This is a genomic window from Prevotella sp. khp7, from assembly GCF_900109055.1.
In the GTDB taxonomy this organism is placed as follows: Bacteria; Bacteroidota; Bacteroidia; order Bacteroidales; family Bacteroidaceae; genus Prevotella.
Genome location: NZ_FOIV01000003.1, coordinates 403698 through 498754, shown reverse-complemented (window position 1 = coordinate 498754; position 95057 = coordinate 403698). Strand labels below are relative to the sequence as shown.

Annotated in this window: 99 protein-coding genes, 1 tRNA gene, 1 other RNA gene and 1 pseudogene (1 of these 102 only partly in view); 46 read left to right on the top strand and 56 right to left on the bottom strand. The window is 47.4% G+C overall.

Annotated elements, in window-relative coordinates; genetic code table 11:
• Positions 1–423 precede the first annotated feature (423 nt).
• Both BMX82_RS09025 and dinB read left to right on the top strand, forming a co-directional pair.
• On the top strand, positions 424–852 hold the full coding sequence (locus tag BMX82_RS09025) for an acyl-CoA thioesterase (RefSeq protein WP_091768596.1): 429 nt from the start codon (positions 424–426) through the stop codon (positions 850–852).
• Between the two features lie 15 nt (positions 853–867).
• On the top strand, positions 868–1956 hold the full coding sequence (dinB, locus tag BMX82_RS09020; RefSeq protein WP_091768087.1) for a DNA polymerase IV: 1089 nt from the start codon (positions 868–870) through the stop codon (positions 1954–1956).
• 84 nt (positions 1957–2040) lie between these two features.
• Here the strand turns inward: dinB and BMX82_RS09015 are convergent, their stop codons facing one another.
• From BMX82_RS09015 to BMX82_RS08970, 10 genes are all read right to left on the bottom strand, one after another.
• Positions 2041–2466 (bottom strand): Hsp20/alpha crystallin family protein, encoded by a 426-nt coding sequence (locus BMX82_RS09015; protein WP_091768083.1) that lies wholly within the window; start codon positions 2464–2466, stop codon positions 2041–2043.
• 277 nt (positions 2467–2743) lie between these two features.
• Positions 2744–3466 carry a flavin reductase family protein gene (locus BMX82_RS09010; RefSeq protein ID WP_231480215.1) on the bottom strand — a complete coding sequence of 241 codons (723 nt, stop codon included), beginning with the start codon at positions 3464–3466 and terminating at the stop codon, positions 2744–2746.
• A gap of 12 nt (positions 3467–3478) precedes the next feature.
• Positions 3479–3883, bottom strand: a complete 405-nt coding sequence (locus BMX82_RS09005) for a ferritin family protein (protein ID WP_091768080.1) — start codon at positions 3881–3883, stop codon at positions 3479–3481.
• An 11-nt stretch (positions 3884–3894) separates the two neighbouring features.
• Entirely contained in the window at positions 3895–4134 is a 240-nt protein-coding gene (locus tag BMX82_RS09000) for a hypothetical protein (protein WP_410524410.1), read from the bottom strand.
• Positions 4135–4146: 12 nt separating this feature from the next.
• A complete protein-coding gene (locus BMX82_RS08995) occupies positions 4147–4575 on the bottom strand; it encodes a DoxX family protein (protein WP_033148834.1) in 429 nt (142 codons plus the stop codon).
• A gap of 15 nt (positions 4576–4590) precedes the next feature.
• A complete protein-coding gene (locus BMX82_RS08990) occupies positions 4591–5031 on the bottom strand; it encodes a MarR family winged helix-turn-helix transcriptional regulator (protein ID WP_091768073.1) in 441 nt (146 codons plus the stop codon).
• Positions 5032–5082: 51 nt separating this feature from the next.
• Positions 5083–5625, bottom strand: a complete 543-nt coding sequence (locus tag BMX82_RS08985; RefSeq protein WP_091768070.1) for a glutathione peroxidase — start codon at positions 5623–5625, stop codon at positions 5083–5085.
• Positions 5626–5752: 127 nt separating this feature from the next.
• Entirely contained in the window at positions 5753–6232 is a 480-nt protein-coding gene (locus BMX82_RS08980; protein WP_091768594.1) for a DUF4112 domain-containing protein, read from the bottom strand.
• A gap of 15 nt (positions 6233–6247) precedes the next feature.
• Complete coding sequence (locus BMX82_RS08975; protein WP_091768067.1) at positions 6248–6421, bottom strand: YccF domain-containing protein; 174 nt, start codon at positions 6419–6421, stop codon at positions 6248–6250.
• 9 nt (positions 6422–6430) lie between these two features.
• Positions 6431–6748, bottom strand: coding sequence for a heavy metal-binding domain-containing protein (locus BMX82_RS08970; RefSeq protein ID WP_091768064.1), 318 nt, complete (start codon positions 6746–6748; stop codon positions 6431–6433).
• Between the two features lie 152 nt (positions 6749–6900).
• On the opposite strand from BMX82_RS08970, the gene BMX82_RS08965 reads away from it, so the two are divergent.
• The 5 genes from BMX82_RS08965 to BMX82_RS08945 all read left to right on the top strand — a co-directional run bounded on the left by BMX82_RS08965 (position 6901) and on the right by BMX82_RS08945 (position 10503).
• On the top strand, positions 6901–7209 hold the full coding sequence (locus tag BMX82_RS08965) for a hypothetical protein (protein ID WP_091768061.1): 309 nt from the start codon (positions 6901–6903) through the stop codon (positions 7207–7209).
• Between the two features lie 19 nt (positions 7210–7228).
• Positions 7229–7642, top strand: coding sequence for a secondary thiamine-phosphate synthase enzyme YjbQ (locus tag BMX82_RS08960; RefSeq protein WP_091768058.1), 414 nt, complete (start codon positions 7229–7231; stop codon positions 7640–7642).
• Between the two features lie 673 nt (positions 7643–8315).
• Complete coding sequence (locus BMX82_RS13025; protein WP_177172063.1) at positions 8316–9080, top strand: hypothetical protein; 765 nt, start codon at positions 8316–8318, stop codon at positions 9078–9080.
• A gap of 11 nt (positions 9081–9091) precedes the next feature.
• Complete coding sequence (locus tag BMX82_RS08950) at positions 9092–9949, top strand: hypothetical protein (RefSeq protein WP_143058354.1); 858 nt, start codon at positions 9092–9094, stop codon at positions 9947–9949.
• 293 nt (positions 9950–10242) lie between these two features.
• Positions 10243–10503 (top strand): hypothetical protein, encoded by a 261-nt coding sequence (locus BMX82_RS08945; RefSeq protein ID WP_177172062.1) that lies wholly within the window; start codon positions 10243–10245, stop codon positions 10501–10503.
• Between the two features lie 425 nt (positions 10504–10928).
• Here BMX82_RS08945 and BMX82_RS08940 read toward each other — a convergent pair whose 3' ends face one another.
• The 7 genes and pseudogenes from BMX82_RS08940 to BMX82_RS08915 all read right to left on the bottom strand — a co-directional run bounded on the left by BMX82_RS08940 (position 10929) and on the right by BMX82_RS08915 (position 13540).
• Positions 10929–11675 (bottom strand): MBL fold metallo-hydrolase, encoded by a 747-nt coding sequence (locus BMX82_RS08940; RefSeq protein ID WP_091768591.1) that lies wholly within the window; start codon positions 11673–11675, stop codon positions 10929–10931.
• 14 nt (positions 11676–11689) lie between these two features.
• Complete coding sequence (locus BMX82_RS08935; protein ID WP_091768052.1) at positions 11690–12238, bottom strand: 3'-5' exoribonuclease domain-containing protein; 549 nt, start codon at positions 12236–12238, stop codon at positions 11690–11692.
• A complete protein-coding gene (locus BMX82_RS13240) occupies positions 12231–12473 on the bottom strand; it encodes a DUF4298 domain-containing protein (RefSeq protein WP_091768588.1) in 243 nt (80 codons plus the stop codon). Before BMX82_RS13240 ends, BMX82_RS08935 begins: the two co-directional genes overlap by 8 nt.
• A gap of 21 nt (positions 12474–12494) precedes the next feature.
• Positions 12495–12719, bottom strand: a pseudogene (locus BMX82_RS13235) (hypothetical protein); the annotation flags it as partial.
• A 15-nt stretch (positions 12720–12734) separates the two neighbouring features.
• Entirely contained in the window at positions 12735–12872 is a 138-nt protein-coding gene (locus BMX82_RS13020; RefSeq protein WP_177172061.1) for a hypothetical protein, read from the bottom strand.
• Between the two features lie 7 nt (positions 12873–12879).
• Complete coding sequence (locus BMX82_RS08920; protein WP_091768049.1) at positions 12880–13053, bottom strand: helix-turn-helix domain-containing protein; 174 nt, start codon at positions 13051–13053, stop codon at positions 12880–12882.
• Between the two features lie 127 nt (positions 13054–13180).
• Positions 13181–13540 carry a hypothetical protein gene (locus BMX82_RS08915; RefSeq protein ID WP_091768046.1) on the bottom strand — a complete coding sequence of 120 codons (360 nt, stop codon included), beginning with the start codon at positions 13538–13540 and terminating at the stop codon, positions 13181–13183.
• Positions 13541–13735: 195 nt separating this feature from the next.
• On the opposite strand from BMX82_RS08915, the gene crcB reads away from it, so the two are divergent.
• Together crcB and BMX82_RS08905 are read left to right on the top strand one after the other, a co-directional pair.
• Positions 13736–14104: a fluoride efflux transporter CrcB gene (gene crcB, locus BMX82_RS08910; RefSeq protein WP_091768043.1), complete on the top strand. Its 369-nt coding sequence runs from the start codon at positions 13736–13738 to the stop codon at positions 14102–14104.
• Between the two features lie 60 nt (positions 14105–14164).
• A complete protein-coding gene (locus BMX82_RS08905; RefSeq protein WP_091768040.1) occupies positions 14165–14578 on the top strand; it encodes a secondary thiamine-phosphate synthase enzyme YjbQ in 414 nt (137 codons plus the stop codon).
• Positions 14579–14620: 42 nt separating this feature from the next.
• Here the strand turns inward: BMX82_RS08905 and BMX82_RS08900 are convergent, their stop codons facing one another.
• The 3 genes from BMX82_RS08900 to BMX82_RS08890 are packed head-to-tail and all read right to left on the bottom strand — an operon-like array spanning position 14621 to position 15982.
• On the bottom strand, positions 14621–15040 hold the full coding sequence (locus tag BMX82_RS08900) for an ester cyclase (RefSeq protein ID WP_218142020.1): 420 nt from the start codon (positions 15038–15040) through the stop codon (positions 14621–14623).
• Positions 15041–15068: 28 nt separating this feature from the next.
• A complete protein-coding gene (locus tag BMX82_RS08895) occupies positions 15069–15521 on the bottom strand; it encodes a pyridoxamine 5'-phosphate oxidase family protein (protein WP_255396584.1) in 453 nt (150 codons plus the stop codon).
• Positions 15522–15526: 5 nt separating this feature from the next.
• On the bottom strand, positions 15527–15982 hold the full coding sequence (locus BMX82_RS08890; RefSeq protein WP_091768035.1) for a cupin domain-containing protein: 456 nt from the start codon (positions 15980–15982) through the stop codon (positions 15527–15529).
• A gap of 298 nt (positions 15983–16280) precedes the next feature.
• Between BMX82_RS08890 and BMX82_RS08885 the strand changes: the two genes are divergently transcribed.
• Genes BMX82_RS08885 through BMX82_RS08875 form a run of 3 tightly spaced genes read left to right on the top strand, consistent with a single transcriptional unit; the run spans position 16281 to position 17167 of the window.
• The gene (locus BMX82_RS08885; protein ID WP_091768032.1) at positions 16281–16625 is read left to right on the top strand and encodes a winged helix-turn-helix transcriptional regulator; all 345 of its coding nucleotides are present in this window, start codon (positions 16281–16283) and stop codon (positions 16623–16625) included.
• 4 nt (positions 16626–16629) lie between these two features.
• Positions 16630–16938: a hypothetical protein gene (locus BMX82_RS08880; RefSeq protein WP_091768029.1), complete on the top strand. Its 309-nt coding sequence runs from the start codon at positions 16630–16632 to the stop codon at positions 16936–16938.
• Positions 16931–17167 carry a hypothetical protein gene (locus BMX82_RS08875; RefSeq protein ID WP_091768027.1) on the top strand — a complete coding sequence of 79 codons (237 nt, stop codon included), beginning with the start codon at positions 16931–16933 and terminating at the stop codon, positions 17165–17167. The genes BMX82_RS08880 and BMX82_RS08875 overlap by 8 nt, the downstream gene beginning before the upstream one ends.
• 18 nt (positions 17168–17185) lie before the next feature.
• On the opposite strand, the gene BMX82_RS08870 is transcribed toward BMX82_RS08875, so the two are convergent.
• Positions 17186–17386, bottom strand: a complete 201-nt coding sequence (locus BMX82_RS08870) for a hypothetical protein (RefSeq protein ID WP_091768024.1) — start codon at positions 17384–17386, stop codon at positions 17186–17188.
• Between the two features lie 381 nt (positions 17387–17767).
• Positions 17768–17841, bottom strand: a tRNA-His gene (locus BMX82_RS08865).
• Positions 17842–18000: 159 nt separating this feature from the next.
• Between BMX82_RS08865 and BMX82_RS13330 the strand changes: the two genes are divergently transcribed.
• Positions 18001–18102 carry a DUF6486 family protein gene (locus tag BMX82_RS13330; protein WP_410524413.1) on the top strand — a complete coding sequence of 34 codons (102 nt, stop codon included), beginning with the start codon at positions 18001–18003 and terminating at the stop codon, positions 18100–18102.
• 86 nt (positions 18103–18188) lie between these two features.
• Here BMX82_RS13330 and secG read toward each other — a convergent pair whose 3' ends face one another.
• The 7 genes from secG to rlmN form a co-directional block, all read right to left on the bottom strand.
• Positions 18189–18590, bottom strand: a complete 402-nt coding sequence (secG, locus tag BMX82_RS08855) for a preprotein translocase subunit SecG (RefSeq protein WP_036911340.1) — start codon at positions 18588–18590, stop codon at positions 18189–18191.
• Between the two features lie 5 nt (positions 18591–18595).
• Positions 18596–19357 (bottom strand): hypothetical protein, encoded by a 762-nt coding sequence (locus BMX82_RS08850; protein ID WP_036911342.1) that lies wholly within the window; start codon positions 19355–19357, stop codon positions 18596–18598.
• A gap of 6 nt (positions 19358–19363) precedes the next feature.
• Entirely contained in the window at positions 19364–19897 is a 534-nt protein-coding gene (locus BMX82_RS08845; protein WP_051949752.1) for an LptE family protein, read from the bottom strand.
• A 58-nt stretch (positions 19898–19955) separates the two neighbouring features.
• Positions 19956–21197, bottom strand: coding sequence for a sigma-54 interaction domain-containing protein (locus tag BMX82_RS08840; RefSeq protein ID WP_091768020.1), 1242 nt, complete (start codon positions 21195–21197; stop codon positions 19956–19958).
• A gap of 66 nt (positions 21198–21263) precedes the next feature.
• Complete coding sequence (locus BMX82_RS08835) at positions 21264–22268, bottom strand: lysylphosphatidylglycerol synthase transmembrane domain-containing protein (RefSeq protein WP_091767999.1); 1005 nt, start codon at positions 22266–22268, stop codon at positions 21264–21266.
• Positions 22265–23350 (bottom strand): PdxA family dehydrogenase, encoded by a 1086-nt coding sequence (locus BMX82_RS08830; protein WP_036911348.1) that lies wholly within the window; start codon positions 23348–23350, stop codon positions 22265–22267. The genes BMX82_RS08835 and BMX82_RS08830 overlap by 4 nt, the downstream gene beginning before the upstream one ends.
• A 20-nt stretch (positions 23351–23370) precedes the next feature.
• Complete coding sequence (gene rlmN, locus BMX82_RS08825; RefSeq protein WP_091767996.1) at positions 23371–24414, bottom strand: dual-specificity RNA methyltransferase RlmN; 1044 nt, start codon at positions 24412–24414, stop codon at positions 23371–23373.
• 135 nt (positions 24415–24549) lie between these two features.
• Between rlmN and BMX82_RS08820 the strand changes: the two genes are divergently transcribed.
• Positions 24550–28236: a DUF4922 domain-containing protein gene (locus BMX82_RS08820; protein WP_081911071.1), complete on the top strand. Its 3687-nt coding sequence runs from the start codon at positions 24550–24552 to the stop codon at positions 28234–28236.
• Positions 28229–29500, top strand: coding sequence for an MFS transporter (locus tag BMX82_RS08815; protein ID WP_036911352.1), 1272 nt, complete (start codon positions 28229–28231; stop codon positions 29498–29500). Before BMX82_RS08820 ends, BMX82_RS08815 begins: the two co-directional genes overlap by 8 nt.
• A gap of 45 nt (positions 29501–29545) precedes the next feature.
• Here BMX82_RS08815 and BMX82_RS08810 read toward each other — a convergent pair whose 3' ends face one another.
• The gene (locus BMX82_RS08810) at positions 29546–30466 is read right to left on the bottom strand and encodes a serine O-acetyltransferase (protein WP_036911355.1); all 921 of its coding nucleotides are present in this window, start codon (positions 30464–30466) and stop codon (positions 29546–29548) included.
• A gap of 74 nt (positions 30467–30540) precedes the next feature.
• Positions 30541–31407 carry a hypothetical protein gene (locus BMX82_RS08805; RefSeq protein WP_143058352.1) on the bottom strand — a complete coding sequence of 289 codons (867 nt, stop codon included), beginning with the start codon at positions 31405–31407 and terminating at the stop codon, positions 30541–30543.
• Between the two features lie 365 nt (positions 31408–31772).
• Between BMX82_RS08805 and BMX82_RS13300 the strand changes: the two genes are divergently transcribed.
• Positions 31773–32834, top strand: coding sequence for a rhodanese-like domain-containing protein (locus BMX82_RS13300; RefSeq protein WP_091767993.1), 1062 nt, complete (start codon positions 31773–31775; stop codon positions 32832–32834).
• A gap of 87 nt (positions 32835–32921) precedes the next feature.
• On the opposite strand, the gene ssrA is transcribed toward BMX82_RS13300, so the two are convergent.
• Positions 32922–33322: a transfer-messenger RNA gene (ssrA, locus tag BMX82_RS08795) on the bottom strand.
• A 168-nt stretch (positions 33323–33490) separates the two neighbouring features.
• Here ssrA and BMX82_RS08790 point away from each other — a divergent pair.
• The 8 genes from BMX82_RS08790 to BMX82_RS08755 are packed head-to-tail and all read left to right on the top strand — an operon-like array spanning position 33491 to position 41459.
• A complete protein-coding gene (locus tag BMX82_RS08790; protein ID WP_091767990.1) occupies positions 33491–34279 on the top strand; it encodes a polysaccharide biosynthesis/export family protein in 789 nt (262 codons plus the stop codon).
• Positions 34280–34287: 8 nt separating this feature from the next.
• A complete protein-coding gene (locus tag BMX82_RS08785; RefSeq protein WP_091767987.1) occupies positions 34288–35853 on the top strand; it encodes a GumC family protein in 1566 nt (521 codons plus the stop codon).
• 18 nt (positions 35854–35871) lie between these two features.
• A complete protein-coding gene (locus tag BMX82_RS08780; protein WP_091767984.1) occupies positions 35872–37020 on the top strand; it encodes an EpsG family protein in 1149 nt (382 codons plus the stop codon).
• A gap of 53 nt (positions 37021–37073) precedes the next feature.
• Positions 37074–38330 (top strand): oligosaccharide flippase family protein, encoded by a 1257-nt coding sequence (locus BMX82_RS08775; protein ID WP_255396583.1) that lies wholly within the window; start codon positions 37074–37076, stop codon positions 38328–38330.
• Positions 38317–39081 (top strand): glycosyltransferase family 2 protein, encoded by a 765-nt coding sequence (locus BMX82_RS08770; RefSeq protein WP_091767978.1) that lies wholly within the window; start codon positions 38317–38319, stop codon positions 39079–39081. The genes BMX82_RS08775 and BMX82_RS08770 overlap by 14 nt, the downstream gene beginning before the upstream one ends.
• A complete protein-coding gene (locus BMX82_RS08765; protein ID WP_091767975.1) occupies positions 39078–39950 on the top strand; it encodes an alpha-1,2-fucosyltransferase in 873 nt (290 codons plus the stop codon). The genes BMX82_RS08770 and BMX82_RS08765 overlap by 4 nt, the downstream gene beginning before the upstream one ends.
• Positions 39951–39963: 13 nt before the next feature.
• Positions 39964–40776 (top strand): glycosyltransferase family 2 protein, encoded by an 813-nt coding sequence (locus BMX82_RS08760; RefSeq protein WP_091767972.1) that lies wholly within the window; start codon positions 39964–39966, stop codon positions 40774–40776.
• Between the two features lie 56 nt (positions 40777–40832).
• Entirely contained in the window at positions 40833–41459 is a 627-nt protein-coding gene (locus BMX82_RS08755) for a sugar transferase (protein ID WP_036911370.1), read from the top strand.
• Here BMX82_RS08755 and BMX82_RS08750 read toward each other — a convergent pair.
• Positions 41456–41923, bottom strand: coding sequence for a lipocalin-like domain-containing protein (locus BMX82_RS08750; protein ID WP_091767969.1), 468 nt, complete (start codon positions 41921–41923; stop codon positions 41456–41458). The genes BMX82_RS08755 and BMX82_RS08750 overlap by 4 nt on opposite strands.
• Complete coding sequence (locus BMX82_RS08745; RefSeq protein WP_091767966.1) at positions 41923–43404, bottom strand: capsule assembly Wzi family protein; 1482 nt, start codon at positions 43402–43404, stop codon at positions 41923–41925. Before BMX82_RS08745 ends, BMX82_RS08750 begins: the two co-directional genes overlap by 1 nt.
• A 668-nt stretch (positions 43405–44072) precedes the next feature.
• Between BMX82_RS08745 and BMX82_RS08740 the strand changes: the two genes are divergently transcribed.
• On the top strand, positions 44073–44981 hold the full coding sequence (locus tag BMX82_RS08740; RefSeq protein ID WP_091768582.1) for a hypothetical protein: 909 nt from the start codon (positions 44073–44075) through the stop codon (positions 44979–44981).
• A 6-nt stretch (positions 44982–44987) separates the two neighbouring features.
• On the opposite strand, the gene BMX82_RS08735 is transcribed toward BMX82_RS08740, so the two are convergent.
• Entirely contained in the window at positions 44988–45494 is a 507-nt protein-coding gene (locus BMX82_RS08735) for a histidine phosphatase family protein (RefSeq protein WP_036911376.1), read from the bottom strand.
• Positions 45495–45589: 95 nt separating this feature from the next.
• Between BMX82_RS08735 and BMX82_RS08730 the strand changes: the two genes are divergently transcribed.
• Entirely contained in the window at positions 45590–46282 is a 693-nt protein-coding gene (locus BMX82_RS08730) for an HdeD family acid-resistance protein (RefSeq protein WP_036911378.1), read from the top strand.
• Between the two features lie 4 nt (positions 46283–46286).
• Here the strand turns inward: BMX82_RS08730 and udk are convergent, their stop codons facing one another.
• Positions 46287–46901: a uridine kinase gene (gene udk / locus BMX82_RS08725; RefSeq protein ID WP_036911381.1), complete on the bottom strand. Its 615-nt coding sequence runs from the start codon at positions 46899–46901 to the stop codon at positions 46287–46289.
• 19 nt (positions 46902–46920) lie between these two features.
• Positions 46921–47943 carry an endonuclease/exonuclease/phosphatase family protein gene (locus BMX82_RS08720; protein ID WP_091767963.1) on the bottom strand — a complete coding sequence of 341 codons (1023 nt, stop codon included), beginning with the start codon at positions 47941–47943 and terminating at the stop codon, positions 46921–46923.
• A 181-nt stretch (positions 47944–48124) separates the two neighbouring features.
• Between BMX82_RS08720 and BMX82_RS08715 the strand changes: the two genes are divergently transcribed.
• The 5 genes from BMX82_RS08715 to BMX82_RS08695 all read left to right on the top strand — a co-directional run bounded on the left by BMX82_RS08715 (position 48125) and on the right by BMX82_RS08695 (position 53012).
• Complete coding sequence (locus BMX82_RS08715) at positions 48125–48379, top strand: type B 50S ribosomal protein L31 (protein ID WP_013064062.1); 255 nt, start codon at positions 48125–48127, stop codon at positions 48377–48379.
• An 84-nt stretch (positions 48380–48463) separates the two neighbouring features.
• A complete protein-coding gene (locus tag BMX82_RS08710; protein ID WP_091767960.1) occupies positions 48464–49381 on the top strand; it encodes a DNA/RNA non-specific endonuclease in 918 nt (305 codons plus the stop codon).
• Positions 49382–49526: 145 nt separating this feature from the next.
• A complete protein-coding gene (locus tag BMX82_RS08705; RefSeq protein WP_091767957.1) occupies positions 49527–50078 on the top strand; it encodes a glutathione peroxidase in 552 nt (183 codons plus the stop codon).
• 1 nt (position 50079) lies between these two features.
• Complete coding sequence (trxB, locus tag BMX82_RS08700) at positions 50080–51012, top strand: thioredoxin-disulfide reductase (RefSeq protein ID WP_091767954.1); 933 nt, start codon at positions 50080–50082, stop codon at positions 51010–51012.
• Positions 51013–51428: 416 nt separating this feature from the next.
• Positions 51429–53012: a hybrid sensor histidine kinase/response regulator transcription factor gene (locus tag BMX82_RS08695; RefSeq protein WP_177172060.1), complete on the top strand. Its 1584-nt coding sequence runs from the start codon at positions 51429–51431 to the stop codon at positions 53010–53012.
• Here the strand turns inward: BMX82_RS08695 and BMX82_RS08690 are convergent.
• On the bottom strand, positions 52942–54366 hold the full coding sequence (locus BMX82_RS08690; RefSeq protein ID WP_091767948.1) for a sodium:solute symporter: 1425 nt from the start codon (positions 54364–54366) through the stop codon (positions 52942–52944). The two genes, BMX82_RS08695 and BMX82_RS08690, sit on opposite strands and share 71 nt — an antisense overlap.
• Positions 54367–54467: 101 nt before the next feature.
• Between BMX82_RS08690 and BMX82_RS08685 the strand changes: the two genes are divergently transcribed.
• From BMX82_RS08685 to BMX82_RS08665, 5 genes are all read left to right on the top strand, one after another.
• The gene (locus BMX82_RS08685; protein ID WP_036911392.1) at positions 54468–55829 is read left to right on the top strand and encodes a TrpB-like pyridoxal phosphate-dependent enzyme; all 1362 of its coding nucleotides are present in this window, start codon (positions 54468–54470) and stop codon (positions 55827–55829) included.
• Positions 55830–55884: 55 nt separating this feature from the next.
• Positions 55885–56442: an RNA polymerase sigma-70 factor gene (locus BMX82_RS08680; protein ID WP_091767945.1), complete on the top strand. Its 558-nt coding sequence runs from the start codon at positions 55885–55887 to the stop codon at positions 56440–56442.
• Positions 56443–56481: 39 nt separating this feature from the next.
• Positions 56482–57471: a FecR family protein gene (locus BMX82_RS08675; protein ID WP_143058351.1), complete on the top strand. Its 990-nt coding sequence runs from the start codon at positions 56482–56484 to the stop codon at positions 57469–57471.
• Positions 57472–57580: 109 nt separating this feature from the next.
• Positions 57581–60946, top strand: a complete 3366-nt coding sequence (locus tag BMX82_RS08670; RefSeq protein ID WP_091767938.1) for a TonB-dependent receptor — start codon at positions 57581–57583, stop codon at positions 60944–60946.
• A gap of 36 nt (positions 60947–60982) precedes the next feature.
• Entirely contained in the window at positions 60983–62548 is a 1566-nt protein-coding gene (locus BMX82_RS08665; RefSeq protein WP_081911075.1) for a RagB/SusD family nutrient uptake outer membrane protein, read from the top strand.
• A gap of 120 nt (positions 62549–62668) precedes the next feature.
• On the opposite strand, the gene BMX82_RS08660 is transcribed toward BMX82_RS08665, so the two are convergent.
• From BMX82_RS08660 to mfd, 7 genes are all read right to left on the bottom strand, one after another.
• A complete protein-coding gene (locus tag BMX82_RS08660; RefSeq protein WP_051949744.1) occupies positions 62669–63283 on the bottom strand; it encodes a formate/nitrite transporter family protein in 615 nt (204 codons plus the stop codon).
• Positions 63284–63702: 419 nt separating this feature from the next.
• Entirely contained in the window at positions 63703–64482 is a 780-nt protein-coding gene (locus tag BMX82_RS08655; protein WP_091767935.1) for a uroporphyrinogen-III synthase, read from the bottom strand.
• A complete protein-coding gene (locus BMX82_RS08650; protein ID WP_036911404.1) occupies positions 64476–65702 on the bottom strand; it encodes an MFS transporter in 1227 nt (408 codons plus the stop codon). The genes BMX82_RS08655 and BMX82_RS08650 overlap by 7 nt, the downstream gene beginning before the upstream one ends.
• Before the next feature lie 15 nt (positions 65703–65717).
• Positions 65718–67817 carry a TonB-dependent receptor gene (locus BMX82_RS08645; RefSeq protein WP_091767932.1) on the bottom strand — a complete coding sequence of 700 codons (2100 nt, stop codon included), beginning with the start codon at positions 67815–67817 and terminating at the stop codon, positions 65718–65720.
• 22 nt (positions 67818–67839) lie between these two features.
• Positions 67840–68859, bottom strand: a complete 1020-nt coding sequence (locus tag BMX82_RS08640) for a uroporphyrinogen decarboxylase family protein (protein WP_091767929.1) — start codon at positions 68857–68859, stop codon at positions 67840–67842.
• A 148-nt stretch (positions 68860–69007) separates the two neighbouring features.
• The gene (locus BMX82_RS08635) at positions 69008–69421 is read right to left on the bottom strand and encodes an Hsp20/alpha crystallin family protein (protein WP_255396582.1); all 414 of its coding nucleotides are present in this window, start codon (positions 69419–69421) and stop codon (positions 69008–69010) included.
• Between the two features lie 120 nt (positions 69422–69541).
• Positions 69542–72943, bottom strand: coding sequence for a transcription-repair coupling factor (gene mfd, locus BMX82_RS08630; protein WP_091767926.1), 3402 nt, complete (start codon positions 72941–72943; stop codon positions 69542–69544).
• A gap of 116 nt (positions 72944–73059) precedes the next feature.
• On the opposite strand from mfd, the gene BMX82_RS08625 reads away from it, so the two are divergent.
• The 4 genes from BMX82_RS08625 to BMX82_RS08610 are packed head-to-tail and all read left to right on the top strand — an operon-like array spanning position 73060 to position 76914.
• Positions 73060–73806, top strand: coding sequence for a polyprenol monophosphomannose synthase (locus tag BMX82_RS08625; RefSeq protein ID WP_036911414.1), 747 nt, complete (start codon positions 73060–73062; stop codon positions 73804–73806).
• Between the two features lie 28 nt (positions 73807–73834).
• On the top strand, positions 73835–74593 hold the full coding sequence (locus tag BMX82_RS08620) for a lysophospholipid acyltransferase family protein (RefSeq protein WP_036911416.1): 759 nt from the start codon (positions 73835–73837) through the stop codon (positions 74591–74593).
• Entirely contained in the window at positions 74590–75753 is a 1164-nt protein-coding gene (locus tag BMX82_RS08615; protein WP_036911418.1) for a metallophosphoesterase, read from the top strand. Before BMX82_RS08620 ends, BMX82_RS08615 begins: the two co-directional genes overlap by 4 nt.
• A gap of 21 nt (positions 75754–75774) precedes the next feature.
• Positions 75775–76914 (top strand): glycoside hydrolase family 5 protein, encoded by a 1140-nt coding sequence (locus BMX82_RS08610; RefSeq protein WP_091767922.1) that lies wholly within the window; start codon positions 75775–75777, stop codon positions 76912–76914.
• Here the strand turns inward: BMX82_RS08610 and BMX82_RS08605 are convergent, their stop codons facing one another.
• The 5 genes from BMX82_RS08605 to BMX82_RS08585 form a co-directional block, all read right to left on the bottom strand.
• Positions 76915–77703: a vitamin B12 dependent-methionine synthase activation domain-containing protein gene (locus tag BMX82_RS08605; RefSeq protein WP_091767919.1), complete on the bottom strand. Its 789-nt coding sequence runs from the start codon at positions 77701–77703 to the stop codon at positions 76915–76917.
• A complete protein-coding gene (locus BMX82_RS08600; protein WP_091767916.1) occupies positions 77700–79031 on the bottom strand; it encodes a dihydroorotase in 1332 nt (443 codons plus the stop codon). The genes BMX82_RS08605 and BMX82_RS08600 overlap by 4 nt, the downstream gene beginning before the upstream one ends.
• The gene (locus tag BMX82_RS08595; RefSeq protein WP_091767913.1) at positions 78997–79746 is read right to left on the bottom strand and encodes a DUF4369 domain-containing protein; all 750 of its coding nucleotides are present in this window, start codon (positions 79744–79746) and stop codon (positions 78997–78999) included. Before BMX82_RS08595 ends, BMX82_RS08600 begins: the two co-directional genes overlap by 35 nt.
• 87 nt (positions 79747–79833) lie before the next feature.
• Positions 79834–80235 (bottom strand): hypothetical protein, encoded by a 402-nt coding sequence (locus tag BMX82_RS08590; RefSeq protein ID WP_091767909.1) that lies wholly within the window; start codon positions 80233–80235, stop codon positions 79834–79836.
• A complete protein-coding gene (locus BMX82_RS08585; protein WP_051949748.1) occupies positions 80219–80581 on the bottom strand; it encodes an FtsB family cell division protein in 363 nt (120 codons plus the stop codon). The genes BMX82_RS08590 and BMX82_RS08585 overlap by 17 nt, the downstream gene beginning before the upstream one ends.
• Positions 80582–80711: 130 nt before the next feature.
• On the opposite strand from BMX82_RS08585, the gene BMX82_RS08580 reads away from it, so the two are divergent.
• A complete protein-coding gene (locus BMX82_RS08580; protein ID WP_091768579.1) occupies positions 80712–82502 on the top strand; it encodes a DNA polymerase III subunit gamma/tau in 1791 nt (596 codons plus the stop codon).
• 19 nt (positions 82503–82521) lie between these two features.
• Here BMX82_RS08580 and BMX82_RS08575 read toward each other — a convergent pair whose 3' ends face one another.
• The 3 genes from BMX82_RS08575 to BMX82_RS08565 are packed head-to-tail and all read right to left on the bottom strand — an operon-like array spanning position 82522 to position 86225.
• On the bottom strand, positions 82522–82878 hold the full coding sequence (locus BMX82_RS08575) for a response regulator (protein WP_036911428.1): 357 nt from the start codon (positions 82876–82878) through the stop codon (positions 82522–82524).
• Between the two features lie 42 nt (positions 82879–82920).
• Positions 82921–84393 (bottom strand): D-xylose transporter XylE, encoded by a 1473-nt coding sequence (xylE, locus tag BMX82_RS08570; protein WP_091767906.1) that lies wholly within the window; start codon positions 84391–84393, stop codon positions 82921–82923.
• Positions 84390–86225, bottom strand: coding sequence for a sensor histidine kinase (locus BMX82_RS08565; protein WP_091767903.1), 1836 nt, complete (start codon positions 86223–86225; stop codon positions 84390–84392). The genes xylE and BMX82_RS08565 overlap by 4 nt, the downstream gene beginning before the upstream one ends.
• Before the next feature lie 160 nt (positions 86226–86385).
• Between BMX82_RS08565 and BMX82_RS08560 the strand changes: the two genes are divergently transcribed.
• Positions 86386–88398: an alpha-L-arabinofuranosidase C-terminal domain-containing protein gene (locus BMX82_RS08560; protein WP_091767900.1), complete on the top strand. Its 2013-nt coding sequence runs from the start codon at positions 86386–86388 to the stop codon at positions 88396–88398.
• Between the two features lie 67 nt (positions 88399–88465).
• Here BMX82_RS08560 and BMX82_RS08555 read toward each other — a convergent pair whose 3' ends face one another.
• On the bottom strand, positions 88466–89428 hold the full coding sequence (locus BMX82_RS08555) for a bile acid:sodium symporter (RefSeq protein ID WP_091767897.1): 963 nt from the start codon (positions 89426–89428) through the stop codon (positions 88466–88468).
• A gap of 76 nt (positions 89429–89504) precedes the next feature.
• Here BMX82_RS08555 and BMX82_RS08550 point away from each other — a divergent pair, with 76 nt between their 5' ends.
• From BMX82_RS08550 to BMX82_RS08535, 4 genes are read left to right on the top strand one after another with little or no spacing between them, the layout of a single operon-like run.
• Positions 89505–90458 (top strand): methylenetetrahydrofolate reductase, encoded by a 954-nt coding sequence (locus BMX82_RS08550; RefSeq protein WP_036911438.1) that lies wholly within the window; start codon positions 89505–89507, stop codon positions 90456–90458.
• Positions 90455–91567, top strand: coding sequence for a DNA polymerase III subunit (locus tag BMX82_RS08545; protein WP_091767894.1), 1113 nt, complete (start codon positions 90455–90457; stop codon positions 91565–91567). Before BMX82_RS08550 ends, BMX82_RS08545 begins: the two co-directional genes overlap by 4 nt.
• Positions 91568–91596: 29 nt before the next feature.
• Positions 91597–92760, top strand: coding sequence for a PSP1 domain-containing protein (locus tag BMX82_RS08540; RefSeq protein WP_091767891.1), 1164 nt, complete (start codon positions 91597–91599; stop codon positions 92758–92760).
• Positions 92750–93214, top strand: a complete 465-nt coding sequence (locus BMX82_RS08535) for a gliding motility lipoprotein GldH (protein WP_036911442.1) — start codon at positions 92750–92752, stop codon at positions 93212–93214. The genes BMX82_RS08540 and BMX82_RS08535 overlap by 11 nt, the downstream gene beginning before the upstream one ends.
• 5 nt (positions 93215–93219) lie before the next feature.
• Here the strand turns inward: BMX82_RS08535 and rodA are convergent, their stop codons facing one another.
• Together rodA and mrdA are read right to left on the bottom strand one after the other, a co-directional pair.
• Positions 93220–94692 carry a rod shape-determining protein RodA gene (rodA, locus tag BMX82_RS08530; RefSeq protein ID WP_091767888.1) on the bottom strand — a complete coding sequence of 491 codons (1473 nt, stop codon included), beginning with the start codon at positions 94690–94692 and terminating at the stop codon, positions 93220–93222.
• On the bottom strand, positions 94673–95057 hold the 3' portion of the coding sequence (mrdA, locus tag BMX82_RS08525) for a penicillin-binding protein 2 (RefSeq protein ID WP_036911446.1). The gene runs 1469 nt beyond the window's last position; the window shows 385 of its 1854 coding nt (coding positions 1470–1854); the start codon falls outside the window, past its right edge; the stop codon is at positions 94673–94675. The genes rodA and mrdA overlap by 20 nt, the downstream gene beginning before the upstream one ends.

The following is a 95057-nucleotide window of genomic DNA, read 5'->3' as shown; positions in this document are numbered from 1 at the left end:
AAAAAAAGACATTGCCTTTCGGCGATGTCTCTTTTATTTCTGATTGGCACTGCTCACAAAAAAAGACATTGCCTTTCGGCGATGTCTCTTTTCGAGGGTGCCCGGTGGGACTCGAACCCACGACATTCAGAACCACAAGCAAGTTGTCTAATTGCCTAGGACCCCTGTATTTATCGGCATTTCAGCGTTTCTGCATTTTGCTTTTGCGCCAATTTCGCGACGAATTTCCGCAGAGTTGTATTTAAACATAATTTCAAATTTGAAAACATCCTCTTCGCTTGAGAATGCCTATCCCCCTCCGTTTTTGAAGGAACGATTTTCTAATCTGATTGCAAAGATACGAAAAATGTTGTAAATGCGTATAACTTTCCAAAACTTTTTGTATCTTTGCAGCTGATTTATACAGAGATTAAGCCTAATAAGATGGCAGAAGAAAGTAATAACGAGTTTCACAATGTGGTGCCGCTGCAGATACGTTTCAACGACGTTGACAAGTTCGGGCACGTGAACAATACCATATATTTTCAGTTCTACGACTCTGGTAAGACTGACTATGTCTCCACCGTATGCAAAGGTTTTGACTGGGATCGCTATGCTATCTTCGTGGTGAAGATAGAAGTGGAGTTCTTTGCCCAGATAAAAGGCACTGACCGTATTGCCGTCCGCACCCGTACTTCCAAACTCGGCAACAAGAGTTTCCATCTGGAACAGGAAATCTTTGACACTGACACGCAGGAGGTGAAGAGCCGCTGCCTGTCGATATTGGTGCTATATGACTTGGAACAGAAGCTGTCCATGCCGTTTCCCGACGAATGGCGCAAGGCCATCAGCGACTATGACGGAGTGAAATAGGCAAAGAATTAGCTTATGAAGGTCATCCATGTGGACATGGATCAGTTTTTCGCAGCTGTAGAGCAGCGTGACCAGCCGGAGCTTCGTGGCAAGCCGATAGCGGTAGGACACGATGCGGAGCGGGGTGTGGTGTCAACGGCCAGTTACGAGGCACGGCGGTTTGGCGTGCATTCTGCACAGTCCATTCAGGTTGCCAAGCGGCTGTGTCCGCAACTCATCATCGTGGAGCCGCATTTCCAAAAGTATAAGGAGGTGTCGGCACGGTTGCACAAGATATTCCACGACTATACCGACCTGATAGAGCCTATATCCCTCGACGAAGCCTTTCTTGATGTGACGGAGAATAAGAAGGGAATTGAGTTGGGCGTGGATATTGCGCGAGAAATCAAGCAGCGCATCCGTGAGACGACGGGACTGACGGCATCGGCAGGCGTGAGCTACTGCAAGTTCCTGGCAAAGATTGCTTCCGATTGGCGAAAACCCGACGGACTGACGGTGATTCACCCAGACAGGGCTTTGGACTTCATCGCACAACTGAAGGTGGAGAAGATTTGGGGAGTAGGTCAAAAGACCGCTGAAAAGATGCACCGCATGGGTATCTTTACGGGTCTTGACCTGAGAAACATGTCGCTGAGCAGACTGACTCAGGAGTTCGGCAAGATGGGACAGGTGTTCTACGATTTCTCGCGAGGCATCGACAACCGTCCTATTATCAGTGAGTGGGAACGGAAGAGTGTCAGCTGTGAGCAGACCTTTGAATCGGACATCAGCGAGAATGCTGCCGTCACCATTCATCTGTATCACACGGTGCTCGAACTGGTCAGGCGCATAGAGAAGAACGATTTCGAAGGTCGGACGTTGACATTGAAAGTAAAATTCTTAGACTTCCAGCAAATCACCCGCAGCATCACCGTTGACCATATTCTCCGCACCAAAGATGAGATCCTGCCGTTGGCGAAACAACTGATGCAGCAAGTGGAATTCCACTCACACCCCATCCGACTGTTAGGATTGGGCGTTTCCAATCAAAAGATTGCCACACCACAGGAAGAAAATCAATGGATTGAGTTGGAATTGGAATTTGAGCCATGGCCAGAGAAATAAATAAAGAGGAGCAACACCGCAATGGATGCTGCTCCCAACTGTTTTTAGATGTTTCAATCTTATTTAGACAAAGCCCTGCGAGGCTTATGATACCTCGATGGCCTTGGTGACCTTCTGCTTCGGCTCGGTCTTCGGCATGGTGACGGTTAGGATGCCGTCCTCGACCTTGGCAGAGATCTGATCCTTCACCACATCGTCTGGCAACGTGTAGCTCTGCTCGTAGTTCGAGTAGCTGAACTCGCGGCGCAGATAGTGATGGTGCTTGTCCTCTTGCTTGTGTTCCTGTTTGTTCTCAATGGCGATAGTGAGGTTGCCCTCATCATTGATGGCTACGCGGCAATATTCTTTCTTGATGCCTGGAGCTGCAAGTTCCATTACATAGCTCTTGTCTGTCTCCTTGACATTGACTGCGGGTGCTGTACTGTTGGCACGAGGCATGAAATCAGTGTTAAAGAAATCATCAAACATTGTTGGGAACCAACCATTGCTTTTCATTAATCCGTTCAACATAATCAATACCTCCTAATTATACTTTTAAATTTGACATTTTGTTACTTGATTGCCTCTGCTTTCGCTTCAGCTTTCACTAACAGATAAGCAAAGTACATGCCTATGGAAAGAATCCGTACCAGAATGACAATCTCAGAAGTCAAACTGGCACGGATTTTAAACTCGCTTAAACTATGCTGACAGTTTATTAAACTCCTTTAAACATTGTCTCGATTTTGACAGCACAAAAACTGCCATCTATTACAGACGGCAGTATCGAAGGTTGTTCAAGAATTGATCACTTCACCTCACGTTCCTGAATGGTCTTGCCAGATCCCCAAGCCGTGCCGACTTTCTCGCCGACTACACGGTATTCGTTCTTGGCAGAATCGAAGATGACGGGCTGAAGCTTGCCGAGGTCGATGTTACCCTCCTCGTCGAGGATGCTCTCGTCAGCACTCATGTTGACAATCTCGCCAACGACACGGGCACCACCGTTCTCGTCTTCATCGAAGGTCACGACCTTGCACTCCAGCGTCAGCTTGTACTCGTTGATGATAGGTGCATCGACATTGGGACTTGGTGTGATGGTGAATCCCGCTTTAGCCACCTTGTCGGGCACGTCGTTGCCGGACACAATGCCGAAATAGTCGCTCTGGACAATATCACCCTTCGTGGCAAAACTGATGGTGAAAGCCTTCTTCAGACGGATATTGTCCGTGGTCTTGTGCTTGGAGAGTTCGAAGGTGATGTGTTTAGGTCCGCACTGGCCTCCCCAAGCAGCCATCATCACGTCGGGATTCTTGTTTTCGTCCCATGTAGCAATCATGATGGCGGGCAGTGGTGTGATAACAGCCTTGTCGCTGAAGTTCTTGCGACCCTCAACTGCCTTTACCTCGACTTTCTCCTGAGTAGGATTCTCATTGACGTTTGCCTCACTCTTCTGCTCCTTATTTCCACAGGCGGCAATGAGCAGTACGCCTGTCAGCACGAGGGCTGATGATTTCATAAAATTCTTCATACCTTTATTCTTTTATTTCTTGTATTTTTCGATCATAGCCCGCAAGGTGGCACCATGATGGCCTTCCTGCTTGGCAAAAATCTCCATCTCGTCGGCAGCCTCGTTCATGCCTGCAGCCCGGAATGCCTGGGCAAACTGGTTCACCTGTTCCTCTCCCTTTTCCTCTCCGGCTGCAAAGTTCTCTGCGATCTGCCAGATGTCTGCATTATACTTGCCGTTGAGCGTGGCATAGAATCCGGCATGAACGGCCTCCTGATTGGCCATCTCTATGAAGGTTTCCGAGACCTCTTCGGGATAGCCTTGCTCCTTTGCCATACGTGCGAGGGCATAGTACGTCATCACTCCTGCGGCTTCAGCCTTGGCGGCTCCGTCGCATAATTTCTCAAAATCTGTTCCTTTTGTAAGTCCGTAAATCATATTGTATTTTTTTATTGCTTTCTGAATTTATTCCGTAGCCGTTTATAACCTTCAACGCCCAAGATCGTCAGACCTCCATACTGGCAGGTCTTGGCCAGTCCGAAGAGCACAGCCCAAAGCACGCCTTTTGCTGCTGTACTGACAGGCAGCAGCATTTGGGCAAAGGACAGGATGTAGAAGGGAATGCAGCTCAACAGGACGATGACACCAGTCCTGAACGAAAGGGATTGCAGCCACTCTTTGATCTTCATGCCCATTCGAAGTTATCCTTTCCTGCAGCTGTTACAGAGTTTCTTGCAATACTTCCAGCCACCTGTTGACCAAAGGGCGAGGAAGATGAGTACCGGCTGGAAGAACAGTCGGATGAGACGGGCCTGATCGGTGTTGAGACCGAAGGCATCGATATGGTTCACATACTGGTTGATGTTGCCTGGGAAGATGAGCACATAGAAGAGTGCGAGCAGCGCACCGACGAGTGCTTTCTTTTTCCAGAGGAACAACATGCCAAGGCCGAGGGCAATCTCAACCACGCCCGATGCCAGCACGACAAAATCTGTAAAGCCCGGACTGAACTGAAGCCATGTAGGTACTTGTGCTACGAACTCCTGACGAGCTATCGTCAGATGACTGATGCCTGCGTAGGTCATGAAGAGACCAAGTAGCAGACGGAAGCATAATTTGATATATTTCATTTTTGTGTCGGTTGTTTATTTCTTTAATGTTTCGATGATTGAATCTAATTCACTGGCCAGAAGCGTGTAGTCATCCATCTGGAGCGGGCAGGCTTTCAACGTTTCACCCATGCCTGCAGGGATAAGCTTGTAGGCTTCTTCCTCCATATCGCGGCCTTTCTTTGTTAGGCTGACTATCTGCTGGCGCTTATCCTCCTTGCCACGCTTGCGAACCACGATACCAAGTTTCTCCATACGCTGAAGCAAGGGCGTAACGGTGTTTGTTTCGAGCAGCAGACGATGAGCAATGTCGTTCACTGGTTGGGAATCCTGCTCCCACAGCACCATCAGAACGAGGTACTGCGGATAGGTAATACCCAACTCATTCAGCATCGGCGTGTAAGCCTGTGTAATGAGACGTGCCGCCGTATATAGACGGAAGCATATCTGGTTGTCAAGCTGTAATTCTGCGTGCATATTCTAAATTCTTAACTCTTAATTCTTAACTCTTAACTCTTAATTAAAAACCTACAGCATTTCCTCAATGTCCTTCTCGAAGTCTTTGGGCTCTGTGGTGGGCGCAAAGCGCTTGATGGTCTCACCATCCTTTGAGATCAAGAACTTGGTGAAATTCCACTTGATGTCACTGTCCTTCTCCACGCTCTTGCTGATGGCCTTGAAGAGCGTCTTGGCAGCTTTGGCTTTCAGGCCGTTGTACTCCTCGGTGGGTGCCTGTGTTTTCAGATACTCGAAGATGGGCTGGGCATCGGGGCCGTTGACATCACCCTTCTTCATAATCTGAAATGTAACACCGTAGTTCAGTTGGCAGAACTCCTCAATCTTTGCATCGCCCTCAGGATCCTGTTCCTTGAACTGGTTGCATGGGAAGCCGACAATCACCAGTCCCTTGTCCTTGTACTTCTGGTTCAGTTCCTCCAGTCCTGCAAATTGAGGTGTGAATCCACACTTGCTGGCTGTGTTGACAATCAGCAATACCTTACCCTGAAACTGTGAGAAATCAATCTCCTTACCTTTGCTTGAAAAAGCCTTGAAATCATAAATCTTTGCCATATCTTTTACCCGTTTGTATCGTTCACGATGCAAAGGTAAGAAGAATGTTTTATATCGCAAGCGATTTATCGAAATCTTTAAGAGAGTTTAACAATATATCGCCTGCGATGTTTTCTTCGAGTACTCTTTAGAAGACAGATGCTACCAATGAATACAGGTAGCTGCCAAAGCTGACGAGTGCCCATATCATCAAGGCTATGAGCAATAGTAGGAAAATGAGGACGATGGCAGACTGCCAGGCTCGTTGGTTCACTTGCTTGATGATGGTCTCATCACCGTCAACAAAGCCCTGAATCATTGCCATATTCTTTGTGTTGGCACGATGGAAGATGTCGATAACGTCACCGACGAAGAAGGGAATCATGCCCAAGAGCACGTCACGCAGGGCATTATTGAGGACGGCCAGCGTCAAAGGTATGCTCTTGATGACTCTCGACGAGAAATATATGAACGGCACTACACAGAGTAACACAAGGGCATCGCCCCAGCCAGGGATGATGCCAATGAGTGCATCCAGATAGTAGCGATCCATGTAGCGCGTCAGACCACTCATCGTCTGATAGGCTTTGTTGTCCATCAGACGTTTACGCTGCAGTTCACGTTTCACGTCCTTGCTCACGGGCTATACAACCTCTTTGCCAAAAGGTGAAAGAGCCAGCTTTGCAAGTCGGAAGTGCATCTTTCCGAATGGGATGCCGATGATGGTGATCATCAGTATCAGTCCTGCGATGAAATACTCCAAGGCTATATGCAGGCCTCCGAAGATGACCCAGATGATGTTTCCTAACGTCTTCATTGATCTGATTTAGATGACAACAGCCGTTCCGCTGGTGGCTACCATGAGCATTGAGCCATTGGCTCCGACAGTCTCATAGTCGATGTCGATGCCTACGATGGCGTTGGCTCCAAGAGCCTGAGCACGTTGTATCATCTCCTGCATGGAGGTGTCCTTGGCTTCGGAAAGTACCTTCTCGTAAGCGCCAGCTCGACCGCCTACGATGTCGCGGATGCCTGCAAAGAGGTCCTTAAACATGTTGGCGCCAATAATGGTTTCACCTGCCACAATACCCTTGTATTCGCGGATGGTGTGACCTTCAATCTGTGGGGTTGTTGATAGTATCATAATCGTTATCTGTTAAGAGTTTCTAATTATTAGACATTACTCCGAGGCAAAAAGTTGCAGTATACTTTACTAAAAATCGGTTTTATAACAACAAAATACATCATTCTGCCCGATTTTTCGTACTTTTGCAGCAAAATTACAAAAAGAATCCGATGAAACTACCGAAGTTTATTATCACAATGGACGGTGTTTTTCGTCTGGGAATGGTTGACCAACACAAGCATCTGCTGCTGCCTGGCGACCAGTGCATTGGCGGTGGCTATTACACGTTCGACTTCGTTTCAAACCGAATCATCCTAGATAGAGAGTCGTACGACTTCGGACGGCCCAAGTGGCACCTGATTGACACGCTGAAGGTGCCCGCGACCTACCGCGGTCTTCGCATCGTCTATAAATACGATGATGGTTTCCACGATGATTTCAATGTCAGCAAAGAACTGCAAATAGAATACTATGACTAAATGATAAATCAGAAAGAAAATGGTACAACAAATTGAGATAACACTGCCCCCCAAACGCAGAGGGTTTCACTTGGTGACAAGCGAGATTATGAGCAAGTTGCCACCACTACCGAAGACGGGCATCGTGAACATCTTCACGAAGCACACCAGTTGCGGACTGAGTCTCAATGAGAATTACGACCCTGACGTACGTGTAGATATGGAAACCATCTTCAACCGTCTTGTTCCAGAGAACAGACCTGAATACGAACACACCTTAGAGGGTGCCGACGACATGCCTGCTCACGCTAAGTCCACGTTAAGCGGTGTGAGCATCACCATCCCCATAACCGACGGACATTTGAACCTTGGTACTTGGCAGGGCATCTACTTCTGCGAATATCGCAATTATGGCGGTTCCAGAGAATTGGTTGTAACAATCATCGGAGAATAATACAAATAAATATTTGTGATAGTTTTTAACCATTAAGGCCAGGGAGAATGGATATCAGACTGTTTGAATTCCATTCTCCCTGTTTCATAGTTATTACATGAACACATTTCTTGATTTTTATTAAACATTGCTGTTGATTCATTTCATCGTGAAAAAAGGTAAAATTGCACGCTAATACGCAAAAATTATTGCTCAGAATCGACAAAACTCGTTTCAACATACACCAAATATGGCTTAACACTTTTATTTCCAAAAAGTTATTTCAATTTCATACATACACTAAACCTCCACTAAACCTCCACTAAAATGCCAAAAACTCCACGACTTTCAGAAAATACTCCATGAGTTTTTGTGAAAACTCGGCCCTTTTTGAGCAAAACTCGCCCCCTCTTGTGTAGTGGAGGTTTAGTGGAGGTTTAGTGGAGGTACAAAATTGTACACTCACTTCCGTATATAGCTATAAACAAGCTATTTACACTGAAAGATATATCTACTTAGTGGAGGTATAGACTAAAATTGAAAAAATGGAAGAAAAAAAATCACGCAAAAATCTAAAACTCTGACAGGCGAAAGACGACAAATAATCAAAAAGTACTTAAAAAAGTACATGCTAATTTGCAAATATAGAATAAAACATCTATTTTTGTACCGGTAACATATAGCAACAAAAAAAATGAAATACCAATATCCATTTGGACAAACCGTCAAAACATTAGTCCAGCAAGACCGCACACCTAAAAAAGTATTTGTTCTTGGAGTTTATGCGAGTGCTGTACATGCTCGTTGGAAGAGAAATGGTAAAACCGAATGCACAGCTCTTGCCGTAGCAAGTGAGCCACGCATTTTCTGGGATGGCAACATCGAGGAGGCAAAGGAAATCATTTCAAAAATCAGTATCCCCAAGGAGGCAGGAACATTGGAGCCTGCAGGCAGTCATCTCAATGGCCCTTCTGCAAAAGTTCTCGACGAGCATATCCTTGGTACTTTAGGATACACAAGGAAAGATGCATGGCTTTGCGACCTCCTTCCTGAAACACGACTGAACTCTGGTCAGGTCAAGGTTATTACCGAACGCTACAATCCGCTGATTGAGCAATATGGTCTGAATAAAGTCACAATCCCAGAGCGTCCAAATGTATTCTGCGACACTCAGCGATGCCAGGAAATTTTGTCCGAACTCAAAGAGTCACAGGCTAGCCTTTTAGTTCTGCTTGGTGACATTCCCATTGCACAGTTCCTGAATTCTGTGGCAGACGTTCCTTACAAATCACTCCAGGAGTACGTCGAAATCTATGGTTATGGCAAAGCTACAGCAGCTACCATTGACGGTCACACCATAAATGTTCTCCCATTGGCACACCCGCGCCAAATTGGTGCTCTGGGTGCCCATAGCGAGAAATGGAATACACTCCATCAAAAGTGGGAAAGAAACAAATAAATACATACTTCATGGATAAAGAATTCAGTTTTATCAAAGGCGACAAATCTCCTCAAGAAATAAAGGCAGAGTCAGTAGACCAAATCCTTTATCAAGATTTTGCAAAAAAGGATTTGCCCATAGTTGAAGAAAAGCAATCTGGTTATGAAGATCCAAGATGGATAGAGAAAAGCAATTCAATCAAAGCACGTGATAATTATACATGTCAATTATGCCATACATTTAACCCAATGCAAGGTGGGCTTATGTATATTCAACAAGGTGAGTATGAGACCTATCATCAATATATGCCACCCAGTAGTTATCAAATTCATGTAAGAGAATTCGATTTCACAATCAATTTCGATTTACTATCTGGGTATCATATTACTATGCCAAGATTGAATGTCCACCATAAAATATACTATCGAAACAGAAACTTATGGGACTATCAAGATGATTGTTTAGTCACCTTATGTGATAAATGTCATCATTACATACATTCACTAAATAACATTGGTATTCCAATCGTAGAAGAGGATTCAAATGGTAATCCTCTCCTTATTGGTTATACTCAGCCCAAACCATATCAGCCTCAAATAGACCACACAGATTTATCTACATTTAAGCCATTATCTATAGTTAAAGAAAACCTCTGGGGTATTGATTTAAAAGGGAAAGATGCAATAGACTTTAAAAAGGCAAAGAGTGAAAATAAAAAATGGTATGATTATCAAGAAATATTAGACCAATATGTTGTACGTATTACAACATTCAAATCATACGATCCACGCTGGAATAAACATACTCCTGATGAAATAAAGAAAGTCGCAGAGTTCGTTATTTTGGATTTTGTTGAAAACATCCTTGGTTATACAAAAAAGAAATAATATTTTGTCTTTTTCACAATATTATCTGCTTCTATACCTTTGCAGTATGGAAGCAGTTTTTAATATCTCATTGCCCACCAGTTGGGCAGATCTATCGGACAAGCAGCTGTTCATGGTCTATGGACTATTCGCACGTGACTTGTCTGCAGCAGAGGTCAAGACACTCTGCCTCATGAAGTGGAACGGCCTGAAGGTGCTGGCCACTCTGCCTCGCCACCGTTTCCTCATTAAGAGAAAAGAAGAGCCGGAAGTGGCTCTAAGTACGAGGCAGATTCAGCAAGCCACCTCAGTCCTTGATTTCCTGGATAGGCTTGTCACAGGCCTTCCTCGAATACGGTCTGTGGCAAGACTTCGGCACAGGAAAAGAAATTCCCCGTGGCAACCACGGGGATATCGGTCGTGAAAAGCGTCGTGTCGCTAAAAAATGGTTCTCTCGAAAGTATTACTCCTCAGTCCTCAACCTCCGCGACTTCCTGGCTGATAACATCGGCCAGTCATTCGTCGGCGTTGTAGCCAAGGCGCTAGACGATAATTATAGGAGATACAACCATTAAAAAAAGCGCAGGATGAAAACCTGCGCCTAGGGAACATGTTTGTTGCATTTTGGTATTGTAAATACCCATAGATAGCAAGGACATCAAGTCCTGTATCTGTATAAAAGGATAGAGGCATCACAAAACCTGCGTTATAAATTTCTGCAAATTTAGCCCCCACACCAAAGCTAATGACAATATATAAGATATTGTCCATTGCAACTGAAACAACCCTGTTAAAGGTTGACTTAACATTTTTGATAAATGTAGTCAACTCAGAAAATAAAAATCTCTTCATAACTACATTATTATTATGTTAAACATATTCTCTACACCGTTTTGGGATTCGAACCCAGATGCCGTCACCATCTCCTAAATGACGATGCTGATGCAAAGGTAGTAATTTTATTCCATATTTCAATAAGGAAATATAAAAAACATTATAATTATATTTTTTCGCCCTCTTTGGTGATTTCCCAGAATGAAATACTTTTTTCATCCGTAAACTCCTTCATTCGCCAAGCTGACTTAAAACCGCTGGCCACGAAGTGCATGGGTACAAAAAGGCCGACCTTGAAGCGCTCAATAAATTGTCGGCCTCCAAGGGTATAGCCATTACCTATGCGACCATCAACAGGGAACATCACCACGTCGAAACTATCAGCAATCTTGCGAATAACCTTCAGTTCGCCTAAATACTGCTTCTCATGGGCTATCGGGTCAATATCTTCGTCGAACTCCTCACTATAGATAGTTTCCCCAGGCTTGGCTTCAGACAAGAACCTCGCATACCAGTTGTTCAAATCGCCAGAATGGAAGATTCGTTTACCTGCTGTCTCTACAATCCAAGACACGCCGCTATCGGTACTGCCTAATGCCCAGACCGTCAAAGTGTCGTCGAACCATGTACCGCCCTTTGCCAGCCATACGTCAGCTTCTTCCTTCCGGGCTCTCCGATGTTTATAAATGTCCTTGGATAGTATATAGGTGATATTCTCATGCTGCTGTCTCCACTCGAAGATAGCAGAATTGAAGTGATCTTCATGGAAGTGACTGGAGAATACGTAAACAGGCTTATTCTTCTTCAGGAACGGGGACACAACACCATTCAAATCCACCCAATAGTCAAATATCAGGATGGATTTTTCTGTTTCAAGGACGAAGCTGCTGTGAAATACGTAGGTCAATGTCATGCTTGATGCCATACTTACAACAGAAACAAGGCTATCGCGGCACAGGCCTCAGCATCGGCCAGAGCATGGTGATGATTCTCGAGGTTGTAGCCACAAGCGGCTGCTACGGTATGCAGTTGGTGATTGGGCAACGAATGACCAAACTGACGGCGTGAGGCTGTCAGAGTATCATAGAAACGGTAATCTGGATAATCCATCTGATAGACTCTGAAAACGGCTTTGAGGCAGCCTTCGTCGAAACGGGCATTATGAGCCACAAATGGTAGGGCGGCTATCTGATATCGGGCATCGTCAAGTTCTTGGCCTGAGAAGAATATATCTGCGATGCGCTCCTCCAGCTGTTTCCACACTTTAGGGAACACTGGTGCATCGTCTGTTTCTATCTGGGTGATACCATGCACTCGTTGACACCAATAGGAATAGTAGTTAGGTTCCGGCTGTATCAGGCTGTAGAACGAGTCTTCAACTTGACCGTCACGAACCATGACTACTCCCACCGAGCAGACACTCGATGGTTCCTGATTGGCTGTCTCAAAATCGATGGCGATGAAGTCTCTAAGCATTTTTATTTTGTATTTCACGATAATCTGAGAGAAGATTCCAAAGACCATCTTCTGACAGTACTCCGCGTTTCAAGTCGGAGGGGAGAATCCCAGCCTCATCAGCAGCTAAGTCCTGTTTCCACAAATCGCTGCCATAGTATTTGCTGAGTTCGGCCACATCTGCTTTAACAGCCTTCAACGAAACAGCTGCCCCATCCTTAATGGCAGCCAAGGCTTTATTGAAGCGTTGCTCCATCCACTTGATTCGCTCAATTTGTAAAAGCTTACAGATTGAGTCCTCTCTGATAACCTTGGGTGCAGACCTCCCTGCCAACACCAACACCTTCTGACCACTACGATAGATGTGAAGCTGTCGTGAACGGACTACCGCCGTCAACTCTGCATCGTCCTGCATAGCTAACCAAAGAGGATGATAGATACCATCCTCTTCAAACAGTTTCCGCTGCAAGTGCGAGCACATATTGCTGGTGTCAACAGTCATCAATAGTCTCAATGATTATATGTTTTCTGCCATCTTACGACCAGCCATATCACTGCCTACTGACTTTGCCCCTTCAGCAAATGCCTGTAACATAGAGGCCGTATTGAAATTCTTTCTTACACCTCCATCGATAATCATAATCTTCTTTGCCATAAGCCATTCATTTTGCTGGTTCCCACTTACAACGAACGGGTGACACAATGGCACCGTCCTTCTTCAATTCTGCAAAAGCTTTGTCCACTTCTTTGCGGTCAACGCCCAGAGCTTTTGTCACATCACCTGCCGATACGGGCTTCCCAGCCTCGCGCATAGCATTTAATACTTTTTCTTTCATAAGCTGTTGTTTTAGTAAGTATGCAATATTGCGGCGTAAATATACGAATTAAACTTCATATCGTAACAATACAAAGAGAAAGATTGTGATTATTTAGGAAATACACCACATAAAGATATCCTGATTCCTATCTATGCAAATACTTCCAAAGTTGAATGGAATCGTCGTGATGGCGCAGCTTGTTGACAATCATCACAAGTTGCTTCTGGAGTGCTTGTGGGGTAATTCCATGCTGTCGGGCCAGTTCCTTCACGGAACGTTGCTTGCTGCCCATGCCAAGTATCTGGCGAAGCAGCAGGTTCTCGTCATCAGTCAGCGCATGATCAAGCAAACTGTATATTTTCTCCGACAGTTCAAACCTTGGTGCACCTTGCAGCATATATGGGTCTTCTGTATCTACAATCCCATCCAGACTGCCAAAGTTCTCCCAACGGTCTTCGAGCTGCATCTGCAGATTCTCTTCGTCATACAGTTCTGTTACGTCCATCCTTCTGTTTGTAATTACCTTAATTCAACTAAATCTGCGTGCAAAATTAACACAAAAAGCAGGAAAATCAGTATCTTTGCAGAACTATTTTGAGAATAAATGCATAAAAGGAGCACATTCAGATAATACTCCAATGACAAAAATTCAGATTATTACTGGATTTTTCGTACTTTTGCAGCAAAATTACAAATCATCATGATTCGGAATCTGTTATTGATAGCTCTTGGTGGAGCCGTTGGGTCGGTATTAAGGTACCTGGTTTCTTCGTTGAACACCTCGTTTCCTTGGGGTACTTTCACGGTCAACATTCTTGGTTCACTGCTGATTGGATTACTGGTAGGATTAGTGAGCAAAGGCATGTTGTCACCTGAATTGAAACTGCTACTCGTGACAGGATTCTGTGGCGGTTTCACGACCTTCAGCACCTTTGCCAACGAGTCCTTTAGCATGGTGAAAGCCGGTGATATCCTGCTAACAGCACTCTATGTTGGTGCCAGCGTTTTTATCGGTGTTATTGCCGTCTGGGGTGGTATGATACTATCAAACCATGTAATGAGAGGATAGCTGCATGACACGATATGCACTCACAAATGCTGTAGATGAGGTTAACAGAAAAACAAAGATATGGTACAACAAATAGAAATTACACTGACTCCAAAGCGTCGCGGTTTCCACTTGGTAACAAGCGAAATCATGCGACAAGTGCCCCAACTGCCAAAGACTGGTATCATCAACATGTTCTGTAAGCATACGAGTTGTGGACTGAGTATCAATGAGAATGCAGACCCCGACGTAAGGGTGGATATGGAGACCATCTTTAATCGTCTCGTACCAGAGAATCGTCCAGAGTATGAGCATACCTTGGAAGGTGCAGACGATATGCCTGCTCATGCCAAGTCAACATTGAGCGGTGTCAGCCCCACTATTCCCATTACTGACGGACGCTTGAATCTGGGAACCTGGCAGGGCATCTACTTCTGCGAGTACCGCAATTATGGTGGTTCCAGGGAGTTGGTAGTGACAATCATAGGCGAATAAGAATATAAAAAATCCGCAACCTTATTGAGATTGCGGATTTTTTTACTGTCCTGGAGCAGGAATCACCCCAAGTTGCATTAGGAGTGAGAACATATCAGGTAAGCCATGCTCACGGATAATCTTTCCATCCTTGAATTCATAGATATTCATGGCCGTTACACAGATTTTCTTGCCTGTGGCGGGCATGCCCATCAGTGGTTGCGTCTGTGTGCCTGTCATTGTGTAGCGCACCAGAATCTTGTCACCCTCGGAAATGGTTTCCTCTATCTTCCATTGAATATCAGGCATTGCGCCACGCATCATAGCCAGCACACCCATATACCCCTCAAAGCCCTTCATTGGCTCTGGTGAAGTAGGAGCGTAGAAGATAACGTCGTCACTAATAATCGGTTTGCCAATGGCAGCATCTCCTGTGTTGATAAACTGAAGGAATTGCTCAATAAGTTGTCTGTTTGTATTCATATCTTGGATTGTTATAAAATGAAAAAAATTAATTGTCCTTGAATCTCTCGCCTACGAAACCTTGTCCAACCTCGCCTGCAATGAGGTCGAAATGCTGGAATACGGGCGGTGTCGGAGATAAATCGTAATAGTCCATCTCAGCTATTGGCAGACAGAAATATTCCATCTGGTCATAGCTCGTATAAAGACGGGGCAGTACGGGATTGTTCTCGTATATCCATCGCTTTACATCATCCTCCACATTGAAGTTCACCATCCCTGAACATCTAACGGATATATTATCTGCGTAGGCCAGTATCTCAACATTGGGATTCTGGCGTAACTCCCGATAGACTGCCTTCTGTACAGAAGTGGCAAAGTAGAGCACATGCCCTTCCTGCTTCATGATCTGGAAGATGCGCAACTTAGGAAGATTGCCCTCGCACGTTGCAAGGGCAATCTCTTTGTGGTCTTTCAGAAACTGAATTGCTTTGTCGAACATCTCGCTTACCATTTCAGTTCTTCCTGCAGGATGACACCATCAGTCATGGGACTGTCAGCCTCGGTGAAGGCATTGGCCTTGTACTGGATGCAGAGCATAGTCAGGTTCTCACTGCCCGTGTTCTTCAGCGCACGCTTGCCATCGGGAGCGACGCGGATGATGGTACCTTCGCTGACTGGAAAAATCTCACCATCTACCTGATACTGACCTTCACCCTTCAGGATGAAGTAAAGTTCCTCGTGAGTCTTGTGGGTGTGCAGGAAACCACTGTCCTGACCAGGAATGAGTGTCTGGAAACTCAGTTCGCTACCAGTTGCACCTACGGCCTGACCTGCGAACACCTTGCCCTGAATGGTTACGTTCGGTCCCATGGGGAGCACGTGCTCGATAATCTCACTCATCTTACCTACGCTTACTGCGCTGAAGTTCTTTCCACTCTTAATTGTCTCAATCTGTTTCATAATTCTTATTCGTTTAAAATGTTATTTGTTCGTTTTGACGCTGCAAAGGTACAGCGAAAAAATCATTCCCACAAGAAGGCACTTTTTGGTGAGATAGTTACCAAAAAGTAGGAATTGGGATGTTATCGCACTTCCGCGGAAACCACTTTAACTCAGATTAACATAGTATAATGTCGTAAGTTGGTAACTATTTGCTACCTTTGCGCTGTAAACAGCGCGAGAACAGGCTGCGTCTCAGCAATTCGAGCAAGCTCGATTGCGTTCGGCTTGCACTGTCCTTGCCGAAAATTCTAGAGTTATGGCAGATATACAGGCAGAGTATCTGGCTTGTCCGATACGTAATGTGATAAGTCGCTTTGGCGACAAGTGGTCAATGTTGGTGCTTTATCAGCTCCACGTTAGCGAAACTGGCATCCTTCGTTTCAATGAGATGCGTCGCCTGATGACAGACTGTTCCCAGAAGATGCTTTCGCAGACGCTGAAGAATCTGGAGCAGAGTCATCTGGTGCATCGCGAGGTTTATCCAGAGGTTCCCCCACGGGTGGAGTATTCCCTAACAGATACAGGCAAATCATTGATGCCTGTCCTCACAGCCCTCATCGATTGGGGTAAGGAGCATTTTGATGAGGTAGTAACGGACTGAGCGTATGGCACTACCTAAGTTTATCATCACAATGGATGGATATTTCCGTCTTGGTATGGTCAATCAGCATAAAGACCTGCTGAAGCCAGAAGATCAATGCATCGGTGGCGGCTATTATCATTTCGATTACACCACCAACCGCATCCTGCTCGACAGGGAATCCTACGACTTCGGCAGACCGAAATGGCATCTGCTTGATACGTTGAAAGTGCCGTCAGTCTATCGTGGATTGCGGCTTGTCTATACCTACGATGATAATTTCCACGACAACATTGACATCAGCGAGGAATTGAAGATTGAGTATTATGACTGACTTTGATTCCATCTGGCGCACTCAGGATGAAATCAGAACGGTAGTGAATGCCGTTCTGGGCGAATGTATCTGGAATCTCAGTTACAGCGAGCGACGCATGGCAATCGAACTGGAATTGACTGTCACCCTCGATGATGATGCCATCGGCAATCTCTGCTGCCAATTCTCAATTACTGCCGACTACGAGGGCGTCGGCGCAAAAGGATCGAAATTCGCATTCTATCTTTGAATGCCTAAATAATCGAAGTCATTGACCTTTGTCGCTTAGCAAGGCTAAGAACTTATCTGGCCAACAATTCATAATCAGCTTGTTTGGGAATTCCGTTTCTGCCAGCAGCGGATAGAGTCGTTCATAATCGGCTATCTGGAAAGAAATGTCGTATGAGCCTGAAATATTTGTATCAATAAACTTACGGAGTGTCTGAGTGTCGCAACATTCAGAATACACGTCTGAATGTCATGCTTGGTTATTGATAAGTCTTGAAAATCAGTAGTTTATATATCTTTTTGATAATGCGTGAGTCTTATTTTAGTAGTTCCACTTTTGGATATGATTACCATTTTTGGAAATAAAATTGGCGCAAAATGTTTTAGATATAATATATAAGTCGATTTCTTGGTATTTTGTAATGATGTAATTACTTAAGAATCAGATATTTGTAACTGGTTTCTATCTAAAGATTCTAAATTTGATTTTGCGCCAATTTTGCGCCAATATTTCCTGTTTTAACATAAAACCGTTGGAATTTAAGTTAAATTTAAGTTAACATCTTAATTTAAGGATAAAAAGAAAAACCTTGTAAGTTATTGACCTACAAGGTTTTATGAGGGTGCCCGGTGGGACTCGAACCCACGACATTCAGAACCACAATCTGACGCTCTAACCAACTGAACTACGGGCACCATTTACGCAGTGTGAAAAACCACGCTTGCTGGTTTTGCGGGTGCAAAGGTAGTCAGATTTTTCGAGACTGCCAAACTTTTCGCTGATTTTTTTCAGTGAAAGTTGTTTTTTCCCTTTTCCACCAATGTCAATGCTCCCCGTGATTCGAAGAAAAGCCCCTGCACCGACCTCAACGGCCGACAGGGGCATTCCTTCTGATTGCCACCATTGCAACAGCCGTATTGACCGCCCTCGGCACAACGAGCTGCATGAGTGTGTAGGGTGAGAAAAGAAAAAAGTCCTCGGATGGTGAACGTCCGGGGACTTTTTGTTAACCTCTTACAGTGATTTCAGGAACTGCAGGATTTTACTTTGCAGGCTGGGCGGGAGCCTCAGCTGCGGGAGCCTCAGCTGCGGGAGCCTCGGCAGCGGGAGCTGCGGGCTGGGCGGCATTAGCGGGCTGCTGGCTTGCACCGAAACCGGGAAGGTTGTTTGGATTGGTGGCAGGAGCCTGGTAGTTCTCCATTACAGAGCCGCTACCGCTGGCCTGAGGAGCTACGTAAGCACAAGCCACGCTGATCACTACCATGAAGGCAGCAAGGCCCCATGTGGCCTTCTCGATGAAGTCGGTGGTCTTGCGGACACCGCCGATCTGGTTGTAACCAGAGAACTGAGAAGCAAGTCCGCCTCCCTTTGATTCCTGAATGAGCACGATGCCAATCATGAGCAGGGCTGCAATCACGATGAAAATTACAAATAATGTGTACATCTTTTTTACTTTATTTTTTTATTATTATTTATTATCAGCTTCTCTAAAAAGCGTATTTGGTCTGCAAAGTAAGCATTTTTTTTCGGAAATTGCAAACTTAATCGCTGAATTATTTCAAGGGCTTTCGAATATCTGCCTTGTTTAACATAAATTCGGGCCAAAGTTTCGGTAAAGTACTCTTCTCCAACCTCTTCTTCGGGTGTATCGGGCTCTGTTTCGGTCTGAGGCGTCAGCAGCGGACCTTCGTTGAGTATGATGCGCCCCTTGTCAGAATTTATGAACGAGTCTATCAGGTCTTGTCCAGGCATCTGAGGCAGCTCGCCAGGCATCGGTTCGCCCTCGGGTTCGCTCTCCATCAGATAGGCAACATAGTCGATGGCGGCATCGGCTGGTGTGGGCTTGCGTTTGGCTTTCTTGGGCTCTTCGTCGTCTTTGGGTATGGAGCCGAGGAAGTTGTCAATCAGCGAGATTGTGCGGCTGGTGCCCTGGGGCTCGGCGGCGGGAGCGCTGGCGGGCTTCTGGGCTGGGCGCAGCTGGTAGTGTCGGCCTTCAATCATGTCGAACAGCACGCGGCGGTCGGTGATGTAGATGGCTGCACGGCGCAGTTCCTCGTCGAACGTGGGGTCGTGGAGCAGGAAGAGATTCTGTAGCAGCAGCAGGCGCGCCGTCTGGTAGTAGGGATAGAGTGCCAGCGTAGAGCGCAACTCGTAGAGCGTGTCGCGGTCTAAGCGTTCGGGGTGCTTGATGAGCTCGGTTATTCTCTCCATTCTTTCTTACCAGTTGGCTACGGTTGCGTTGAATATCTGGTCGATGATGGCATCGAACATCTTGCCTACGAGTTCCTCCTGTACGGAGTTGAGCGAGAGGGTTGAGTCGTAGCTCTCCTGAGCCGTGAACTGCTGTTCGAAGTCCTCAGCGTGGTTTGTATTGTTGGTAAACCTCACGTTGACGGTGATCGAGAGCTCGGTAGAGGCTGAGTAGCCCTCGGCGCTGACGGCCTTGTTGCGCTGCTCGTAGCGGATGATTTCGCCCTCTATCTTCAGGTCGCCATTGCGTTTCACCTGTTCCAGCTTGGTATGGCTGGCGTACTCGTCTTTCAGACGGTTGTTGAACATCGACCCCATAGGTGCCCACACATAGCTGGAGCGCACGGGAAAGTCGGCGATCTGGATGGTTTTAGTCTTGTTATAATCGATGCTGGCGCCGTTGAACTTATAGCTCACGGAGCAGGATAAAAGTAAAAGGGCAACAAGGTAAAGGGGTAGAACCTGGCACAGTTTTCTGCCAACACCGGATTGCCTTATCATTGAGAAAATCTTATCTTTCATCTTTTTACTTTTTCTTCTTACTTTCCACCCCACCCGCTCAGCTGTCGAGTCCATACTGCTTCAGTCTGCGGTAGAGCGTGCGATCGCTGATGCCCAGCTCCTGCGCGGCTTTACGGCGGTTGCCGTGGTTGCGCTCCAGGGCTTTCTCGAGCATCTGCTTGCTCACGTCGTTCAGGTTCAGGTTCTCGGGCTCCCGTTCGGGTTCTACATACTCCTCGGCAAAGGCGTCCTCGGCCATCGGCTGCATGGGCTGCATATGGCTGATGGGCTGTATCGGCGCCAACTGGGTGCCTCCTGATATCTGCGTGCCCGCGCCTGCTGCTCTTGTGCCCTGCACGTCGTCGAGCTGCTTTTTCAGCAGCCCCATCTCGCGGCGCATGTCGTTCACGTTTCCGCGCAGTTCGAAGAGTATCTTGTAGAGTATCTCGCGTTCGTTCTCAAACGAGTGGTCGCCCTCGCGATGGATGGTGGCCAGCTGGGTGGTCTCCTGGTCCTGCGGAATAAACTGGCTCAGCATGGCTGCCGTGATGTTGCGTTCGGGCGAGAGAATGCTGATCTGCTCGGTGATGTTCTTCAGCTGGCGCACGTTGCCGGGCCACTTATACTTCATCAGCAGCTGCTTGGCGCCCTCGTCGAGCACCACGCGGTCCATCTTGTACTTCTCGGCCATCTGCATAGCAAACAGGCGGAACAGCAATACGATGTCCTCGCCACGGTCGCGCAGAGGCGGTATCTGGATGGGTATCGAGTTCAGGCGATAGTAGAGGTCCTCGCGGAAGCGGCCCTCGCTGATGGCCTGACGGATATTCACATTGGTGGCTGCCACGATGCGCACATCGGTCTTGCGCACCTCGGTGGCTCCTACGGGTATATACTCGCCCGTCTCGAGCACTCGCAGCAGGCGGGCCTGAGTGGCCAGCGGCAGTTCGCCCACCTCGTCGAGGAACAGCGTACCCTTGTTGGCCACACCGAAGTAGCCTGGCGAATCGTTGATTGCGCCCGTAAACGAGCCCTTAACGTGGCCGAACAGTTCGGAGTCGATGGTACCCTCGGGGATGGAACCGCAGTTGATGGCGAAATACTTCTCGCGGCGGCGGGGAGAATTGTCGTGTATCACACGGGGGATAATCTCCTTACCCACTCCGCTCTCGCCGACGATGAGCACACTAAGGTCGGTCGGCGCCACTTGCAGAGCGACGTCGAGCGCATGGTTCAACGCTTCGCAGTTGCCTACGATGTTGTACCGCTGTTTGATTGTCTGAAGTTCAGAAGTCTTCATTGAGCTGACAAAATTACATATTATTTCTGAATTATCTGCAATTTTGGCAGAATTTTAACACAAATATCATTTTTCGCGCTTGTCGAACTTGATCAGCGCCAAGCCGACGGCCGTCCAGATGAGTTCGCGCACACGCACCAGCAGCGCCACGAAGATGCCCGCCTGAGCCGACAGGCTGAGTCCCTCGGTAGACATGAGGAAACCGCCCTCGCGGCCACCCAGTTGCAGAGGCATGAAAAAGAGCATGTTGGCGAAAAGCGTGGTGAAGGCGTAGATGAGCACGCATTGAGGTATCGTCACCTCAGGCATGATGACCAGCAGGATGAAGTATATCTCGAGCGTGGAGAACAGACGGCAGCCGAGTTCGAGCAGCACGGCAGCGACAAACGTGCGGGGATTCTGATTGTGAAGCGCCGCTATCTGAGCATCGACCTCGGCCAGCTTATCCTTGTTGCGCTCCACATAAGGCTGAGCCCACTTCTTCACCATCGGGAAGTGGCTCAACAGCTTCATACCCGTCACGGCAATACCTTTACGATAGCCCCGCTGGAAGAACCAGATAGCCAACAAAGCCACGGCTGCGATGATGGGCAGCAGAATATAGGTGATGGGGGTCATCTTCTGTGTGAACAGGTAGAGAGGCACCGAGAGCAGCCAGAACCAGAAATGGCTGTAGATGTGGGTCATCACGAAAAGGATGACCGACGACGAAGCTTTCTGACCGCCGATCTTCGGCGAGAGCGACATGATGCGATAGGGTTCGCCGCCCATCAGTCCGCCTGGCGTAGCATAGTTGAGCGCAAAGGCCGAGATGGTGATCTTATAGAGCCACCAGAAGCCCACCTTGCACTTACGGCACACACCATGCTCGTTGCCGATGCTGTTGATAATGATATACCACGAGGCGGTGTTGAGCATGTAGAGCACGCCCCAGAGGGCTATCACGGCGAGAAACCAGTAGCCGGCATGCCTGACGCCAGCCCATACTTCGTGGAAGTCGAGCTGTGTCACCATCACGATCAGCACTATCAGACCGAAGATGAAAAAGCCGTTCTGGTATTTCTTCTTCATTCCTTCGTTTCAGCAGGAGCAGCAGGCTGCGCTCCTGGCTGGGGTTTCTTGAACAGGTCCTTGGCCTTGGGCATGGCAAAACGGGCCTTATCGCCGTCTTCGCGCTTCTCATGATAGAGTTTCGGCAACGGATGGGCAAAAGGTGCATCATAGCTGATGCGGTTGCGATACATGTCGATGGCCGTATAGATGGCATGACGCAGCGAGTGTTCGCTGGCGACACCCTGTCCGGCAATATCGAAAGCAGGACCGTGGTCGGGGGTAGCACAGATGGCGGTGATGCCCGCCTTCAGTTTAACGCCATACTCCTGAGCAAGGGTGTCGAAGGCCGCCACAGCCTGATCGTCGAACATAGCCAGAACACCATCGAACTGCTCATACAGATTATTGCCGAAGAAGTCGTCGGCTATGTAGGGGCCAAAGGCCTGAACATGCTCTTTCTCCATCGCCTCGATGGCGGGACGGATGATTTCATTCTCTTCAGCGCCCTCCTGAGGATTCAGCGCCAGCACGGCGATACGGGGGTTGGAGATGCGGAAATCGCGCTTCAGACTCTGATGGAAGATAACGGCCTTATCGACCAGCCTTTCCACAGTAATCGACTGAGGCACATCCTTGATAGGCAAGCGACTGGTTACCAAACCGATACGTACGGCATCGCACACCATCAGCAGCAGTGCCTTGTCGTCTTTCGAAGGATTGGGGTTCGGCTTCACGGGTGCCATCACCAGCACATCGTAGAGTCGCTTCACCATATCTTCCTTGGCGCGCTGCACAGCTTTACGAGCTGCCTCTGCCGACTCGTCCGTGGGCTGACCGAACTCCACCTTCACGTCATCGTCGAAAGCAGCCAACACGTTCAGACGCCCCTCGCGGGCCTCCTCGGCATTATTGATGGCATTGAACGGAATATCCAGATTCAGTGCCTTACGATGATAGGCTGCCACCTTGGGCGAGCCATATATAATAGGTGTACAGAGCTCAAGCATCATGGGGTCTTCAAACGTTTTGAATATCACCTCATAGCCTATGCCGTTGGTATCTCCGTGCGTGATGGCCACGCGAATTCTTCTATCTTCCATATTTGTCAATTATCGTTTTATCATTTCTCTTTCAGCCCTCCCTTGGCGGCCGTCGACAGCAAGCCACACGCGGCAAAGATGTCTTGACCACGGCTGGCGCGTATGGTTGTAAAGACACCGTGCTTCGTCAGATAATCCCGCAGCGCCTCCATACGTTTCTCGTCGGCACCGGGCAGGTCTACGTCTGGTATCTCGTGGAAACGGATTAGATTCACCCTGCATTCCAAGCCCTGCAACAGCTTCACGATCTCACGGGCGTGAGTGGTGGTGTCGTTGAGTCCGGCAAAGCAGATGTATTCAAACGAACAGCGGCGCTGGTGGGTGAAATCATATTGCTTCAGCAAGTCGACAACCTCGGTGATTGACATCTGGCGCTCGGCAGGCATCAGCCGCTGGCGCTGCTCGGGCAGCGGCGAGTGCATCGAAATGGCTACATGGCACTCGCTCTCATCAAGGAAACGCTTCAGTTTGCCCTTTACGCCCACACTGCTCACCGTGATGCGGCGAGGGCTCCATGCATAGCCCCAATCCTGCGTCAGCACCTCTGTGGCACGCAACACGTTGTCGAGGTTATCCATCGGCTCTCCTTGTCCCATGAACACGATATTGGTCAGCGTCTCACGCTCTGGCAGCGCATAAATCTGGTTCAGGATGTCACCAGCCGTCAGACTTCCCTCGAAACCTTGCTTACCCGTCTGACAGAACAGGCAGTTCATTTTACAACCTACCTGACACGATACGCAGAGCGTGGCTCTGTCGCCATCAGGAATGTATACCGTCTCTACGAATTTCGAAGCGTCGCCTACAGGGAAAAGATACTTGATGGTGCCGTCTTTGGAGCGCTGACAGTCTATGGGGTCCATCGTGCCGACAGCATACTGCTCAGAGAGCCGCTCGCGGTTGGCTTTCGAGATATTGGTCATATCATCGATACTCCTCACGTGCTGCTGATACAGCCACTTCGCTATCTGGGCGGCCGTAAACTGGGGCATACCCAGCTCTTTCACAGCAGCCTTCAGTTCTTCGAGCGACATGCCAAGCAAAACTTTCTTTTCGATGTTCATTGATTTCAAATTTGCTGCAAAGGTACGAATTACCAAGTGAAATACCAAATTTATTTGGATTTTCCATTCATTTATTTGGTATTCTCGAAAAATTATGCGAAATTTGCACCTTAAATAAACGACTAAATACACCCCATGAGAGAAAAAATTGACTGTTTTTTGCCTTGCGACGACATTCAGGCCACTCAGCACACTGTTTCGCAACTGAGAGGCAGCAAGACTATTCAACATATCTATCTGCTTGTCACAGAATCGCTTTCAGACAAGGACGCCAGAACCCTCTCTGACTGCAAACAGATTCTCGTCGACAATCTCTGCAGCAGCAATACCATTGCCAGCATTGCCGAAAACGCACAGGCCGACTATGTGCTGCTACAGACGAAGCCTCGCCAGCTGCAGATGGGCGACGGAGCCCTCGACCGCATGCTGCGCATTGCCTCTGACTCTGATGCCGCCATGGTCTATGCCGACCACTACGACATCACCGAAGCCAAGCGACAGGATCACCCCGTCATCGACTATCAGAAGGGCAGTATACGCGACGATTTCGATTTCGGTTCGCTGTGGCTGATCAAGACGTCTCTGCTCCACACCTTCGCCATGCAGGCTGGTGAGCACGATTATCGCCACGCCGGGCTCTATGCCCTGCGCCTCTTTCTGAGTCGCAACGGTCAGCTGTTCCACATCAATGAGAAACTCTACACAGAAGAGGAGACGGATACCCGAGCCTCTGGCGTGAAGCAATTCGACTACGTGAACCCTGCCAACCGCGACGTGCAGGTTGAAATGGAACATGCGGCCACAGCTCATCTGGCTGAAATAGGCGCTAAGATAGACCCTTCTTTCTATCGTCGCCCAGACTTCAACGAACAGGAGTTCGAGTTCGAGGCCTCTGTCATCATCCCCGTTTACAACCGCGAGAAAACTATCTGCGACGCGGTGAACAGCGCTCTGGGGCAGAAAGCCAACTTCAAGTTCAACGTCATCGTCGTTGACAATCACTCTACGGACAAAACCACGGAGCTGCTGCGTTCCTTCCACGATGAGCGACTGGTGCATATCATTCCAGAGCGCACGGATCTGGGCATTGGCGGCTGTTGGAACCAGGCCATCAACGACGACCACTGCGGACGCTTTGCCGTTCAATTGGATTCCGACGACCTCTATTCTTCGCCCAAGACACTGCAGCAGATAGTAGACTGCTTCTATAAGCAGAACGCTGCTATGGTGATTGGCTCTTATCGCATGTGCGACTTCGAGCTGAACACCCTACCGCCAGGCTTGATAGACCACCACGAGTGGACTGACGAGAATGGGCCCAACAACGCTTTGCGCATCAACGGACTGGGCGCTCCGCGTGCCTTCTTCACCCCTTTGCTGCGCCAAGTACGATTTCCCAATACATCGTATGGTGAGGACTATGCCCTGGGGCTCATCTTCTCACGCCACTACCGAATAGGCCGCATTTTCAGCGAGCTCTATCTCTGTCGACGCTGGGGAGGCAACAGCGATGCTGCCTTGAGTATCGATAAGGTCAACGCCAACAACCTCTACAAAGACCGTTTGCGCACACTCGAGATTATGGCACGCCAACAGATGTTGCAGGGCAAGCAGGAGCTGATGAACGACTCACCACTGCTGCGCTTTTTCAACCGCCAGCTCGAGAAGTGGGACGATGCACGGAACCGCTATCATGATCTGCGCAACGCCAAGAGCCGCGAACTCGTCATGGGGGCATCGAACATCCATGTACAGTGGAATCCTGCCCGCATGGTGTCAACAGGAGCCAGCATCGACAAGAAGGCCATTGCCGAGCGCCCTTGTTTCCTCTGCGAGCGCAACCGTCCCAAGGAACAGCTCAAGAAATCTATCGACAGTCAGTATGATCTGCTGGTCAATCCCTTCCCCATCCTGCCCATCCACTTCACCATTCCCAGCGTGAAGCATGAGCCACAGCTCATTCGCGAGGCTTACGGCAAGATTCACAAGATACTTGGGGAGTATCCAGAACTCATGGTGTTCTACAACGGTCCGAAATGTGGAGCCTCAGCCCCCGACCATGCTCATTTCCAAGCAGGTACCAGCGGCATTCTTCCATTGCAGATGTCGTGGAAGCGACTGAGTCACAACCTTACGCCGATTATCAGTCTTAACGAGGATGAGGGCATATCGCTGATTGACGAATATCTCTGTCCTGCTTTGCTTATCCGCAGCCGTTCACAGTATGGCGACGAACAACTGTTCCGACGCCTCTACGAAGCTCTGCCGCAGCGTGAAGACGAGACAGAACCTATGATGAACATCGTGAGCTGGCGCCACGATGACGAGTATCTTTCGGTAGTATTCCCACGTCGCAAGCATCGACCAGACTGCTATTATGCTGATGGCGACGCTCAGTTCATCATATCTCCAGGAGCACTCGACATGGCGGGACTTATCATCACTCCGCGTCAGGAAGATTTCGAGCGCATCACACCGGAAATGGTGCTCGACATTCTAAAGGAGGTATCGCTGACACATGACGAGTTGCAGCAGGTCATCGCTAACCTGAAGAGCAGTGAGCCCGAGAAGCGCCCCATGCTCAACGCCCAACTCTCTATTCAGAAAGAACCTAGCGTCAGCGTTGGCATCATCACTGCCGACAAAATATCGTTCTCGCTCAACAGCCCTTATATCGCCAAAGGCGAGGTCATCACTGGCGAGCAGACCGTTAAGTTCTCCGAGGGCGGCATTCTGTGGCGAGGCACACTCTATCGTAACCTCACCTTCAGGCCACAGGAAGGCAATGCATCGTTCTCTCTGCAAGATGTCACCATCGGTGTCAACTTCCATTGGGAGCGCAAGGAGACACAAACCTTCGAAGGCACCCTGCGCATTGTCGTAGAGGCTGATAAAATAGTGGCAATCAACGAGTTGCCAGCAGAAAAGTATCTCACCAGCGTCATCTCCAGCGAGATGTCGGCAACATCATCACTCGAGTTTCTGAAGGCTCATGCCGTCATATCACGTTCATGGCTACTGGCTCAGATGGAGAAGCGCCAGAAGCATCAGGAAGGAACTGACAGTTTCTTCTCGTTTATCAAGAAAGACGATGAGCTTATCCGCTGGTACGACCGCGAAGATCATACTATCTTCGACGTATGTGCCGACGACCATTGTCAGCGCTATCAGGGTATCACCAAGGCCAGCAATAAACATGTTGAGGAGGCCATTCGCGAAACTCGAGGTCAGGTATTGGCCTACGACGGCGAAATCTGCGATGCCCGTTTCCATAAATGCTGCGGTGGCGAGACAGAAGAGTTCCAATATTGTTGGGAAGACACGCCCAAACCTTATCTTGTGAGCTTCAGCGACCCTTATTGCAACACCAGCGACAAGCATATCCTTTCGCAGGTTCTCAACGATTTCGACCAGGAGACGCCCGACTTCTATCGTTGGACGGTGGAATACACGCAGGAGCAGCTTTCAGAACTCGTGAACCGTAAGCTGAAAGACGATTTCGGACTTATCGAGGACCTTGTCCCCCTCGATCGCGGTAAGAGCGGCCGCATCTGGCGCCTCAAGATTGTTGGCACAAAGAAAACATTCACCATCGGTAAGGAACTTGAGATACGTCGCGCACTCAGCGAGAGTCACCTTATGAGCTCTGCCTTTGAGGTGGAGAAGCAGAACGGGCGTTTCATCCTTCACGGCAAGGGCTGGGGACACGGTGTGGGTCTTTGCCAGATTGGTGCCGCCGTGATGGGCGAACAGGGCAAGAGCTATGACGAGATTCTTCTTTTCTATTATCGCAATGCACAAATAGAACGTCTATATGAGTAAACAAAAATCCCCCTGGGCTTGGGTGCCCACCCTTTATTTTGCCGAAGGCGTGCCTTACGTGGCCGTTATGACCATCTCGGTCATCATCTACAAGCGCCTCGGCTTGTCTAACACCGACATCACGCTCTACACTTCATGGCTCTATCTGCCTTGGGTCATCAAACCTCTGTGGAGCCCTTTTGTTGACATGTTGCGCACCAAGCGCTGGTGGATTATCACCATGCAGATACTGATTGCCGCCGCCCTAGCAGGCATCGCATTCACTATTCCTGGTCCTTTCTGGTTGCAAGGTTCACTGGCTTTCTTCTGGCTGATGGCCTTCTCGAGCGCCACCCACGACATTGCAGCCGACGGTTTTTATATGCTGGGGCTCAACCAGCACCAGCAGGCCTATTTCGTAGGCATACGTTCCACATTCTATCGCATAGCCACCATCTTCTCATCTGGTTTGCTGGTTGGTTTGGCTGGCGCCCTTCAGGTGCTCACACGCAGTATCCAGTACTCGTGGAGCCTTGTATTCTACCTGGTAGCGGGCCTCTTCATCGCCCTGTGGCTTTACCACAACTGGGCTCTACCACGCCCTGCCGAGGATGGTGAGAAGACACAGAAGACAGCCCGCGACATCATACGCGAGTTCTGGCTCACGCTGGTCACTTTCTTCCATAAGCCCCAAATGTGGGTAGGCATCTGCTTCATGCTGTTCTACCGCATGCCAGAAGGACTGCTATCTAAAGTGAGTGCGCTTTTTCTGGTTGACAGCACCAAAAACGGCGGCTTAGGGCTCTCAGACGGCGAGTTCGGCCTTGTTCAGGGCACTGTTGGCGTCATTGGTCTCACACTTGGTGGCATTCTTGGCGGCATCTGCGCCAGCCGCGACGGACTGAAGCGCTGGTTATGGCCTATGGTGATGGCTATCACGATACCCGATATCGTATACGTCTACCTCTCCTGTGCCCTGCCCACTGATCTCATCGTCATCAACATCTGCATTTTCTTAGAGCAATTTGGTTATGGCTTTGGCTTCTCAGCCTATATGCTCTACCTTATCTATTATAGTCAGGGTGAGCACAAGACTGCCCATTACGCTATCTGCACCGCCTTCATGGCCCTGTCGATGATGATACCCGGGCTCTTTGCGGGAGCCCTTCAGGAGAGTGTAGGTTATCAGGGGTTCTTCCTCATCGTAATACTCTCCTGCCTCATTACCTACCTCGTGTCATCGCTACTGAAGATAGACCCAGAGTTCGGAAAGAAAAAGGCATAAAGAAAGGCTTCCAGTTCTTGGAAGCCTTCTTTATTCTTACACATATTATATTCCTGCACCGTCTTGGAATCCAGCGTCAACAGCCTTGCTCTGCAGTATGCGCGAGTTTGGCGGTACACTATGCGTCAGCCAGATGTTACCACCAATCACCGAGTGGTGTCCGATGGTGATGCGGCCAAGGATAGAGGCGTTTGAGTAAACTGTCACATGATCCTCCAGAATCGGGTGGCGCGGCACATTCAGCATATTGCCGTTCTCATCATACTTGAAACTCTTGGCACCAAGCGTCACGCCCTGATACAGACTCACGTGGTTGCCAATGATGGCCGTCTCGCCTATCACGACACCCGTACCATGGTCTATCGAGAAATATTCGCCTATCTTCGCGCCAGGATGAATGTCGATACCCGTTTTCGAATGAGCTAACTCTGTGATGATTCTTGGAATCACGGGCACCTTCAGCTCATGCAGTCTGTGGGCCACACGATAGTGCGTCATCGCATTCATGACAGGATAGCAGAATATCACTTCACCATAGTTCGAAACAGCCGGGTCGTTGTCAAACATCGCCTGCACATCGGTATACAACAGTCGCTTAATCTCTGGCAGCGTGTCGATAAACTCCAGCGCCAATCGCTCAGCCTCGTTATATACCTGTTCCTTGGTGTACATCTGCTCACAATCCTCACAGAACTGCAGTCCGTGGGCAATCTGCTTGGTGAGCTGAGTCAAAAGCTCCTCCATGTGAACACCTATGTAATACGAACGTATGGTCTCGTCGGGCTGTCGCTTGTTAAAATAGTCAGGGAAGATGATGCTTTTCACCAGCTTTACAATCAGCTTCACCTGCTCTACCGAGGGCAGCGGAGCCACTGTGGCAGGCATCATGCCAGCCTCATTCTCACTGTATTTCGACAGCAGTGCCACGTTCTTGCGCAGCGTTTCATTCTGTTTCTTTTTGTCCATATCGGTGGCAAAAGTACGAATAAAAGAGTAAAAACGCAAAAGATTTCGTTCTTTTTTCTATTTCAGAGTCATTTTCAGAAAGGAAAATCGATATCCGGCCCCCACTCGTCATCAATCCTGACGATTATTTCAACCAACATCTCTGAGCTCTCATTGTCGAAAAGATTACCCTTACAAACCGTCACGCTGTTACGCTGGACAGGGAGGCGTGAGATTTTCTTCTCGGTCAATGGGGTAGCTGATCCCTTTTCATTTACAGAATAAGTCCTTATAGCAAGATCTATCGAATCTTTCTCCGCACTCGGAATCATATAGAATCCAAATTGCTTGTCAGCACTATTCACATCCTGCACAACGGTCTGATTGGTATTTGTGCTTCCATACCCCGTCAGTCCGTCAAACGTTCCTTTGCTACCTTTATAGCTGAATATCATCTGGTTCATCTCCGCAGGTGCCTTATCGACTGGGATAATATTTATGCGCGACACAATCCTGTTCAGCGTCAGGTCCTCCACAACAGCCTCGTCACCAATCTCCAAGTCCCTAGCGCACCAGAAGGTGTCGCCTAAATCACTTCCTGAGATTGATACCCTTTCGTTTTTACTGAAGGAAGGGTTATTCGAGGCGCTATGCCCCACTACAATAAGATAATAATGTCCCCTCTCTAGCGTGAAATAGGCATTTCCGAAACCATCGCCGTCGACTTTCTGATTCACATACGCCACCCGTTCGCCCACATCGTTATATATATGGAAACACAGCCTTGAACACACATCCTCAATCGACCCCTTCGTTTTTGCAGGGAACGACGCCTGCTCATAGCTGACGATGCGCAGCATCACGTTAGCATCATTCGTGCCATCCTCATCGTTAACTACCATCTTCTCACACGCTGACACCAGCAGCGTCAGCACAATCAGCACACACAAGTTTTTTTTCATTTTGATACTCATTTGTCTGTTTAGTTTTTTTGCTTTTTACATTTTACTTATTACGTTTGCAAAGGTAACAAACAATTTTGAATTATACAATATTTTGGAATGAAAATTTTCATAATACCCATAAAAAAGTAACGTTTCTTGGTAATAAAAGACTTTCCCCGTAACAAACTACAGGTTTATAAGCCACAAACCCACACTTTCCTCCGAGCAGAAGCGGAAACAGTTATACCACACTGTGTCTGTAATCATGGTGCCCCAATGTGTTTTTTATAAAATATACACGAGAACTATTGCACAATTCAATTATTTTTTTTACCTTTGCAAACAGTTAAGTCCACACGAAAGATAAACGAATTGCTTTGAATATGATGAAGAAGATTTTCACACTATTACTTGCCTCGATGGGGCTGACGACAGCCTGTGGGCAACAGACTTTCGAAAATGCCGACGTAGAGGCATTCGCCAAGCTGACAGGCAGCAGCGACGTAATACTGCTCGACGTGAGAACGGAAAAAGAATTTAACGAGGGGCACATTCCCGGGGCTCTGAACATCGACCAGGCTGAGGGCGATTTCATGGAGAAGGCCAAACAGGCACTGGCTAAGGACAAGACCATCGCCGTATATTGCCGCAGCGGACGACGCTCGGCTAATGCAGCAGGCCGACTGGCCGCCGAGGGTTACAAATGTGTCAACCTGCTGGGAGGCATCATTGCATGGAAAGAGGCTGGTCGTGAGACTGTTGCAGCCAGTAAGTACGAGATGGATGTTTTTAATACCAAAAGCGGTAAAGAGGTAAAGATATATGCCCTGCTCCACGCAAGTATCCGCATGACTTACGACGGCAAGGAGATAGAGATAGACCCGGTGACGAAGCTGGGCAACCGCACCACCGACTATCAGGCCATGCCAAAGGCCGACTACATTTTCGTGACTCACGAGCATGGCGACCACTTCGATAAAGAGGCCATCGCCCTGCTCACCACAGAGAACACGAAACTGATAACCAACAAGCGCTGTGCCGACATGATAGGCTATGGCGAGGTGATGGCTAACGGCGACGCGCTGACGCTGGCCGACGACCTGAAAGTAGAGGCGGTGCCTGCCTATAACTACACAGAGGGGCACCTTCAGTTCCACCCCAAAGGACGCGACAACGGCTATATCCTGACCATCGACGGTCTGCGGATCTACATCGCAGGCGACACGGAAGACATCCCAGAGATGGCGGAACTGAAAGACATCGACATCGCATTCCTGCCCTGTAACCAGCCCTATACGATGACACCAGAACAGTTGGCAAAGGCTGCCAGAATGGTAAAAGCCAAGACGGTATTTCCCTACCATTACGGTCAGACAGACGTAACATCCCTACCCCCAGAGCTACAGGCCGACGGCATTGGCGTGAGGATACGCCACTACGAATAGCGGCTAACTAAATCCAAGAAAAAAGCCATATTTCTTTCTAATAACACAAAAAAAGAGAGCCTTCACGAGGCTCTCTTTACGATATTCTTGTGGAGCTGGAGGGAGTCGAACCCTCGTCCAAACAGGGAAACCATACGCTTTCTACACGCTTATTCCAGCCTTCGGTTTTCGAGTAGCAGCAAGACCTGGACCACCAACTGCGACCTTAGCTCCAAAAATTTCATCTGAATGTCGGAGCCCAAACAGACTATTTCCGATTTAACCTGCGCCGCTGAATCTTTGGATTCGGAACAACATCCTCGGAGCGACGTCTCGTTCTCTCACCTTGTAAGAGAATAAAGCCAGTAATCTACTGTACTTCGATTAGGCAGCGAGAGCGTAACGTGTTTCGCCAATTAATTTTTCCCTGACTCAGATTATGGAGGGAACCAAGAAGCCTCCGCGTGCTTACGTACCATCTCAACCCGCTGTCAAATCCAGTCAACCCCAAGTCTTGAAAAGTAGTAGCGAAAAAGCGCTCACTAGCGATTTCAGCGTGCAAAGATACGATTATTTTGTGAATAAGCAAGTTTTTTCACAGATTTTTAGTAATTTTGCAGTCGCTAGTTATAATAATTACGCGCGCAAGAGCGTTTTAATGAATAAAAAACGAAAAAATGAAAATCAGAAACCTGATATTAGTGGCGGGAGGGGCGATACTGATGGCATCGTGCGCCACGCCCAAAAACTACAACTATCTGCAAGACCTGCAGAACGGGCAGCAGATAACCACTTCGACAGATGGTACGATACGCTTGCAACCCAACGACCAGATAACGGTGCTCGTGAGGAGTAAGGATCCAGAGATGGGCAACCTTTTCAACAAGGGAATCATTACCAACCTGAAGGCCGGCCTTGCCGATCAGAGTCTTTATATGATGGGCTACACCATAGGGCCTGACGGCTGCATCGACATGCCCTCAGCAGGCAAGATAAGCATTTCAGGGAAAACACGCTTTGAGGCACAGGAGACCATTCAGAACAAACTTCGCGATTCGGAACTGCTAAAGGATGCCAACGTAACGGTAGAGACAACAAACATGACCTATACCGTGATGGGGGAAGTGAACGAGCCAGGCAACTATCAGATAGAAAAAGATGTGATAACGCTGTTTGAGGCATTAGGAAAGGCGGGTGACATCAATGTATACGGTAAGCGCGACTCAGTGATGGTGATACGTCAGATAGGCAAGGAAAAGAGAATATACAACCTATCCCTGAACTCTGGCAAGGATATCTTCAGTTCTGATGCTTACTATATACAGCAGAACGACGTCATCTACGTGAAGGCCAACGATACGAAAGCTCGCCAGTCGAAGACGCCAGGCAACGAGAGCCGTACGCTGAGTTTCTGGCTCACGCTGGCATCTGTATTGACAGCATTAGGAGTAGCAATTTTCAAGTAAGAAGAAAAATGGGAAAAGACTTTATTAAGATATGCATCAGTAAATGGCGTTGGTTTGCGGCGTCGACGGGAACGATGTTGGTGCTGGCCATTATGTTTCTGCTCGTTGTGCCTCCAAAATATGAAAGGCAGGCCACCATACTGATTAAAGACGAGACAAGTGGAGGCGGACTGCTTTCGTCGATGATGGGAAACATGGGTATGCTGGCTGGTATGGCAGGCCTCAACATATCATCGAATGTACTCAACGAGATGGAAATCATCAAGTCGCCAGGCATGCTGAGCAAGGTGATAGACAGAATGGGGCTCGAGGTGCGCTATCAGGCCTACGACGGACTGATGAAGCGCGATCTGTGGCAAGAGACGCTGCCTATAAAGGTCAGCTTTCCCCAGATAGGCAAAGACGAAGCCGCCTACATGAAGATGGATTTGAGGAAAGACGGTACCTACACGCTCTACAAGTTGCGCAAGAACGGCAAGAAGCTATCTGGCGAAGCCATCGGCAAGGTTGGCGAGGTATGCCAGACGCCACTTGGCAAGGTGTCAGTCATCAAGACAAAAGACTTCGACAAGAGCTTCACTGAGGACGATGAGATGACCATCCGCATCACTAAAGAGCGTCGCTACGACATCATCGACCGTATACAGAAACAACTGAGCGTAGACCTTGCAGACGACCAGACATCGCTTATCAGTATATCCTGTCGCAACCAGATAGAGGCTCGCGCAGAACTCATCATTAATACGCTCATTGAAATCTATCAGGAAGAATGGCTAAAGGACAAAAAAGACGTGGCTGATGCCTCGACATTGTTTATCAATGAACGCATAAAGGGCATTGAGGCAGAACTCAGCGGACTTGACTCAGACATAGCGCAGTTTAAGGGTCGCAACTTGTTGCCCGACTATGAGGAGGTTGCAAAGATGTATATGAAGAATGCCTCGATAGCCTATGAACAGCAGGTGAAAGCAAGCAACTACCTATACATGCTGCAGCAGATGCGTAATGAGGTGAAAAACATCGATGGAAAGAACATCGTATTGCCAGCTAACCTATTACCAGACAACCAGAATGTGGCACTGGAGATTGCAGAATATAACAAGCTGCAAACCAAACGCAACTCTATGGTGGAAAACAGTAACGAGAACAACCCGTTGGTAAAAGACCTCGATTTGCAGCTGAAAGGCATGCGGGGGGCCATTATTAACTCCCTCGATCAGGCTGTTAATCAGCTAAAGGCCCAACATGCGGGTGCTACCAACCAAGAGCTCAAACTGAAGGGCGAGATATCAATGGCACCTGAAAAAATAACGAAGATACTGCCTGCAGAGCGCAAGCAGAAGATTATTGAGGCATTATACATCTATCTGCTCGAGAAACGTGAGGAAAATAATATCACCCACGTATTCAACGCTCGCAACATGAGACTTATTTCACCTCCTATCGGCGACTGGAAGCCAGCGTTCCCCAAGAAAAGTACAACAATCATAGTTGCCATACTCATAGGACTGATACTACCGATTTTAGTTCTTTTCCTCAAAAGAAATATTCGAAGTATACTCGAAGAAGCATAACAGACCAAAAGAGAAGGAATGGCGATAATCTTTATCTTTTTCGCACTATTTCTTGGTGTACACTATATCTCCAAGACATTCAGCAATCCAGGTAAGGCACAGCTTTTCCAGCTCATCGTTTGCTTCATCCTACTCTTCGGATTCTTCGGATTTAGAGATATTACAGTACTCAATGACACATCGCACTACTATGGATTCTATTATCAACGAGCTCATGTTGCAAGATACCTGAACGAAACGGTTTTCGCATATCACGTGACAGATAAGTTTGAATATGGATTCCAAGTACTATGCCACATATTGATAAAATACGTGTCGAAGAACCCCTACACCATCATTATCCTGTCAAGTCTTGTTATCACTATAGGTGAACTCTGGTTTTTCAACCGTCATTCCAGACATATTGCCAAGATGTGCTTCTACTTTCTCATTGCCAACCTGATGTTCATGCACTACTGTATCATCCGTCAGGCATTAGCTATCTTGCTATTCTATGCAGCTTTCGAACAGATGGACAAGAGCATCAGGAAATATCATCTGCTGATAGCCTGTGCCTGTCTGTTCCATATCTCAGCAATATTTCTGTTTCCCCTGCCCTATATCCGCAAGATACACCCATCACGACGCGCAATCATGATTGTCGTTGGCGCGTCAGTGATATTCGCATTTACCGTTTTCGAGATACTTGCTCTTCTGGGCATGCACGATCATCCATATTACAAGGCAGCCATACAGAGGGAGTCAATATCCATAGTAGGACTCGCAGACTTGGTCATTCTGCTGTTCATACTGGGCACATGCGTCTACATTCACAGAAAAAAGCGATACGAACAGATTGAAAATACTTATTTATGGATAGGGATAACGATGCTGTGTGTGAGTATCATTTCTCTCGTATTTTATCCCATTGCCCGTGTGAACGAGTATTTGTGGCCATTTCTGATGCTCCTGCTCTTGAGATACATTGACCCCACAGTACTGAGAAAACAATATCCATGTAGAACAGAAGGTGCCCAGAATCTGTTAAGATTAATAGTAATTATCGTCTTTGTAAGCAAGATGATAGGCGTAAACACCTTCCGTCCCGAGTGGTTACATGTAGATGAATATAAATTCTACGACTTCGAGAAGCCAGTCCACACATATAACCTTTATCCTCAAGAATAACCATGAAAGAATCTCTCATTAACAAATTAAAAGCCTCAGACATTGCCTTAAGAATGACAAGAGGAGCTCTCTGGTCTTTTACAGGAACGGCTCTCGGGAAGTTCTTCGTTTTGCTGACAGGCGTCATCTGTGCCCGTATACTGGGAAAAGAGGGATTCGGAGAACTTGGGATCGTAAGGTCGACACTTGGCATGTTCATCATTCTTGGTTCTGGAGGAATAGGAGTAACTGCCACGAGGTTTATTGCGGCCTACAGGGAAAACGACAAAGAGCACGCCGCTGCCATCTACCGCCTGTCGAATATATTTGCCACTACGTTAGGAATTGTCACTACGTTGCTGCTCATAGTATTGTCTAGCCTACTGGCAGAGAACATACTGAACTCGGAAAAGTTGACCTTCACTCTGATAATAGGTACTACCGTGCTCATAATGTCTATTCTGAACAGTTCTGAGAGCGGTACATTAGCAGGATTTGAGAATTTCAGATCAATAGCCGTCAATACCCTTATTGCAAGTATAGCGGAAGCTGTCGGCATGATTGTCGGAGCATACTATTTCCAACTGAACGGTGCCATATTAGGATTTGGCTTAGGCGTGTTTGTACTATACCTAACGAATAAACGGTCTGCAATCACTTGTTTTAAGGAGGCTGGCATCCATGTAAAAGGGGCAAGTATAAGGAAAAATGACTGGCAATTAATATACAAATACAGTCTGCCCGCTACACTATCTGCATTGATGGTGACTCCTGTATTCTGGCTTATACGGTCAATGCTTATCAACACAGGAGGTTATGGAGAACTTGGTATCTTCGAGGCTGCCGACCAGTGGAAAGTCATCCTGCTATTTGTTCCTGGGGCTGTGTGTCAGATTGTCCTGCCTATCCTGTCGAGCATCACAGACTCACGACAATTCAAAAAGGCTCTGTTGGGAAACCTCTTACTGATTGGAGGCATATCCACAACTCTCGCCTTGCTGGCGTGGGTGTCAGCACCTGTCGTCATGCCTTTCTATGGTAAGACATTTGACAATCCGACACCTCTGGCTTATCTCGCCATATCCACCATTCCGACTGCCATTTCACAAATTCTGGAGATGACGCTTTACAGCAAAGACAAGATGTGGTTAAGCCTTACCTTCAATATACTCTGGGGCGCCACCACCATATTATTGACGTGCCTTTTCCTACAAAGAGGACAAGGTGCGGCAGGAATTGCGCTGGCCATATTGGTAGCATATACCATTAAGATGGTGTGTATAGGAGGCTATCTATTCACAATCAAATCAAATCGCCATGCCCAAATTTAGCATTATCATACCCACCTACGAGCATACAGAGCTTCTAGAAAGAGCACTGCAATCCGTGATAACGCAGAATCTTGTGGATTGGGAGGTCATTATCAGTGATGACTCTATAAGCAATGACGTAAAGGACTATGTAGAGAGCTTGCGAGATGAACGCATCAGTTACTTGAAGCACAACAAAGGCGTAACAGCAGCTGAGAACTGGAACTTCGGGATGCAAGCTGCCAAAGGCGATTATATGATATTGATGCATCATGACGAGGCTTTTACAGTGTCTACACAACTTCAGTGTATCGCCCAAGCATTTGAAACGGGAGTTCAGGTGGTGGTATCGAATATAGAAATAGAGAAAGACGGAAAAACATCAAAAGGAAGACCTCGATGGCTGAAAAAGCTGGCTCTAAGAAACCCATCGTTATTGTTGCTTTGCAATGCTATCGGGCCCACGGCCTGCGTGGCTTTCAGACAAGAGCGGAAACAGCCTTTCAACAGCCAGCTATCGTGGTTAGTGGATGCAGAGTGGTATTACAGAATGCTGAAAGGCGCTACGACCCTGTTTCTGGAAAATATTTCCATACGATCGTATCATGGTCATCAAGGGCAACTGAGTTTAGAGATGAACGCGCTGGAAGCCTTTAAGCACGATCAGGCCACGATTAATAAGACCCACAGCAGCGAGCCCTGCGTGAGATATATGACAATCCTTTACGGATGTCTGATTATGAGAACAAAAAAAATATTTTGCAAGAGATGAAGATTGTGAGGATTTCAGGAGGACTGGGCAACCAGATGTTCCAGTTTGCGCTCTACGAGGCATTGCGCAGGCAGCATCCCGAAGAGGAGATGCTGGTAGACCTGCACGGCTTCATTGGCTATAAGAAGCATCGGGGCTTCGAACTGCCCAAGGTGTTTCACGTGGCCTACGAAGAAGCAACACTTGGAGAGATTGCGAAGGTGGCCTACCCCTACCCCAACTATCAGTCGTGGCGCATTCTGAGCAGAGTGCTACCATGCAGAAAAACCATGCTGAAAGAGAAGCCCGATTTCAGTCTGGAACCAGAAGCGTTAACTCGTCCCGGGGACACCTACTACGATGGTTACTGGCAGCACGAGGAATACTTCGACAGAATCAGCGGCGATATTGTGAGACTGTATCACTTTCCTGATTTTGAAAACGATAAGAATCAACTTGTGGGCAAAATGGCATTAGAGACAAACAGTTGTGCCATACACATCAGGCGAGGAGACTACCTGACAGATCCTCTGCGACAAGGTACGACCTCACTGGATTTCCCCCTTAGAGCCATTAAATGGATGAAAGAGAACAGAGCTCCTGAGCAATGGCTGGTATTCTCTGATGATATGCCATTGGCCAGGGAATGCCTGAAAGCCGTTTTGCCAGAAGAGAAAACCTGCTACGTAGACTGGAACCAAGGTATCAGAAGCATCAACGACATGCACTTGATGAGTCTATGCAAGAACCACATCATAGCCAACTCCACTTTCTCATGGTGGGGCGCCTGGCTATGCCAGAGAGAGGACAAGACAGTAGTGGCACCTCATGAGTGGATGAACAGGAAAAACGTGGTGTCGCCAGCAGTAAAGGATTGGATTAAATTATAAAAAAAGACAGATAGTGAAATTCTCTGTATTGATAGCCGTTTACGCCAAGGAGCTACCCTCGAACCTGAGACAGAGCCTTGACAGTATTTTCAACCAGGAGATGCCTCCCAATGAGGTAGTGCTGGTGGAAGACGGACCCATAACACAGGCATTGGAGCAGGTTGTAATGGACTATACCATCATGTATCCAGAACTGAAGGTAGTGAAACTGGAACATAACGTCGGACTGGGACTGGCATTATCAGAAGGACTGAAACACTGTAGCTATGACATCGTGGCGAGGATGGATTCTGACGACCTGTCGCGCCCAGAGCGCTTCAGCAAGCAAGCAGCCTGGATGGAGTTGCACCCTGAGACTGATGTCATAGGATCGTGGGTAGATGAGTTTTCGGATGATTCATCGAAAATCATCTCAACCAGAAGATTGCCTGAGACGCACAGCGAACTGCTCAGATTCAGTCGTTACCGCAACCCTATGAACCATCCTACAGTGATGTTCAGGAAAAAGGCGGTACTGGAGGCAGGAAGCTATCGCCACTGTCCACTGTTTGAAGATTATGACTTATGGGTCAGGATGATGCAACATGGAGCAAAATTCCACAATCTACAGGAATCGCTACTATTATTCAGACTAACCACACAATTGTTTGATCGAAGAGGCGGAAGATTGTATATCAGACAGGAGTTGAATTTTCAGCGGAAGATGTACCATATGGGACACATTACACTGAGCCGACTGATAGTAAACTGTATCGTGAGAACATTGCTCAGGCTCATACCCAATGGCTGGCGAAAATTTGGTTATTTATTTTTCCTCAGGAGATAATAAAACAGAGAAGAAGACGTTATATTATAAATTAATGTAGAACTAAAGATTACTGAATGGAGCATAATTACCCGTATATATATGATGGTATGAACGCATTTGAGAAAGAGGTGAAGCGTTGGCTTGACTTCTTCTTGGCAACATTGTGTCTTATCATCTTCTCTCCCCTATTCCTTGCATGCTATATTGCTGTAAAACGTGGCAAAGACGGACCCGTGATTTTCAAGCAGGAACGCATTGGACGCTTTGGCAGACCTTTTTATATCTACAAATTCCGCAGTATGACTGTCGATGCGGAATCTGAAGGCCCGCAGTTAAGCAAGCAAAGAAAAGACAAACGCCTGACCAAGGCGGGAAAGTTCTTGCGTAACCACCATCTTGATGAACTGCCTCAACTTTGGAACATATTCGTGGGTGATATGGCTTTTATCGGTCCGCGACCAGAACGCAAATTCTACATAGACAAGATTATGCAGCACGATCCACGATACACGTATCTGTACCAAATCCGACCAGGCATCACATCGATGGCAACGCTTTATAACGGCTATACAGATACGATGGAGAAGATGCTGAAGCGTCTGGAGATGGATTTAGACTATCTGGAACATCGCTCATGGTGGCTTGACGCTAAAATATTGGGATTGACGTTTCTGAAAATCATATTTGGCAGAAAGATCTAGTATTTGCGGAATTCCATCCTACCTGAATACGGATCCCTACTGACGAGCACCATCCTGCTAGACGTCAGTTCCTCTATCTGGAACAACTGTTCATTAGCATTATTGATACCATAAGGCATAAGATAGGCAGACACAGTCGTATCAGTATTCTCTATCATACGATCTCCGTTGTCACGATCGACAAAATAGAATCTGTTTAGTTTCAACACATCGCCATTGCGCTCAAAACTGGCGATGATATCCTGATTAACTTTTTTCACATCGCGCAATTCGAGGATACTTCCCTGGAACGACCACGTGATACCGCTATTACGCATATCAACCTTTCCCATGGTACCACAGAAAACATCTTCCCTTGACGTCATCTGCCAAAAGCCGTCCAGGTTGCCATTATCAGAACCATCCACGTCGCAGGCTGTCAAGACCAATGCTACACCTATTATATATATGAAGAAACGTTTCATTATTTTATTGTTTTTACAATCGAAAGCTGAATGCCGTAATTATCACCACGAAGCTTACCGGAATCCATTGCGAAGGCGCCATTCAGGCTCCATCCTTGCCTCATGCAATAACTCACCTCTGCCAATAGACTCACGTTCTCCTCTGGATTAGGGGGTAGATAGTAGTATGAGCCATAGCTCTTCTGCCAAGTAGCCAAAATACGATAGTGAAGATTTGACAATGGAGTACCACTAAGTCCTAAATGCCATGCCACAAAGCGATTATGACAGACCTCAATATTGCCATCACTGTTATATAGAGGTGAGAGATAAAGTGGATTTCCCATCACTTGTCCCCAATGCTGCCAACCTGTGAATAAATGATGGTTGTAGTAGTTGTCACGCCCGCTGATTTGGTGATGTATGTTTGAGGTTTCATCATGATAAACAGGTCCTGCCTGATATTTTGTATAAAGATATTCAATCACGATGTTTTGTAACCAAGGATTATGTTTCAACTTGAGTTCAGCACCCAACATCCAGTCTTTAAAGTCATAACGCATATACTTGTCACCACTCTTATTGAAATGCGTCAACATAGAATGGTCCTCAAAGAACTGATCAGCATAGAGTCCAAGATTCCATGCAGGCTGGTCGAAATTCAGACGAGCCACCCAAGAGCCAAGATGATTACCCTCAGCATTCTTAAAATCGCCATCAGTCGCATCAGAGCCACTCATGAATAGTGCATTTTTAAAGGCCTTCAGACCACTATCATTCTTATATACCTTCTCCACACCGTTTTCATAAAGATAGGATGTGCCACCAAACTGAGTAGCCAACTCCAGCCCTAGTTCCAAAGTGATGTTCTTGGGTCCTACCTTCAGATACCCCGCCTTGCTGTGGTAGAGCGTACCATCGGTATATCGCTGTCGGGGAGCAACGAACTCCTTCTGCCAGTTGTCGTCAGTAGTCTTACCAAATGCGACATGCCCCTTCAATGCCAACCAGTTCCCTGTGATAGGGATTGTCCAATAATCAGGTAGGGCTATCCTAACCTGAGGTATCGGACGAGCGTTGATACCCAAGGTCTGAGAGCCTGTGCTGAGTTCCTGATTCTTCAACTCCATAGGATACTCCTTGGCACCAACGGTAAGGACCCCTTTCTGCCAGCGCCCTTCTACATAAGCCTGTTGCACCACCAACGTACTTGTAAAGCCCGTTGCCACAGCCACATCCACGCCATATCCCAAGCCCCAGCAGCGGCCATCGTCAGCAGAAAGAGGACGCTCCACGGCTCCACGCACATAACCATTAGTTGTTTTCAGGCTACTGAGTCCGTATTTATTGGCATTGAGCCACAAAGGGGTATTGTCGCCTGCAGATAATGTAGTCTGGAATCCCACTCGATACTGCAAACTGTCAGTAAGCGAAAGTCTCTCTTGTCCAGAGGCTACAGAGACACCACACAGGCATATTATGATTGGTAATAATCGTCCCATATTCGGGACAAAGGTACGAATAAGTAAGTACAATACCAAATAATTTAGAGACTTTTCGAACTTACTCCTACTTACTCGTAAGGAAACTATGAGTTAGTCGTAATGAAACTCATAGTTTCCTTACGAGTAAGTAGGAATCAGTTAAACTACCCCGCCCCATGTTTTCCTTTTTTGATTCGGTGTTTTTTTGCGAATCCATCACTTCTCGTCGTAACAGACTGATATACTGATGTTTAATACAAATGATAGATTCTTATCATCTATCACTAATCTTTATGCTCTTATTGTATATTTTTAAACGTCCGGAAATAAGGATTTTACAAATAGTAGGCGTCATACACAAAAGTAAAACAACTTGTTTTACCTTTGAAAAGACTATCTCTTTCTATGTAAAAGACGGCACTTTAGAAAGTAAAACAACTTGTTTTACTACGACTACACCACCTTCACGCGTATACACACGTATATGTTATAATTGTAATACTCACTTTTTATCCCGCACTTCCTACACCTAAATCGGGTGTGGGGAGTGCGGGAAGTGCGGGTTGTTTTTTATAGGGTTTTTCCCCTTTGAGTTTAGGGAAAATCCCTTGCATGGATGACAATTTTGTTGTTCCTTTGCAGTGTGAATAATAAAATGAATGTCTCACCATCTAAATGATACCATTATGAAGAAGATGTTTTTCGCACTGATGATGATGTTGACCACCACGATGGCAGCAAGTGCAATGAGCTATGAGCAGGCCCGCAACGAGGCATTGTTCCTGACTGACAAGATGGCTTACGAGCTGAACTTGACAGATGAGCAGTACGAGGCAGCTTACGAAATAAACCTCGACTACCTGATGGGTGTTACAGGGCGTTCAGATGTGTTTGGCACATACTGGGAGCGTAGGAATCTGGACCTGAGCTATATACTGTTCGACTGGCAGTGGAATGCCTACATTGCTGCCAGCTATTTCTATCGTCCACTTTACTGGGAGGCCGGTTATTGGCACTTTGGCATCTATCTGCGCTATCCGCACCGCGACTACTTCTATTTCGGACGTCCTCACTTCTATGCCACTTATCGCGGAGGGCATGCTTGGCACGCACATGGCACTCATGGTTACTACTATCATCACAAGAGCCACTATCGTCCTAGCCACAGAGAGCACGTAGGAATGCATGATCGCTGGAATCGCGGAGATTTCCGTACGCCGCCACACAACAGTTCTACACGCGTAACTGGTCGCCATCATGATAATCGCAGCAACAGAGTTGGTTACGATAATCGTCGTCCAGACAATCGTCAGATGGAGAACCACAACAATCGCCAAAACGAGAGCCGTCCTAATCGCCAGATTGAGAATCGTCCCAATCGCCAAATAGAGAATCGCCCAGAGAACCGCTCTAATAGCGGGAACTTTGGAGGACACCGCGGAAGCAGTCCTTCGAGAAGCGTGAACCACGACTCAGGTTCTTTCAGCCACAGGAGTTCAACTCGCAGCAGTTCCAGCTCGCATAGTTCCCACAGCTCACACAGCAGTTCTAACTCTTCACGCTCTGGCGGAGGACACTTCGGAGGTCGCAGATAAGAGCAATCAGAGTTCGAGCGTACGGACTTCAGCATTCGACATGCGCTGGATCTCGCTCATAGGTTTATTATAATATACTGCCTGTACAGCCTTATTAATAATTCCATGGCCTACAGCCAGCACCTTCTTTCCAGGGAAAGTCTTCTTGACATAAGCGATAAATTCGCCAGCCCTGGAAAGAAGGTTTTCTAATGTTTCAATGTCGTCTGGCCATATTTCGCCTTTCAGGTCAGGGATGAAGCGTCCGGTGAATCCCCCCCAGTCCCGTTCTCGCAGAAGATGTGTTGTAACCACCTCGATATGATGGGGAGTTGCAATAATACGGGCTGTATCAATAGAGCGTTTCAAATCGCTGGCGATGATAACATCCAACGGGCGGTCCTGCCATTCCATACTCAACTGCCGAGCCTGAAGAATGCCATTCTCATTGAGTTCTCCCTGGGTCTGTCCCTGCATTATCTGGTTGGCATTATCTACCGTTTCTCCGTGTCGTGCTAAATAAAGAATAGTCATATCATCTTTAAAATTTGCTGCAAAAATACACAAATATTTGCTGATTCCACCTTATTTTCGTATATTTGCACCGTGAATTTTGAAAAAAGACAATTATGAAGATACTACAAAGCTCTATTTTCCGTTCCATTTGCGCCATCGCAATTGGTATTTTATTGATAAAATATCCCGATAATACCGTTACATGGATTACAGTTGCCATTGGTATCCTTTTCCTGCTTTCAGGTGTTATCTCGCTGATAGTGTACGTAAATGCACGAAAGAATGTTTCAGAATACAAAATAACCGATACTGATGGCAAGGTGATTGCTGGCGAGCAACCTACATTTCCCATCGTGGGTGTGGGCAGCCTTATTCTTGGAGCACTGCTGGCACTTACTCCAAATATATTCATCACTGCCCTGATGTATATTATCGGGGGCATCTTAATTCTTGGCGCCATCAATCAGTATATGAACCTTATTAACGGACGTAAATACGGTAAGATCGGTTTTGGCTACTGGGTATTCCCCTCACTGGTTCTGCTTACCGGACTCTACGTCATCATTCGCCCTATGGCTCCAGCCAGTACTGCGATGCTGATTCTTGGCTGGTGCTCACTGCTCTATGGTGTGACGGAAATGATTAATTCGCTGAAGTTCCATGCAGATAAGCGCAAGGCTGCACAAATACAGGAAATTCCTGTAGCAGAAGAAGTTGTGGAAGAAAAGACTGCTGAGACTATTTCAGCAGAAGAGGGTGCAGAAGAAGCACTCCCTTCTGATGATAGTGTTCCAACTATACAATAACTTTTCAGACCCCAGTAACGATTCCTTCAATATAAGAGCGAAGGATATGAATGCCGGTCTTGTTGTCACCTCCCCAAGGGATAATAAGATCGGCAAATTTCTTTGTGGGCTCGATAAATTGTTCGTGCATAGGTTTCAGAACTTTCTCATAACGATCAAGTACCATATCGACAGTACGTCCACGTTCCACCACGTCGCGACGAATGTTTCGAATCAGTCGAACGTCATCGTCTGTATCCACGAAAATCTTTAAATCCATCATATCGCGCAATTTCTTATAGTGGAGCGCCATGATACCTTCGATAATGATGACAGGCTTGGGTTCTACGTGGATAGTTTCCTTCAGGCGGTTACTCTCAATATAAGAGTAGGTGGGCTGCTCGATAGCCTCACCAGCTTTCAGTTTCTTGATATGCTCTGTTAGCAGTTTCCAGTCGAAAGCGTCAGGATGATCAAAGTTGATAGCCGCACGTTCCTCTGGCGTGAGATTCGTCGTATCGTTATAATACGAATCCAGTGGTACTACTGCTGCACAGTGAGGTGGCAGCGCCTTGGCAATTCGTTTTACGACGGTGGTCTTGCCTGAACCCGTTCCGCCCGCAATTCCGATAATAGTCATATATGATTCTGATTTGTTTTTATTTACTCAAATAGACCACTGTAGGAAGATGGTCGCTAAAGCCATTAAGCCACTTACCACCAGCTGTGGTTCGCAGAGGACTGCCCCAATAGTCACCAGGCCCCTGCAACATATAGTCACGACGGAACACCTGATGCCCCTCAAAAGTAAGGCCCTTCTGCACTAGAAGAGACTTAGACAGGATAATCTGATCGAACAGATTCCAGGCTCCCTCATACATCAGCGTACCATCGCCTGCTGCCAGCGTGTTCCACCAGGGATTATATAATCCTCCATTCTCTACTTCACTTATCTCCCGATGGGCACCTAGACATTTTGCCATTGAGAGATCTTGAGGATCGTCGTTCATATCTCCCATAATCAACATTTTCACGCCAGGGTCATCTCTTAATAACGAGTCTTTCACCGCTCTGAGCTGTAAACCGCCATCCTCTCTAGCAATAGAAGGTGCACCACGTGATGGCAGGTGATTCACGATAATTGTCAGGTGTTCATCTGCCAAAGTGCCACTCACCACCAAGAAACCACGGGTAGCCCGACCAACATCTTCAGGTCGCGTATACACGTAAGGTACAAGTTTCACATTTCTCACTGCGAAAATTTGCGGATTATAAAGCAAGGCACAGTCTATGCCACGCTGGTCAGGACCTTCGATATGTACAAATTTGAAATTACGTTCTTTCAATGGGCCTTCATTACAGAGGTCTTCCAAACATTTAGCATTTTCGACCTCAGCCACACCTATAGCTGCACAACCCACATTGGGCAAGACATCAGTACCCATATCAGAAAGCACCCGCGAGAGATTCCTCAACTTATTGACATACTTATCACTTGTCCAGTGATAAGAACCCTCAGGTAGAAACTCATAATCGTTCTTCCCTGCATCATGACAAGTATCGAATAAATTCTCAAGATTATAGAAACCAATACCATAAGCAATCTTTTTCTTCGGGCCTTTCGCCATGCATACCCCGAAGAAAAACAATAGGGTCAGCGTCAAAAATCCAATTCTTCGCATATTATAGTGTATTTGTTTGCAAAAATACCACAAAAAACTGAGTCAACAAAGAAAAAAACACAAAAAACATCACTCAGAGTAAAATTAAGTCGATAAAGTTTGTTGGTTCAAAAAAATCTTCGTACCTTTGCAGCCCAAAAGTTCGAGATTTAGTTTTTAAACATTAATATTCAAATTTAAAATGAAAAAAGGTATTCATCCAGAAAACTATCGCCCCGTCGTATTCAAGGATATGTCCAACGGCGATATGTTCCTTACGAAGTCTACTGCAAAGACAAATGACACTGTAGAATTCGAAGGCGAAACTTACCCAGTGGTAAAAGTCGAAATTTCAAGCACCTCTCACCCCTTCTATACAGGTAAGAGCAAGCTCGTTGACACCGCAGGTCGTGTTGATAAGTTCATGAGCCGCTACGGTAAGGCTGCGAAGAAGTAAGATAAAACCGCAAAATTTTAAAAGGTGCGTCCACGGTAGTTGCATATGCCTTGGTTGCACCTTTTCTTTTTAAATCGACTCTTTATGAAACGACTATTCTACCTGATTCCTCTATTCATGCTTGCCTCTTGCGGAGGCAGTAGCGAAGACGGCCCAGAGCCAACGCCGACACCAGGCCCTGTTGAATCTACTAACATCAACAAGAACGATGCTTCACAGAATGAGTATTTAGCCCTTTTGGAAATGCCCAAGACCAAAAGCGGTAGTATTGTTGTTACCCATACCGTCGAAGGCTATGGCGTGAACTACTCTTTCGAGTGGGATAGCAGTCTGAGAGCACAACGCTGGACATGCTATACGCTTAACAAAAAAAACATGGCCTCTAATGGTAACACCCGTAAAAGCCTGTGGCCTGAGGGAGACCCTTGGAATTACGATCCAGACATAGCAACTGCCCAACAGCAGGCTACGTATAGTGAATTAAGCAAAAGTTATTTTCCTGGTACCAGCGCATACTACGAGAAAGGCCACATATGCCCCTCAGCCGATAGGCTTTACAGCAAGGACGTAAACGAGCAGACCTTCTTTATGACCAACATTCTACCTATGGTTGCTAAGTTCAATGGAGGTATTTGGAGTATGATGGAAGCTCGTACCCGCAACTGGGCTAATGGCGCCGATGAGTTGTATGTGTGCAAAGGTGGTACTATTGACAAGAGCGAACAGATTCTAGGTAAGACAATTAACAATCACATTGTACCAAAGTTTTTCTTTGTAGCTCTGCTTCACAAGAAGGGCGACACATACAAAGCACTTGGATTCTGGGTAGAGCACTTAAATGAAGACCACTCAAATGATAATCTTGGTGACTACGTTGTCAACATCGACAAACTGGAAGAGTTAACTGGTATCGATTTCTTCTGCAATCTGCCAGACGACATTGAAAACCAGATAGAAAGTGTATCACAAGAAGATGTCAAGTCCAGCTGGGGGCTTAGATAGTAAATAGTGAAAAGAGAATAGTGAATAGTTAAAAGTTAAAAAAAAACAAGACCCCATAACTTTTCACTTTTCACTTTTCACTTCTTTTTTGTATCTTTGCGCAGTATTATAGTCGCAAAGATAAATTAATCTATCAAGAATAGGAATGAAAACCATTTATGACTTCACTGTCAAAGACAGAAAAGGCAAAGACGTCTCTCTAAAGGAGTACGCTAATGAGGTGTTGCTGATTGTCAATACAGCAACCAAGTGTGGACTTACCCCGCAATATGAAGAACTGGAGAAGATCTACGAAAAGTATCACTCTAAGGGATTCGAGATTCTCGACTTCCCCTGTAATCAGTTCGGTCAGCAAGCTCCTGGCACCGATGAGTCAATCCATGAATTTTGCAAAACCAATTTTGGCACAGAATTTCCCCGTTTCAAGAAAATCAAGGTGAAAGGTGAAGATGCAGATCCACTCTTCAAGTTTTTGGCAGAGCAAAAAGATTTTGCCGGATGGAATGAAAGTCATCCCATCACTGCCATTATCGACGATCTACTCACAAAAGAAGACCCTGACTATAAATCAAAACCCGGTATTAAGTGGAACTTCACCAAATTCCTCATCAATAAGAAAGGTCAGGTAGTAGCCCGCTATGAGTCCACTGAAGATTTCTCAAAAATTAAAGCAAAAATCGAAGAACTGCTTAAATAATATGGAAAAGACAAAGTGTCTGATTATAGGCAGCGGCCCTGCAGGATATACCGCAGCCATTTATGCTTCACGTGCTAATCTTAATCCAATTGAGTATAGTGGCATGCAGCCTGGTGGTCAACTCACACAGACCACCGAAGTAGAGAATTTTCCAGGTTATCCTCAAGGGGTCGATGGCAATCAGATGATGATGGATTTGCTTGAACAGGCACAGCGTTTCGGCACTGATGTGCGCATGGGAACCATTGTGAAGGTAGACTTCTCAAAGGCCCCTTATGTCTGTACTGCCGATGATGGTACACAGATTGAAGCCGACACTGTGATTATAGCCACAGGAGCTTCAGCCAAGTACCTTGGACTCGACGACGAACGCAAATACAATGGACAGGGAGTTTCTGCCTGTGCTACCTGCGATGGTTTCTTCTATCGGAAAAAAACTGTTGCTGTAGTTGGAGGTGGTGACACGGCCTGCGAAGATGCTCTATACCTTGCCGGGCTGGCAAAAAAAGTTTATCTGATTGTGCGCAAGCCCTTCCTGCGCGCCTCACAAGTCATGCAACAGCGTGTTAAAGAGCGCGAGAACATCGAAATACTTTTCGAACACAACACTCTTGGGCTCTTTGGAGAGAACGGTGTTGAGGGCGCTCATCTAATAAAACGCAAAGGCGAAGCCGATGAAGAGTTGGTTGACATAGCTATAGATGGTTTTTTCCTTGCTATAGGGCACAAGCCCAACACTGAAATTTTCAGTGACTGGCTGGATATGGATGAGATAGGCTATCTGAAGAAGATTGACGGAACACCACGTACAAAGATTCCTGGTGTGTTTGTCGCTGGCGATTGTGCAGACCCTGTATACCGTCAGGCCATCTCTGCTGCTGGTTCTGGATGTCAGGCAGCCATCGAGGCAGAACGTTATCTATTAAATAAATAAAAAGGATCCCCCATTAACAGGGAAAAGGCTCGTTTCACAACGAACCTTTTCCATACTTAAAAAACTAAATTAATCAACCATAAACCTTAACCATTAAAATCTTGATGCAAAGATAATACAAGATTTAGAAAAACATGTTTAATTTGCGATTTTTGATGTTTAAAATGCGTTATTTAACGTATTTTCTACTAAAAATCACGATTTTTAAACGTTTTCGACCATAAAAAAGCTCTTTTTGTCGAAAAAAATATTGTAATTCGTCGAAATTATCTATATTTGCACACGGAAACATAAAATTATCAATCATGGACGGTCGCATACTATTAACCACTTTAATTGTGACCATGGTGGTCATAATCTTTTTCGCAGGACGTCGACTATACCTGCGCAATATGCAAGTGCGCAGACGTTTGCAAATGAGTTACATCTTCACCAACATCACCCACGAACTGCTTACCCCCCTTACCGTCATTTCTGCTTCTGTTGATAAACTGCGCGAACAAGTGCCTCAATTCAGCCACGATTACGACATGATGCAGCTTAATATTCAGCGTATGGTACGACTACTGCAACAAATTCTAGAAACCAATAAGTCTGAGGCAGGCGAACTCAAACTCTTAGTAGCCCAAGGCGACGTAATGCGATACATTCAAGAAGCAGCGAACTGCATCGAACCCTTGCTGGCTCGCAAGAACATGCAATTTAATATCTCATGCATTCCCGAGAGTATGATGGGATGGATAGATACAGATAAACTCGACAAAATCATATACAACCTTCTCTCTAATGCTGCTAAATACACAAACGAAATGGGCACCATCTCACTACATGTACGTACGAGCGAGCATTATGACAGAATTCGCATCGAGGTGAGTAATACAGGGAAAGGCATATCGCCCAAGATGATGAAGCAACTTTTCCACCGCTTCCACGATGGTGACTATCGACAATATCACACCACTGGAACAGGCCTTGGGCTTGCCTTAACACAAGATATGGTCCATCTGCACCATGGTACCATAACTTGCGAAAGCGAAGCAGACAAACTGACGACCTTCATCGTCGATCTCCCCATCTCCAAGGAAGCATTTTCTCCCGAAGAAATTTACGATAGTTCCAATAGCGACTTCATCCTTCCCAAAAACACCATTAAGAATTTTGACGCCCTCATTCCTGATTTCAATGCCGCCCCTGAAATTGACGATCTTATTGACGAAGATACATATAAAATTCTTATCGTTGAAGATAATGCTGAGCTACTCATGCTCATGCAACAGTTACTCCGTCCCTACTATCGCATATATATCGCACCCAATGGTATCGAAGCACTGAAGATAGTCCACGAAAAAGAACTTGACCTCATTATCTCCGATGTGATGATGCCCCAAATGGATGGTATCCAGCTCACACAGGCCATCAAGGGCGATTCCAACTATTACCACCTACCTATCATCCTACTCACAGCCAAGACGCAAGAGGAAGACATACAGAAAGCCCTCGAGATTGGAGCCGACGAATATATCACTAAACCATTCCACCTGCGCGATCTCAAGTTACGCATCGATAATATTATAGAAAACAGACGTCGCAGGCAACAAGACATTATCCAGAAGACAGAAGAAGAGACTCTCAAGACATTCCCCAAGAGTTCACCTGAAGAATTGTTTCTCAGCCGTGTTCTGGAATATGTTCACATCCACCTTGAAGACGAAGAATACGATCGCAACTCACTAGCTTCCGACATGGGAACCAGCGCCTCCACCCTATACAACAAACTGCGATCCATCACAGGTATGAATGTATCTGCTTTCATCCGCGATGTACGTATGAAAGAAGCCAAGAAGTTGGCTGAACAAGATCCGAAACTACGTGTCAGCGATTTGGCTTATAGCGTCGGCTTTCACGATCCCCGTTATTTCGCTACCTGTTTCAAGAAGCAGTTTGGCATTCAGCCGAAGGAATTCCTCGAGAGCTTACAGCAAGCAGAGCCAGAAAGGTAAACATACCATTCATCATCAGTAGTTCATATCCAAACTTGTAGCCTGTTTGTTCGAAAGTCAGTACGTCTATCGCATAACAAATCAATGGCGAAGCTATACAAACATAAGGCACCCACCTGTCCTTCGGCGTGCGTTTTGTCAGTAATCCAAAGGCAAAGAGCCCTAACAATGGTCCATAGGTATAGCCACACATCACGTATATCGCATCAATCACACTTGTTGAGTTCAGTAGTCTGAACAACAGTATCATTATTACAAATAACCCACTGATAGCTAAATGAACCTGCTTTCTTAACTGTTCATCACCCGCTCTTCCCCTGATATCAACGCAATAACTCGTGGTGAGCGATGTCAATGCAGAGTCTGCACTCGAGAACGATGCCGCCACTATACCAATTGTGAAAGGCAGCACGACCGAGAGGCCGTTTTCAGCCACAAAAGTAGGCAACAGCGCATCACCCGTTTCCTTTCTTCCCAACATCGCCAGCAAAACACCCAATGACAGAAAGAGCAAATTGGCTGGTACAAAGGCCACGCCATAAGAACACATATCCTTTTGCGCCTCACGCAACGATTTGCACGTCAGATTCTTCTGCATCATATCCTGATCCAGCCCTGTCATCACAATGACGATAAACACACCACTCAGAAACTGCTTCCAGAAATTTTGTTTCGTCACCCAGTCATCTATCACGAACATCGTACTGTGGCTGTCTGCTGCAATAGCCTTCACGGCCTCAGGCATCGTCATGCCCAATTCTCCAACGACCTTATATATAATAAGTAACAGAGCCGAAAACAAGCACACGGTCTGAAATGAGTCCGTCCACACCAGCGTACGTATGCCCCCACGTCGGGTATAGAGCCATATCAGTGCCACCATCCCCGTCACTGTCAGAGCAAAAGGTACGCCCCATGCATCAAACACGAATCGTTGTAAGATAATACATACCACATAGAATCTCACCACCGCCCCCGTCATCTTCGACAGCAGAAAAAACGAGGCTCCTGTCTTATATGCCCTTGGTCCCAATCGCTGTCCCAAATACGAATAGATAGTTGTCAAGTTTAACCTGTAATAGAGCGGCAAAAGTAAAAAAGCAACCACCACATAGCCCAAAATAAAGCCCAAACACGTCTGCATATACGTCATCCCCGATGTCGTCACCATACCAGGCACACTCACAAACGTCACACCCGATATTGAAGCACCCACCATACCAAAGGCAACCATATACCAAGGCGAACGACGATTTGCCCTGAAAAAAGTCTCGTTTGTAGCTTGTCGCCCTGTCAGTCTGCTGATGAACAGCAACACTGCAAAATAAACTAATATTGTTACAATAATCCACATAATCGGGTACAAAATTAAAAAAAAACCGCATAATCCGTATAATCCGTGCCAAAAAAGTGTTATCTTTGCAGGCGGAATTCCTAATTCTAAAATCAATCATTATGGCTAAACAAAAGAAATTCATCCTCCAAGAGAGTGAGATTCCTACACAATGGTACAACATTCAGGCCGACATGCCCAATAAACCCATGCCGCCCATCCATCCAGCAACCAAACAGCCTTTAGGCGTCGACGACTTGGCACACATTTTTCCACGTGAATGCTGTGTACAGGAACTCGATACAGAACATGCATGGATTGACATCCCTGAGGATGTACTCGAAAAATACAAGTATTACCGTTCGACACCGCTAGTTCGCGCCTATGCCCTTGAAGAGGCACTCGGCACCCCTGCTCATATATATTTCAAGAACGAGAGTACCAATCCTCTGGGTTCACATAAGATCAACTCAGCCCTTCCCCAGTGCTACTATGCCAAGCAGGAAGGCACAACCAACGTCACCACCGAGACAGGTGCAGGCCAATGGGGAGCAGCACTCTCCTATGCCGCAAAGATATACGGTCTCGACTGCGCTGTTTATCAAGTAAAGATCACCATGCAGCAGAAGCCCTATCGTTCTAGCATCATGCGTACTTTCGGTGCCGTTGTTGAGGGTTCTCCATCCATGTCAACCCGCGCTGGTAAGGACATACTCACCAAAGACCCCAACCACTCTGGTTCTCTGGGCACAGCCATCTCCGAGGCTGTCGAACTCGCCACTACCACTCCAAACTGTAAGTATACGCTGGGCTCCGTACTCAATCATGTAGCCATCCACCAGAGTATTATCGGTCTGGAAGCAGAGAAGCAGATGGCGATGGCTGGCGAATATCCCGACATCGTAATTGGCTGTTTCGGCGGTGGTTCCAACTTCGGCGGTATCGCCTTCCCCTTTATGCGTCATAACCTGAAAGACGGCAAAAAGACAGAGTTCATCGCCGCTGAGCCAGACAGCTGTCCGAAACTCACACGCGGTCAGTTCCGCTATGACTTTGGTGACGAGGCAGGCTACACCCCTCTGCTGCCCATGTACACTCTGGGCCACAACTTCAAGCCCTCTAACATCCACGCGGGTGGCCTTCGCTATCATGGTGCAGGTATGATTGTGTCACAGTTGATTAAGGATGGTCTGATGAAGGGTGTCGACATCCCACAACTCGAGACTTTCGAGGCAGGTATGCTTTTTGCCCGTACCGAGGGTATTATTCCTGCTCCTGAGAGCACCCACGCCATCGCAGCAACCATCCGCGAGGCTAAGAAATGCATTGAGACTGGCGAAGAGAAGGTTATTCTTTTCAACCTCTCTGGTCACGGGCTCATCGACATGCCGTCATACGAGGCTTACATTAAGGGCGATCTTCAGAACTACACTGTTACCGACGAGATGATTGCCGAGAACCTTGCCGAACTCGACAAGCAGTAAACTAATAGTCCCCAGCGCAAAGATGCGCTGGGGGATTATTCCTAGAACTACTAATATGATCATTAGCCAAGACATCATTGAAGAACTAACAGAAGGTAACCAGGAGGCTTTTCGCATCATCTTCAAAGCCGCCTATCCCCAAGTGCGGGCCTTTTCCTTGGGTTTGCTGAAGAATGATGCCGATGCTGATGACATAGCCCAGCTCGTATTTATCAAGTTATGGACCAAGCGCGCCATGCTGGCCCAAGTCAGAAATTTCGACACCTACCTCTATACCATCACTAAGAATACGGTTCTCAACCACATTGCCTCTCGCAAGGCTCTGATGATAGACATCACGGATATACCAAATGTCTCTACCGACAATGTATCACCTTTAGATCAGATTGAAGCTGGCGACATGCAGCTTCTCATAGACATGGTGGTAGAAAACATGCCACCTCAGCGCCAGGCCGTCTACAGGATGAGTAGAGAAGAAGGTCTTAGCAACGACCAGATAGCCGAGACACTGGAACTCCAGAAGAAAACTGTTGAGAATCACCTCAATCTGGCATTAGGAGACATCCGTAAAGTGCTAAAATTCTTTATTATGCTATTGTTAGGTTGGGGGTAAAAGGTCTTTTATTTGTCATATATATAAATAAGGTAAAGAGTGAACAGGTATTTCCATCATATCGTCAAGTATTTCTTCCATCACGAAGTATCGGATGAAATCACATTGAGAGTGCACAATCGTATGGCACTCACTCCCAACGATGCTGACGACGCCTTCCGCGAGTTGTGGAACGAATGCGCAGAAGCATCAGCCGACGATACATCCCTCGATGATGCCTATCAGAAGTTAACATCGGCATTGCCTGGAGGGAGTCCATTCACCATCAAGCACCTTTCTTGGCTGAAGATAGCAGTCATTTGGGTACTACCTCTACTGATGCTGGGTGCCGCAGCCTTTTACTATGCCTCTGCACTCAGACAGACCAAGCTCTATTCCGATGTTATCTTCATGCACAAGTTCACTCCTTACGGCGAGCGTAATATGGTCATTCTACCCGATGGCTCCAAGGTGTGGCTCAATGGCGGCAGTTCGCTGGTCTATCCGTCAAAATTCACGTCAGCCGAGCGCAATGTCTGCCTCTCTGGTGAGGGATATTTCGAAGTTAGGAAAGACAGCCATCGACCATTTACAGTGGATATCAACCAGATGAAGCTGAAAGTACTGGGTACCACCTTCAACGTATTCTCTTATCCCGACAACCCACAGATTGTAGCCACCCTCGAAACAGGTAAGCTACAGATCAACGTTGACAACCAGAGGAAATCCTATGTACTATTACCCAACAACCAGTTGGTTCTTGACTCCAAGACAGGCGAAGTAGAAGTTCGCCAAGTCAACGCCGCCGATTTCTCCGTATGGCGCATCCCAGCCTTGTATTTCGAAGAGACCAAGCTTATCTATGCCCTCCAGCAGATAGAGCGTACCTATAACGTCAATATTCATGTCCAGAACAGCCATTATAATAATCAGACCATCAGGGCTCATTTCAATTCCGACGAGACCATCGAGGGCATCATGGCTGTTATCAAGATGCTGATTCCGTCGTTAAACTATGAAATCAACGGCAACGATATCTTTATCAAATAATCATTTTTAGGCTTTTTAACAAAAAGAGATTGGGTGTAACGATTACATTTATTGTCCTTAGATTACATTCAACTAAAATTTTTTTAATCATTCTAATTTAAAACCTAAGATGAAAAAGAGAGTAAAATGTGTACTTAGGATTGCTGCTATCATGTGGTTAGCAGGAAGCCTTTCTCTTCAGGCTCAGAACGTATCGTTCAACAATGAGCTCTTAACCTTGAAAAAAGCTTTCGAGAAAATCGAGTCTGTAAGCAACTACAAGATTGCATACAACGCCTCGAAGCTTAACGTCAACAAGAAAGTGCTTCTTAACCAGAAGAACAAACCGGTGCCTCAAATTATTGAAGAACTACTCAAGGACACCGACTACACCTTCGATATGAAGGGCAATCAGATTATCATCGTTCCGAAGAATCAGAAAAAATCAGAGAAGAGCACTAGCAAGCAGAAGATTACAGGTTTTGTGCTCGATGAGAACGGTGAAAGCGTGATTGGCGCCAGTGTCTCTGAGAAGGGCACCACCAACGGCACCGTTACCGATGTGAATGGTCACTACGAGCTGACCGTTCCCAAAGGCAGCACCATTCAGATCAGCTACATAGGCTACATTTCTCAGAATGTGAAAGTTGGCAGCAACAGCCAGATCAACATTAAATTAGTTGAAGATTCCCATAGCCTCGACGAAGTGGTTGTGGTAGGCTACGGCCAGATGAAGAAGAGCGACCTCACAGGTGCGGTAACCTCTGTAGCCGTCGATCGCGACAAAGCCGTGTTTAATAGCGGCATCGATCATCTGCTACAGGGAAACGCTCCTGGTGTATACGTCAATGGTGGCGACTCACAGCTGGGTGGTGTCATCAACGTGCGCATTCGTGGTACCTCTACGCTGAATGGAAACAAGGAACCCCTTTATGTTATCGACGGCATCATCATGAATGACGCCACCGAGGACGTGGGCAACCCCAATAGTGGCGGTGGTACGGGTAGTGACCCCGTGCAGACCACCCAGAGCGGACTCACAGGTATCAACCCGCAGGATATCCAAAGTATCGAGGTTCTCAAAGATGCCTCTGCCACAGCCATCTATGGTTCACGCGCCTCTAACGGCGTGGTGCTCATCACCACCAAAGAAGGTAAGAGCGGCAAGGCTAAGATCAACCTCTCGGCAGGTCTCTCGTTCGATCAGGCCAGCAAGCACATCAATGTGCTCAATGCCGAGGAGTATATCGCCTACCGCAACGAGAAAGACTCGGAAAACGAGGAAAGCTTCTACAGCGCCGACTTTCACCCCGTGACCCGCGACTGGCAGAAGGAGCTCTTCCACACCTCTATCACCCAGTCATACCGTTTGTCAGTAAACGGTGGTAACGACAAGGCCAACTACTACGTGGCAGGTGGCTATTTAGACAACAAAGGCATCATCCGCAACACCGGACTGACCCAGGCCGATCTGCGCGTGAACTATAAGTACAAGCTCAACCAGAACATGTCGCTCAAGGGCACATTCAGTATGACACGTCGTGTGAACGACATGACAGCCGGAACCGACGGACAGGGTGCACAGCGCACCAGTCTCACCCGTCATGCCATCCTGGCAAAGCCTTTTGCCGAACTCGACCCCGAGGATAATAACGACAATGACAACGACCTGCAGCTGACACCTACCAACTGGCTCACCGACTACAAGGACCACTCGGAGGAGAATCGCACCATGGCCTCGATTGCCTTCGACTATAAGCTTATCAAAGGTTTGACCTTCCACCTGATGGGCTCGTACGACACCCGCGACAAGAGTCGTTCGCGCTGGTACAGCACTGGTGTATATACAGGAATGAAGGTGAACGGGCAGTTGGGCTACAGCGAACTGCGCAGCCTGAAGAAAGCGTTGGAGGCTCTGTTCTACTATGACTATACGCTGAACCGTGTGCACCACCTGTCGGGTACTGCCGGTGTGACCTACGAGCGCCGCGATGCCAACCGCTATGGCATGCTGGGCGAGGACTTCTCAATCATGTCGCTGGGAATCGATGGTATCGCCTATGCCAACAAAACCTATACCAACAGTCACTCGCTGACCAACGAGACCACTGCCTCATCGCTCTTGCGCATGAACTATAATTATATGGACCGCTATCTGGTGACACTCACAGGGCGCGTGGATGGTTCGAGCAAGTTCCAGAAAGGCAACCGCTACAGTTTCTTTCCTTCAGTGGCATTGGCCTGGCGTGTGAACCAGGAGAACTTCCTGAAGGACAGCAAGTGGCTGAGCAACCTGAAGCTGCGTCTGGGTTGGGGTATGACTGGTAACCAGAGTATTTCAGCCTATGCCACACAGAACACCTATGGTAACGTGGAGTATGCCACTGGAGGCGGTCAGAACACAGTAGGGCTGCACCCCAGTAAGATTGCCAACCCCGACCTGAAATGGGAGGCAACCACACAGTATAACGCAGGTATCGACTTCGGTATTCTGAAGAACCGACTCACCCTGAGCGTTGATGTCTATCACAAGGAGACTAACGACATCCTGCAGTCGATGAACACCGCCGTTTCTACGGGTTATAGTTCTATCTACGTGAACTGCGGCTCTATCCAGAACAATGGTGTCGAGGTGGCTCTCAACGCTGTGCCCGTGAGCACCAAGGACTTCACCTGGACCATCGGTGCCAACATCTCACATAACAAGAACCGCATCACCGACCTCGGACTGCCAGTCACCAAATATGGCACTCACTACTACGAGGCTTACTACGGCACCAACCTGTCGTACTATGCATCAGCCGCCTTCCCTGTTAACATATTCATCAAAGGCAAACCCATCGGACTGTTCTGGGGTTACAAGACCAACGGTATCCTGCAGAGCGACGAGGCAGCCAACGGACTGGTGTATAACGGCAACGAATTGAAAGCTGGTGATATCGCCTATATCGACACCAACGAAGATGGCATCATCAATACCGAAGACCGTGTGATTCTGGGCGATCCTAACCCCGACTTCACCTTCGGTTTCAACACTTCAATTAGCTATAAGGCCTTCACGCTGAGTGCTCAGTTCCATGGTTCGGTAGGCAACGAGGTGGTGAACGCCAACAAACTCGACAACACCAACACCTATTATGATTACAACATCCTATCAGAGGCCTACCACAATGCCTGGCGCCCAGAAAAGCCCAGCACCACCTACCCACGCATCGGCGTGCCTCTGAGCGAGCTTACCGACCGATTGATAGAGGATGGCAGTTTCCTGCGTATGGGTAGTCTGAGTCTCTCCTACGATGTGCCATTGAAGCGCTCTAAGCTGATTAAGGCGCTGCAGGTAACACTGACCGGACGCAACCTTTTCACTATCACCAACTACTCAGGTTACAACCCCGATATCAATAGTTTCTCTAACGACCCTAAGCGTATCGGCATCGACTACGGTAGCGCACCTATCAACCGCTCATACAGCTGTACGCTGAATGTGACATTCTAACAACATCAATCACCAATATAACAATACGAAAGAAAAATGAAAAAGACTATCATATATGCATGGGGATTGCTAAGCGCCATGGCGTTTACATCCTGCAACTCCCTGTTGGAAGAGGATACCGACTCTTTTCCATCTGCTAACGTTATCTATGCTGACGACAAGGGCGTAGAAGCCGCCTTGACAGGATGCTACCACGGACTAACCAGCTACAACGTGTTCCAGTCGGACTATCACACCATTTTCTGTACTGCCGGCGGCACGATGAACAATACCAGTTCGTCGTACAATGACTCGAAGGCCCAGCGCACCGAGCCCGATAATAAATATGTAGGCCGCCACTTCAAGACCTGCTACACCGTGATATCTGACTGCAACGACCTGCTGAGCAAAATCGACGCCAGCGGTGCATCAGAGCAGCTGAAGACACGCGCCAAGGGCGAGGCTCACTTCCTGAGAGGTATGATTTACTTTAACTTGGTGCGCGCCTTCGGCGGTCTGCCCATGCGTCTGGAACCTATCAACAGCAAAAACCTCGACATACCACGCTCCACAGTGGAGGAGACCTATCAGCAGGTGATGGCCGATCTGGAAGAGGCTGCCCAACTGCTACCTGAGGAGAACCCTACCGAGGGACGCCCCAGCAAATATGCCGCTCACGCCTTATTGGGAAAAGTATATCTGACGCTGGCCAACGGCGAAGAGGGCTCACCCTACTGGCAGAAGTGCATCGACGAGTGCATGAAGGTATATGGACACTATCAGTTGGTGCCTCTGCAGGTACTCTACAATGCCCAGAACCGCAACACCGCCGAATCGATTATCGAGATACAGTTCTCGGATATCAATGGTAACACCTGGACACAGGGCATCGCCCCCGATGTGAGCGACTACACCCCCAACTCGCAGAGCAATCCCTACGGACGCTATCGCCCCTCAAAGTATATCTTCGACACCTGGCGCGAGCAGTATCCTGGCGACCCACGCATCGAACAGGGCATCATCTACGACTACTATACCAAGAATGGTGGTGTGGATACCGTTACGATCTATCCTGCCTATACCAGCGATAAGGGGAGCAGTCGCATGTGGCCCTACCTTAAGAAGTTCCTCGACTCTCGCTATGTGGCACAGTATGCTCCACAGAACTTCATCTATCTGCGTTATGCCGACGTGTTGCTGATGCTGGCCGAAGCCACCAACGAGGTGAGCGGCCCCGACAAGGCCTATCAGTATGTGAACGAGGTGCTGGCACGTGCACGCAACAGCGCCACGCCTGCCTCAGCCGAGCCAGCCGACTGGAGTGGCATGACCAAGGAGGAGTTCCGTCATCGCATCATGTATGAGCGTTTCTTTGAGCTGTTGGGCGAAGAGACAGAATATTTCGACATGCGTCGCCGTGGCCCAGAGTTCATGCTCGAATACTGGAAGGCACATAATGCACACCCAGCCAACTGTCCTAACCCTTCATCCACCAAGTATAAGGAGGACTACTTCGTGTGCACCCCGGAAATGGCCAAGCGTGCCATGCTGCTACCCTTCCCCACGCTCGAGATCAACTCGAACAACGCCATCACCGATGCCGACCAGAATCCTGGCTACTAATGCAGCCCCTAAAATTATCGATTCACATTATATGTTATTATTTTAGTTAGTTTATTAGAGAGAGCCCCGTCAGGATCATTCCTAACAGGGCTCATTCTTTTCTTCGGTTTCATTCACACTTTAGTTCTTTGGGACGCATATCGTGGTCCATCTATATAAGTTACACCCCACAAAGTTACCCATTACCTCTGAAATATATACCATGAGTACGCTCGTATTCATCACCTGTTCAGCTGGTGAAACAAGAAAATAGAACGCATCGGCTATAGAGTGTGCAAATCCACACAAAATGAAGACAGGCACGCCTAACACTAGCGGCAGCATTTTGCCCTTTCTAGCAAACTCCACCGCTGTGGTCATGATAAATCCACAACCAATGGCTAGTAGAAAGCACGCCCAGGGTCCCTTGACCAGTCGCCCTGCTAGAATCTTTGCTGCGGGCTCCACGCAGTCAGGCTGCGCATAGGCAATCATCGACGCAGACAACAGACAGCCAACGATGTTACCCACCAACACGGTAAAAAGCATCGTCCAATCGCCTTGGCGCCTTATGAAACCAGCCGTGCCCGTATAGAGTTTCAGTCTATAATACACCACAGTTGTCAGGCCAAACGCGAACAACACGGCACCAGCCACTCCTCCCACACGAAGGTTCACAACGCATCCTATTGAAATGCATATTCCTGCCAAAATCGCCAGCAGAAATGTATCCCTAATAAATTTTATATCTTCCATATCAGGAGACAAAGTTAGCGTTTTTTGCCGAATAATCTATAAAAAAGCGCTTCTTTTTGCAAAAATAATGCAAAAAGCTTGCATGCTTCAAAAAAAAAGTATACCTTTGCACCATGTTTTTCATAGTATTAGATTTAAGGTTAACAACAGGGGCTCGGCGGAGTCCCGCTTTTTTTTGTCTTCATTCGAAAGAAATGAGATAAAACATAGTTTTAATGGTTTAGGTTTTTATGGTTGATAATTTAGTATCAAAGCAGGGGTCCACAGTGATGTGCACCCCTGTTTCGTTTTCTTATTCGAATGAAGTTCCACTCTGTGCCGAAAAAAAGTCAGAGTGACGAGAAGGCACAAAAAAGCACCAAGACCACCAAACGAAAAGCACAGATATTTGGTATATTCACCAGTCATACGTTAAAGAGTTATACCACGCTAGCAAGGTATTCGACATAGTCAGTAAAACTGTGATGATGGGGCGATGTACCTGCCACATCAACAGCGACCTCTTGTGCGCAACGGGTGGTGTAAGGTCCGAAGGAGTAAATAGGCACCTCAACTGGTTGACCTTGAGCAGCGGCAAGTGAGAGAATCCGGGAGAGAACATAGGCTTCGCCGCCACTTGTGATTGCAATGGCATTCACAATGCCACGACAAAGAGCATCAGCCAGATTGGCACAGCGTTCCTGGTCAATAGTCGAGGTGCGATAACAATAAACGGGAGTAACAGCAACTCCCATGAGGCGAAGGGCACTGAGAAAGTCTGTAATGGTGGTGGGAACGGGTAGCCCGCTGAACTGAGGCAACAACACAGCTACATGCTTAGCCGAGGGCGAGGACTGAAGCTGTAAGGCCTCTACGATTCCCATCATGCTAGGTTTGGCATAACGCAGGACGGGCTCTACACCAAGCAACCGAGTAACAGAAAGCTGATCGCGACCAATGGCGACAACACGCCCTTCAAAGTTAGTCCGAGACTGGTCTGACGAGGCAAGCGCTCGCACAGCCGTGAGACTAGGACAGACAATATAGTCAAAGCTGGTCAGACGCCTACAGAACTCTAGAAAGGCGCCATCTGGGGGCAACACAGAGGTACGGATAAGGGGTACGAATAGGGGGCTGAAGCTTACTGGCGACATGCTGATGGCTTCGCGAAGACGGTTGTGATAGGAAACTGGAGCTGTGAATAGTATGCGTTTTACCATTTGGCCAGCATCTGATTGGGTTTGAACACACGAATAACGTAGAACAGGCTGATGAGTGCTATGCCCAATTCGATGAGATATAGTCCACGATAGTCGAGCCACTCACCAACGCCACCTGAGATAATTGAGATGAGCGAAGAACTGAGATGAACCACAACCACCTGGATGGTGAAATCGGTTCCCTCACGACCTTCGCGTACACAATCCATCGCCGTAGTATAAACCACTATCGAAGCAAAAGCATGGCATGTCTTAACCAGCAGCAAGCCACCAACGATCATCGGTAGCGTGGGTGTGATAAACGTGAGTAAAATGAAATATAGCGGTGCGGTGACAATCATGAATGCCACCAGCAAACGAGCTCGATACATGCTGATGCGACGGATGAGCAAATGGGCCACCCAGGCCATCACAAACGAGGTGGCTGTGCCCACCATACCAAACCACACACCAATTTCCTTCATATTATAGCCCAAGTCGACCATATATGGGCGTACGTTGGCAATAATACCGATGATACCCATGAAATAGAGTAGCAGAAAAATGACATGGGGAATGATTTCGCGACGCGAGAAAAACCACATAAAATCCATGAGCTTAGCACGCTGCTTGGGCAAGCGAGGCTCTATCCGAATCTTCTTATTAAACTGCAAAGGCACAACCATCAGCCAAGCCACCAGACCCAACAACGGGAACACCACGCTCCAGCCAAAGTGGTCAAGCATCACGATGAAGATGCCACTACCTAAGAACGCACCAGCATAACGGCCCATCGACTGCATACTGTTTACAGCACTATGGTCGCCCTTGCTAAAAGCACGTACTGCTAACCCATCGGTAGCAATATCCTGCGTGGCTGATGCGAACATTGAGATAAATACTAGTACGAAGATAAAATAAATATCGGCTGAGATGTCAAGGAATCCGATGCACATGATAGACAGAGCATAGATGGACTCCATGAGCAAAATGAATCGACGGTAGCTAGCCAAATGCGAACATTGACGGTCGACCATTGGTGCCCAAAGGAACTTAACAAGCCAGGGGATATGTACCAAATGCAGCAAGCCAATAGTAGCCAGGCCGTAGTTGGCCTGGCGCATAGTTACCTGCATGGCTGTAGTGATGAAGGTAGAGGGAATGAACTGCGCTATGTATAGACAGAAAAACGTGGCGAGATTCAATCTCCTTACATTATCTACGCTGGTGGTTGTTGCCATGTAATTATTTGTGGATTAGATATTTAACTCGATTGTGGTTCCAAATGTCAATGGCTTGCCTGCCTGGGCGTAGTTGCCTGATGATGACTTGAAGCCATAAGCCATATAGTTGGTATCTGTCAGGTTCTTGCCCCACAACTCCCAAGTAACAATACCTTTGGTAAAGGCAACCTTAGCGTTGAGGGTTGTATAGAAGTCCTGACTGACGAGGTTATCCTCTGCCCAGTAGATACGACCCAGACCTCGAAGACCAACATTGAACATCACGCGATCCAGCCAACCTGTTGGATTGATGGTATAGTTCGCATCAACGCTCAGCGTGTGGTTGGGCACCATAGGTAAGCGATTGTTGGTATAGCTTACCATAGCACTCTTTTCATAAGAAAGGAAGCGGGCGTAAGTATAACCATAGTTAGCAGTGAACTGTAAGCCCTTTGCAGGACGCGCTACAATGTTCAGCTCAGCGCCCTTGCTATCAGTATGACCAGCGTTGGTTGTGATATTGCCTACACCAGCAATGGTAGAGGTAATCTGCATGTGACGCCAATCGATATAGAAGAGGTCAGCACTCACGGTGACCAGGTTGTTCAACAGGTTGATACTGGCACCTACCTCGTAGTTCCAGCTATACTCGGGCTCATATGAACGCTGATCGGCCGTAGAGAACGATTTGTTGAAGCCACCTGGCTTGTAACCACGTGTTATTGATGCATAGTAGAGATTATCCTCTGTTGTCTGGTACTGCAGGGTGAACTTAGGTGTTACCTGTGTAAAGTCCTTACTACTCTCGAAAGATTCACCTGTTGCCGATGACATCTGACTGAGATTAACTAAAGTATAACCATCGCCTGGCAATGGAGAAGCCGTTACCTTCAGGTTGTCATACTTGGTCTTTGCATGCTCGTAATCGAGACGGATACCAGCAGTAGCTGAGAGACCACGCCAGATTTTATAGGTGCTCTGATGATACAAGGCCAGCGAACTGGTAGGTACACAATAGTTTGTATGACTGAGCGAATAAGCCGAAGGCGAGTAGTTATCGACTGTACGATCTACGTGCTCCATCATACCAAAAGCACCAATCACCCACTGATATCGGCTATCATTGCTCGACTTGAGGGTGAACTCCTGTGACACCATGTTTTGATGGCGGGCATTTTCTACAAACGATTTGTCGTTGATAGTAAAGTCCTGATCAATAGCCTGTTTAGAGTTGATATACTGGAACGAAGTCTGACTATTGAAGCTGACAACAGGACCTGTATAGGTGATGCCCAATCCATTGGTGCTGACCAAGCGACGGAATGAACTGTAGCGGTTGTATTTGATATCTTGCAATGTGTTGGTAGCAACATCCACAGGAGCATAGGGATAACCACCCTGATCGCTGTAGGTAAATTGGCTGTTCAGTCGAATCAGCCAATTGTCGGCAGGCTTATAGTAGAGACCGATACGTTCCTCGGTCTCATTCATCTTGTCCACCTTCTCATCGAGATAGCTGTTGCGGAAAGCACCATCATTGTGATGATAGAGAGCACCAAAGGTGAAACCAAACTTGTCGGAGAGCTTAGTGTAATTAGAAATCTGCGTACGCAGGTCGTTATAGCGACCATATCCCAAGCGTACACGGGTATTCTGATATTCCAATGGATTGCGGGTGCTGATATTCACGATGCCGCCAATGGCATTACGACCATACAGCGTGCCCTGAGGACCACGCAATACCTCAACAGAAGCCACATCTCCCAAATCGCAATCGAACGAGAGGGGCTCGTAGAAGGGCATACCGTCTACATAGAAGCCGATTCCCGTACCATCCGACTTATTACCTACACCGCGTACAAATACAGGGCAACTGGCTCTCGAACCGTAATCGGGCATGTAAAAGTTGGGAATAACGGCAGTGAGCTCCTTTATGCCTGTAATCTGCAAATTGCTGAGCTGGCGGGCCGACAAGGCAGTACACGATACTGGCATGAGATTATACTTGTTCGTTTTGAATGCGCTTACCACCACCTCGTCAAGATCGTAAGAACGGGCTGTAGTGGTGTCAGAGGGTATCAACTCGGGGCTTTCGACGGCCAACAGTGATGTTAAGAGTAATCCTAAAAACATAATTCTAATTTATTAGTTATTATTATTTCTGTTTAAACCATGAGGTAACGAAACGCACGTTCTTAAGCGGTGTGTCTTTATGCAGACCATGCCCCAGATTAAATATATAGTCGGGGTAAGTGTTGAAAAAGTCCATATAAGTCTGCAGATGTTGGGCGATGACAGCTTGAGGGGCAAACAACAAACGGGGATCCATATTACCTTGAAGACCTAAAGCGGGTGAAACTATGGCGCGAGCTGTTGAGAGTGGCGTATGCCAGTCGATACTCACGAAGTCGCAATCATCTTTTGTCAACACCGAAAGCCCTGTGCCAAAACCTTTTGGAAAGAAAATGACCGGCAGGCCACAATCGCGGGCCGCCGCTGTGATACGACGCACAAAAGGCAGGATCAACGAAGTATAGAGCTCGACGGGTATCACACTGGCAAACGACTCGAATATTTGGAAAGCAGAAATTTTATGAGCCGCCTGAAGACGCACATAGTATTCTGATGCACTTGTGAGGGCTTCGAGCAACTGTTCTGTTTCTGAGCGGTGGGTGTAGAAATAACGCACCACATCGGTAAACTGCATGCTCTTGTCGCGCCCGCCAAGCATATAGCACAGACAGGTAAGCGGACCGCCACAGAAGCCTATTACAGGAGTATCATCCATATTCTGGCACTGTATCTCATCAAGGGTATCGGCCACATGCATCAGATTGGAGGGATTGAAATAGAGCAAAGATGCGGGGGAATCTAAGTCCATCAGCGGATGAGGGAATACGGGGCCATCAGTAGTCCATTCGACTTGAACACCCAATGCCTCTGGAACAACGAGGATATCACTGAATAAGATGGCGGCATCCATACCCATATCGTTGATAGGCATAAGTGTGACTTCGGCGGCCATCTTAGCATCGGCCAAGATAGAATGGAAAGGCTGTTTCTGGGTGAGGCAGCGATAACGGGGAAGTACACGACCTGCTTGACGCATCATCCACATGGGAGGGCGCTGAGCAGGTTGGTGATTTATAACAGCTATAAATGGGTTGCTACACATAACTATATATTCGTCCTTGTGTTAAAATTGCGGTGCAAAGGTACTGCTATTCGGTATATTGTACAATCCCTATAAATGAGGATTTTAACAAAAAAACCGCCAGACCAACGTCTGACGGCTCAAAAACTAAAAACAACAACTAAAAAACTTATACAATATCTATCTGACGAGAAAGTTTAGCCTTCTCCACTATCACCTTGGGGAGTTCAATAGTGAGTACACCATTGTCTACACGAGCATGAATATCCTCCTTTTTTACATCGTCAGGCAGAATCAAAGTCTGCTCAAACTTTGAGTATGAGAACTCACGTCGCAGATAGCGAGTGTTCTTGTCCTCATCCTTTTTCTCACTCTTACTCTCCATCTTAATGATGAGGTTACCTTCATCGTTGATATGCACATTGAAATCCTCCTTTTTCATGCCCGGAGCGGCGAGTTCTACGGTGTATGCCTTGTCGCTTTCTTTCACATTAATAGCAGGAGCCGTAGCATTGCACTTCGGCATAAAATCGGTATCAAACAAGTCATTGAACACACTTGGAATCCAACTGTTGCTTCTCATTACTGGCATCATAATCTTTACCTCCTAATTCTATTTAACGATTATACATGTTATTTTTTATGATTGCCTTTCGGCTTTCACTCAACAACATGCAAGGGAAATGCCAGAAGCCCTTATGTGTCAATCTGACAGAATCTGACGACAGATTGACAGAGCAGAGACTACAGTAGGTACGCTGGTGATAACGACGGAACGCTTACCTTTAGTCTCACGGAAATTGCACTGACGAGGGTGAGCAGCTACATAGCTGAGCACGCGTCCGAAGGCCTCGCTCTGATAGTAGGGACTATCATTGTTGCTCACAAAGTAGAGGTACATGTGTTGCTGTTTGAGCATAATCTTCTCGATACCCAGTTGCTTGCCTGCTGCTCTGAGCGGCACCACCTCAATAAGTTCTTCGGCAACAGGGGGGATTGTGCCGAAGCGGTCGACAAGCCGTTTGCGATAAGCCGCCAAATCGGATTCAAGACGGGAACTGCCCGCCAGATTATCTAATTCGCGATAGAGCAACATGCGTTCTGAGTCACTAGGTACATAAGAATCGGGGAAATACATCTCAATATCGGATTCGAGGGCACAGTCGTCTACAAAGAAGGAGGCATCCCCCTCTTCCCCCCCAAGAACCTGCCAGTCCCCCATCTCTTGAAGGGCTTCTGAATTGCGCAGTTCTGTCATCGCCTGATTCAGAATCTTCTGGTAGGTCTCATAGCCTAGATCGGAGATAAAACCACTCTGTTCTGAGCCCAGCAAGTTGCCCGCACCACGGATATCGAGGTCCTGCATGGCAATGTTAATACCAGACCCCAGATCGGAGAAGTTCTCTAAGGCCTCAAGGCGACGACGGCTATCGGCAGGAAGTGCAGCAAGAGGAGGTGCTAATAAATAACAGAAAGCCTTACGGTTGCCTCGTCCCACGCGACCACGCATCTGATGAAGGTCGGAAAGCCCGAAGTTGTGGGCACCATTGATGATGATGGTGTTGGCATTAGGGATGTCGATACCGTTCTCGACAATAGTCGTAGAGAGCAGCACATCATAGTCGTAGTTGGAGAAGTCGAGGATGATTTGTTCGAGCTGCTCAGGCTTCATCTGTCCATGGCCGATGGCCACACGGGCATCGGGGATGTACTTATGGATGAGTTCCTCAATATGCTGGAGTTCGCTAATACGGTTGTTGACAAAGTAGACCTGACCATTGCGCGACATCTCGAAATTGATGGCATCGGTGATGATCTCGGCTCCGAATGTGTGAATCTCGGTCTGAATGGGATAGCGGTTAGGCGGCGGTGTCTGGATGACACTGAAATCGCGGGCACCAAGGAGTGAGAACTGGAGGGTGCGGGGAATAGGCGTGGCCGACATGGTAAGGGTATCGACGCTCGACTTCATCTGGCGCAACTTCTCCTTAGTAGAGACACCGAACTTCTGCTCCTCGTCGATGATGAGCAGGCCAAGATCCTTGAATTTGACAGTCTTGCCGATTAGCTTATGCGTTCCTATAATGATATCTATTTTGCCATCGGCAAGATCCTTGAGCACCTGAGTGGTTTGTTTCGCGGTGCGGGCACGAGTGAGATAGTCGACACGGACGGGCATATTCTTGAGGCGCCCTATAAACGTGCGGTAATGCTGGTAAGCCAATACGGTAGTGGGCACCAGAACAGCCACCTGTTTGCCATCGGTAGCAGCCTTAAAAGCGGCGCGCACAGCCACCTCGGTTTTTCCAAAGCCCACATCGCCACAGACCAGACGATCCATAGGCTTTTCCTGCTCCATATCAGCCTTCACCTCCTGCGTAGCTTTGAGCTGGTCGGGTGTGTCCTCATAGAGGAAACTTGCTTCGAGCTCCTGTTGCAGATAGGTATCACGACTGAAGGCAAAACCCTTCTCACGACGGCGCTTGGCATAGAGTTTTATCAGGTCACGCGCCATATCCTTGATATGATTCTTCGTACGTTCCTTGAGGCGTTCCCACTGGCCTGTACCCAAGTTGGAGAGGCGTGGAGGCTCGCCGTTATCCTGCGACTTGTATTTCGACACTTTATAGAGCGAGTGGATAGACACATAGATACTGTCGCCATGCTGGTAGAGAATCTTTATCATCTCCTGATAGCCGTCACCTTGAGGCATGCGGATGAGACCGCCGAACTTACCCACACCATGATCGACGTGCACCACGTAGTCGCCGATCTCGAACTGCTGAATCTCCTTCAGCGTAAGGGCCATCTTTCCACTACGGGCCTTGTCGCTCTTGAGGTTATACTTATGGAAGCGGTCGAATATCTGGTGGTCGGTAAATACGCAGATGCGAAGATCATCGTCGGTAAAGCCCTCGTGAATGGTATTCTGAACAGGCGTAAAGGCAATGGTCGACTTCTCAGCGAAGATATCTTTCAGACGCTCGTTCTGCTTCTGACTGTCGGCACATATATATATATGATAACCTTGAAGGAGGTAATCCTCAAAGGTCTTAATGAGCATGTCGAAGTTCTTGTGAAAAAGAGGCTGGACGGAGACGGAGAATTTAAGAGTTAAGAATGTAGAATTTAGAGATGAAGGACGATGACCGAACTCTATGCGACGGAGCTCATTGGCATCGCTCATGAACTGAGCTCCTGTGACGAGTTGGTTCTCGCGCTGCAACCGGCGTTCTATCTCACGGCGCTCCATCTCAGTAGTTCCCTCCATCTGCTCTGTACGTGCCTGAGCCGAGAAGCCTTCCTGATAGGCACGGTCTATGGCATCGCGCACATAAAGATAGTCTTTGGTGACCAGCACCATGTCGCGAGGCACAAACGAAAGGAAGGACACTTTCTCTTCGGAAACGCCAGAGAGTTCGGGCACTACCTCGATGCGGTCGCGATGGTCTTTAGACAATTGGTCTTCTACCTCGAACGTACGGATAGAGTCGATATCATCGCCAAAGAAGTCGATACGATAGGGATACTCACAACTGTAAGAGTAGACATCGAGAATTGAGCCGCGCAGGGCATACTGGCCTGGCTCATAGACATAGTCGACCTCGCGGAAACCAAACTCGTGGAGCGTTCTCTCAATATCGCCAACAGCAATAGCCTGGTCTTTCTCAAGCACTAATGTACGGTCATCGAGACTCCGCTTCGACACCACCATCTCGGCCAATGCTTCAGGATAGGTAATGATATAACCAACCCATCCACCTGTCAGTCTGGCAAGGACCTCGGTACGCAGGATCTCAGAGGCTGCATCACGCTGGGCATATTTGATGGCACGGCGATAGCTGGAGGGGAAGAACAACACCCGCTCCTCGCCCATCAACTGGGTGAGGTCGTGATAGAAATAGCCAGCCTCCTCGGCATCCTGAAGAACAAAAAGCAGACGTTTCTGACACTTCAGGGCCAAACTACCAAAGAGCATTGGTGCACTAGAGCCCAACAGACCCTCAAGGAAAACCGTTGTAAACGAGGATTTCCCCAACTCAGCAGCCAGTGCCGACACTTGTGGCAACTTGGCGTAAAGATTCTCTAATTCCTGTATATTCATTGCAAATTCAGGTGCAAAAATACAAAAAAAACACAAATAGAGCATACTTTTCACTTTTCACTTTTCATTTTTCACTTCTTTTTCTTAACTTTGCACCATCAAAAGCGTAGAAAGTTATGTACGAAAGTGACAGTATAGTCATCATACCTACTTACAACGAAAAGGAGAATATCGAGAAAATCATCCGTGCGATATTCACCCTTGAGAAGTGCTTCCATATTCTTGTGATCGACGACGGATCGCCTGATGGGACAGCTGCTATTGTACGCGGTTTGATGGCTATGGAGTTCGGCAACCGCCTATACATGCTGGAACGTAAAGGCAAACTAGGACTCGGCACTGCCTACATTGCTGGTTTCAAATGGGCATTGGAGCATCATTACGACTACATCTTCGAGATGGATGCCGACTTTAGTCACGACCCTAACGATTTGCCAAGGCTCTACAAGACTTGTCAAAGCGATGGCTATGACGTGGCCGTGGGAAGTCGCTATGTGAGTGGCGTAAACGTCGTGAACTGGCCTATAGGCAGGGTGCTGATGAGCTACTTTGCGTCGAAATACGTACGCGTGGTGACGGGATTTCTGGTTCATGACACTACCGCTGGTTTTGTGTGTTACAAACGCAAGGTACTGGAGACCATCGAGCTCGACAAAATACGTTTCAAGGGCTACGCCTTCCAAATTGAAATGAAATACACTGCCTACAAGATTGGTTTTAAGATCAAAGAGGTGAGCGTGATATTCGTGAATCGGCGTGAGGGCACCAGTAAGATGTCGGGCGGCATATTCGGCGAAGCATTCTTCGGTGTGATGAGACTACGCTGGGATGGGTGGACAAGGAAATACCCGAGAAATTCCTAAGCAATAGAACAACAAGAAACATAAGACTGTGAAATTACTCTATATTATCTACCAACTCTTCATCGGATTACCCTTACTTGTAATCCTAACTATTATCACCGCCCTTGAAGTGGGCATAGGTACAACCATAGGCAACGGGCACTTCTGGGGATATTACCCTGGCCACATGTGGGGTAAACTGGTGTTGAAGACATTTCTCATTCCTGTCAAGGTAGAGGGGCGCGAACATTTGGAGAAAGACCAGAGCTATGTGTTTGTGGCTAATCATCAGGGCTCGTTCGACATCTTCTTGATATACGGCCATTTGGGGCGTAATTTCAAGTGGATGATGAAGCAACAGTTGAGAAAGATTCCGTTTGTAGGTTATGCCTGTGCAAAGTCACATCAGATATTCGTTGACAAACGCGGTCCCAGCAAGATACGCAAGACATACGAGGATGCGCGAGAAATACTGAAAGAGGGCTACAGCGTGACAGTATTTCCTGAAGGAGCACGCACATTTACAGGTCATATGGGTACTTTCAAGAAAGGTGCTTTCGCACTGGCCGACGAATTGCAGCTGCCCGTAGTGCCACTTACCATTAATGGAAGTTTCGACATCCTGCCTCGCATGAAGGGATTCAACTTCGTCAACTGGCATCCGCTGACGCTTACCATTCATCAGCCCATCTACCCCATCGGGCAAGGACCAGACAACGTAGATGCCACCATGCGTCAGGCATACGACTCGGTAATGTCGTCACTCTCGCCAAGATATCAAGGCTATGTAGAGAATCCTGATCAATGATTGCAAGAGCTCCTTATCTTTTCTTACTGCTGATTTTGATACCCGACGTGTATCTGGATTTGCACTATTGGCGCCACAAGTTACCAGTAGGAAGACGTGTGGTACGTTGGATTCCCTCTATCCTGCTGGTAGCCTATACACTAATGCTGACATACGAGGCGAATTTTATTCCCGACAATCCCACCATATTATATATCTACCTGCTATTGCTGGGACTAATAGCTGTACCCAAGGCAATGTATATGGTACTGTCGGTACTGGGACTGAGCGTTTGCAAGTTGTTTCACCGGAAGAAAAACTACGGCAACCTGCTGGGATTACTGATTGTGCCCGTTATCTGGTATATAGTATTATATGGTAGTTTCGTGGGATTCAAGAAGCTGGAGGTGAACCATCAGACATACACATCTGAGGCACTGCCAAAGGCTTTCAACGGTTATAAGATCGTACTCTTCTCTGATGCACACGTGGGCTCCTACACCGTCAAGGACCAATGGATATTACAAAAGGCTATAGACAGTATTAATTCACAGAAGGCCGACATAATTGTATTTGCTGGTGATCTTCAAAACATACAGCCACAAGACCTCTATCCACACATGGACATACTGAACAAACTAAAGGCTAAGGATGGCGTTTTCTCTGTACTAGGCAATCACGATTACGCATACTATCTCGGATGCGACGACGCCATGAAGACGGCTAACTGCAGAGAGACGGTTAGTCTTGAACGACAGTTAGGATGGACGCTACTTCGCAATGAGAGCCAATCCATCGAACGCGGCAAGGAGCACATCATCATAGCTGGTATGGAAAACGATGGTGATGGTAAGAAGTTCCCCCAGAAAGGGGACATAAATAAGACTCTAAAAAACACAACCGACAAAGAGTTCGTAATGATGCTGGAGCACGACCCTTCAGCGTGGCGGCGCAAGATCATCCCTGACGGACGAAGTCAACTGACGTTGAGTGGACATACTCATAAGATGCAGTTCTCTATCTTCGGATGGTGTCCCATGTCGCTAACGGGCAAGGAGTATAGCGGTTGGTATCGGGAAGGAGGGCAGGCGCTTTTCGTCACAGCAGGCCTCGGCGGATTGATTCCTTTCCGATTCGGCGCTATAGGCGAGATTGTAGTAATCACTCTTAAAGCACAATAATAACTTAAAACTATTGAGATTATGAGAAAGTTTTTTTTCAAGCTGGCCATGATTGTAATGGTAATGTTTGTATCAATGTCATGCTTTGCACAAACTGACAAAGTCAACAATTTCCGCATTAAACGTGGCACAAACGTCAGCCACTGGCTGTCGCAATCAGAACAGCGTGGCGAAGCACGTAGACTACACATCCAGGAAGACGACTTCGCGCGTCTGGAAGAACTCGGGTTCGACTTCGTACGTATCCCTATTGACGAGGTTCAGTTCTGGGATGAACAGGGGAATAAGCTACCAGAAGCATGGGACTTGCTGAAGAATGCTCTCGACTTGGCTCGTAAGCACAACCTGCGCGCCATCGTTGACCTGCACATCATCCGTTCGCACTATTTCAATGCCGTAAATGAGGGGAACCAGACTGCTAATACGCTCTTCACGTCAGACAAGGCACAACAAGACCTGATCAACCTGTGGTATCAGCTTTCTGCATTCTTAAAAGATCGCAGTTGCGACTGGGTGGCTTATGAATTCATGAACGAGCCTGTGGCTGATGAGCACGAGCAGTGGAACCAATTGGTAGCTAAAGTACACAAGGCACTACGTAAAATAGAGCCTCAGCGCACTCTCGTCATTGGTTCAAACCGCTGGCAGGGACACGAAACGATGAAGTTTCTGAAAGTGCCCGAGGGTGACAAAAATATCATCCTCAGCTTCCACTATTACAACCCAATGATTCTGACACATTATGGAGCATGGTGGACTCCTATTGGCAAATATACAGGCAAGGTGAACTATCCTGGCGTACTTGTTTCGAAAGAAGACTACGACGCAGCTCCCGATGCCATCAAGCCAGAGTTGAAGCAATATACAGAGCAAATATGGGACATCAATACCATCCGCGCACAGTTTAAGGATGCCATCGAGGCCGCCAAGAAGTATGGTCTTCAGCTGTTCTGTGGCGAATGGGGTGTCTACGAGCCTGTAGATCGCGAGTTGGCTTACAACTGGACACGTGACATGCTGACGGTGTTTGACGAGTTCAACATCGCATGGACCACATGGTGCTACGATGCCGACTTCGGCTTCTGGGATCAACAACACCACACCTATAAGGATCGTCCGCTGGTAGAACTTCTGATGTCAGGGAAATCTCTTGAGAAATAATCAGAGGTTAGAGGCCAAGAACTTACGAACAACTTCTATGGGAAGACCACGACGACGGGCATAGTCTCGCAATTGGTCTTCCCCAATTTTTCCCAAATTGAAATAGCGTGCCTTAGGATGTGCCAACATCAATCCGCTCACGCTGGCATGGGGTTTCATTGCTCCGCTCTCTGTTAGACGAATGCCGATCTGACGCAAATCCAGCAAGTCATTAAGTACAAAATTCAAACTAGTATCGGGCAATGAAGGATAGCCTATGGCAGGACGGATACCCTGAAACTTCTCAATCAGTATATCGGGTATCGACAGTTGCTCATCCTTTGCATAGCCCCAATATTTTTTTCTTACTTGTTCGTGCATACACTCTGCTGCAGCCTCAGCCAGACGGTCTGCCAAAAGTTGTGCCATCATCTTCTGATATGGATCAGAATCGAAATCGGTCTCCAAACCCAGATCCACAGAAGTAGCAAACACTCCTACCCTATCTTTTATACCAGAAGTAATAGGACGCAGAAAATCGGAGAGACACAGATAAGGCGGTTTGCCTTGTTGTTGACGAAGTAAAGGTATGCGATGTTCGTCAAGCACGATATCATCGCCATCGGCATTAGCAGCGAAAAGCTCGAAAAGTGCGTAGGCTTGATATCGATTTTCTATCTTCATTAAAAAAACTTCCGCCTCCGTACGTAAGCGTATCTTCTCCTGTTCCTCCTTCACTTGCCAAGCATAGTAGAAGTAGGGCCAGTTGACATAAGGAATCAACGACGGAATATCGAAGACTATTTTCATCTGAAAGCCACAGGTTGTCCAATATAAGAAGTATCAACCTTACCCTGCAGGAATACAGTGTGACCATTGCAAAGAGTTCGTTCTACACGCCAGAGATACATATGTCCCTCCATAGGACTCCAGCCACAACGGCTCAAGATATTTTCTTTCGAGGCAATCCATGCGGTATTAGGGCGCACCAATACAATGTCGGCCTGATAGCCTTCACGAAGGAACCCCCTATTTCTGACCTCAAATAGTTTTGCAGGATTATGACACATCAGTTCTACAAGACGCTCTATTGAAAGAACGCCCTGATCCACAAGTTCCAACATGGTAACAAGCGAGAACTGTATCATCGGCATACCACTGGCAGCACAGGCACATCCGCCTTCTTTCTGAGCCAACAGATGGGGAGCGTGGTCAGTACCTATCACAGTAATGCGTCCATCGTTTAAAGCATCACGCAAGGCGTCTCTGTCACGTTGGGTCTTTATGGCAGGGTTGCACTTGATGCGAGTCCCCAACTGGGAATAATCTCTGTCGCAGAAATAAAGATGCGAGACAGTAGCCTCGGCAGTAATCATCTGAGTGTGAAATGAGGGTTCAAACAAATCCAATTCACGAGCGGTGGTCAGATGGGCCACATGCAGACGAACCATGTGTTTCTTGGCCAACTCCACAGCCAGACGCGTGCTTTCGTAGCATGCTTCCTCGCTGCGTATCTCAGGATGATGCTGCACCCTAGGATCATCGCCATACTTCTGCTTTGCCTCTGCCATATTGCGGTTAATGATATCCGTATCTTCGCAATGAGCCATCAGGGGAAGTGGCGTCAATTCGAAGATCTTCTCCAAAGCCTCACGACGATCAACTAACATATTGCCCGTAGAGCTGCCCATAAAAAGTTTAATACCAGGAATCTGGTGTACATCGAGTTGAGAGAACAGATCGGCATTATCATTAGTAGCGCCAAAGAAGAAGCTGTAATTAACGTGGCTCTTACCAGCAGCCAAGGCAAACTTGTCCTTCAAGGCATCGAGGGTAGTAGTCTGGGGCACTGTGTTGGGCATATCAAAATAGGTTGTCACGCCTCCAGCAGCCGCAGCCCTACTCTCCGTCTCCATATCGGCCTTTTCTGTCAAGCCTGGCTCACGAAAATGCACATGATCATCGATTACACCTGGTAGAATAAAACATCCCGAAGCATCTATGACTTCATCATAGGATGCCTCGGGAGTATTATAACCTTGTATTACTTTCGAGATTTTGCCGTTTTCGATGACGATAGAGCCATCAAACGTACACCCTTCGTTAACGAGCGTTCCCGATTGAATCAGTGTTCTCATACTTCACATTGTCATCTACCAGTCCATTCTGGCGAGCCTGAATATCCAAAGCCGTCTGGTAATACTGCTTCACGTAAGCATCTTCCTTAAACTTCTTGGTAGCTTTACTCATAATGTCTTCAATCTGGGGGGTCAATACAGGATACTGATAGCTGCCTGTCATCATCATGAATACACCTGGTCCCAAAACATTATCAAAGTTCTCAACTATAAAGTTTGTCACCAAGCTATCTTCCTGCTGTGCCAGACGGGCTGCCTCTGCAGTAAGCTGACGATTTATCACACCTTCGTCGATACCTTCGAGCAGCATCTGACTCTGGCGGTGACTCAGTTCATTCATTTCATTATCAATCTGATCATGAAGCCGAATAAACTCATATAGCTTATCGTTAAGCGGCGAGCCACTAACGGTACGACTCGTATTGTCAATATGAATCTCTATCTCACCCTTTTCGATAACAACTGGCATCATCAGAGGTTCATCGTCCATATAGAGGTTAGCCAGTTTAACTGTATCAAGAAGTCCCGCAAAGCGGAACTTTCCATGTATCACATCACAAGAGTCTATATTCTTTAGCTCTTGATCCTTGATTGCTTTTAGATAGAGTTTGCTCCCATCGAGCTGCGATACTGATGATGATCCCTGAATCGAATATGACTCAGCGCACGATATTAGCGTAGTAGCAATTAGAAAAGCGTATAATACCTTATTCATATATAATTAATTTCGTGGCGCAAAAATATAATGAATTATTGAAGTAGAAAAATAAATTTGCGCATTTTAAAACAAATGCGCAATCTTTTATAGTTTTTTTGCCTCTTTCTCGAGTTCACGACCAATCCTATGCATAGAATAGAGTTGTAAGATAGCTGCAATCAAAAGCACGAGAACCCACTTATTATATACATATTCTATATACATAATATGGTCAAGTCCTAGCAAATTGTTCTTATTCGCGAACATGAGTACACCTGCTAACAAAAACAGCACATCGCTGACAAGCATCATCCTACGCAGTCTCTTGATGTTAAAGTTCTGTCCCTCGTAACGCTGCAGCATCTGCATAGAGGCAAAGCCCAGTGCACCCATACTATAGATGTAAGGAGCACTCTCCCATGTCAATAGTGATATACCAGCGCCAACGGTCATCAGTATGGCACCCAACAGATAAATCATCGTCTGTGTTTTATTCAATTGTTTCATTGCTGCTTTCCAGTGGTTTTGCTTCGCGCTCATCATCGCTGAGTACGAAAATATCCTCATCATCACTTTTCATAAAATAACGTTCGCGTGCAATCTTCTCAATAGCCTTCGGATTCTTGTCAAGTTCCTTAATCTGAGCCTGGTCACGCTCGAAGTCTGCATTATACTTTTCTTTCTCTTCCGTCAAGTCATTGATACGCTGCAAGTTCTTGATGTGGCTCCACAGACTGTTCTCGTCGAGAAAGCCAACAAGCAATACGCCAGCAATAGTCACCACGGCATATTTGAAAAATACCGAGTGCCACACGCGTAGTACATAAGCCTTTATATTTACCAAAAGTTTCATATCGCTTGCAAAGTTATGAAAAAAGCCACAGATTACGCTGATTTAATTGATTTTTTTAATTAATCAGTGTTAATCTGTGTAATCTGTGAGCAAAAATGGTTATCTTTGCAGCACGAAATCAACATTTAGAATAATGGAATACATTGTTTCAGCCAGGAAATACCGCCCGCTAACCTTCGATACTGTCGTAGGTCAGGCGGCTCTTACCACCACGCTGAAGAACGCTGTAAAGAGTGGTAAGCTTGCGCATGCCTACCTTTTCTGCGGTCCACGAGGTGTTGGAAAGACCACCTGTGCGCGCATTTTCGCCAAAGCCATCAATTGTCAGAATCCCACTGCTGATGGTGAAGCTTGCAACGAATGCGAGTCATGTCAGTCGTTCAACGAGCAACGTTCACTCAACATCTTTGAGCTCGACGCAGCTTCAAACAACAGCGTAGAGCACATCAAAACGCTCATGGAGCAAACACGTATACCACCACAATTGGGTCGTTATAAGGTTTTTATCATCGACGAGGTACACATGCTCTCAACGGCAGCTTTCAACGCATTCCTCAAAACTCTCGAAGAGCCGCCCGCACATGTTATCTTCATCCTCGCCACAACTGAAAAGCATAAAATCTTGCCGACAATCTTAAGCCGATGTCAGATTTACGACTTCGAGCGTATGACCGTTCGTAACACCATAGACCATCTGAAGCATGTGGCTCAACAAGAAGGTATCACCTACGAGGAGCAAGCACTGGCAGTTATTGCCGAAAAGGCTGATGGCGGCATGCGAGATGCCCTTTCTATCTTCGATCAGGCGGCGTCATTCTGTCAAGGGAACATCACTTATGAAAAAGTGATTGAAGATTTGAATGTGCTCGATTCCGAGAATTATTTTCAGATAATCAATCTTAGTCTGCAGAATAAGGTGAGCGATATCATGGTATTGCTAAACAATATCATCAATAAGGGATTCGACGGTGGCTTACTCATTCAAGGTTTGGCCAAACATGTTCGCAATGTCCTTATGGCTAAAGACGAAGCCACTCTGCCTCTACTTGAGGTGAGCGATCAACAACGTAAACGCTATGCAGAACAGGCGAAACAAGCAGAAACAAGATTCCTTTATCAAGCTCTTAAATTAATGAATCAGTGCGACATCAACTACCGTCAGTCAAGCAACAAGCGCCTGCTTGTGGAACTCACACTGATTGAAGTGGCACAGATTACTCAGCCTGATGATGACGGCGTCAGCGCGGGGCGTAGCCCCAGAAGATTAAAATCCCTGTTTAAGAAACTGATGCAGCAGTCTCAGCCCAGAGAAGCGGCCCCGCAGGTAGCCGCGGCTAAGCCTATTGCATCAAAGCCAGCAGTTAGCATTCTCTCCAGCGCCAGCACTACAAGTAGCATTAAAAGCAGCGACTCGTCTACATCCAAAGTTGCACCCGCAAAGCCAACTGTACAATTGAAGAAGATTGGTTTCTCCTGGAACAATCTTCGTGACCAGGGGAAAGCTACCAAGATGAACATCATCCCTGGCACCGTTACAGCCTCTCCAGATCAGCAGACCAATGCCAACTTCACACAAGAAGAACTTGATCTTCAGTGGATGTCCATGTGTATCCGTATGCCTCAAGAATACAAGGGTATCGCTACTCGCATGAAAAACATGAATCCCACCATCGAAGAGATTCCTCATATCAAGTTGATTGTTGATAACATGCTTATCAAGCAGGATATTGAAAACTTCAAGGGGCGCATACTCAGCACTCTGAGAAGTAGCCTGCAAAACAGCAATATCACTCTCGACATCAGCGTAGCCGAATATAAGCACGAGAAGATACTCACCCGTCGTGAGCAATTTGAACTAATGCTACAAAAAAATCCTGCCGTAGAGGCTCTACGGCAGGCATTCGGTTTAGAGTTAGCCTGATGGATCCATCAGGCTATTTTCAGACTCCTATGATTTTACGTATTGTAGCCAGACACTCATCGCTGTTTACGGGCTTTGCCATAAACTCATTGCATCCAGCCTCTTGAGCCAATTCACGGTCACTATCGAAAGCATTAGCCGTAAGCGCCACAATGGGAATTTCTTGATTGAATTCCCTGATTGCCGTAGTGGCTTCCAAGCCATCCATGACTGGCATTTTAATATCCATCAGTACCATATCAAAGTCACCGCTCTTAACTTTTTCAACAGCTTCCTGACCATTTTTGGCACGATCATACGCATAATACTTTCTCAAAATGTACGACATCAGAATATAATTGCTGTCGTTGTCTTCTGCTACTAAAATTTTCTTCATAATGGCATTATTTAATCGATTAATATTATTTGTTTATCTCTTTTATTTTTTCTTCCACAATTTGGTCATATCCTCCAAGGTCTTCCCCTTTGTCTCAGGAACCAGTCGCCAAACGAAGAGAGCCGCAATCACACAGATGATGCCATACAGACCATACGTAAACCAGTGTCCGAAATCATCCCCCTCCGTCAAATGCATATTGAACATCGGTACGAAGGTAGAGCTGACGATGAAATTAAATATCCACTGGAAGGCTACTGCGATGGCAACCGCACCACCACGAATGGTGTTGGGGAATATCTCTGCAATGAGCACCCAAGTAATGGGCCCCCAAGAAAACATAAACGAAGCCGAATAAACCAGTAACGAAGCGGCTGTCAGCATCTCCAGACCTGCGTGTCCGAAAGTCAGAGCAACGCCAAAAGCGCCCAAAGCCATACCAAGCGAGCCACAGATCAACAGCGGCTTACGTCCAAGTTTCTCTACAGTAAAGATGGCAACCAATGTGAACAGAATATTGATTACGCCCATGAATACGGTAATCACCATAGGATTCTCCATACCCATGTCGCCGAAGATACGCGGTGCATAGTAGAGCACGGCATTAATACCAACAGCCTGCTGGAATACAGACAGCATAATACCCACGAAGATACAGAGTGCGCCATAGGTCATCAGTTTCTCGGTCTTCACCACCATCGTATCCTTGATGTCCTGCAAAATCTGAGCAGCTTTTGCAGTACCATTAATCTTAGCCAGAATACCTTCAGCTTTCTGATCCTGACCTATACTTACAAGATAACGCGGTGTTTCAGGTACAAAGCAAATCAGCAATGCAAAGAGTCCTGCGGGCACAGCCTCACTTCCGAACATATAGCGCCAACCTGTTGTCACGGTCCATTGTGCAGCGGGGGTAATTGCAGCCAAGCCCTTACCCATCTCCTCTACGAGCGGCTGGATGTGGTCTCCCAAGATAAAGAAGTTCACAAAGTAAACTACCAACTGACCGAAGATAATAGCAAACTGGTTCCAGCTCACCAGCATACCTCTGATATTAGAAGGAGCCACCTCGCCGATGTACATTGGGCAGATGGCAGAAGCCAGACCTACGCCAATACCACCGATTACGCGGTAGATATTAAACATGATCAGCAGTGAATAAGTTGGCGTACCATATTCGAAGAACATGAATTCCGGATCCATCGAGCCTAAGGCTGAGATGAAGAACAGAATACCTGCGATAATGAGCGACTTCTTACGGCCTAAATTGGTGGCCAGATAGCCCGACAGGGCAGAACCAATGATACAGCCTATCAGAGCGGAAGCAGAAGTAAATCCATGCCATCCGTCAGTATAGGCAAAATCCTTTGCTTCCATAAAGAAAGCTTGCAGACCTTTCTCTGCACCAGAAATAACGGCAGTGTCATAGCCGAACAGAAGGCCGCCAAGTACGGCAACCATCACGATTGAAATCAGGTAGGCTTTGCTACCCTGTTGTTGAGTTTGTTGATTCATAATGTTTTATGTTTTTTATGTTTAATCGGTAAGTTTAGCGTAAATGTCGTTCCTTCATCCGACGTTTTAACAAGCAAAAGTTTTCCGTTTAGTTTTTTTGCGATCTTATTGCAATAGGCCAGTCCTAATCCCAGTCCTTGTTTAAATTCGTCTGCCTTCACAAAATACTCGAATATCGTACTTTTCTTGTCATCAGGGATACCGCAACCCGTATCCTCTACAGTGAAATAGAAGTTCTCATCGTCCCTGTCGAGTTTCAAGTATATGTGTCCTTGTTCGGTAAATTTAGCCGCATTCTCAAGCAGATTCTCTAATATCTGTAGCAAGCTGTCGCCATTTGTCTCAATGGTTGTTTCGCCATCTGTCGAGTCTATAAACTCTACTTTTATCTTCTCTGTATCTATTATCGGCATTGCCTCTATGGCTCTTCGGCATACATCAGCAACGTCCGTCTCCACAGCATCAACCATCAAATCTTTAGTACTTTCGTTAGCCAACGCCAGCATTTTGTTCACCAACGAAGTAATCTGTCGTGTATTCTCACCGATGGTGGTGGCTATCTCATGACGTTCTTCTGGCGTAAAAGTGCAATCCTCGTCTGTAAGCACTTGGGAGAAACCATTGATGATATTCAACGGCGTACGTATCTCATGACTCACATTCCTGATAAACTCCGTTTTCATCTCATCGGCAGCCGTAACTTTCTTATAAGCAGCTCTCAGTTCCTCGTTCTTAACCATAAGTCGCTTTGAGAAATTCCTACGTATAAGGAGGATGCGCACCAACAGCACGATAACGAGAAATGCCAACGCAACGGCGCCGAGCAATACAAAGTTCATCACCCTGGCCGTTTTCTTCTGCTTAACGACAAGTCCTATCTCTGCTTCATGCTGCCGCATATTCTCCGCGATCATCACTCCCGTGATAGAGTCACGTTTGTGCATCAGTTCTCTCTGGGTCAGGAAAGCCTTGTCGTTATCGCCAATATAACGGAATATGTCACATTTTACGAGATACTGTTCCTTCAGGTTCGATAGCGCGTCTGCCTCGGCCAAAGCCTTTTCCGTATCGCCGTCAATCAAGGTCTTGTAAATACGGGCATAGGGTGCAAAGAGGTCGCCAGAGGATATCTTACTTGTTCTTTCAACATCCTCCATCATACTGAAACACTTGTTGAATGCATCATAGTTTCTTTGTTTGAACCTCACAATTGCCTTGATGGCATAGGCATCAATCAGAGCCCTGTAATAGTTCCACGAACCTTTAAACTTCCCCGCCTCCTCCAGCGTCACGTCAATCCAATGAAGGCTCTCCTTCAAATCATTATTAAGATGTGCATGGGCAAGCGCGAGATAGATAAAAGCCAGTCCTTCGCGCTCAAACATGGTACCCTTAATCAACTCGGCCGACTTCAACAGTTCTTCCTGCGCACCGGGAATATTACCACAGGTATTATATATATGCCCAAGCATATTCGCCACATAAAAATCCCCAGCTTCAGGATACCTGCTGGTCATAATGTCGGTTTTCATCGCTTGAGTCACATAATAGGCTTCCTTGATATCCATCTTACCTAAGTTGTACATGATGCCACACACCCACGCATTATTAGCCGCAACGATGTCGCCCTCTTCCTTGGCATGCCTATGAAAAGCCACACAGGCATCGTATAGTTCATCTCTCGAGTTGCCTCCAGAAGCTTTCCACATCGCTTCCTGCAACTGCCGATGAACTATTGTATCTGAGCACTGTAAAGTTTGAGCCGACGTCTCCGACGCTGTCAGAAAAGCCGCACCGACATACAATATCCGTAGATAATGGTTAATCATCATACCCTTAGGTTCTTAGAAAATCTCTGCAAAGTTACTGCTTTCCACTGAAACTGCCAAACATTTTCCGTCATAAAAATGTTATTTTTTCTATAATGTATCATCTATATCGTTTTTTTTATGTACTTTTGTGCCCGTCATGTTACTAACAACTACTAAAAAAATGAGGAAATTTGCAACAATCAGTCTACTGACCATCGGCCTGTCGGTCGCTGCTCAGACCCACGTCCTCGACGTGAACACCAAGAAGTTAGGGGCTCCCGTACAGCCTACGATGTACGGCATCTTCTTCGAGGATATCAACTACGCAGCCGATGGCGGTTTGTATGCTGAAATGGTGAAAAACCGCTCTTTCGAGTTCCCCCAAAGTCTGATGGGTTGGCGTGCATACGGAAATTTCGAGGTTCGCTCTGACGGCCCCTTTGAGCGCAATCCCCACTACGTACGTCTCGGCTATGCTGGCCACAACGACAAGTTCACAGGTCTAGAGAACGAAGGTTTCTTCGGCATCGCCACCAAGAAAGATGCCACTTACCGTTTCTCGCTTTGGGCCCGCTGCCCTGAGGGCGGAAAGTCTACCCTCGAGGTGAGTTTTGTCGACAACGACACTATGGGCGAGGATCAGCGTTTCGCCCGTGTCAATATTAATATCGAAGGTAAGGAGTGGAAGAAATACACTGCCGAGATTAAGTCGCCCCGCACCGAAGCCAAGGGCGCTCTTCGCATTTTCCTCACAGGCAAGAAGGTTACGACTGACGTAGAACATATATCCCTTTTCCCCGTTGACACATGGAAAGGACGCGAGAACGGCATGCGCAAAGATCTGGCTCAGGCGCTCTACGACATGCGTCCTGGCGTGTTCCGTTTCCCTGGCGGTTGCATTGTTGAAGGTGTAAACCTCGAAAGCCGCTATCAGTGGAAGAACAGCGTTGGTCCTGTAGAGAACCGTCCACTCAACGAGAACCGTTGGCACTATACTTTTGGCCATCGTTTCTATCCCGACTACTTTCAGAGCTATGGTCTCGGTTTCTTCGAGTTCTTCCAGCTCTGTGAGGATTTCGGTTCTGAGGCTCTGCCCGTCATCTCGTGCGGTCTCTCATGTCAGTTCCAGAATCCAGACCCTACCAAGCCTGGTGTTCATGTAGCCCTCGACAGCCTCGACAGCTATATCCAAGATGCGCTCGACCTCATCGAGTTTGCCAACGGTCCCGTCGACTCTCAGTGGGGTAAGGTACGCGCTGAGATGGGCCATCCCGAGCCCTTCAACCTGAAATATCTCGGCGTGGGCAACGAACAGTGGGACTACGACGAACAGCATGGAGGTTTCGGTCCTGTGTTCACTGCCAGACTTAAGAAATTCTCCGACGCCATCCGTGCCAAATATCCCAACATCAAGCTCATCGGCACTACTGGTCCTAACTCTGAGGGCTGGGACTTCGACTTACTACAGCCTCGCATGAAAGAGCTCAAAGTCGACCTCTATGACGAGCATTACTACCGCAACGAGAATTGGTTCCTCAGCCACGGTCTGCGCTACGACTCCTACGACCGTAAGGGTCCCCGTGTGTTTGCTGGCGAATATGCCTGCCATGGTGCCAACAATCACAAGTGGAATCACTACTACACCTCACTTTTAGAGGCTGCCCACATGACAGGCATCGAGCGCAATGCCGACATCGTACACATGGCGACCTACGCTCCCCTCTTCGCCCATGTTGAGGGCTGGCAGTGGCGACCAGATGCCATTTGGTTCGACAATCTCCGCATGTTCAAGTCGGTAAGTTACTACGTTCAGCAACTTTATGCTGTCAACAAGGGTACCAACGTGCTCCCACTCACCATGCAGGGCAAGCCTGTAGCAGGTCAGGAGGGGCAGGATGGTCTCTTCGCCAGCAGTGTATTCGACAAGGCGACAGGCGAGGTCATCATCAAGGTGGTGAACACCAGCGATAAAGCCCAGCCACTCAGCATCCAGCTGCAGGGCATGAAGGGCACCCGTACCGCCCAGATTATCACCCTCACACACGATGGTGACGACGACGAGAACACGCTCGACAATCCTGAGAAGATCATTCCTATAGAAGGCAGTTGCCAGGTCGATGCTGGCAAGAAGAGTTCACTCCTCTTAGACGACATCCCTGCCAAGACCTTCCGAATCTACAAGGTTAAGAAATAGACAATAATTAAATCCCCCGTCAATTGTCGGGGGATTTAATTTTTCTTACAATCCGACTCATAACAAATCAGGTCGCCGAATGTTTGCGACGGTACTCCCAGAGTTCAAGAGAGTTGATGATATTCTGCCATAAGACATAGCAGCCAGCGCCGACAGAGGCCACGGGGTTAAGATAGGTGTAAGCCACCCAGATAGAGAGGGCCGTATTCTTCTGGAACGAGCCCTGTCCGCCATCGATCTCGTCGCCCAGATGGCGCCCGATAGAACGCCCCACAAGGAAAAGAATGAAGCAGAGAATCAGACTCATGACGGCTATCATCAGGAGGGTGCGCAAGGCTGCATCGCTATGCACGATGTTACGAACGGTGACCCCCGAGGTGACGCTCAGCTGAACAGACCAAAGATAGAACGAGAGATCAGGGATAGACACGAGCCAAGCACAGAAACGCTTGGCATAGTGCTGAACGAGCCATCCCAGCACCAACGGCGACACAAGCACAAGGGCAAGTTTTTGGAGGATGATGAAGAAGACGGTCCAGAAGTCGAGCTGGCTGCCGCGCTCGATGAGAGGAAACGCAGCGGGAATCATGAGGGCCGAAGCAAAGACAGAGATGACCACAAAGGCGGTCATAGTATTGATGTTACCGCCAATCTTGGCAGTAACCACAGGAGCGGCTGTGGCCGTAGGACCAATGATACAGGTAAGCACACTCTCCCACAGCAGCTTTTGCTCGGGATCGGCTTCAACGCCGAAGATAATCCACACGTTAAGAGCAACCAACGCCACCTGAGCCAGCAACACCCCCAAGTGCCAACGATGGGGACGCATCTGATGGAAATCGACACGACAATAAGTGGAGAACAGCGTTGAGAACACCATCAACGGAAAAACAGTATCGACCACCTCGCCCAATGAGTCGCCAAGCCCATCGAGTTGTGGCACGAAATAGAAAGTAAGATAAACCACCGTACCAATGGCTATGGCGCAGGGAAGGGTCCAATCCTTAAGAAATTGCTTAATACTCATCATTTTCGCTGCAAAGGTAAGAAAAAAAAGTAAAAAAGTAAATTTACCTCTATATTTTTTATTATCTTTGCAGCCAATTATGAGTGTTACTGAGTTTATTCACCAAGATAAGAGCTGCAGGCGGTTCTCTATAGAGGTACTGCCGCCGCTGAAGGGGACGGGTACGGAAAAGCTGTTTGCCGATATCGACAAGATGCTGGAGCTGAATCCTGCCTATATCAACATTACGACCCACCACTCGGAATATGTATACAAAGAGTTGGACAACGGGCAGTTTGAACGTCAGCGCATCCGCCGACGCCCTGGAACGGTGGCCATTGCCGCTGCCATACAACAGCGATATAACATCCCCGTTCAGCCCCATGTGATATGCAGCGGCTCTACGATTGAGGAGATAGAATACGAATTACTCGACCTGCAGTTCCTTGGCATCAGCGACGTGCTGCTGCTGCGTGGCGACAAAGCGAAGGAAGACAGTCGCTTTGTGCCCACACCAGGCGGGCATGCCCACACCACAGAACTGATGAAGCAGGTGAAGCGGTTCAACGAGGGATTTTTTGCCGACGGCACACCCATCAAACGCCCAGGCAAACCCTTTGCCTATGGCGTGGCCTGCTATCCCGAGAAGCACGAGGAGGCGCCCAACTTGGAGATGGACATGCAGTATCTGAAAGAGAAGCAAGAGCTGGGTGCACAATATGCAGTGACACAGTTGTTCTACGACAACGAGAAATACTTCGCCTTTGTCGAGAAAGCACGACAGATGGGTATCACCATTCCCATTATCCCTGGCATCAAGCCCTTTGCCAAACTTGCTCAGCTGACGGTTGTACCAAAAACCTTCCATTGTGACATTCCTGAGGCACTGGCCAAGGAGGTGGTGAAGTGCAAGACTGATGAAGATGCCCGTCAACTAGGCATAGAATGGACCACAGCTCAGTGCAAGGAACTGTATGGCCACGGGGTGAACAATATTCACTTCTACACCGTATCGGCTGTAGATTCTGTTATTGAAGTAGCAAAGAGACTATGACATTTGATGAGGTGATAGGACAACAGGAAGCCAAGGAACGGCTGATGCAGATGGTGAAAGAAGACCGTCTGCCTCATGCACTGATGCTCTGCGGGCCCATGGGTAGCGGAAAGATGGCGCTGGCAACAGCCTTCGCATGTCAGCTGCTCGACAACGGCACGCCATCAGCCAAGGCCATGTTGCAGAAGCTGGAACATCCTGACCTACATTTCACCTACCCCACCATCAAATTGCCCTCGATGAGTACTGACCACAAGCCCGTAAGCGACGACTTTGCTAAAGAGTGGCACGAGATGATATCTCAGACGCCCTACTTCACCATGGACGAGTGGATGAAGATGATGGAAGGCGAGAACCAGCAGGCCATCATTACCGCAGGCGAGAGTGACAACCTGGTGAGGAAACTGAGTCTGAAGTCGAGTCAGGGAGGCTTCAAAGTCAGCGTTATCTGGCTGCCCGAGCGTATGAACATAGAGTGCGCCAACAAATTGCTGAAGCTGATAGAGGAGCCACCACAGCAGACGGTGTTCATCATGGTGAGCGAGGAACCCGACAAACTGCTGGAGACCATACGCAGCCGTGTGCAGCGCATTGACATCAAGCGTACCAATGAGGCTGATATCAGAAATGCACTGATAGAGCGCAGAGGGGTGAGCGAAGAAGAGGCTCATCGCATCAGTCGCAGAGCCAACGGCAATTGGCTGAAGGCATTGGAGGAGTTGCAGGTGAATTCGGAAAACGAACTGTTCCTCGACCTCTATATCATGCTTATGAGACTGGCTTACCAGCGCAAGATAAAGGAGTTGAGGAGATGGAGCGAGCAGCTGGCCAATATGGGACGAGAGAAACAGAAACGCTGGTTGACCTACTTTCTGACAATGACGCGAGAGAACTTCATGTACAACTTCCAGCAAGAGGAACTGAACTACATGACGCAAAAAGAAGAGGACTTCGCACGCAACTTCGCTCGATTCGTTAACGAAAAGAATATCCTGCCTATCAGCGACCTGGCAAATCTGGCTATTCGCGACATCGGGCAGAATGCAAACGCGAAGATTGTATTCTTCGACCTTGCACTACAGATGATAGTTCTGCTTTTGCAAAAGTAAGAAAAGACAAGATAATAAACAATAAAGATATGACTGACAATACAAAGGAACATACCATCATGATAGGATGCGACCGAGGCTTGTGCCATCAGGCTGTTGGACGACAGGACAGGCAGTTGAACACATACGACTGGCTGGCTGACGTACCAGGCAACGTGGACACCACCGATCTGGTAGAAGTGCAGTTCAAGCACACCCGCAAGGGATACTACCACAACGTGAACAACCTGAACCTGAAGAAGGGTGATGTGGTGGCAGTAGAAGCAAGTCCTGGACACGATATAGGCGTAGTTACGCTCACTGGACGTCTGGTAAAACTTCAGTTGAAAAAGGCCAACATCAAGTCGCCCGACGACATTAAGCGCGTATACCGTATAGCCCGTGAGACCGACATGCAGAAGTTCCAAGAGGCGAAAGCCCGCGAGCACTCAACGATGATAGAGAGCCGCAAGATAGCCAAAGGTCTGGGGCTCGATATGAAGATTGGCGACGTGGAGTATCAGGGCGATGGTAACAAGGCCATATTCTACTATATAGCCGATGAGCGCGTTGACTTCCGCCAACTAATCAAGGATTTGGCAGCAGCATTCCATGTTCGCATTGAGATGAAACAGATTGGTGCCCGTCAGGAAGCTGGACGTATTGGCGGTACCGGTCCTTGCGGACGTGAGCTATGTTGCGCCACATGGATGAAGAACTTTACTACGGTAAGCACTAACGCAGCCCGATTCCAAGACATCTCGCTGAACCCTCAGAAGCTGGCAGGTATGTGCGCCAAACTGAAATGCTGTCTTAACTACGAAGTAGACGACTACGTAGAGGCAGGCAAGAAATTACCTGGTAAAGAGATTACCCTGCACACAATGGATGCCGAATACCATTTGTTTAAGAGCGACATCTTGGCAGGACTCGTCACCTACTCTACCGATAAGAACATAGCAGCAAATCTCGAGACCATCAGTGCCGAGAGGGCCAAGGAGGTTATCGAGATGAATCGCAACGGTGAGAAGCCCGAATCACTGAACGAGAACGGCAAGAAGTCAGTAGAAGAGAAACCCAACATCGACTTGGCAGGAGGCGACATCAGCCGCTTTGACAAGGCTAAGAAAAAGAAAAAGAAGAAACCCGCCAACCGTGGTGGCAATGGTGGCAATAACAAGCCTAACAATGCCAAGAAACAGCATGCGGAATAAAATAGCCACACTATTACTGCTTATCATCACACTGGGGATGGTCTCGTGTGATGATAAGACGGTATATCATCACTATGAGCATGTACCAGGCTATGTATGGGAGAAGAACGACACGCTGACATTCTCCATACCGCCTGTGGCTGAAGAAGGCACCTATCAGGAGCAACTGGAAATGCGCATCAACGGCGATTACCCCTTCCTGAGTCTGACCATGTTGGTCGACGAGCATATACTGCCATTGGGAGGCTCTCACCGCTATGCCTACACCTGCGAGCTGATGGACAAATACGGCACACCGCTAGGTGAAGGCGTAAGCTACTACCAATATCGTTTCGACATGAACGAACTTAACCTGAACAAAGGCGACTCATTGGTAGTCTACATTGTTCACAATATGAAACGCGAGTTGATTCCGGGTATTTCCGATGTCGGCTTGCGCCTGCGTAGGAAATAATAAGGTTAGCGATACGCCATATTCCGGCTGGAATCGATACGAAGGAAGATGAACAGCAAGAATGTGAAGCCCCACAACGACGAGCCACCATAACTGAAGAACGGTAAAGGAATACCGATTACAGGAGTAAGCCCCAGTACCATACCGACATTGATGAACACATGGAACAAAAAGATGCTAACTACACAATAGCCATAGACACGTCCGAAACGACGGGGCTGACGCTCTGCCAGATGAATAAGTCTTAGTATCAATGCCAGGAAAAGCAACAACACACCTGCAGAACCCACGAAACCTTCTTCCTCACCAACGGTACAGAATATGAAGTCGGTATCCTGCTCAGGCACGTACTTGAGCTTTGTCTGTGTGCCATTCAGGAATCCTTTACCCTCCAAGCCGCCTGAACCAATGGCTATCTCACTCTGATGTACGTTATAACCAGCGCCCTTCAGGTCTTCCTCCAAACCAAGCAGCACATTGATACGAACACGCTGGTGGGGCTCAAGTACATGGTTCAGGCCATAGTCAGCCAGATTATAGAACAAGAGCGACCCTAAGGCGAATAGCGAAATCCAAAGGTAATTACGCACACGTGTAATCAGGAAGCGCCAAAGCAGATAGCCTATGAGTATAATACACAAGCCCAGTTCTATATAAGAGATATCGAAGGGAATGATGACAAGGGTGAAAAGAACAATCAAGGCAGTGATACCGATACTTATAAGTGCCAATCGGACAGCCTCACGACGATCGTTGTGATAAACATAGAGCAGTCCACATGAGAAAAGCTGAATCATGAGCAGCACCACAAACTTACCCACCGACGTGGGAGTATAGAAGAACATGGTATCGGCAAAACGGATGCCCACCACGAAATAGACCACCATAGCCACACCGGTAAACAGGATACTACCTGGCATGCCCTCACGGTAGAACATCAGGAAGAACGACAGATAGACCAGGGCAGAACCCGTTTCACGCTGCAAGACGATAAATAGCATGGGCAACAACACGATGGCCAGCGTAGGTGCAAAATATTTCCATTTTTGGATGGAATAGCCATAAGTGCTCATAAACTTAGCCAAGGCCAAGGCCGTGGCAAACTTAGCAAACTCTGCGGGTTGCAGGCGCAAGGGACCTAACACCAGCCAAGAGCGCGATCCCTTAATGCTATGCGGATTGAAGATGGTGGCAAAAAGCAGAAGCAGCATACCGCCAAAGATGATATAGGCAAACATGTCAAGATAGCGGTCGTCAAGCATCAAGATGACGAAGCCCAAAACAATAGAGGTTCCTATCCACACAATCTGCATGCCAGAGCGTGAATCCAGACTGAAGAGGTCGGTCTCACCATAAGTATAACTGGCTCCACATACGCTGAACCACCCAAAGGTCAGCAGGGCGATATAGATGACGATCGTCCAGTAGTCGAGTGAGCGGATGACACCTTTCTGATTTCTATCTGTCGGTTGTACCATAAGCGATGCGACGTTCCTGAATATTCTTTGCTCTGGCCTCAGAGGCTTCAGAGAGTTTACCTTTTATATATTGTTCCATGATGAGCCCTCCGATGGGCACACCATAAGTGGCACCCCATCCACCATTCTCCACATATACGGCTACAGCGATCTTGGGGTTATCCATCGGCGCAAAGCCCATAAACACAGAGTGGTCGTGACCTCGGTTCTGAGCTGTACCCGTCTTACCACAGGCCATAAAGTCGTACTTGCCCAGTTCGTGACAGGTACCACCGAGCACAGACGAGCGCATACCCTGAACCACATAGTCGTAAGCCTGACGTGAAGCCTTTGTATAGTGTTTGCGGGTAAAGAGCGTATCAAGA

Coding starts and splice junctions, on each gene's coding strand:
- BMX82_RS09025 (WP_091768596.1), top strand. CDS start 424: ATGGCAGAAGAAAGTAATAACGAGTTTCACAATGTGGTGCCGCTGCAG.
- dinB (WP_091768087.1), top strand. CDS start 868: ATGAAGGTCATCCATGTGGACATGGATCAGTTTTTCGCAGCTGTAGAG.
- BMX82_RS09015 (WP_091768083.1), bottom strand. CDS start 2,466: ATGTTGAACGGATTAATGAAAAGCAATGGTTGGTTCCCAACAATGTTT.
- BMX82_RS09010 (WP_231480215.1), bottom strand. CDS start 3,466: ATGAAGAATTTTATGAAATCATCAGCCCTCGTGCTGACAGGCGTACTG.
- BMX82_RS09005 (WP_091768080.1), bottom strand. CDS start 3,883: ATGATTTACGGACTTACAAAAGGAACAGATTTTGAGAAATTATGCGAC.
- BMX82_RS09000 (WP_410524410.1), bottom strand. CDS start 4,134: ATGAAGATCAAAGAGTGGCTGCAATCCCTTTCGTTCAGGACTGGTGTC.
- BMX82_RS08995 (WP_033148834.1), bottom strand. CDS start 4,575: ATGAAATATATCAAATTATGCTTCCGTCTGCTACTTGGTCTCTTCATG.
- BMX82_RS08990 (WP_091768073.1), bottom strand. CDS start 5,031: ATGCACGCAGAATTACAGCTTGACAACCAGATATGCTTCCGTCTATAT.
- BMX82_RS08985 (WP_091768070.1), bottom strand. CDS start 5,625: ATGGCAAAGATTTATGATTTCAAGGCTTTTTCAAGCAAAGGTAAGGAG.
- BMX82_RS08975 (WP_091768067.1), bottom strand. CDS start 6,421: ATGAAGACGTTAGGAAACATCATCTGGGTCATCTTCGGAGGCCTGCAT.
- BMX82_RS08970 (WP_091768064.1), bottom strand. CDS start 6,748: ATGATACTATCAACAACCCCACAGATTGAAGGTCACACCATCCGCGAA.
- BMX82_RS08965 (WP_091768061.1), top strand. CDS start 6,901: ATGAAACTACCGAAGTTTATTATCACAATGGACGGTGTTTTTCGTCTG.
- BMX82_RS08960 (WP_091768058.1), top strand. CDS start 7,229: ATGGTACAACAAATTGAGATAACACTGCCCCCCAAACGCAGAGGGTTT.
- BMX82_RS13025 (WP_177172063.1), top strand. CDS start 8,316: ATGAAATACCAATATCCATTTGGACAAACCGTCAAAACATTAGTCCAG.
- BMX82_RS08950 (WP_143058354.1), top strand. CDS start 9,092: ATGGATAAAGAATTCAGTTTTATCAAAGGCGACAAATCTCCTCAAGAA.
- BMX82_RS08940 (WP_091768591.1), bottom strand. CDS start 11,675: ATGACATTGACCTACGTATTTCACAGCAGCTTCGTCCTTGAAACAGAA.
- BMX82_RS08935 (WP_091768052.1), bottom strand. CDS start 12,238: ATGCTTAGAGACTTCATCGCCATCGATTTTGAGACAGCCAATCAGGAA.
- BMX82_RS13240 (WP_091768588.1), bottom strand. CDS start 12,473: ATGGAGCAACGCTTCAATAAAGCCTTGGCTGCCATTAAGGATGGGGCA.
- BMX82_RS13020 (WP_177172061.1), bottom strand. CDS start 12,872: ATGGCAAAGAAGATTATGATTATCGATGGAGGTGTAAGAAAGAATTTC.
- BMX82_RS08920 (WP_091768049.1), bottom strand. CDS start 13,053: ATGAAAGAAAAAGTATTAAATGCTATGCGCGAGGCTGGGAAGCCCGTA.
- BMX82_RS08915 (WP_091768046.1), bottom strand. CDS start 13,540: ATGGACGTAACAGAACTGTATGACGAAGAGAATCTGCAGATGCAGCTC.
- crcB (WP_091768043.1), top strand. CDS start 13,736: ATGATTCGGAATCTGTTATTGATAGCTCTTGGTGGAGCCGTTGGGTCG.
- BMX82_RS08905 (WP_091768040.1), top strand. CDS start 14,165: ATGGTACAACAAATAGAAATTACACTGACTCCAAAGCGTCGCGGTTTC.
- BMX82_RS08900 (WP_218142020.1), bottom strand. CDS start 15,040: ATGAATACAAACAGACAACTTATTGAGCAATTCCTTCAGTTTATCAAC.
- BMX82_RS08895 (WP_255396584.1), bottom strand. CDS start 15,521: ATGTTCGACAAAGCAATTCAGTTTCTGAAAGACCACAAAGAGATTGCC.
- BMX82_RS08890 (WP_091768035.1), bottom strand. CDS start 15,982: ATGAAACAGATTGAGACAATTAAGAGTGGAAAGAACTTCAGCGCAGTA.
- BMX82_RS08885 (WP_091768032.1), top strand. CDS start 16,281: ATGGCAGATATACAGGCAGAGTATCTGGCTTGTCCGATACGTAATGTG.
- BMX82_RS08880 (WP_091768029.1), top strand. CDS start 16,630: ATGGCACTACCTAAGTTTATCATCACAATGGATGGATATTTCCGTCTT.
- BMX82_RS08875 (WP_091768027.1), top strand. CDS start 16,931: ATGACTGACTTTGATTCCATCTGGCGCACTCAGGATGAAATCAGAACG.
- secG (WP_036911340.1), bottom strand. CDS start 18,590: ATGTACACATTATTTGTAATTTTCATCGTGATTGCAGCCCTGCTCATG.
- BMX82_RS08850 (WP_036911342.1), bottom strand. CDS start 19,357: ATGGAGAGAATAACCGAGCTCATCAAGCACCCCGAACGCTTAGACCGC.
- BMX82_RS08845 (WP_051949752.1), bottom strand. CDS start 19,897: ATGATAAGGCAATCCGGTGTTGGCAGAAAACTGTGCCAGGTTCTACCC.
- BMX82_RS08840 (WP_091768020.1), bottom strand. CDS start 21,197: ATGAAGACTTCTGAACTTCAGACAATCAAACAGCGGTACAACATCGTA.
- BMX82_RS08835 (WP_091767999.1), bottom strand. CDS start 22,268: ATGAAGAAGAAATACCAGAACGGCTTTTTCATCTTCGGTCTGATAGTG.
- BMX82_RS08830 (WP_036911348.1), bottom strand. CDS start 23,350: ATGGAAGATAGAAGAATTCGCGTGGCCATCACGCACGGAGATACCAAC.
- rlmN (WP_091767996.1), bottom strand. CDS start 24,414: ATGAACATCGAAAAGAAAGTTTTGCTTGGCATGTCGCTCGAAGAACTG.
- BMX82_RS08820 (WP_081911071.1), top strand. CDS start 24,550: ATGAGAGAAAAAATTGACTGTTTTTTGCCTTGCGACGACATTCAGGCC.
- BMX82_RS08815 (WP_036911352.1), top strand. CDS start 28,229: ATGAGTAAACAAAAATCCCCCTGGGCTTGGGTGCCCACCCTTTATTTT.
- BMX82_RS08810 (WP_036911355.1), bottom strand. CDS start 30,466: ATGGACAAAAAGAAACAGAATGAAACGCTGCGCAAGAACGTGGCACTG.
- BMX82_RS08805 (WP_143058352.1), bottom strand. CDS start 31,407: ATGAAAAAAAACTTGTGTGTGCTGATTGTGCTGACGCTGCTGGTGTCA.
- BMX82_RS13300 (WP_091767993.1), top strand. CDS start 31,773: ATGATGAAGAAGATTTTCACACTATTACTTGCCTCGATGGGGCTGACG.
- BMX82_RS08790 (WP_091767990.1), top strand. CDS start 33,491: ATGAAAATCAGAAACCTGATATTAGTGGCGGGAGGGGCGATACTGATG.
- BMX82_RS08785 (WP_091767987.1), top strand. CDS start 34,288: ATGGGAAAAGACTTTATTAAGATATGCATCAGTAAATGGCGTTGGTTT.
- BMX82_RS08780 (WP_091767984.1), top strand. CDS start 35,872: ATGGCGATAATCTTTATCTTTTTCGCACTATTTCTTGGTGTACACTAT.
- BMX82_RS08775 (WP_255396583.1), top strand. CDS start 37,074: ATGACAAGAGGAGCTCTCTGGTCTTTTACAGGAACGGCTCTCGGGAAG.
- BMX82_RS08770 (WP_091767978.1), top strand. CDS start 38,317: ATGCCCAAATTTAGCATTATCATACCCACCTACGAGCATACAGAGCTT.
- BMX82_RS08765 (WP_091767975.1), top strand. CDS start 39,078: ATGAAGATTGTGAGGATTTCAGGAGGACTGGGCAACCAGATGTTCCAG.
- BMX82_RS08755 (WP_036911370.1), top strand. CDS start 40,833: ATGGAGCATAATTACCCGTATATATATGATGGTATGAACGCATTTGAG.
- BMX82_RS08750 (WP_091767969.1), bottom strand. CDS start 41,923: ATGAAACGTTTCTTCATATATATAATAGGTGTAGCATTGGTCTTGACA.
- BMX82_RS08745 (WP_091767966.1), bottom strand. CDS start 43,404: ATGGGACGATTATTACCAATCATAATATGCCTGTGTGGTGTCTCTGTA.
- BMX82_RS08740 (WP_091768582.1), top strand. CDS start 44,073: ATGAAGAAGATGTTTTTCGCACTGATGATGATGTTGACCACCACGATG.
- BMX82_RS08735 (WP_036911376.1), bottom strand. CDS start 45,494: ATGACTATTCTTTATTTAGCACGACACGGAGAAACGGTAGATAATGCC.
- BMX82_RS08730 (WP_036911378.1), top strand. CDS start 45,590: ATGAAGATACTACAAAGCTCTATTTTCCGTTCCATTTGCGCCATCGCA.
- udk (WP_036911381.1), bottom strand. CDS start 46,901: ATGACTATTATCGGAATTGCGGGCGGAACGGGTTCAGGCAAGACCACC.
- BMX82_RS08720 (WP_091767963.1), bottom strand. CDS start 47,943: ATGCGAAGAATTGGATTTTTGACGCTGACCCTATTGTTTTTCTTCGGG.
- BMX82_RS08715 (WP_013064062.1), top strand. CDS start 48,125: ATGAAAAAAGGTATTCATCCAGAAAACTATCGCCCCGTCGTATTCAAG.
- BMX82_RS08710 (WP_091767960.1), top strand. CDS start 48,464: ATGAAACGACTATTCTACCTGATTCCTCTATTCATGCTTGCCTCTTGC.
- BMX82_RS08705 (WP_091767957.1), top strand. CDS start 49,527: ATGAAAACCATTTATGACTTCACTGTCAAAGACAGAAAAGGCAAAGAC.
- trxB (WP_091767954.1), top strand. CDS start 50,080: ATGGAAAAGACAAAGTGTCTGATTATAGGCAGCGGCCCTGCAGGATAT.
- BMX82_RS08695 (WP_177172060.1), top strand. CDS start 51,429: ATGAGTTACATCTTCACCAACATCACCCACGAACTGCTTACCCCCCTT.
- BMX82_RS08690 (WP_091767948.1), bottom strand. CDS start 54,366: ATGTGGATTATTGTAACAATATTAGTTTATTTTGCAGTGTTGCTGTTC.
- BMX82_RS08685 (WP_036911392.1), top strand. CDS start 54,468: ATGGCTAAACAAAAGAAATTCATCCTCCAAGAGAGTGAGATTCCTACA.
- BMX82_RS08680 (WP_091767945.1), top strand. CDS start 55,885: ATGATCATTAGCCAAGACATCATTGAAGAACTAACAGAAGGTAACCAG.
- BMX82_RS08670 (WP_091767938.1), top strand. CDS start 57,581: ATGAAAAAGAGAGTAAAATGTGTACTTAGGATTGCTGCTATCATGTGG.
- BMX82_RS08665 (WP_081911075.1), top strand. CDS start 60,983: ATGAAAAAGACTATCATATATGCATGGGGATTGCTAAGCGCCATGGCG.
- BMX82_RS08660 (WP_051949744.1), bottom strand. CDS start 63,283: ATGGAAGATATAAAATTTATTAGGGATACATTTCTGCTGGCGATTTTG.
- BMX82_RS08655 (WP_091767935.1), bottom strand. CDS start 64,482: ATGGTAAAACGCATACTATTCACAGCTCCAGTTTCCTATCACAACCGT.
- BMX82_RS08650 (WP_036911404.1), bottom strand. CDS start 65,702: ATGGCAACAACCACCAGCGTAGATAATGTAAGGAGATTGAATCTCGCC.
- BMX82_RS08645 (WP_091767932.1), bottom strand. CDS start 67,817: ATGTTTTTAGGATTACTCTTAACATCACTGTTGGCCGTCGAAAGCCCC.
- BMX82_RS08640 (WP_091767929.1), bottom strand. CDS start 68,859: ATGTGTAGCAACCCATTTATAGCTGTTATAAATCACCAACCTGCTCAG.
- BMX82_RS08635 (WP_255396582.1), bottom strand. CDS start 69,421: ATGAGAAGCAACAGTTGGATTCCAAGTGTGTTCAATGACTTGTTTGAT.
- mfd (WP_091767926.1), bottom strand. CDS start 72,943: ATGAATATACAGGAATTAGAGAATCTTTACGCCAAGTTGCCACAAGTG.
- BMX82_RS08625 (WP_036911414.1), top strand. CDS start 73,060: ATGTACGAAAGTGACAGTATAGTCATCATACCTACTTACAACGAAAAG.
- BMX82_RS08615 (WP_036911418.1), top strand. CDS start 74,590: ATGATTGCAAGAGCTCCTTATCTTTTCTTACTGCTGATTTTGATACCC.
- BMX82_RS08610 (WP_091767922.1), top strand. CDS start 75,775: ATGAGAAAGTTTTTTTTCAAGCTGGCCATGATTGTAATGGTAATGTTT.
- BMX82_RS08605 (WP_091767919.1), bottom strand. CDS start 77,703: ATGAAAATAGTCTTCGATATTCCGTCGTTGATTCCTTATGTCAACTGG.
- BMX82_RS08600 (WP_091767916.1), bottom strand. CDS start 79,031: ATGAGAACACTGATTCAATCGGGAACGCTCGTTAACGAAGGGTGTACG.
- BMX82_RS08595 (WP_091767913.1), bottom strand. CDS start 79,746: ATGAATAAGGTATTATACGCTTTTCTAATTGCTACTACGCTAATATCG.
- BMX82_RS08590 (WP_091767909.1), bottom strand. CDS start 80,235: ATGAAACAATTGAATAAAACACAGACGATGATTTATCTGTTGGGTGCC.
- BMX82_RS08585 (WP_051949748.1), bottom strand. CDS start 80,581: ATGAAACTTTTGGTAAATATAAAGGCTTATGTACTACGCGTGTGGCAC.
- BMX82_RS08575 (WP_036911428.1), bottom strand. CDS start 82,878: ATGAAGAAAATTTTAGTAGCAGAAGACAACGACAGCAATTATATTCTG.
- xylE (WP_091767906.1), bottom strand. CDS start 84,393: ATGAATCAACAAACTCAACAACAGGGTAGCAAAGCCTACCTGATTTCA.
- BMX82_RS08565 (WP_091767903.1), bottom strand. CDS start 86,225: ATGATGATTAACCATTATCTACGGATATTGTATGTCGGTGCGGCTTTT.
- BMX82_RS08560 (WP_091767900.1), top strand. CDS start 86,386: ATGAGGAAATTTGCAACAATCAGTCTACTGACCATCGGCCTGTCGGTC.
- BMX82_RS08555 (WP_091767897.1), bottom strand. CDS start 89,428: ATGATGAGTATTAAGCAATTTCTTAAGGATTGGACCCTTCCCTGCGCC.
- BMX82_RS08550 (WP_036911438.1), top strand. CDS start 89,505: ATGAGTGTTACTGAGTTTATTCACCAAGATAAGAGCTGCAGGCGGTTC.
- BMX82_RS08545 (WP_091767894.1), top strand. CDS start 90,455: ATGACATTTGATGAGGTGATAGGACAACAGGAAGCCAAGGAACGGCTG.
- BMX82_RS08540 (WP_091767891.1), top strand. CDS start 91,597: ATGACTGACAATACAAAGGAACATACCATCATGATAGGATGCGACCGA.
- BMX82_RS08535 (WP_036911442.1), top strand. CDS start 92,750: ATGCGGAATAAAATAGCCACACTATTACTGCTTATCATCACACTGGGG.
- rodA (WP_091767888.1), bottom strand. CDS start 94,692: ATGGTACAACCGACAGATAGAAATCAGAAAGGTGTCATCCGCTCACTC.